At 61.2% G+C, this 111691-nt stretch carries 101 protein-coding genes, 15 pseudogenes and 1 other annotated feature; of the genes and pseudogenes, 53 read left to right on the top strand and 63 right to left on the bottom strand.

The genetic code is table 11. The features are described 5' to 3' along the window. Positions 1–39 precede the first annotated feature (39 nt). The gene (locus ShzoTeo12_RS28040) at positions 40–576 is read right to left on the bottom strand and encodes a hypothetical protein (protein ID WP_318914505.1); all 537 of its coding nucleotides are present in this window, start codon (positions 574–576) and stop codon (positions 40–42) included. Positions 577–885: 309 nt separating this feature from the next. Between ShzoTeo12_RS28040 and ShzoTeo12_RS28035 the strand changes: the two genes are divergently transcribed. After that, entirely contained in the window at positions 886–1143 is a 258-nt protein-coding gene (locus ShzoTeo12_RS28035; RefSeq protein WP_318914504.1) for a CopG family transcriptional regulator, read from the top strand. Then, entirely contained in the window at positions 1143–1514 is a 372-nt protein-coding gene (locus ShzoTeo12_RS28030; protein WP_318914503.1) for a type II toxin-antitoxin system RelE/ParE family toxin, read from the top strand. The genes ShzoTeo12_RS28035 and ShzoTeo12_RS28030 overlap by 1 nt, the downstream gene beginning before the upstream one ends. Positions 1515–1738: 224 nt before the next feature. Here the strand turns inward: ShzoTeo12_RS28030 and ShzoTeo12_RS28025 are convergent, their stop codons facing one another. From ShzoTeo12_RS28025 to ShzoTeo12_RS27965, 13 genes are all read right to left on the bottom strand, one after another. Next, positions 1739–2134 (bottom strand): type II toxin-antitoxin system VapC family toxin, encoded by a 396-nt coding sequence (locus ShzoTeo12_RS28025; protein ID WP_318914502.1) that lies wholly within the window; start codon positions 2132–2134, stop codon positions 1739–1741. Continuing rightward, positions 2131–2397: an antitoxin of toxin-antitoxin stability system gene (locus tag ShzoTeo12_RS28020; protein ID WP_318914501.1), complete on the bottom strand. Its 267-nt coding sequence runs from the start codon at positions 2395–2397 to the stop codon at positions 2131–2133. Before ShzoTeo12_RS28020 ends, ShzoTeo12_RS28025 begins: the two co-directional genes overlap by 4 nt. A gap of 86 nt (positions 2398–2483) precedes the next feature. Beyond that, positions 2484–3422 carry a DUF2493 domain-containing protein gene (locus tag ShzoTeo12_RS28015; protein WP_318914500.1) on the bottom strand — a complete coding sequence of 313 codons (939 nt, stop codon included), beginning with the start codon at positions 3420–3422 and terminating at the stop codon, positions 2484–2486. 330 nt (positions 3423–3752) lie between these two features. Continuing rightward, a complete protein-coding gene (locus ShzoTeo12_RS28010; protein ID WP_318914499.1) occupies positions 3753–4787 on the bottom strand; it encodes a toprim domain-containing protein in 1035 nt (344 codons plus the stop codon). A gap of 12 nt (positions 4788–4799) precedes the next feature. Next, the gene (locus ShzoTeo12_RS28005; protein WP_318914498.1) at positions 4800–9272 is read right to left on the bottom strand and encodes a strawberry notch-like NTP hydrolase domain-containing protein; all 4473 of its coding nucleotides are present in this window, start codon (positions 9270–9272) and stop codon (positions 4800–4802) included. Between the two features lie 8 nt (positions 9273–9280). After that, a complete protein-coding gene (locus tag ShzoTeo12_RS28000; protein ID WP_318914497.1) occupies positions 9281–10543 on the bottom strand; it encodes a hypothetical protein in 1263 nt (420 codons plus the stop codon). A gap of 255 nt (positions 10544–10798) precedes the next feature. Next, a complete protein-coding gene (locus tag ShzoTeo12_RS27995; protein WP_318914496.1) occupies positions 10799–11242 on the bottom strand; it encodes a hypothetical protein in 444 nt (147 codons plus the stop codon). Continuing rightward, positions 11190–11390: a hypothetical protein gene (locus ShzoTeo12_RS27990; protein WP_318914495.1), complete on the bottom strand. Its 201-nt coding sequence runs from the start codon at positions 11388–11390 to the stop codon at positions 11190–11192. Before ShzoTeo12_RS27990 ends, ShzoTeo12_RS27995 begins: the two co-directional genes overlap by 53 nt. Then, a complete protein-coding gene (locus ShzoTeo12_RS27985; RefSeq protein WP_318914494.1) occupies positions 11383–12168 on the bottom strand; it encodes a methyltransferase in 786 nt (261 codons plus the stop codon). The genes ShzoTeo12_RS27990 and ShzoTeo12_RS27985 overlap by 8 nt, the downstream gene beginning before the upstream one ends. A 125-nt stretch (positions 12169–12293) precedes the next feature. Beyond that, complete coding sequence (locus ShzoTeo12_RS27980; protein ID WP_318914493.1) at positions 12294–12494, bottom strand: hypothetical protein; 201 nt, start codon at positions 12492–12494, stop codon at positions 12294–12296. A gap of 92 nt (positions 12495–12586) precedes the next feature. Further along, on the bottom strand, positions 12587–13633 hold the full coding sequence (locus tag ShzoTeo12_RS27975) for a hypothetical protein (protein ID WP_318914492.1): 1047 nt from the start codon (positions 13631–13633) through the stop codon (positions 12587–12589). A 104-nt stretch (positions 13634–13737) separates the two neighbouring features. Beyond that, positions 13738–13959: a hypothetical protein gene (locus ShzoTeo12_RS27970; RefSeq protein ID WP_318914491.1), complete on the bottom strand. Its 222-nt coding sequence runs from the start codon at positions 13957–13959 to the stop codon at positions 13738–13740. 177 nt (positions 13960–14136) lie between these two features. After that, complete coding sequence (locus ShzoTeo12_RS27965; RefSeq protein ID WP_318914490.1) at positions 14137–14781, bottom strand: antitoxin of toxin-antitoxin stability system; 645 nt, start codon at positions 14779–14781, stop codon at positions 14137–14139. Positions 14782–14838: 57 nt separating this feature from the next. Between ShzoTeo12_RS27965 and ShzoTeo12_RS27960 the strand changes: the two genes are divergently transcribed. The 3 genes from ShzoTeo12_RS27960 to ShzoTeo12_RS27950 all read left to right on the top strand — a co-directional run bounded on the left by ShzoTeo12_RS27960 (position 14839) and on the right by ShzoTeo12_RS27950 (position 16584). Then, positions 14839–15045 carry a hypothetical protein gene (locus ShzoTeo12_RS27960; RefSeq protein ID WP_318914489.1) on the top strand — a complete coding sequence of 69 codons (207 nt, stop codon included), beginning with the start codon at positions 14839–14841 and terminating at the stop codon, positions 15043–15045. A 46-nt stretch (positions 15046–15091) separates the two neighbouring features. Then, a complete protein-coding gene (locus ShzoTeo12_RS27955; RefSeq protein WP_318914488.1) occupies positions 15092–16282 on the top strand; it encodes a DUF1173 domain-containing protein in 1191 nt (396 codons plus the stop codon). Between the two features lie 92 nt (positions 16283–16374). Then, complete coding sequence (locus ShzoTeo12_RS27950; RefSeq protein WP_318914487.1) at positions 16375–16584, top strand: hypothetical protein; 210 nt, start codon at positions 16375–16377, stop codon at positions 16582–16584. A 29-nt stretch (positions 16585–16613) separates the two neighbouring features. On the opposite strand, the gene ShzoTeo12_RS27945 is transcribed toward ShzoTeo12_RS27950, so the two are convergent. From ShzoTeo12_RS27945 to ShzoTeo12_RS27900, 10 genes are all read right to left on the bottom strand, one after another. Next, positions 16614–17594: a hypothetical protein gene (locus ShzoTeo12_RS27945; RefSeq protein ID WP_318914486.1), complete on the bottom strand. Its 981-nt coding sequence runs from the start codon at positions 17592–17594 to the stop codon at positions 16614–16616. 82 nt (positions 17595–17676) lie between these two features. After that, positions 17677–19344, bottom strand: coding sequence for a hypothetical protein (locus ShzoTeo12_RS27940; RefSeq protein ID WP_318914485.1), 1668 nt, complete (start codon positions 19342–19344; stop codon positions 17677–17679). Between the two features lie 82 nt (positions 19345–19426). After that, entirely contained in the window at positions 19427–20617 is a 1191-nt protein-coding gene (locus ShzoTeo12_RS27935; RefSeq protein WP_318914582.1) for a DUF932 domain-containing protein, read from the bottom strand. Between the two features lie 67 nt (positions 20618–20684). Then, a complete protein-coding gene (locus ShzoTeo12_RS27930) occupies positions 20685–20957 on the bottom strand; it encodes a hypothetical protein (RefSeq protein ID WP_318914484.1) in 273 nt (90 codons plus the stop codon). Beyond that, positions 20954–21376 (bottom strand): hypothetical protein, encoded by a 423-nt coding sequence (locus tag ShzoTeo12_RS27925; RefSeq protein WP_318914483.1) that lies wholly within the window; start codon positions 21374–21376, stop codon positions 20954–20956. Before ShzoTeo12_RS27925 ends, ShzoTeo12_RS27930 begins: the two co-directional genes overlap by 4 nt. Positions 21377–21503: 127 nt before the next feature. Then, a complete protein-coding gene (locus ShzoTeo12_RS27920; protein ID WP_318914482.1) occupies positions 21504–21917 on the bottom strand; it encodes an antirestriction protein in 414 nt (137 codons plus the stop codon). Then, entirely contained in the window at positions 21917–22390 is a 474-nt protein-coding gene (locus ShzoTeo12_RS27915; protein ID WP_318914481.1) for a hypothetical protein, read from the bottom strand. The genes ShzoTeo12_RS27920 and ShzoTeo12_RS27915 overlap by 1 nt, the downstream gene beginning before the upstream one ends. 79 nt (positions 22391–22469) lie before the next feature. Next, on the bottom strand, positions 22470–24614 hold the full coding sequence (locus tag ShzoTeo12_RS27910; RefSeq protein ID WP_318914480.1) for a ParB/RepB/Spo0J family partition protein: 2145 nt from the start codon (positions 24612–24614) through the stop codon (positions 22470–22472). Positions 24615–24714: 100 nt separating this feature from the next. Beyond that, positions 24715–25293 (bottom strand): hypothetical protein, encoded by a 579-nt coding sequence (locus ShzoTeo12_RS27905; protein ID WP_318914479.1) that lies wholly within the window; start codon positions 25291–25293, stop codon positions 24715–24717. Beyond that, a complete protein-coding gene (locus ShzoTeo12_RS27900) occupies positions 25290–26441 on the bottom strand; it encodes a phosphoadenosine phosphosulfate reductase family protein (protein ID WP_318914478.1) in 1152 nt (383 codons plus the stop codon). The genes ShzoTeo12_RS27905 and ShzoTeo12_RS27900 overlap by 4 nt, the downstream gene beginning before the upstream one ends. Before the next feature lie 436 nt (positions 26442–26877). On the opposite strand from ShzoTeo12_RS27900, the gene ShzoTeo12_RS27895 reads away from it, so the two are divergent. After that, positions 26878–27189 carry a hypothetical protein gene (locus tag ShzoTeo12_RS27895; RefSeq protein ID WP_318914477.1) on the top strand — a complete coding sequence of 104 codons (312 nt, stop codon included), beginning with the start codon at positions 26878–26880 and terminating at the stop codon, positions 27187–27189. A gap of 136 nt (positions 27190–27325) precedes the next feature. On the opposite strand, the gene ShzoTeo12_RS27890 is transcribed toward ShzoTeo12_RS27895, so the two are convergent. Then, complete coding sequence (locus tag ShzoTeo12_RS27890; RefSeq protein ID WP_318914476.1) at positions 27326–27553, bottom strand: hypothetical protein; 228 nt, start codon at positions 27551–27553, stop codon at positions 27326–27328. A gap of 296 nt (positions 27554–27849) precedes the next feature. Between ShzoTeo12_RS27890 and ShzoTeo12_RS27885 the strand changes: the two genes are divergently transcribed. Together ShzoTeo12_RS27885 and ShzoTeo12_RS27880 are read left to right on the top strand one after the other, a co-directional pair. After that, positions 27850–28695, top strand: a complete 846-nt coding sequence (locus ShzoTeo12_RS27885) for a type IV toxin-antitoxin system AbiEi family antitoxin domain-containing protein (RefSeq protein WP_318914475.1) — start codon at positions 27850–27852, stop codon at positions 28693–28695. Then, the gene (locus ShzoTeo12_RS27880) at positions 28685–29635 is read left to right on the top strand and encodes a nucleotidyl transferase AbiEii/AbiGii toxin family protein (protein WP_318914474.1); all 951 of its coding nucleotides are present in this window, start codon (positions 28685–28687) and stop codon (positions 29633–29635) included. The genes ShzoTeo12_RS27885 and ShzoTeo12_RS27880 overlap by 11 nt, the downstream gene beginning before the upstream one ends. Positions 29636–29691: 56 nt before the next feature. Here ShzoTeo12_RS27880 and ShzoTeo12_RS27875 read toward each other — a convergent pair whose 3' ends face one another. The 3 genes from ShzoTeo12_RS27875 to ShzoTeo12_RS27865 are packed head-to-tail and all read right to left on the bottom strand — an operon-like array spanning position 29692 to position 35139. Beyond that, positions 29692–32952 carry an error-prone DNA polymerase gene (locus tag ShzoTeo12_RS27875; protein WP_318914473.1) on the bottom strand — a complete coding sequence of 1087 codons (3261 nt, stop codon included), beginning with the start codon at positions 32950–32952 and terminating at the stop codon, positions 29692–29694. Beyond that, positions 32949–34463 (bottom strand): DNA polymerase Y family protein, encoded by a 1515-nt coding sequence (locus tag ShzoTeo12_RS27870; RefSeq protein WP_318914472.1) that lies wholly within the window; start codon positions 34461–34463, stop codon positions 32949–32951. Before ShzoTeo12_RS27870 ends, ShzoTeo12_RS27875 begins: the two co-directional genes overlap by 4 nt. Further along, complete coding sequence (locus tag ShzoTeo12_RS27865; RefSeq protein ID WP_318914471.1) at positions 34381–35139, bottom strand: damage-inducible mutagenesis protein; 759 nt, start codon at positions 35137–35139, stop codon at positions 34381–34383. Before ShzoTeo12_RS27865 ends, ShzoTeo12_RS27870 begins: the two co-directional genes overlap by 83 nt. Before the next feature lie 207 nt (positions 35140–35346). On the opposite strand from ShzoTeo12_RS27865, the gene ShzoTeo12_RS27860 reads away from it, so the two are divergent. The 4 genes and pseudogenes from ShzoTeo12_RS27860 (at position 35347) to ShzoTeo12_RS27845 (ending at position 39491) form a co-directional block, all read left to right on the top strand. Then, a complete protein-coding gene (locus ShzoTeo12_RS27860; RefSeq protein ID WP_318914470.1) occupies positions 35347–37416 on the top strand; it encodes an ATP-dependent helicase in 2070 nt (689 codons plus the stop codon). A gap of 3 nt (positions 37417–37419) precedes the next feature. Next, positions 37420–38541, top strand: coding sequence for a DNA polymerase IV (gene dinB, locus ShzoTeo12_RS27855; RefSeq protein WP_318914469.1), 1122 nt, complete (start codon positions 37420–37422; stop codon positions 38539–38541). Between the two features lie 103 nt (positions 38542–38644). After that, positions 38645–39234: pseudogene (locus ShzoTeo12_RS27850) on the top strand (SOS response-associated peptidase family protein). Beyond that, a complete protein-coding gene (locus ShzoTeo12_RS27845; protein ID WP_318914468.1) occupies positions 39234–39491 on the top strand; it encodes a hypothetical protein in 258 nt (85 codons plus the stop codon). Before ShzoTeo12_RS27850 ends, ShzoTeo12_RS27845 begins: the two are co-directional and overlap by 1 nt. A 116-nt stretch (positions 39492–39607) precedes the next feature. On the opposite strand, the gene ShzoTeo12_RS27840 is transcribed toward ShzoTeo12_RS27845, so the two are convergent. Beyond that, positions 39608–39859 (bottom strand): hypothetical protein, encoded by a 252-nt coding sequence (locus tag ShzoTeo12_RS27840; RefSeq protein ID WP_318914467.1) that lies wholly within the window; start codon positions 39857–39859, stop codon positions 39608–39610. A 181-nt stretch (positions 39860–40040) separates the two neighbouring features. Between ShzoTeo12_RS27840 and xth the strand changes: the two are divergent. Next, a pseudogene (gene xth, locus ShzoTeo12_RS27835) lies at positions 40041–40836 on the top strand (exodeoxyribonuclease III). 213 nt (positions 40837–41049) lie between these two features. Here xth and ShzoTeo12_RS27830 read toward each other — a convergent pair. After that, a complete protein-coding gene (locus tag ShzoTeo12_RS27830) occupies positions 41050–42009 on the bottom strand; it encodes a DMT family transporter (protein ID WP_318914578.1) in 960 nt (319 codons plus the stop codon). A gap of 83 nt (positions 42010–42092) precedes the next feature. On the opposite strand from ShzoTeo12_RS27830, the pseudogene ShzoTeo12_RS27825 reads away from it, so the two are divergent. The 4 genes and pseudogenes from ShzoTeo12_RS27825 to ShzoTeo12_RS27810 all read left to right on the top strand — a co-directional run. Next, a pseudogene (locus ShzoTeo12_RS27825) lies at positions 42093–42539 on the top strand (LysR family transcriptional regulator); the annotation flags it as partial. A gap of 210 nt (positions 42540–42749) precedes the next feature. Then, positions 42750–44225: an IS21 family transposase gene (gene istA / locus ShzoTeo12_RS27820; protein WP_318914581.1), complete on the top strand. Its 1476-nt coding sequence runs from the start codon at positions 42750–42752 to the stop codon at positions 44223–44225. Continuing rightward, entirely contained in the window at positions 44222–45115 is an 894-nt protein-coding gene (istB, locus tag ShzoTeo12_RS27815; protein WP_145643850.1) for an IS21-like element ISRel5 family helper ATPase IstB, read from the top strand. Before istA ends, istB begins: the two co-directional genes overlap by 4 nt. Before the next feature lie 37 nt (positions 45116–45152). Continuing rightward, positions 45153–45596, top strand: a complete 444-nt coding sequence (locus ShzoTeo12_RS27810) for a LysR substrate-binding domain-containing protein (protein ID WP_318914577.1) — start codon at positions 45153–45155, stop codon at positions 45594–45596. 291 nt (positions 45597–45887) lie between these two features. Here the strand turns inward: ShzoTeo12_RS27810 and ShzoTeo12_RS27805 are convergent, their stop codons facing one another. From ShzoTeo12_RS27805 to ShzoTeo12_RS27780, 6 genes are all read right to left on the bottom strand, one after another. Beyond that, complete coding sequence (locus ShzoTeo12_RS27805) at positions 45888–47054, bottom strand: IS110-like element ISRel9 family transposase (RefSeq protein WP_306032263.1); 1167 nt, start codon at positions 47052–47054, stop codon at positions 45888–45890. A gap of 246 nt (positions 47055–47300) precedes the next feature. Next, a complete protein-coding gene (gene glnQ / locus ShzoTeo12_RS27800) occupies positions 47301–48029 on the bottom strand; it encodes a glutamine ABC transporter ATP-binding protein GlnQ (protein WP_318914576.1) in 729 nt (242 codons plus the stop codon). Next, complete coding sequence (locus tag ShzoTeo12_RS27795) at positions 48026–48682, bottom strand: ABC transporter permease subunit (protein WP_318914575.1); 657 nt, start codon at positions 48680–48682, stop codon at positions 48026–48028. Before ShzoTeo12_RS27795 ends, glnQ begins: the two co-directional genes overlap by 4 nt. Positions 48683–48839: 157 nt before the next feature. Further along, positions 48840–49571, bottom strand: a complete 732-nt coding sequence (locus tag ShzoTeo12_RS27790) for a transporter substrate-binding domain-containing protein (RefSeq protein WP_318914574.1) — start codon at positions 49569–49571, stop codon at positions 48840–48842. Between the two features lie 389 nt (positions 49572–49960). Continuing rightward, positions 49961–51106, bottom strand: coding sequence for an amidohydrolase family protein (locus tag ShzoTeo12_RS27785; protein WP_318914573.1), 1146 nt, complete (start codon positions 51104–51106; stop codon positions 49961–49963). Positions 51107–51191: 85 nt separating this feature from the next. Then, the gene (locus ShzoTeo12_RS27780) at positions 51192–51770 is read right to left on the bottom strand and encodes an amino acid synthesis family protein (protein WP_318914572.1); all 579 of its coding nucleotides are present in this window, start codon (positions 51768–51770) and stop codon (positions 51192–51194) included. Positions 51771–52074: 304 nt separating this feature from the next. Between ShzoTeo12_RS27780 and ShzoTeo12_RS27775 the strand changes: the two are divergent. The 5 genes and pseudogenes from ShzoTeo12_RS27775 to ShzoTeo12_RS27755 form a co-directional block, all read left to right on the top strand. Further along, positions 52075–52352, top strand: a pseudogene (locus ShzoTeo12_RS27775) (transposase); the annotation flags it as partial. A gap of 161 nt (positions 52353–52513) precedes the next feature. Beyond that, positions 52514–52612, top strand: a pseudogene (locus ShzoTeo12_RS28365) (IS110 family transposase); the annotation flags it as partial. A 120-nt stretch (positions 52613–52732) separates the two neighbouring features. Next, positions 52733–52788, top strand: a sequence feature (sul1 is cis-regulatory element that is thought to sense ions involved in sulfur or methionine metabolism; They are found in Alphaproteobacteria). 75 nt (positions 52789–52863) lie between these two features. Beyond that, positions 52864–53400: pseudogene (locus ShzoTeo12_RS27765) on the top strand (SulP family inorganic anion transporter); the annotation flags it as partial. Positions 53401–53660: 260 nt separating this feature from the next. Beyond that, positions 53661–54677 carry a tyrosine-type recombinase/integrase gene (locus tag ShzoTeo12_RS27760; protein ID WP_318914570.1) on the top strand — a complete coding sequence of 339 codons (1017 nt, stop codon included), beginning with the start codon at positions 53661–53663 and terminating at the stop codon, positions 54675–54677. A gap of 179 nt (positions 54678–54856) precedes the next feature. After that, positions 54857–55983, top strand: a protein-coding gene (locus ShzoTeo12_RS27755) for an IS3 family transposase (RefSeq protein ID WP_413251210.1) whose coding sequence is annotated in 2 segments (ribosomal slippage) — positions 54857–55085 and positions 55085–55983 — 1128 coding nt in all. Because the reading frame shifts where the segments join, the coding sequence is not laid out codon by codon here. Positions 55984–56431: 448 nt separating this feature from the next. Here ShzoTeo12_RS27755 and ShzoTeo12_RS27750 read toward each other — a convergent pair. The 7 genes from ShzoTeo12_RS27750 to ShzoTeo12_RS27720 form a co-directional block, all read right to left on the bottom strand. Beyond that, positions 56432–57484: a PfkB family carbohydrate kinase gene (locus ShzoTeo12_RS27750; RefSeq protein WP_318914568.1), complete on the bottom strand. Its 1053-nt coding sequence runs from the start codon at positions 57482–57484 to the stop codon at positions 56432–56434. After that, a complete protein-coding gene (locus ShzoTeo12_RS27745) occupies positions 57481–58590 on the bottom strand; it encodes a hypothetical protein (RefSeq protein ID WP_318914567.1) in 1110 nt (369 codons plus the stop codon). Before ShzoTeo12_RS27745 ends, ShzoTeo12_RS27750 begins: the two co-directional genes overlap by 4 nt. Continuing rightward, positions 58590–60509: a hypothetical protein gene (locus tag ShzoTeo12_RS27740; protein ID WP_318914566.1), complete on the bottom strand. Its 1920-nt coding sequence runs from the start codon at positions 60507–60509 to the stop codon at positions 58590–58592. Before ShzoTeo12_RS27740 ends, ShzoTeo12_RS27745 begins: the two co-directional genes overlap by 1 nt. A 7-nt stretch (positions 60510–60516) precedes the next feature. After that, a complete protein-coding gene (locus tag ShzoTeo12_RS27735; protein WP_318914565.1) occupies positions 60517–61665 on the bottom strand; it encodes a hypothetical protein in 1149 nt (382 codons plus the stop codon). Continuing rightward, on the bottom strand, positions 61662–63605 hold the full coding sequence (locus ShzoTeo12_RS27730) for an HAD hydrolase family protein (protein WP_318914564.1): 1944 nt from the start codon (positions 63603–63605) through the stop codon (positions 61662–61664). The genes ShzoTeo12_RS27735 and ShzoTeo12_RS27730 overlap by 4 nt, the downstream gene beginning before the upstream one ends. 183 nt (positions 63606–63788) lie before the next feature. Continuing rightward, a complete protein-coding gene (scpB, locus tag ShzoTeo12_RS27725; RefSeq protein WP_318914563.1) occupies positions 63789–64472 on the bottom strand; it encodes an SMC-Scp complex subunit ScpB in 684 nt (227 codons plus the stop codon). 1 nt (position 64473) lies between these two features. Continuing rightward, positions 64474–65427 (bottom strand): DUF1403 family protein, encoded by a 954-nt coding sequence (locus ShzoTeo12_RS27720; RefSeq protein ID WP_318914562.1) that lies wholly within the window; start codon positions 65425–65427, stop codon positions 64474–64476. 562 nt (positions 65428–65989) lie between these two features. On the opposite strand from ShzoTeo12_RS27720, the pseudogene ShzoTeo12_RS27715 reads away from it, so the two are divergent. Beyond that, positions 65990–66294: pseudogene (locus ShzoTeo12_RS27715) on the top strand (recombinase family protein); the annotation flags it as partial. Here ShzoTeo12_RS27715 and ShzoTeo12_RS27710 read toward each other — a convergent pair. The 3 genes from ShzoTeo12_RS27710 to ShzoTeo12_RS27700 are packed head-to-tail and all read right to left on the bottom strand — an operon-like array spanning position 66230 to position 69717. Beyond that, positions 66230–67237 carry a TniQ family protein gene (locus ShzoTeo12_RS27710; RefSeq protein WP_242224997.1) on the bottom strand — a complete coding sequence of 336 codons (1008 nt, stop codon included), beginning with the start codon at positions 67235–67237 and terminating at the stop codon, positions 66230–66232. The pseudogene ShzoTeo12_RS27715 and the gene ShzoTeo12_RS27710 overlap by 65 nt on opposite strands. A 6-nt stretch (positions 67238–67243) precedes the next feature. Further along, positions 67244–68122, bottom strand: coding sequence for a TniB family NTP-binding protein (locus ShzoTeo12_RS27705; protein WP_242224995.1), 879 nt, complete (start codon positions 68120–68122; stop codon positions 67244–67246). Beyond that, positions 68119–69717 (bottom strand): Mu transposase C-terminal domain-containing protein, encoded by a 1599-nt coding sequence (locus ShzoTeo12_RS27700; protein WP_242224993.1) that lies wholly within the window; start codon positions 69715–69717, stop codon positions 68119–68121. Before ShzoTeo12_RS27700 ends, ShzoTeo12_RS27705 begins: the two co-directional genes overlap by 4 nt. Positions 69718–69840: 123 nt before the next feature. Here ShzoTeo12_RS27700 and ShzoTeo12_RS27695 point away from each other — a divergent pair, with 123 nt between their 5' ends. Further along, the gene (locus ShzoTeo12_RS27695) at positions 69841–70986 is read left to right on the top strand and encodes a site-specific integrase (RefSeq protein WP_318914560.1); all 1146 of its coding nucleotides are present in this window, start codon (positions 69841–69843) and stop codon (positions 70984–70986) included. A 655-nt stretch (positions 70987–71641) separates the two neighbouring features. On the opposite strand, the gene ShzoTeo12_RS27690 is transcribed toward ShzoTeo12_RS27695, so the two are convergent. Then, a complete protein-coding gene (locus ShzoTeo12_RS27690) occupies positions 71642–72538 on the bottom strand; it encodes a LysR family transcriptional regulator (protein ID WP_318914559.1) in 897 nt (298 codons plus the stop codon). Between the two features lie 119 nt (positions 72539–72657). On the opposite strand from ShzoTeo12_RS27690, the gene ShzoTeo12_RS27685 reads away from it, so the two are divergent. Continuing rightward, on the top strand, positions 72658–73557 hold the full coding sequence (locus ShzoTeo12_RS27685) for a DMT family transporter (protein WP_318914558.1): 900 nt from the start codon (positions 72658–72660) through the stop codon (positions 73555–73557). A 49-nt stretch (positions 73558–73606) separates the two neighbouring features. On the opposite strand, the gene ShzoTeo12_RS27680 is transcribed toward ShzoTeo12_RS27685, so the two are convergent. Further along, positions 73607–74107 carry an Lrp/AsnC family transcriptional regulator gene (locus ShzoTeo12_RS27680; protein WP_318914557.1) on the bottom strand — a complete coding sequence of 167 codons (501 nt, stop codon included), beginning with the start codon at positions 74105–74107 and terminating at the stop codon, positions 73607–73609. Between the two features lie 89 nt (positions 74108–74196). Between ShzoTeo12_RS27680 and ShzoTeo12_RS27675 the strand changes: the two genes are divergently transcribed. After that, positions 74197–75369, top strand: a complete 1173-nt coding sequence (locus ShzoTeo12_RS27675) for an MFS transporter (RefSeq protein ID WP_318914556.1) — start codon at positions 74197–74199, stop codon at positions 75367–75369. A gap of 590 nt (positions 75370–75959) precedes the next feature. Here ShzoTeo12_RS27675 and ShzoTeo12_RS27670 read toward each other — a convergent pair. The 5 genes from ShzoTeo12_RS27670 to ShzoTeo12_RS27650 all read right to left on the bottom strand — a co-directional run bounded on the left by ShzoTeo12_RS27670 (position 75960) and on the right by ShzoTeo12_RS27650 (position 81557). Beyond that, a complete protein-coding gene (locus ShzoTeo12_RS27670) occupies positions 75960–76850 on the bottom strand; it encodes a DUF3991 and toprim domain-containing protein (protein ID WP_318914555.1) in 891 nt (296 codons plus the stop codon). 197 nt (positions 76851–77047) lie between these two features. Beyond that, positions 77048–78331, bottom strand: a complete 1284-nt coding sequence (gene repC / locus ShzoTeo12_RS27665; RefSeq protein ID WP_318914554.1) for a plasmid replication protein RepC — start codon at positions 78329–78331, stop codon at positions 77048–77050. A 237-nt stretch (positions 78332–78568) separates the two neighbouring features. After that, on the bottom strand, positions 78569–79636 hold the full coding sequence (repB, locus tag ShzoTeo12_RS27660; RefSeq protein ID WP_318914552.1) for a plasmid partitioning protein RepB: 1068 nt from the start codon (positions 79634–79636) through the stop codon (positions 78569–78571). Continuing rightward, on the bottom strand, positions 79621–80844 hold the full coding sequence (gene repA / locus ShzoTeo12_RS27655; protein WP_318914551.1) for a plasmid partitioning protein RepA: 1224 nt from the start codon (positions 80842–80844) through the stop codon (positions 79621–79623). The genes repB and repA overlap by 16 nt, the downstream gene beginning before the upstream one ends. Before the next feature lie 356 nt (positions 80845–81200). Next, the gene (locus ShzoTeo12_RS27650) at positions 81201–81557 is read right to left on the bottom strand and encodes a transcriptional regulator (RefSeq protein WP_318914550.1); all 357 of its coding nucleotides are present in this window, start codon (positions 81555–81557) and stop codon (positions 81201–81203) included. A 95-nt stretch (positions 81558–81652) separates the two neighbouring features. Here ShzoTeo12_RS27650 and ShzoTeo12_RS27645 point away from each other — a divergent pair, with 95 nt between their 5' ends. The 23 genes and pseudogenes from ShzoTeo12_RS27645 to ShzoTeo12_RS27535 form a co-directional block, all read left to right on the top strand. Beyond that, positions 81653–82195, top strand: a complete 543-nt coding sequence (locus ShzoTeo12_RS27645) for a hypothetical protein (RefSeq protein WP_318914549.1) — start codon at positions 81653–81655, stop codon at positions 82193–82195. A gap of 2 nt (positions 82196–82197) precedes the next feature. Beyond that, positions 82198–82884, top strand: coding sequence for a lytic transglycosylase domain-containing protein (locus tag ShzoTeo12_RS27640; RefSeq protein ID WP_318914548.1), 687 nt, complete (start codon positions 82198–82200; stop codon positions 82882–82884). Further along, positions 82881–83180: a TrbC/VirB2 family protein gene (locus ShzoTeo12_RS27635; RefSeq protein WP_318914547.1), complete on the top strand. Its 300-nt coding sequence runs from the start codon at positions 82881–82883 to the stop codon at positions 83178–83180. The genes ShzoTeo12_RS27640 and ShzoTeo12_RS27635 overlap by 4 nt, the downstream gene beginning before the upstream one ends. Positions 83181–83185: 5 nt before the next feature. Further along, a complete protein-coding gene (locus ShzoTeo12_RS27630; protein WP_318914546.1) occupies positions 83186–83527 on the top strand; it encodes a type IV secretion system protein VirB3 in 342 nt (113 codons plus the stop codon). Then, entirely contained in the window at positions 83520–85901 is a 2382-nt protein-coding gene (locus ShzoTeo12_RS27625; RefSeq protein WP_318914545.1) for a VirB4 family type IV secretion system protein, read from the top strand. The genes ShzoTeo12_RS27630 and ShzoTeo12_RS27625 overlap by 8 nt, the downstream gene beginning before the upstream one ends. Next, positions 85901–86599: a P-type DNA transfer protein VirB5 gene (virB5, locus tag ShzoTeo12_RS27620; RefSeq protein ID WP_318914544.1), complete on the top strand. Its 699-nt coding sequence runs from the start codon at positions 85901–85903 to the stop codon at positions 86597–86599. The genes ShzoTeo12_RS27625 and virB5 overlap by 1 nt, the downstream gene beginning before the upstream one ends. After that, positions 86596–86829, top strand: coding sequence for an EexN family lipoprotein (locus tag ShzoTeo12_RS27615; RefSeq protein ID WP_318914543.1), 234 nt, complete (start codon positions 86596–86598; stop codon positions 86827–86829). Before virB5 ends, ShzoTeo12_RS27615 begins: the two co-directional genes overlap by 4 nt. 4 nt (positions 86830–86833) lie before the next feature. Continuing rightward, positions 86834–87769, top strand: coding sequence for a type IV secretion system protein (locus tag ShzoTeo12_RS27610; protein WP_318914542.1), 936 nt, complete (start codon positions 86834–86836; stop codon positions 87767–87769). A gap of 33 nt (positions 87770–87802) precedes the next feature. Beyond that, positions 87803–88069, top strand: coding sequence for a hypothetical protein (locus tag ShzoTeo12_RS27605; protein ID WP_318914541.1), 267 nt, complete (start codon positions 87803–87805; stop codon positions 88067–88069). 4 nt (positions 88070–88073) lie between these two features. Then, on the top strand, positions 88074–88745 hold the full coding sequence (locus ShzoTeo12_RS27600; protein ID WP_318914540.1) for a virB8 family protein: 672 nt from the start codon (positions 88074–88076) through the stop codon (positions 88743–88745). Further along, positions 88742–89596 carry a P-type conjugative transfer protein VirB9 gene (virB9, locus tag ShzoTeo12_RS27595; protein ID WP_318914539.1) on the top strand — a complete coding sequence of 285 codons (855 nt, stop codon included), beginning with the start codon at positions 88742–88744 and terminating at the stop codon, positions 89594–89596. Before ShzoTeo12_RS27600 ends, virB9 begins: the two co-directional genes overlap by 4 nt. A 13-nt stretch (positions 89597–89609) precedes the next feature. Further along, on the top strand, positions 89610–90782 hold the full coding sequence (gene virB10 / locus ShzoTeo12_RS27590) for a type IV secretion system protein VirB10 (RefSeq protein ID WP_318914538.1): 1173 nt from the start codon (positions 89610–89612) through the stop codon (positions 90780–90782). 9 nt (positions 90783–90791) lie between these two features. After that, on the top strand, positions 90792–91799 hold the full coding sequence (gene virB11 / locus ShzoTeo12_RS27585) for a P-type DNA transfer ATPase VirB11 (RefSeq protein WP_318914537.1): 1008 nt from the start codon (positions 90792–90794) through the stop codon (positions 91797–91799). Positions 91800–91942: 143 nt separating this feature from the next. After that, positions 91943–92101, top strand: a pseudogene (locus tag ShzoTeo12_RS27580) (transposase); the annotation flags it as partial. 98 nt (positions 92102–92199) lie between these two features. Further along, entirely contained in the window at positions 92200–92376 is a 177-nt protein-coding gene (locus tag ShzoTeo12_RS27575) for a hypothetical protein (RefSeq protein ID WP_318914536.1), read from the top strand. Between the two features lie 241 nt (positions 92377–92617). Further along, positions 92618–93372, top strand: a protein-coding gene (locus tag ShzoTeo12_RS27570; protein ID WP_318914535.1) for an IS5 family transposase whose coding sequence is annotated in 2 segments (ribosomal slippage) — positions 92618–92951 and positions 92951–93372 — 756 coding nt in all. Because the reading frame shifts where the segments join, the coding sequence is not laid out codon by codon here. 93 nt (positions 93373–93465) lie between these two features. Further along, a pseudogene (locus tag ShzoTeo12_RS27565) lies at positions 93466–93720 on the top strand (IS110 family transposase); the annotation flags it as partial. A 157-nt stretch (positions 93721–93877) separates the two neighbouring features. Beyond that, positions 93878–95107, top strand: a complete 1230-nt coding sequence (locus ShzoTeo12_RS27560) for a site-specific integrase (RefSeq protein ID WP_269704327.1) — start codon at positions 93878–93880, stop codon at positions 95105–95107. Next, the gene (locus tag ShzoTeo12_RS27555) at positions 95104–96471 is read left to right on the top strand and encodes a tyrosine-type recombinase/integrase (RefSeq protein ID WP_269704329.1); all 1368 of its coding nucleotides are present in this window, start codon (positions 95104–95106) and stop codon (positions 96469–96471) included. Before ShzoTeo12_RS27560 ends, ShzoTeo12_RS27555 begins: the two co-directional genes overlap by 4 nt. Continuing rightward, entirely contained in the window at positions 96468–97472 is a 1005-nt protein-coding gene (locus tag ShzoTeo12_RS27550; RefSeq protein WP_269704331.1) for a site-specific integrase, read from the top strand. The genes ShzoTeo12_RS27555 and ShzoTeo12_RS27550 overlap by 4 nt, the downstream gene beginning before the upstream one ends. A gap of 84 nt (positions 97473–97556) precedes the next feature. Next, positions 97557–98339, top strand: a pseudogene (locus tag ShzoTeo12_RS27545) (IS110 family transposase); the annotation flags it as partial. A 344-nt stretch (positions 98340–98683) separates the two neighbouring features. After that, positions 98684–100019: pseudogene (locus ShzoTeo12_RS27540) on the top strand (IS701 family transposase). A 249-nt stretch (positions 100020–100268) separates the two neighbouring features. Beyond that, positions 100269–100457: pseudogene (locus ShzoTeo12_RS27535) on the top strand (IS481 family transposase); the annotation flags it as partial. Between the two features lie 57 nt (positions 100458–100514). Here the strand turns inward: ShzoTeo12_RS27535 and ShzoTeo12_RS27530 are convergent. From ShzoTeo12_RS27530 to ShzoTeo12_RS27495, 8 genes and pseudogenes are all read right to left on the bottom strand, one after another. Next, positions 100515–100980 (bottom strand): annotated as a pseudogene (locus tag ShzoTeo12_RS27530) (transposase); the annotation flags it as partial. Between the two features lie 77 nt (positions 100981–101057). After that, a complete protein-coding gene (locus ShzoTeo12_RS27525) occupies positions 101058–101468 on the bottom strand; it encodes a carboxymuconolactone decarboxylase family protein (RefSeq protein ID WP_318914580.1) in 411 nt (136 codons plus the stop codon). A gap of 30 nt (positions 101469–101498) precedes the next feature. Further along, positions 101499–102944, bottom strand: coding sequence for an NAD-dependent succinate-semialdehyde dehydrogenase (locus tag ShzoTeo12_RS27520; RefSeq protein ID WP_318914533.1), 1446 nt, complete (start codon positions 102942–102944; stop codon positions 101499–101501). Positions 102945–103000: 56 nt separating this feature from the next. After that, positions 103001–105214, bottom strand: a complete 2214-nt coding sequence (locus ShzoTeo12_RS27515) for a xanthine dehydrogenase family protein molybdopterin-binding subunit (RefSeq protein WP_318914532.1) — start codon at positions 105212–105214, stop codon at positions 103001–103003. A 41-nt stretch (positions 105215–105255) separates the two neighbouring features. Then, the gene (locus tag ShzoTeo12_RS27510; RefSeq protein WP_318914531.1) at positions 105256–105738 is read right to left on the bottom strand and encodes a (2Fe-2S)-binding protein; all 483 of its coding nucleotides are present in this window, start codon (positions 105736–105738) and stop codon (positions 105256–105258) included. Beyond that, positions 105735–106598, bottom strand: coding sequence for an FAD binding domain-containing protein (locus ShzoTeo12_RS27505; protein ID WP_318914530.1), 864 nt, complete (start codon positions 106596–106598; stop codon positions 105735–105737). The genes ShzoTeo12_RS27510 and ShzoTeo12_RS27505 overlap by 4 nt, the downstream gene beginning before the upstream one ends. A gap of 74 nt (positions 106599–106672) precedes the next feature. Beyond that, positions 106673–107131 (bottom strand): type II 3-dehydroquinate dehydratase, encoded by a 459-nt coding sequence (locus ShzoTeo12_RS27500; protein WP_318914529.1) that lies wholly within the window; start codon positions 107129–107131, stop codon positions 106673–106675. A 10-nt stretch (positions 107132–107141) separates the two neighbouring features. Next, the gene (locus ShzoTeo12_RS27495; protein WP_318914528.1) at positions 107142–107567 is read right to left on the bottom strand and encodes a type II 3-dehydroquinate dehydratase; all 426 of its coding nucleotides are present in this window, start codon (positions 107565–107567) and stop codon (positions 107142–107144) included. 298 nt (positions 107568–107865) lie between these two features. Here ShzoTeo12_RS27495 and ShzoTeo12_RS27490 point away from each other — a divergent pair, with 298 nt between their 5' ends. The 4 genes and pseudogenes from ShzoTeo12_RS27490 to ShzoTeo12_RS27475 all read left to right on the top strand — a co-directional run bounded on the left by ShzoTeo12_RS27490 (position 107866) and on the right by ShzoTeo12_RS27475 (position 110372). Next, complete coding sequence (locus ShzoTeo12_RS27490) at positions 107866–108555, top strand: hypothetical protein (protein ID WP_318914527.1); 690 nt, start codon at positions 107866–107868, stop codon at positions 108553–108555. 336 nt (positions 108556–108891) lie between these two features. Then, the gene (locus ShzoTeo12_RS28360; RefSeq protein ID WP_413251209.1) at positions 108892–109161 is read left to right on the top strand and encodes a hypothetical protein; all 270 of its coding nucleotides are present in this window, start codon (positions 108892–108894) and stop codon (positions 109159–109161) included. A 56-nt stretch (positions 109162–109217) separates the two neighbouring features. Continuing rightward, positions 109218–109454, top strand: a pseudogene (locus tag ShzoTeo12_RS27480) (transposase); the annotation flags it as partial. A 525-nt stretch (positions 109455–109979) separates the two neighbouring features. After that, on the top strand, positions 109980–110372 hold the full coding sequence (locus ShzoTeo12_RS27475) for a hypothetical protein (protein ID WP_318914526.1): 393 nt from the start codon (positions 109980–109982) through the stop codon (positions 110370–110372). A 104-nt stretch (positions 110373–110476) separates the two neighbouring features. On the opposite strand, the pseudogene ShzoTeo12_RS27470 reads toward ShzoTeo12_RS27475, so the two are convergent. Then, a pseudogene (locus ShzoTeo12_RS27470) lies at positions 110477–111096 on the bottom strand (IS630 family transposase); the annotation flags it as partial. A 143-nt stretch (positions 111097–111239) separates the two neighbouring features. Next, positions 111240–111596, bottom strand: coding sequence for a transposase (locus ShzoTeo12_RS27465; protein WP_318914525.1), 357 nt, complete (start codon positions 111594–111596; stop codon positions 111240–111242). Positions 111597–111691 lie beyond the last annotated feature (95 nt).

Genomic DNA, 111691 nt, shown 5'->3' with positions numbered 1-111691 from the left:
CCGGCGGCGGCCGGGCAAGACGCCCGCCGAACAGGTGTTTCATCGCCCGTTGGCGAGATGGCGCTCCCCGTCGGTCATGCGTGCCTCGATCCGCCTCACCAGATCCCGACCGGCACTGCGCAGCATCTCTTGCCAATCGGGAAGGCTTCGGAGCGTGAACTTCGCGCTAAGCATCGTGTCGTAGACGACGCAAGGGGAGCCGGCTGCGGCAAGGCGCAGCATGTTGAGGCAGGTTCCCGGCGAAGCGCCATCCCAGACCATCAGCCCGTAATCCGCGCGCCGCGCCATCTCGCGGTCTTTTTCTGCATGAAAGGCGTAGCCGTGCGCGCTTCCCGGCGCGGGCCGGTGATAGGCCGCCCAGTCGCCCAGATTGTTGCGCGGCTCGTTGCCGGCATGGAAGACGCCGACATGCTCATAGCCGTAGCCGGCGAGCAGGCTCTGCGCCTCCGCGTCGGCTCCGGGCGCATCGCCGACCAACACGCCGTGCTCGCCGGCGATCATCGCGCCGATGCGCGCAATCACCGGTTCCGGCAGCTCGAATATGTCGCGTGATCCGCCTATGAATATCATCGCCATGGTCGCTCTCCTACTTCCACTAACAGGCCTACCCCTCCTGGCCCGCCTCTCCCTCTCAGCGACCGCATCGTCTCGAAGGAGCGGAACGGCGAAGCCGTTCCGCGGGGCGGCAGATGCCGGGCCGGCCTTCGGCCGGCGTTCGCTGCGCAGGGAGAAAGGGGGAACCAGCCATGCCAGACGTTTGCTCGGGACCTGCGGCGATACCCTTCATGCCCAACGTCGCAACTGCCATGCCGATGTCAAATATTGACATTGAAGTCCCAGTACAGGAAAATTCGCCTCGACAAATCCAACCGGGAGGGCACCGCCGTGACCAGCAGCCTGCATGTGAGTTTGCCCGATGAAATGCGCGCCTTCGTCGATATGCGCGCAAACGGCAAGAACCAGTACACGACGCCGAGTGAATATGTGCGCGCGCTGATCCGCGAAGACATGGCCCGCGAGGAAGACCGCCGTTATGCGGTCCGCTCATTGTTGAAGGCGGAAGAAGAATTCCGGCGCGGGGAAACGCTGCCTCTGTCCGCCCTGGATGCCGTCGACGCGGAACTGGACGAAGAGCTGCGTTAGTGGCTCCCCGCATCCTTATCCTGCCGACGGCATTGGAAAACTACCGTCTGGCGATCCGCGAGACCGCACGCATTTGGTCGCCGCAACAGGCGAAAGCCTATGGACGCCTGCTTCGCAAGGGCTTCGAGGAAATCCCCGAAGCCTATGCCCTCGTGTGCATGAAGAAAGACGAGCGGGTGGGCCGTTCCCTGTTCCGGCTCCACAAGATCGAGCATCACTATGCTGCCTATATCGTGGTGGACGACGCGACCTTTGTCGTCGCCGCTGTTCTCCACGAACGGATGGACATTCCCGCGCAGCTGCGCACAGTCGAACGATTGACCGACCGCGAATATGAGAGCCTGATGGGGCATCCTCGCCCGAAACGCTAGGGACGCTTTTCCGCCGAGCTGAACGCCCGGCGGAAAAGGGCCTGAAGAGAGAGAAAGAGCGCTCACGCGCCCTCTCCCTTCAGTTCCCAGACGGTGATGCCGGAGCCCAAGAAGATAAGGATGTTTATCGCCTCTGCTATACATGCAGGCCCGAAGGGCTTCTCGCCGGCCTCGCCCGGGAACCGGGCGGAGCGCAGTGATCAACCCCGCCGGCCGTGGGCCGGTCAAGCCGCAGAGTCCGAGCACGTCAGGAACGGAACACCATAGAGAGGCACGTTCTGATCTTCGGAAACGAAATGCGCATCCTCGGCAAACGCCTGCGCGATGAGGAGGTGATCGAACGGATCGCGATGATGAACCGGTAGTCCGGCCAGCGCCACCAGATGGGCATCGGAAATGTCGAGGCGCTGAAACCCTTGATCCGGGAGGATGGCAAGAATCTCTTCGATGTCCGCATCGAGCTTGCCGATGCGCAGCTTCACGGTGATTTCCCATAGGGATACCGCGCTGACAAGAACGTCGTTCGCGGGATCGCCGATCAAGTCGCGGGCACGCGCTCCCAGCTTCTCGTCGTCATTCAACCACCATAACAATGTGTGGGTATCGAGCAGAAGCCTCACGCCCCGTCTTCCATCGCCTTCAGGACGTCCGCAGGCAGAACGTCGAAATCGTCGCCAAGCTTGATCTTACCGCGCAGGGCGCCCGGCTTGCGGATTACGACGTCAGACGACGGCGGCCCGATTTCCGCAACGACTTTGTGATGGGACGTCAGGACAAAGCGCTGCCCTTCCTCGACCTGCCGCAGAAAGGATGTCAGGTTGCCGCGAAACTCCCGCACGCCAACGCGGCGGGGAGACGATGTGTTGTGTCGAGGTTCAGCCATTGCGTCGCTCCATTTCCGAAGAAATGTGTACACAATTTATCGGAAATGCAAGGGCTGGGCATCGGGCGGCATGAGGGAAACGGCGCTTACGCGCCGCCTCCTTTCAGTTCCCAGACGGTGATGCCGAAACGGCGGGCCTTGTCGCGAAGGTTTTCGGTGATGCCAGAGCCCGGGAAGATGATGACGCCGGCCGGCATGACCGAGAGCATCTCATCGTTGCGGCGGAACGGGGCTGCTTTCGCGTGCTTGCTCCAACTCGGCCTGAAAGCGACCTGCGTCACGCCGCGGGATTCGGCCCAGCACGCCGCGATGCGCTCAGCGCCTTTCGGGGAACCGCCATGCAGCAGCACCATGTCGGTGTGCTTGGCGAGCGCCTTGTCGAGTGCCGTCCAGATCCGGTCGTGATCATTATAGTCCAGGCCGCCGCCGAAGGCGATCTTGGTGCCGGCCGGGATCAGCACCTCGGTCTCGGCGCGACGGCGGGCGGAGAGGAAGTCGCGGCTGTCGATCATCGCCGCGGTCATGTTGGCGTGATTGACCTTCGAGCCGGTGCGCGGCCGCCAAGTCGAGCCGGTCTGCGCCTCGAAGAGGTCGGATGCATAGTCGCGCATGAACTCGAAGGCGTTGCGGCGCTCGAGGAGCGAGATGCCCTCCATGATATGGCGTTCGAGCTCGACGCTCTTGACTTCCGAGCCGTCCTGCTCGCGCTGCCCGTTTCGCTGGGCATCCTCGTTGCGCTGTAGCTCGCGCTGGATGCGTTCGCCGGCGCGGTGGAAGAGGTTGACCGTCGACCAGAGCATGTCTTCGAGGTCGGGCTCCAACCGCGTGTCGCCGAGCATTTCGAACATCGCGTCGAACATCGCGGTCAGCGCGGACTGGACGACCGGCTCCTCCGGCAGTGGGCGCGGGTCCGGCTCGTCCTGGAATGGACGATAACCGTAGACCTGCATCTCGTAGATGACCCGGTCGGTCGGGGACGATGTGTGGAGCTCGGTAGCGGCATCGATGGGAAGCTGGACGTTCATGGTGATCTCCGTCGGTTGCGGCCGCGCCTCTCGCGGCCTGACGGCGATCCCTTTCCATCCGGCGGGCGGGCCGGAACCGCGGCGCTCGCGCCGCGGCCCAGCGCAGCGCCGGGCCGCCGGGGACAGGTTTTTTGCTCCGCGAGGAGCGCCGGCTTCGCCGGTGCGGGGAAAAAACCTGGCCTCCGGCGGTTGGAGGCCCGAACGCCTGATGGTAAGGGTCGCCTCTCGGCAGGCCCGCAGGCGCGCGCTCATCCGTGCGGCGACCAGCATGGCCGCCCTCCCCTCTGCCTTTGCCGCTCCCGCCCCGCCCATCTCCCCATCACGGCCTCATCACGATGGCAGGAAGACGGTAGCGTCCTCCGGGGCGAGCTGTGCGCGGAGACTGGCGATGAGCCGGCTCGGGTCCAGCCGCAGATCGTCGTTGAAGTCGCCGAGTTCCGGAGCGAGCACCAGCGGCAGGATCCCGCGAGCCTGCGCCCGGCGGCTCAATCGCTCTATGCCGTTCCGGCCGGCGGCGTCGGCGTCGGCGGCAATGTAGAGGCGCACGCAACCGGGCGGCAGCTCGAAGGCGGCGAGGTGATTGGCCGTCAGCGCCGAGACCATTGGCATGCCGGGCATGACGTGCGACAGCGACAGGATGCTTTCGAGGCCTTCGCCGGCGGCCATGACCGATACGGGGCGGTGGACAGGAAAGGCGAAGCGGACTGCATTGCCGAGCAGACCGCCAAGCGCGCGGCGTGGATCCTCGACCTGTGCCTTGCCGCCACCGTCGGGGTCGAGCCAGGTGCGATGCACGCCGGTGATCGTGCCGCCGGGATCGGTCACGGCAGCGATCAGCGCGGGGAAGCTGCGCGTCCGGCCCGTCACGAGATCGCGATAGTAGCAGGACGGGTGATAGCGAAGCGCCGGATGCAGGGATGCCCGCAGGATGCCCCGCTGGCGCAGGTAGCTGTCCGCCAAAGTCCGCGCCAGCGGCTGCGACATGCGAAACAGGCGCTGCGCGCGCTCGTCTGCCGGTCTGTCGACCGGCGGATCGGTTCGGGCGTCGTCCCTGCGGGACGCCGCCGGAGCGGGACGGGGCTCGTTAAGGAAACGCCGCGCTTCGTCGGCAACGTCGCGGAAATCGACAAGTTCGCAGGTCTCGCGCACGAGATCGAGCAGGTCGCCATACTCGGCCGTTGCGGCATCGGCCCACCGCCCGGCGCGCGGACCGGACAGATGGACGTAGAGCGACTTGCCCTTGCTGTTGGCGGTGTCGCCGACGATCCAGTAATTGCCGGCCCTACGGCCGGCGGAGAGGTAGTGCCGGCAGACCGCCTCAGCATCGCGCGCGAGACGGTTCGCAAGTTCGGAGGCCGAGAGCATGGCGGTCCTCCTTCAGTGCCGGCTGACGACATCGAGCAAGCGATGACGCTGCATCAGGCGCGAAAGGATCGCAGCGCCTTCATCGGTGACCGGAATGAAGAAGCGCAGCTTCCATGCGATCATCTCCGAGAACAGCCCAATGGAGCGCAACCAGTCGCGCATGCCGTCCGTAAAGCCGGTCAGTTCGACGCGGTTGTCGTTCATGACCCGGACGCGGCGCACCTTCATCTCACCGGCAAGGCTGATGATGGAGGAGCCATCGACCACCGATTTCCACGCCTGCTCCGGATTAAGTACCTCGCTCAGGTCTATCCCGAAATTGTTGCACAGGCGGGAGAGACCGGCCGGCGCGATCACGCGGCCGACGATGCGCTCGCCATCGTCGGTCTGCAGTCGGTAGACCCGGCAATAATCCTGCGGCAGCAGCTTCCAGATCGGCAGCAATAACCCGCTGACGACATGCAGCGTCGACGTCGAGAACTCGGGAACGCTGGCCACTTCGGTATTCCAGGCCGCGGCGAAGATCTGCTCGTCCGCCTCCTCCCAGTTCGTCTCTTCGAGATGACGGATCTCGAAGCGCAGTTCGTCCATCGGACGGATCAGCGCGACGCGCGGCTGCAGCGAGCCGTCGTCGAGCATGATGGAGCGCGTCGGCGCCATGACCGCGGCGCGATCGGACTTTCCGTTGATCATCAGCTTCGCGCGGGGATCCCGCGCCACCAGGCGAAGGGCATCCTCATGGAGCATCGGCCGGTTGCGGTCCATGCGCTCGATGGTCAGCAGGTGCGACTGCGCGCCTGTGACCGGATGGGTGTAGACCAGCTTGCTATCCCTGAGCGTCATGCGATCAGCGGTCAGCGTCTCCAGGCCCTTGTCATAAACGCCGGCGGCGATAGCACCTTCGATGCGGGCCGCCAGCAGCTCCTCGAAAGACTCGAACAGGACGTTTTGCATGGCGATGGTCAGCGCCAGCATGCGATTGAGGAAGGTATGGATCGGCGGCAATTCATCCTTCAGTCCCCCTTCCTCGTCGCAGAGCGAGAGGCCCGTGATCGTCTCGAAGGTTTCCAGCGAGCAGCCGGCGACCGCGCCGCTATGGACGCGCTTGTAGAATTGCCTGAGCGCATCGCGGGCGTATTGGGATTCGAGATTATCCTCGCTGCGGAACATGCCCTGCCCGCCCGTCTGGCGCTGGCCTCGGGTGATCGCGCCGAGCGTGTCGAGGCGACGGGCGATCGTCGACAGGAAGCGCCGTTCGGCCTTGACGTCGGTCGCGACCATCCGGAACCGCGGCGGCTGGGCCTGGTTGGTGCGATGGCTGCGTCCGAGGCCCTGGATCGCGACATCGGCGCGCCAGCCGGCTTCGAGCAGATTGTGCAGCCGCTGGCGCTGGTTCTTCGCGCCGAGGTCGGCGTGGTACGATCGCCCCGTGCCGCCGGCTTCCGAAAAGATCAGGATCGGCTTCTGGTCGTCCATGAAGGCGCGCGTCTCGTCGAGATTGGCGCTGCCCGGCCGGCTCTCGACTGCGAAGCGTGCAAAGGCACCGTCACCATCCCGGCGAACGATACGACGGGAGCGCCCGGTGATTTCGGCGACCCTGTCCGTCCCGAAATGCTGGACGATCTGGTCGAGCGCGGTCGGGATCGCCGGTAGGCTGCCGAGTCTTTCGAGCAATTCGTCACGGCGGGCAGCGGCCTCACGGCAAAGGACGGGATTGCCGTCGGCGTCATAGACCGGCCGGGAGAGAAGTGTGCCCTCGCTGTCCGTGTATTCCTCGAAGAGCTGGGTCGGGAAGGAGTTCATCAGGTATTCCGCGACGATCTCGCGCGGGGTGACGTCGACCTGGATGTCGTTCCATTCCTCTGTCGGGATGTCCGCAAGCCGCCGTTCGGTTATCGCTTGTCCTGTCGAGATCAGCTGGACGATGGCGGCATGGCCGTCCGCAACGTCCTGGTTGATCGTGCCGATCAGCGTCGGCGTCTTCATCGATGTCAGGAGGTGGTTGAAAAAGCGCTGCTTCGTGCTCTCGAAGGCGGAGCGCGCCGCGGCTTTGGCGTTTTTGTTGAGCGTTCCAGTCGCCGAGGTGATGCTGCAGGCTTCCAACGCCTGATCCAGACGATTGTGGATCACCTGATAAGCTTCGGCATAGGAATCGTAGATGCGGACCTGCTCTTCGGTCAGCGCATGTTCGAGGATCTCGTATTCGACGCCCTCAAACGACAGCGAGCGGGAGGCATAAAGCCCCATCGCCTTGAGGTCGCGGGCCAGCACCTCCATGGTCGCAACGCCGCCATCCTCGACCGCGGCAATGAACTCGCTGCGCGTGGCGAAGGGGAAGTCGGCGCTGCCCCATAGACCGAGCCGCTCCGCATAGGCGAGCGACTCGACTTCGGATGCGCCAGTCGCCGAGACATAAACGACGCGTGCGTCGGGCAAGGCGCGCTGAAGGCGAAGGCCAGCCCGGCCCTGCTGCGAGGCGGCCTTGTCGCCACGGTCGGACTTGCCGCCGGCGGCATTGGCCATGGAATGCCCCTCATCGAAAATCACGACGCCGTCGAAGATCCTGGCTTCATCGACCGCACCCACTTCATCTTCGCCCTCGCAGAGCCAGTCGACGATCTGCTGGACGCGGGAGGACTTGCCCTCGCGTTCGTCTGTGCGGAGCGTCGCGAAGGTCACGAACAGGATGCCCTCGTCCAGCTTGATCGGCTTGCCCTGCCGGAAGCGCGACAGAGGCGTGACCAGCAGCTTCTCCTGCCCCAGCGCCGACCAGTCACGCTGGGCGTCCTCGATCAAGGTCTCGGATTTCGAGATCCAGACGTGCCGTCGGCGGCCCTTCAGCCAATTGTCGAGGATGATGCCGGCGGCCTGGCGACCCTTCCCGGCTCCCGTGCCATCGCCCAGAAACCATCCTCGACGATATCGCACCGCGCCTTCGGTTTCCGGGCTGACGGCCGTCAGATTGTCGAAGGAGGCATCGACTTTCCAAGAACCGGCGAGATGGCCCGAATGGGCTTCGCCGGCATAGATCACGCTTTCGAGCTGGGCGTCCGAAAGATGGCCGGCGGTGATCACGTTCCTGGGGAGATGGGGCCGGTAGCTCGGCTTGGGCGGGGCAACCGACGCCATGGCGACGGACTCGACCAGCTTGTCAGGATGCGGCCTGGCGTCCGGAATGCGGATCGCCCGGAGCTCGTAGGGTTCGTAGATGCCGTCGGCGGCATCCAGCCGCGTCGACGGCGGAGCGTCGCGCAGCTCGTAGGCGAGTTCGACGATTTCGTCATGGGCAGGCGCGGGGGCCACGCCCGCCCGGATCGGGGAGCGGGAAGAGAGCGCGGGGCTCGGCCGCAATCCCGCAACCGCGGCGGGGCGCAGTGTTTCGGTGGCCTTGCGGGCAGCCATTTTCGCGGCGCAGGCGCGCAGAATCCCGTTGGATAGCGCACCGATGGAGTTGGCTGCGGTCGACGGAGAGCGCGGCGGCAGGCCCGAGATCCAGGACAGCAATGTGGTGAGGTTGGGTGCGACACCCATGCTTGCGACCAGCTTCGTCGGATCGGCGGCCGCAATCTTGTCGACGACCGTCAGCCGTGTTTCCATCGTCGTGCCATGGCGGGCGAAGATGCTGCCGGCGATCCCGGCGCTGAAAGCGACCGTGCCGCGCTCCTGCAAGCGAACGAAGGCGTCACGCCATTTCGGATTGTCGGGAGAAAGGCTGGAGCCGGTGATGGCGACCAGGCGGCCGCCCGGAGCAAGACGGGCGAAAGCCGATGTGAGATGCCGCCATGCTGCGTCGGCCATGCGGCCCTCGACATGCACCCCGGCGGAGAACGGCGGGTTCATCAACACGACGGTAGGGCGAGCGGCGCGATCGAGATAGTCGTCGATATGGGCCGCGTCGTGGTGCGTGACCGGCGCTCCGGGAAACAGATGCTGAAGGAGGGAATGGCGGACCGGAGCGAATTCGTTGAGGACGAGGCGCGCCCGGGCGATCTCGCCGAAGATCGCCATGAGTCCGGTTCCGGCGGAAGGTTCGAGGACGACGTCATCCGCCATGATGCCGGCGGCCCGGGCCGCGACATAGCCGAGCGGTACGGGCGTGGAAAACTGCTGGAGCCTCTGGCTTTCCTCGGATCGGCGCGTGTGTGTCGGAATGAGCGCGGTGAGCCTGGCCAGGATTGAAAGGGCCGCCGCGGGCGTATTCGTCCGGGTCGAAATGGCCGAGCCGAACTTGCGAAGGAAAAGAACCTGGGCCGCTTCGGTCGCCTCGTAGGCGTCCTTCCACGACCAGTAACCTTCGGCATCCGAGCCGCCGAATTCAGTTGTAAGGATGGCGCGCAGATGGCCGGATGTGATCGTATCGCCAGATTCGAGAAGCGGCAGGAGCACACCTGCGGCCGCAAAGATGCTGCTCGCACGGCTGCGTTCTTCTGGCGAGCGAGGCGCAACGGCGATCGCGTTCGCGCCGCGGGAGGATAAAGCGTTCATGGGAAACCTCATCGAGAGCGGGAAAGAGCCGGCCGCCGGGCGCTCTCCAACCCCGCCAGGCCACCCCTCGCCGGCCCCTCTCTCCCTCTCGGCGGCAGAGGCGGCGGCGCCCGGCCTTCAGCCGGGCGCGAGCTTGAGGTTCCCGAATGCAGCGACGCCGGCGACCGAGACTTCGTGCAGGACAGAGCCAAGGCGACATCTCGAAAGAAATGGAGCACCAGTCGACCATCGAGGAAAATCTCGGTCCCCAGATAGTCGTCGAGCAGGGCGTCCGGCACCACGTCGCCGGTTTCCACGATGCGGATCGTGAGCGCTTCAACGGGAGCGGTCGGATCGCATGCATACCAAACGAATGGCGACGGTTCCTCGGGATACTGGCGTGAGAGTTTCAGGATACGGGCGCCGCGAGGAGCCTGGATCGAGATCTCATCCGTGCGTGCCGCGAAGATCGGCAGCCGCTGCTTATGAATTACGAGGCGCTGCATCCTCGCAAGCCCTGCTGCATCGTCTGAGGCGCGGTCTGCGGATGTCGATATGCCATCCTGCTTGAGGAGCTCGGTCGAGGGATCGACGGGATCTTCGGTCCCGATCAGTCGCCAAAGAGCGCGCGCCGCGGCGGTGTCGCACTGCGGCTCGCCAGTGTCGATTCCGATGTCATAATATTCGGCCGAGGATCGATCAAACAGAGTGCCCAAGCGATCATAGACCTGCGATTTCCTTTCGATATCGGCGAGCTCGGTTGGAACCGTCTTCGCGATGTGAGCGTCGGCGAGCGCAAACAATGCGGCCTGGGTGCGCAAAAGGCGGTGGCCATCGACCCAGGCTAGGGCTGCATAGAACCGCCGTTTCGGCGTGCTAGTCGAGCGTTCCGCCAGGTTGGCGTCAATCTCGAACCGCATATCCTCCGCCAGGGCGCGTAGTTTTGCGGCAATGGGGGGAACCGGTTCGTGGGCAGAATCGGCTTCCTCCGCGTCGTCCTGACCTGCGGGCTCGGCAAAGCATTCGGCCGCGGAACGATCCATGAATGCGAAACCGCCCGGCGCGCTTTCCCAGGGACGGGAGTACCATCCACCCTGCTTGCGCGCCTGATTTCGGAGTGCGCCGAATTCGGCCCGATCGATTCGGTCGTCAACGACGCAAATGAAGATCGGGATGCCCCTCGACGTGTGCACATGCTCCGTGATGGTGAAGCGAGGGGCCGCCCTCGCACCGTACACAGGCGCGCCGACGACGCTTTCGAGACGGGCGGAATTGGTTTCGTTTTGCATCATGCTTCTCCATTACTGCAGGCGTCCGCGCCGACGGGAGCTATGTGCCCGGCGGTCAGAGCAGGTCGGTGTTGACGTGATGAGAGCGCGGGATCCGCTTTGTGAGATCAGGCGACGCCGGCGCGGTCTCGACGGATTGTTTCAGGAAGGACAGGGTTCTCGTGCTCTCCCAAAATGTGAAGAGGCCCGGCGCTCCTTTCGGAGGACCGGGCCTGACAGGGAAAATGAAGATGAGGTGCGGGCGGCGGCTCGCTGCTGTCAGGCTTTCGCAGACGGACCTGTGTCGATGAAGACCTCGTCGCTATTGGCTTCGAGCAGCATCAGGATTCGGTCGCCGACCGCGACGCATTCATTGATCCAGCAATGGTCAGCGGCGGAATGCCGGCCGAACCGCTTCGCCGGAACATAGATGATCGTGAAATGCGGATAATCACGACCATCCTGTCCGCGATGAATGGTAAGGCCCTCGACCGCGACGACGATGCCGCCCGTCCCATACGATGTGCGAACAGTCATGCCCGGTTGCACCAGAACCGGGACATCGGGCGCGCAGGGCGGCGTCAGGCGATATCGCCCGGGGTCATGTGCGCCGAGCTCGGCCGAATAGAGCGAATGGGCAAGATGCAAGCCCGGCTCGCCGGGACGGGGTTTACGCCGAATCTGCATCGTCGCCTCCCTTTCCGTTGCGGTAGGGCGGGTCATTCGAAACCTCACCATCACGCAGAGGGTCGAGGAAATTCGGAGAGCCGAGACCTTTGTCGAAAATCTCCTGCGCTTCGTCAGCATCGTCGGCGAGCACTTGCTGGGTGCCCTCGATACGCCAGTTGATGATCCACGGCTTCTTAGGCATGGCGACCTCCTGCAACGATCGTAACGACGCAGGTGTTGACCGCAGTCCCCGACGACCGGAAAGACCCATCAGGAAGCGGTTCGATGGCACCGCCATGGTCTGCAACGAAGTCGCGAAACGTCGTCGTGAGCTTGTTGGTCCTGAACAGAATGCCCGCGGACATGATCGCGACCAGCCGGCCGTTGCGCCTGAGAAAGCCGAACGCATGCATGACGTGACGGATGTCATCCTGCCCGGCGAAGGGCGGGTTCATCACGATGCGATCGTAGGATGCATCGGGCTGGATATCGAGGAAGTCGGCCTGTTGCCCGGTGCAGAATGAGGCGGCAGGCATGCTGTCGAGACGGGCGATCCTGAGCGCCAGGCGAGCGCATCGCGCCGCGTCGATCTCGATCGTATGGACATATCCGCCGGCGGCAATCGCCTCCACGGCGATGTTCCCGAGTCCGGCGCTCGGTTCGAGAACCCCCATCTGCGGCCTGACATCGGCACGGTCGACGACATCGCTGGCAAGAGGTTGCGGCGTATCGAACTGGCCGAAGTCCTGTTTGGTGCGGGAATACTCGCTCGTAAGCAGGATCGGTTCCAGCGCCTCCGCGGCATCCCCTTCGAACACATGGGCTTTTGCCGAGCGGTTCCACTTTCCGCCGGCGGCCTGAAGGACCTTGTCGATTTCGAGATAGAGCTTGTAATCGAGCTGGCTGACAAGGGAGACCTTCGATCCTTCGACGACGGCAGCGCCGAGAATCCTGAGTACGTTTGTCGCGATCTGCGGCATTGTTGAATTCCTTTTTTTGGAGGGGAAAAGCGAGAAGACCCGCAGTGCATCGGTGCAAAATCCGGCGGCCGGACAGGTGAGACGGCGGGACCGGCGATGCGCAGCGTGTCGCGGGTTATGAGGCGTCAAAGTCGGAAGGCATTGGCGAGCGCGCGCCGGTCGATCCGATGCTCTGCGAGCATCGAGCGGTAGAAGCGCTTGCGCGCGAAGCGGAAGGCAGGATCGTGCCGGATTCGGTGATCGAATTGGCAGGCCGCGGCACGCACGACGGCGCGCCAGTTCGCATCCGCACGGATGCGAAGGCGTGAATAGACGGGATCATTCATGGCGATAATCCGTGGAGCGCGAGGGGCTAAGCCCGGGCAGATGTGCGCTCTCTCCAACCTTCAGCCGGGCCGCCCGGCCCGCAGCCCCCCTCTCACCCGGCCGTCCTGCCGCTTCGCCTGCCGCCCCGGCGACTGTCATCCGGAATACCGGCCCCGCAACCCGCGCCGGCGGACGCCAGAAAGCGGGCGCGGCTGGTAGCGTCACGCCGGACGCGGAAGGCATCGTCGACGACACCGCTGACCCGCGCCCATTGGTTCCACGAGAAGTTCCGCCCTAGCCCGACCGTCGTATTGGAGCTGGGGAAGCGGTCGGCGTTGCGCACAAGGTCTTCCCAGGACGAGCCGAATTCGATTTCGTCGAACCGGCTGTGCTTGCCGGTCAGCGCATTGCGCTCCAGATACAACGCCCGCTCCAGAAGGTCCGGGTGGTCGGCGGCAAGCCAGAACAGCTCCCAGATTTTGCTCGCCGGGCAAAAGAAGCAGGCCGACTTGATCGGGACAAAATCAGGCCCCAGAACCTCGGTAATGACCTCGACACAGGTCTCGCGCGACCAGCCGAGAATCTGGAGAGGATAGGCATAGTCGAAGTCAGCATCCGCCGCCGGGAGATTGCGTGAACGGCGCGTGTCGGCGCGGCCGCAGTCATAGCCGATCAGCTTGACGATCCGCTGCCCTGTCTGCTGCGCCTCGATCCAGATCGGGTGTGGCGGCGCAGCGTTCGGGCCGGATCGCGACCCCTTCAGCACCTGGTCCTGCGGCTTCTGCTTCCACTTTATCGAGCAGCTTTTCATGCCGAAAGCCAACGACGGGAGGGTCTGGTTCGCAATGCAGTTGCCGTAAAGGTCGTCGTAGCCGGTCGATGCGAGCGGCACCTTCCGGCAGATGGTGATCGGCGGCCAGCCCCATTTGGCCAGAATTGCCCCGATCCGGTCGAGATGGGCCATCGTCTCAGGTTTTTCGGCGGCAACGTCTGCGAAGGTGATGACGTCCGGTCGGAGGTCGGCGAGACGCAGGGCGATCAGCATCGCCGTCGAATCCACCCCGGCCCCAAAGCATGCTGCGAGCAGGCGTCCGCTCAGCGCGCGCAAAAGGCGTTGCCGCCCGGCGGCTCGGAGCCGCGGGGTTTCGTGGGTCAACATTGTGGGAGTCCGTTCAAAATTTAGTGGGGTCGGGGGCGCCTTGCCCGGGCGACGGGAGCGTCGGCCAGCGTGCACCACGGGCACAGCCGATTTGGCGGAATCCGTCAGGCGTAGCTGACATTTGCTTCCGGGTATTTCAGGAGGAACGCATCGACAGCTGCCTCAGCCTCCTCGGTGGTAGCCAGATCCACCGCCTCGTCGAGAAGGTCGCCATCCTCCGCCTGAACGGCTACGTCCCAGAATTCCGGGAAAAACGGATGCTCGGCGATTTCTGCAGAACCGTCCGGTAAATTTCGCATCGGGAAAACCGTGATGTCGGTCATCATTGATTCCTTTCATGAAAGTATGAGCGGCGGGATATCCGGTCGCGGACGTGACGTCGGTGGCAGATGCCACCGACTTGGTCGCGGGAAGGCGCTCTCTCCACCTCAGCCGGGCCGCCCGGCCCGCAGCCGCCCTCTCCCTCGCGTCCGGATCTAGAGGGAGGAGCCCCCGGCGTCGGATTAGCCGAACCGACGACCGGACGCAGTGAAGGTGTAGGCATTGGCCACGATGGTCTCGTCGACCATTTCGTCTGAGGTCAGCGCGTTGTATTCGTTCTCGAGCCGTCGGTAGAGCCATCGGGCGAGATCGCGAAGAGCCTCGATGACCGTATCCTCAGCGTCGGCGGTCATGTCCTGATAGTTGAGACTTTCCCTCGTGACAGAGATCGCCATGCAATATTCGTGATAGTAGTTCCCGCGATGGCTGACATCGGCCCGAAGCTTGTAGAAGTTGCGGCGCTGGATCGCCTGCAAGCCGTCGGCAATCCCGTGCAGCATCGTATCCTTCGGCGCATAGTCCCGGATCGCGCGGGGCGAGCCCTTTCGATAGGAGTAGAGTGCCTGGAAAGACGCACCGTCTCCTTGAGACCAGAAGCCCGTGAAGTGTATTCTTGGCTCATCCCGTGTGCCGCCGCCAACAAGATGGACCGGAGATGTTTTAAGGCGAACGCCAAGGCATTCACATATTCGGCCGAAATCCTCGAAGACAAACTCGTACCACTCGTAGTCGAAGCCGCCCTCTCGATACCAGGTGCGAGCTTCCTCCTTCGCTTTTTCCGACAATTCCTCGAATTTGTAGACTGTGGTCTCAATGACTTCGGGCATACGAACCTCCTGAATTGCAAAAGCCCGGCGCGGGGCCGGGCTCGAGGGGAATGGACAATGCCGGCGATTGCCGGCGGCTGGATTGGATGGCGGCTCGAAGGGGGCAGCGGAAAACTCCCTCAGCAGTGTGCGGCAGCGCACAACATCGCCAATCTCTTTTCCGCGGCGCGTTCCTGCTCGCAGCCGGTCGCGCTGCGCCCATCATTCGGCCGGTCAGACAAGCCGGCGATCGACGTTTTACTATATGGATTTTTGATAGTATAACGCCACCACGCCGCGCAGGGTTAGGCCTGGGAAGGGGAGAGCGACAGTGCGAACATTCACGATCGGCGACCAGGTGTTCTCGGAAAACTCCCCGGAATTCCGCGCGCTTCTTCCGCGAGCCTATGAAGAGCGGCTCCGCCCGGTGTGCATGTGCAGGCAGCCGGCTGTTGCGATGTACATCGCCCGAATGGACGACCAGTATCTTGTAAAGCGCATGCCGCTATCCGGGCGCGAGCACGACCCGGCCTGCCCTTCCTATGAACCGCCCTACGAGCTTTCTGGCCTTGGGCCGCTCATCGGCAGCGCCATCCAGATCGACGCCAGCGGCAAAGCCGATCTGAAGCTCGATTTTTCCCTGACGAAACGGGGTCCGCGTGCCGCGGCCGGTACGGCGGCGGAACAGACGGAACCAGCTATTCGCAGCGAGCCGCGCAAGCTGTCGCTCAAGGCGATGCTTCATTATCTCTGGGAGGTCGGCGAACTGACCGAATGGCGTTCCGTCTGGGCCGGACGGCGCGGCTGGGGCCGCGTGCGCACCAGCCTGATCAACGCAGCGTCGCAGATGACGGCGAGAGGTGGCCCGCTCAGCGACATGCTGTATGTGCCGGAGGTCTACCAGGCAGACGACAAGGACGGCATCGCCGCACGGCGCGCCACCGCGCTGAAACCCGTACAGGCCGCAGGTTCAGGGCCGCGCAAGCTGATGATGATCGTGGCCGAGGTGAAGGAGTTCTCTCCGGCCCGCGAGGGACAGAGGATCGTTGTGCGGCATATGCCTTTCCCCCTGATGATCGAAGATGGAGCATGGCGGCGGCTGGCGGCCCGCTACGAAACCGAACTCGAACTGTGGCGTTCCAGCGAGGCGTTCCATCTGATCGTCATCGCCACCTTCGGCATCTCGACCTCGGGCATCGCATCGGTCGAAGAAGTCGCTTTGATGGTGGTAAACGAGCACTGGCTACCCTTCGAGGACATCAACGAATTGCGCCTGCTGGAAAAGCTCAGCCACCTGAAGCGGAAGAGCGTGAAGGGCCTGCGCTTCAACCTTCCGCGCGACGCGCCGATCGTGTCGGTGACGCTACCCGAGCAGAAGCCCGCGCCGGTGGCGATGTTCATCATGCCGGCGAGTGCCGGCGACGAATACGAGCATGCGCTTGCCGACATGATCGAGACGAGACCGGAGATCACACCTTGGATCTGGCGGGTCGGCGATGGCGAGATCCCCCGAATTCCCTGATCGTGGACTTCCCGGCGTAGGCCGTTGACAGGTTGCCGCGAATAAGAACAGCTGCCGGGAGACAGTCATCTGCCATATTCAGTCGGAGCATCATGAAGCCTGAGAAAAAGCCGTTCGTCGTCGAGTTCAAGAATCGGCGACGCCTCCCCCGGAAAGAAACGTCGATCTGGGGGCGCATCGACCTGAAGGCCGCCAGCGACGTGGTCGAGGTCGAGCAGATAGGCAACGAAGCTGCGTCGATGACCCACGGCCAGTCGCCGGTATCCGAGCAGGCGCCGACCCCGGCCGGGATCAGCGCCTGATCGCGTCATAGGCTGCCGAAGACCGTCCATCAGGATTTTCGGGTGATGAGGTTCTCGTTGGCGAGTGCTTCGGCTGCAACGTCCCGTCGGCGGCCGGCAACCGACGCCATGACGGTTTCGAGAAATTCCTCGGGTTCGCCATCCCGATATGGCCCGTATTCGGACCAGTCCAAAGCACCGACGACAGCGGGAATGAAATCGAAATCGAAGGTAAATCCGCCTTCCTCCAAAGCATCCGAGAGAGCGGTGTACGCCTGCTCTGCAAGAGGTACGATCGCCAGGACATGAGCCCGCATCGCCAGCCAGCCGGTCGCATCCCACAATTCGGACATGCGGATAACGCCATCGGGAACCGAGCCGTGGTCCTCGTGAAGGCCGCGGAAATAAAGCATGGCCTCCCAGATGCAGAGAGCTGTCTCCATCTCGCCAACGGTGAAAGAACGAACTGTAGCGGCGACGGGAGCACCGCCCATCAGGGCAGGCGGCGAGACCGGCGGCAATAGTGCGCGATCCTGCAAACGGAACCGGTTCAGCAGATCCTCGCTGGTCGCGTGATGGATGCCCTTGCCGGTGATAAGGGACACGCTGGCGCCATAGCTCTCCGGGCGTTGTGAAGGGTGATTCATCCATTGGATCACCGTGACCTCCTGCAGGCTCGGCGATCGCGCGACAATGTCATGCACGATGAATTGCCAGGGGAACTCGGTCAGGTCGATATCGGCAGCGATATCGTCACCGTCCGGAGATGTCGGCAACAGCGCGAGAATGCGACCGCCGATGAAGGCATTGAGTGCACTGTCCGCTTGCGGCGCCGAAGTGCGAAAGGCGTCAAGCAGTGCCTTCCGCTTTACACTGATCGGATTGATCGGGCCGAGGTCGGTGAACAGGACAAGCCCGGCTTCAGTCTCGCTGCATTCGAGAACGTGGGTCAGCACGAGCTTTTCGAGCGGCGTGATATCGGCAAGCGGGATTGGCGGATAGGTGTAAATTCGGGTTTCGAGATTGTTCATGGGACTGCCTTTCAGTCGATACGACAAACCCGGCGCGGTGGCCGGGTTGATTGGAGGAATGGTCGAGCATTTTTGATGAGGGCTATGTCGCCGCGCGCGGCGCGGGCGGCGCGCCGACAGGCGGGGAAAGACCTTCGACCGAGATCTTTCGATGTTCGATCCTGATCAGGATCGCGTCTTCGCGCGGCACGCGCCAAACCAGTTCGCGTTCGACGACACGCACGATCGCATTGAGATCGGCAGCGTGCGCCGTTTCCAGCAAGGCGATGCTCAGATCCTCCGCCTCGTCGGAGAACCATTGCTCCTGCTCGTCGTAGGAGCCGGCGTCCGCATCGTCCGTGGGCGAATAGAGGGCATCGACAAGGAAGGTGGTCAGGTGTGACGGGGTGATAGCCGACTGCTTGGTGACGAGGATCTCCGCCTCGTCCAAGGAACCATGATCGACCCCTTGGACGATGAGGTCGGTCTCCAGCACCCACTGCGTCTTTTCCGCGCCCGAAACGTCCAGAACCACCTCGAGGCGATCCGGCCGCCCGTTTGCGCCGAAGAGATCGAAGGGCTGATTTTCTTCGGTCGCGCCATCGATCTCCATTCTATAGGATCGGATCTGGATGCACCGAAGCGCGTCGTACCAGGCATAGCCGGCAAAAGCCCGATGCGGGTCGAAGAGCGCCGGAGCACTGTCCAGCCGCGCGATTGCCCGGGCAAACGTCTGATCTTCGAGCGGCCCCTCTCCTTCGAAGACAAATGCGTCTTTCTCGACCGACGCAGGCGCGAGGAAAACACTCCGGTCCGTGTCTGCGCACGAAGGCGAATAGGGTCGCAATAGAGGCGCTGCCTCTTTCAGATCGATGTCCAGCGACCGGCCAAGCTGGTAGTCCTTGAACCTCAAGCTGTGCGCGCCGCTGGCCGCGATCATGCGAAAGAACAGGCGGGTGATCTCTTCGAGGAGCGCTACATACATCGCGTCGCGCACGACATCCTTGCGGGCGGGAAGCACGAGCTTGAGATGGGCACAATCGACCACGTCGATGCGCGCGAAATAGCTGCGATGCCAGGATTGCTGAAGCTCCGGCAAGGGGATCTTCAGCGTCACGCCATGGAAATTGGCGTTGTCATCGTGGTAGCGGGAGACATCCCGGCCAAAAATGCCGATCCGAATTCCTCGCCACTCCTCGATGTGATCCGCGCTCTCGAGGAAGTCATTGGACGGCATTTCTTCGCCGTTGAAGATGACGGGAACCGGGAAAAAGCAAGCGGCGCGGCGGACCGCACTAGCAAAATGCTCACCCTTCTTTTCCGGGAAGATCACCGCCAAGCCCTGATGGCCATCTGGACCGACGTCGACCGTGACCGGTTCCTTGCCATGAAAGGCATCCGGTGTCGCCGCGATGGCCCAGGCCTGGTCCGTACCTTTCTGGCCGGCGACAATCATCGCCCCGCGATTGGCGAGGGAAAAGAAGCCCATGCCGGCGGCGTCCTCTGACAGGGACAGAGCCTTCGACCATTCGCTCCTTCCAAGAGAAAAGAGCGAGCGGGGGTCGTCGAGGCCTGCGCCATCATCGGCGATGCGGATTGCCGGCCCGAACCGTGGATCGTCGATCTGGTCGATCAGGACCTTCGCGGCCCCGGCGCGCCGCGCGTTCTGGAGCAGTTCGTTGAGGATATCGTCGATCGAGGCGTTGAAAAGGCGGCCGACCTTTTCGATCGCCTCCGCGGCGACCTGTGCGTGAAAGGAAAAGCTGGTCATTGTAAGATCTCCAAAATGGCGAACGCCCGACACGGTGGCCAGGCGCTGATGGGATAGAGGGGTTGCGTTTGCGGGAACGTGGTCAGGCTGCGCTTTCGAGCAGCTTGCGCGCTTTGCCCTCCAGTTCCAGGCGCGTGTCCTGATGGGCTTTTCCACGCGCAAGGGCGGTGATGCCCTGCACGAAATCGAAGATGGACTCCGGCGGTCGCCCCTCCTCCGAGAGGACCGTGTCGATGATTTTGCCGGTTTCCGCCTTGGAGAATCCACGCTTGCGCAGGAAGCAGGACCGGTCCTCTTCATTGCGGGCGACTATTTTCTCGCGGGCAGCGCGAATGCCGTTGATGAAAGGCGCGGGCGATGAGTTCGCGAAATTCATCAGTGCCGGAGCGGCCTCGTGCGCGAAGCGTTTTGCCGCGAATTTCGAGTGCCGAATGGTGATTTCCTCGAAATTTTCGCAGCCCCACAGGTTGCGATTCATGCACACGGCACGAAGATAAAAGCTGGCGATTCCGAGTGTTTTCGACCCGACCTCTGAATTCCAGGCATAGAAGCCGCGGAAGTAAAGGTCCGGCTCGCCGTTCGGGAGACGGCCCGCCTCGATGGGGTGCGTATCATCCACCAAGAAAAGGAAGACGTCCCTGTCACTGGCGTAAAGCGTCGTCGTGTCCTTGGTCACGTCGACGAAAGGATTGTGGGTCATGGTCGCCCAGTCGAGGACGCCCGGCACCTTCCAGATCGTGTCGCCGGTCCCATTGCCGGCAATGCTCATCACAGCCGCGACAAGTTCTTTATCCCAGATGCGCCCGTATTCGGGGCCGGTCACGGCGCGCAACTCGACCCGCCCGTCGTCCATTTCCAGGGTCTTGACCAGTTCGGCACTGTGGTTCAGCAGCCCGTGCTGGAGATTGATCGCGGCAAGCGGCGCGGGAAGCTGGCGCATGTAGCTCGCCGGCGCGCCGACGAGGCTGCACAATTGGCCGTAGCTCCAATGGGTCGGCGCCAACGGCACACGGCTGCCGGGAACCACAAGGGAAAGGCGCTCGGCGTTGTCGCGTGTCGCCTCGACGCGGATGTCCGCGCTCTCGACGGTCCGGACACGGGCGCGTTCCGTCCGCTCGCTGACCGCGCGATGGAGGTCGGAGAGCGAAAGGTAGCGCTCGTCGTCCGGCCGAGAGAACCACTCGGACGATACACGGCCGATGCGCTCGCCGCGCGAGATATCGACCTTGAAGCCGGAGGATACGGCGGGCGGACTGGAAATCATGGTATTCATAAGTCGTCTCCTGAAACGTGAAAGCCCGGCGCAAGGGCCGGGTCGGTGGAAAGAAAAGGGATGAAGCTCAGCGCGCTGGCGCCGGGTGGATGCGGTCGTCGTCAAACTCGACATTTTCGATGACGGGTTCCGTTCCGTCCGCTGTAACGCGATCGATATAGATGATGGTGCCTTCGCGCCGTTGGTCGATCTCGATGTGTTCCGGCTGATCGGATGCCTCCATGGCCACCGTGGCGGCTGCCTTGGCTTTCTCGATCGCCTCGGCATCGCTATCGGCCTCGAGAGCGAACCCGTCATAGGCGCTGAGCCAGAATCCGATTTTGACTTTGTATTGCGTCATAGCCGCTCTCCCTCGGCAGGATCGTCAGGATCGCGAGCGCCTGAGAGGATCGCCTCGCCGCGCGCGACGGCAGAGATGGCACGCTCGATCCAGTCGTCCGATGCCGCCCGGCCGGCCTGGACGTCAGCGAGCAGAAGCTTCAGCAGCCCAAGCAGGATTTCGAAGTGCCTGACCTTTCGCTCGGTCGTTTCCGAAAAGTGGGAGGGAACAGGGACTGCATGGCCGGAATAGGCGGTATCGACCCCGTTCCATATGCCGGACACGTAAGTCTCGCCGGCATCTTCGTAGCTCAGCTTCTCGCCAGACCAGTCATCGTCCTCGATGGCCTGCCGGCAGGCGAGCGCAGCGGTATCGGCCTGGTAGGTGCGATGACGGTAGGCTGGCAGGCGGTAGCTGGTCTCAATGGTGTAGTCGGGCATCTCAAGCTCCTGAAACGAAAGAGCCCGGTCGCCGCTCTCGCGCCAACCGGGCTGGTGAAGTGGGAAACGATCTGTGGGTCGCAGCTCACTGCGGAACGCCCGCGACCCGCAGTCGTGCGAGTGGGCTTCAGTCGATTGCCTGGAATATCTCGGAGGCCTCGGGATGATCCGCGGAATAGGCGTAGAGGCGCTCATAGCCTTCGACGAGCCGATCGGTCTCAAACTGGAATGACAGGTGCGAGAAGGCGAACATCGTGGCGATGATCCCGGCCGCCTCGGCGGAGACCTCGCCCTGGAAGCATGTGACGTCACCGGTGATCCGGAAACGTGTCCTGGATCTGGGCGCGAGGAAAAGCGGCTTGCTCTCGTGCTCGTAGAAGTCCCAGGAACCGCCACGATAGTCGAGAGGGCTAAGCCTTTCCATCAAGGCATAGACGGCATTCTCGGCGACGATCAGGTGCGAACGGCCGAAGAGGATTGGCAGGAAATCCTGACGGGCTTCGTCGGGGACGATCACCGCGCGCGTGGTATCGTTCAACATCACGCCACCCTCCCTTCGACAGCATCCGCGCAGATTTCCTCGACGCAAACCTCCTCGAGGCGGATATTGATGTGACCGCTATCTTCGACCCAACGACGGGCGTCGGCCATGTTTGCGGCAAGGTAGAGCAGGATGTTGTGGGCGCCGTATTCCTGAAGGACACGAACTTCGCCGGCGAGAGGGCGACGGACAATCTCGAACGAGAGATCGCTATCGAGTGGAAAGGCTTCGCGGGCGGCGATCGCAGCATCGAGGTCCATCTGAAACTCGCCCGGTAGGAGCGTAATCGCGCCTGCCGTCGACCAGATGATGCTGGAACGAGGCGGCGTGCATCGCACGAGCCAACCGGCACCATTGCATTTCTTCCAGGCGGCGAGGGCATCGGCGTCCTCGTCGGATGGCCGCGGAACCGAATTGCGAAAGGAGATCATTGCGCCGATCGGCGCGCGTTCGTAGATGGTCATGACGGACATGTTCGTCTCCGAGTTTCGAGAAACAGAAAGGCCCGGCGCGACGGCCGGGCCCTGGATCGATCGTTGTTGGTCCGAGGATTTATTCCGCGGCTTCGAGATGCCCGTCCTGATCGTCATCAGCGTCGGCGTCAGTCTGCTCGCCATCCAGCTCCTCGGTCAGGAATGCCGGCAGCACGACGTCGCCGGCTTCGACGTCCTCGTCGTCGACGGTCACCGCATCGTTCGTCTCCGCAGTCCCGACCTCCTCGGCGACTTCGTCGGCGGGATAGCGCAACACTTCGGGGAGCCATCCGCTGCCGTCGAGCAGCCGGGCCGCTTCGCGCGCCATGTCCTGCTTCTTCAGGTGATCGATAAGCTGGGCCGACTGATCGCCCTTTGCTTCGCGAACGGCCTGCAGGATGTGCGCCTTGGTCACGCGGCCGAGATAGTTATCGACCGTCGGCGTCCAGCCCGCACCCACCATGCCGAACCCGATCGTCTGAGCCAGCTGCACGGCATGCTGGTTTTCCCTGGTCCGGCGGTTCCATTGCTGGACCGTGGCGTTCAGCGACATCGACGCGCAATGCGCAAACAGCGCCATTCGGCTGTCATGATCGAGCGCGATCAGGTAGCCCCAAACCGCGTCGGCGTCACCGGGAAGATCGTGTCCCCAGGCCTCCTGGCGCTGCTCGATCTCCTTCGCCCAGACCGTGTCGGAAAGGCCCTGCGTCTTGGTCGAGACCGTATGCTGCACCGTGATTTCCAGGCAAGACGCCGTGCGGAAGTGATAGAAGGTGTTCAGCACGAGCAGGTGCAGCACCGTGATGAAGGCCATCATCGGCTCATTGGCGAGCGCATTCCTGAGCGCAAGCGTGCGGGCCGCAGTCAGGTCCTCGATGAGCCGTTCCGAGAGCGGCCGGATCTTGCCGTCGTCCTCGTCAGGCTCCTCGATACCAACGGGCTTGCCGTTGATCGTCACACCACCCCCTTCCGCGGCGGCGGTGTTGTCGCCATCTTCACCATCCTGCTCGGCGCCATCGCCATCCTGCGCCTCGACGACAGGCTCGTCTTCCGGCCGGACGAAGCCGCGCTCGATCCTGATTTCACCGTTGCCGGCCAGCGAGATGAAGGCGCCGCCGCGAGCGACGTCCTCGGGATCGAGAACAAACGGGCGTTCATTCAGCGCCGTCAGCTGGGCGTCGAGATCGTCGAGGCGCGCTTCTGTCTCCTCGGAGTGCTCGTCGGCTTCCTCGTATTCCGCGTTGAGCTTGTCGAACTCCGCCTGCAGGCTATCGTGGCGAGCAAGCTCTCCCTCGGTGAACTCCGCCTGCTTCCCATAGAAGCGGCGAAGACCGGACGCGTGGCCGAAATGGAAGTCGATGGCAGAATCGACCCACTTCCAGCCCTCCTCCGTCTTCAGCGCTTCGGCGTCTGCCGTCAGCTTTTCCAGCACGAGCTGTTCAAGGAGAGCCGGATCCTGAAGCCATCCGCCGTTGTCCTGCTCGAAGAGATCACGCATGACAATGCCGCCGGCGGCCTCATAGGCTTCGATGCCGACATAGACCGAACGGCGATCGCTCGCCCGGATCGCCGTTTCGGTGAGCAGCCGGCGGATGTAATAGGGGTCGGTGCTTTGCGTGCGCGAAATCGTCTCCCAGACCTGCTCCTGCCGGGCGTGATCCTTGGTGATCGAGAACGCCATGACCTGGCCGAGCTTCATCTGGTCATCGCCATAGAGTTCGAGCAGGCGGGGCGACACCGACGCCAGCCGCAGGCGCTGCTTCACCGTCGCAACCGAGATGTGGAAGCGAGCGGCGATTTCCTCCTCGTCGAGCCCCTGCTCGCGCAAGACCATCATCGCGCGAAATTCGTCGAGCGGATGAAGATCGGCGCGCTTGACGTTTTCGGCAAGCGAGTCCTCGGCTTCGAGGGTTTCGCCTTCGCTGACGATGCAGGGAACGCCCGTGGTCTTCGTCAGTTGCTTCCGGTCGACCAGAAGCTTCAGCGCGCGATAGCGGCGGCCGCCGGCAGGAATGCGGTAGATGCCGGTCTCCTTGCCCTCGGCGTCCCGTTCCGGACGCACGTTGATGCTGGTCAGCAGCCCGCGGCGAGCGATGTCGTCGGCAAGTTCCTCGATAGAGACGCCGGCCTTGGTCTTGCGCACGTTCTGCTGGCTGAGGACGAGCTTGTTGAAGGGGATATCGCGCCCGACGTTGAGCGCGATCTTCTGAATGGCCTGTGCCATGTCAATTCTCCGCGGCGGACCGGCCGGAACCTCTCTCCAGCCACCTCAATCCGCCACGAACGCCCCGTCCCCCCTCCCCCTCTTTTGCCGGCCGCCGGCCTCACCGCCTGCCGCCAGCGCCCGCGTCGCCGCTGGCATCGCGCGGGCAACTGTTCAGCCAGATCGCCATCTGCTGCCGCATGATGCCGATCGGCGCGCAGATTTCCGTGATCGCGGCGCTCCCCGTGACAAAACCATCCTCCTGAAACAGGTCGACGAAGTGCTGCATGACGTCGAGATAGAGAGCGCCACCGACGAGGCAGACGTCGACGAACGGTTTCCGGCCATGCTCCGTCATCGAGGCGATGTGCATGCCCGGATGCTCGCCCGATGGCATCACGAGTCGCTGGGTTTTTGGCAGTGGCCATCGCGTGCCAAGGCCGCCGGCCTTCATGGCGGTCGCAATCTCCGGCGTCATCCGTCGATCGTAGTTTTCGACAGTGGTCCTGGCCTCACGAAAACCGTACTCGGCCGACAGAAAGGCAACCCGTGCCTTCTGTTCGTCGGGATCGACATGACGCAGAGTGCGCCAGAGCGGTCCATCGTATCGGTCACGCGCCGGCATATATTGCGGGCCGTCGCGCTTGGTCATCGAGCACGAAAGGATCAGCAAGCGTTGGGAAGGCGACGTTTCGGTCATGCGGCCCTCCCCCGGCTGGCCTGAAGATCGAGCAGCTCAGCATAACGAGCATGGATAGAGACGCGGTCGACATGTCGCGCGCGAAATCCCAGCATCGCGCCGACCTCCGAGCGCACCTCGGCGAGAAGGTCTGCCTCCCCGTCGGAGAGCATCCGGGTGGGCCAACCTTTCACATAGAGCATCGGCTTCGTCAGCCGGCGTTCCACCTCACGACGACGGCCCGCCTTTTCCTTGGCCATGGCGAAAAGATCGCGGATCCTCGGCTCAAGCAGATGAGGAGCGATATCGCCCAACCAGCGGCTGCTTTGAAACGCGAACGTGCTGCGGCATTCGAGACCAACCATCTGTCGATAGAGGTCGTGCGCTTCGGGCTGCGCCGCGGCGGCTACCAGATCGGGAAGGCTCGACATGATACAGAAACGGCACGACACGCGCGTGAGACCAAACCGGCGATAGGCGGGATGGGGTTCGATGCCCCAGAAATCGAGCGCTGAAAAGACCTCCGCCTCGGACCAGTCGAGTATCGGCCGCCAGGTCCATATGCGCTCGCCCGGTTTGTGATCGAAGATTTCGGCGCGGGCGCGCTGCGGGCTTTCCTCGCGCCGGACGCCGGTCACGCTGATGATCGGCAGTCTGGAAAACCGGCGTTTGAGTTCCGCATGGATTTTTGAGGTCTTCATCTCGGACGTACAGAACCTCATAGCTGGCGTGCTCCAGCACGGGACGAGGGTCACGGTGCTGAGGTTTTCGTAGCGCGCGACGTTGGATCGCCAGCGGCTTTCCCAGCGGTCCATCAGCCCACCTTGCTTGCGGCAGACGACAATGAGCTCGGCGCCGAGGCGATCGGATAGTTGCGCGCATGTCGGTAGCGAATCCGCCCATTCGACCGAGCCGAGATCGGCATGGATCAGCAGGCGCGGGCCGGAATGCCCGATCCTGTCGAGATACTCGAAGGTCGCCATGGCGGCGGCCTGGCTGTCCTTGCCGCCCGAGACCCCGATGGCCACGGCCGCGCCTTGCTCGAGCAGACCTGCAATCGGCGGCAAGATGGAGATCGAAGGGAAAGCGCGGGCAATCGATATCGCCGGCTGTGTCCTATGGGTGGCAAATCGCTGGCGCGCGTGGTCCACATTCGGATAGTGACGCATGGTGCGGCTCCATGGCGAGCAGCCGGAGCCTCTCTCCAGCCTCTCAACTCGCCACCGCCGCGCCGCCCCCCTCTCCCTCTCCCTTCGCCGGTTCCCTTTCCCATTCCCGGCCGCCCGCGCCATCGGCACGGTTCGGAAAATGGCGCGTTACGCGGGGGCGAGTGAAGAAATTTCAGGACAAATTCAACGGGATGTCCTATCTTCCGCCCCGAAGCGGTACGTGCCGCTTTGGGGCGTGGAAACCCCTGTGAACGGTTGGTGCTGGCCGATACAGCATCACCTCCTTGACCTTTGGGTCGGGGGGCCTGACGCTATGTCCAGGTTCTCCGAACTAAAAGCTCAGGGCCGTTTCACACGGTTTCCAACCCCCCGATCATGGGGTCATTGAGCATTGAACGGCGGGGACGTACCGCCGAAGTTGCTTCAGGAGAAACCGTTGGCTGAAGGTCTCGTCTTCACTTTTTATACCTACGCCGATGCCAGGATCCCGCTCGACGAGCGCTGGAAACCGACAGGGCTACGCGATATTTTCTTCGACAACTACGAAGAAGTGAGGCGCACCGTTCTTGCGATGCGCGACGACATCGCCGCCGATCCGGATATGGAATGGGAAGCGACGAATATCGAAAAGGTAGAGACGGTCCCAGTGTGTCAGTCCAGCGTATTGGCGTTGCTGAACGAAGGACCCGGCGCGTTTGTCGACCACTACGAGGTTCTGGAGACGATCGGGCGACAGCACGAAAGTTGATTTTCGTCTGCGAGGCGGCCCCGGTCCGTTTGGTAGAGTGAGCCGCCATCTCTATTGCGGGGTAGATAACAGCGGCAGTTCGGACCGTAGCGGGCTGATACTTCTGCGGCGTGAGCCGTCCACCGTCCAGGAAGAGCTACCTGTCCGGTTTGGTGAACGGAGACGGCAGTAACGTGTCGTCTGGCAAATCCGCCACGCGTTTCATCACCTGCTTGAGGCGGTCGATATTGAACGCGTTATCCGCAAACCATATCTCGATCTCGGCCGGATCGAGAGTGTCGACCATTGCGGTCGTAGGAACCGCACAGCCAGATTCGCGGATGGTGCGGATATTGTGTTGGTAGCGTCGGATTCGTTCCTCCATCGGAAGGTCTGGCCCGTGCTTCAACAATTTCTCTTTCGGCCACGTTGGCAAAGGTCGGCTCCTCCAGACGCCGCAAGGGTACTTCAAAACTACCAAACGCCCTCACAAAATCCATCCCCAGCGCTATGTACTGGCGCAGGGTTGGCCCGACATGGCCATAGTCCCCGCGACCTGGCTGCAGGCGCGCACGGCTCAAGCTTTGAGATCGATGCACATGGTCAAACCTGCGTTGACAAAATAGCGCATACGTAAAGCAAGACTCGTGCAAACTTTAATCCTATGCCATAATGTCAAACATGAATGGACAATCAGAGACAAAGCTAAAGCAGCTTCTCCAGCAAGTCCCCCCTGGCTTTCTGGTGGATTCCCGGTGGATGGCTCGTCATGCCATCTCGCGGCAGTCCGTCTCAGGCTATGTCAAACAAGGCTGGCTCGAGCCGGTCATGTCGGGCGTCTACCGTCGTCCGTTTTCCTCGGACACCAATCCAGAGGCCGTTGGCGGCTGGAAAATACCGCTTCTCTCGGCCGTCTGGCTCATGCGGCGTAAATTCCATGTCGGTGGGGCGAGCGTCCTCTCTCTGCGGGGACATGCTCATTACCTATCGTTCGGCGGCGAATTCGCCCTCTACCTCTACGGATCCGATATCCCAGCGTGGCTATCGAAGCTGCGGACGGACGCCGATGTGAAGACCAAGAGCAACGTCCTGTTCGGCGAAGGAGTGACCGGCGTAGACGATGCGGATTTCGACCTTTCCAACGACGAGGATCCGGAACTGGCACAAAGCCCATGGCGCTGGCCAATGCCAATGTCCTCGCCCGAGCGCGCGATCCTCGAAATGCTTGATGAGGTCCCGAAGAACGAAAGCTTCCACAAGGTGGACGTGGCCTTCGAGAGCCTCGCCAATCTACGCCCGAGATTGATGACGACGCTCCTCACCCTATGCCGGAGCGTCAAAACCAAGCGCCTCTTCTTCGTGTTTGCCGACAAGCATAATCATGCGTGGCGCCGGCACATCGACATTTCGTCCATCGATCTCGGCAAGGGCGACCGGGCGCTGACGCCGGGCGGTCGGCTGCACCCTATCTACCGCATCACAGTCCCGGCCGACTTGATGCCAAAGGAAATCCCGAATGGCCCGTGAACAATACATCCGCCAGGTCGACCTCCTGGTGCGGACCCTTCCTTTCATCGCCCGCCACGACGCCTTCGCCCTGAAGGGCGGGACCGCGATCAACCTCTTCTATCGCGACATGCCGCGGCTCTCGGTCGACATCGACTTGACCTATCTGCCGATCGAGGACCGTGAAACGACGCTGGAAAACATCGACACGATACTGGAGCACATCCGCGAAGACTTGATGCGCAACCTACGCGGTGTGAACGTCCAAAGGATCGCCGGCGGCGGCAACAACGACACCCGCCTGCTCGTCCGGCAGGGCAACGCAGAAATCAAGGTCGAAACCTCCCCGGTCGCGAGGGGCACTGTCCATCCGCCGAAACTGCGCCGCGTGAGCGAGAAAGTCGAGGAGGCGTTCGGCTTCGCCGAGATGCAGGTCGTCTCGTTCGAAGACCTGTTCGGCGGAAAGCTCCATGCGGCGGTGGACCGACAGCACCCGCGAGACCTCTTCGACGTTAAGCTCCTCTATGAAAACGAAGGGCTGACCGACGCGCTTTTCCGGACATTTCTGATCTATGTCGCCAGTTCCGGACGCCCGCCGCACGAACTGATCAAACCCTCGCTTGCGGATCTCGACGAAGCCTTCGTGAAAGAATTCGAGGGGATGACGATTGAGCCCATCAGCCTCGACGATCTGAAAACAGTGAGGGACCGAATGACAACGGACATCCTCGCAAAGCTTGACGACAGGGGGGCGCACTTCTTGTTGTCGCTTCACGACGGCGAACCAGATTTCGCGGCGATTGGATTACGCCAGGCTGCGGAGCTTCCGGCCGTCCGCTGGAAGCTTCTGAACCTACAGAAGTTGAAAGAACAGAACCCCATGAAACATGCCGAACAGCGGCGTGAGATCGAACAGATTGTGTCAGCGGCACACAGGGACTCAGGAGGAGGCAATATCTGACCTATGTGCTCAAGGATCGTTTCCACCAATCGCGGGCGCCAGATGTCGGCCCCGCGTCAATGAAAATTCCGGCTTTTCACCTTCAGCCGATCAATGAGGAGGTCTGGCACGTAGATCTCGCGCGTCGGCGCCGCCGCCTTCGACCGCTCGCGCGGATCCGGCGCACCATTGCCGCGCGCGAACTCATCACCCCTTCCGTGGGGCAGGGGAAACTGCTCGTCCCGCTCGCCCAGTCGGCCGAGATCCTCTGATAGGTCGAACAGCCGTTGCGCCACCAGATGCACCAACTCCCCTTCCCGCTGAATTTTTCCGTTGATTGCCATCATCGAAGCCGAGAGAAGAACGCGGCGCTGGCGCTCGAACAGCGTCGGCCAGACCACCGCGTTGACGATGCCGGTCTCGTCCTCGATGGTCAGGAACATGACACCCTTGGCCGAGCCCGGCCGCTGGCGAACGAGCACCAGGCCGCCGGTCATCAGCCAGCGACCGTCGCGCGCCGCCATGGCCTCGGCGCATGTGACCATGCCCTTCCGGCGAAGGTCGTTGCGGAGAAAGGCGATCGGGTGCTGGCGAAGGGTGAGGCCGGTGTGGGCATAGTCCTCGACGACCTCGTGCTCTGCCCTCATCGAGGGCAAGGCAATCGATGGCTCCTGCATTTCCGCGACCTGGCGCGCCTCGCGGTCGGCGGCCGCGGCCCAAAGCTCCAGCGGCTCGTCGCGCAGTGCCTTGATCGCCCATAGCGCGTCGCGGCGCTGAAGCTGCAATGACGGGAGGAACGCATCGGCTTCGGCCAGTTTCACCAGCGCGGCCGTCGGCACGCCCGATCGCCGCCAGAGATCGTCGGCAGAGGAGAAAGGTTCGTCAGCGCGTGCGGCCACGATGCGAGCGGCATCTGCCGTCGAGAGTCCTTTGACCATCCGCATGCCGAGACGGACGGCGCAATGACGGCTTCCTTCGATGTTCTCGAGCGTGCAGTCCCAGCGCGAGGCATTGACGCAGACGGGCCTGATTACAACGCCGTGCTGAGCGGCATCCCTCACGATCTGGGCTGGCGCGTAAAAACCCATCGGCTGCGAATTCAGCAGCGAGGCGCAGAAGGCGTCCGGGTGATGGCATTTGACCCAGCTCGACGCATAAGCAATCAGCGCGAAACTGGCGGCGTGGCTCTCAGGAAAGCCGTAGGAACCAAAGCCTTCCAACTGCGAAAACGTGTTTTCGGCGAACTCGGCCGAGTAACCGTTCTTGACCATGCCGGCGATCAGCTTGTCCTTGAACTTCGAGACACCGCCCGAGAACTTGAAAGTCGCCATGGATTTCCGCAGTTGGTCGGCCTCGCCGCCACTAAAACCGGCGCAGACCATAGCGACTTTCATCGCCGACTCTTGAAACAGCGGGATACCGAGCGTTTTCGAAAGCACCGCCTCCAATTCGGGCGTCGGATAGTCGACCGGCTCCTTGCCCTCGCGTCGACGAAGATAGGGATGCACCATATCGCCCTGGATCGGCCCCGGCCTGACAATCGCCACCTGAATGACCAGATCATAAAATGTGCGCGGCTTCAGGCGCGGCAACATCGACATCTGTGCCCGGCTTTCGATCTGAAATGTACCCAAAGTATCCGCCTTGCGGATCATCGCGTAGGTGCGAGGATCCTCGGAAGGAATGGACGCGAGATCCCATACCTCGCCCTTGTGCGCGGCCATCAGCGCAAAAGCCTTGGCCATGCAGGTCAGCATGCCCAGCGCCAGGACGTCCACCTTCATGAATTTCAGCGCCTCGATATCGTCCTTGTCCCACTCGATCACCTGGCGATCGTCCATGCGCGCCGGTTCGATCGGCACGAGATCGTCGAGCCGGTCATGCGTCAGCACAAACCCACCCGGATGCTGGCCGAGATGGCGCGGTGCGCCCATCAGTTGCTGCGCGAGTTCCAGGGTCAGCTTCAGCCGATAATCGGCTGCGTTGAGGTTGTTTTCCCGGACCTGGCGCTCGGACACACCTTCCGACCAGCCCCAGACGCCAGATGAAAGCTGGCCGTTCATGTCCTCCGGCAGGCCGAGGGCCTTGCCGACGTCGCGCAACGCACCTTTCGCACGGTATCGCGTCACGGTGGAACAGAGGGCAGCCTTGCTGCGGCCGTAGGTGTTGTAGATCCACTGGATGACCTCCTCCCTCCTCTCGTGCTCAAAATCGACGTCGATATCCGGCGGTTCGTCCCGCTCCTGGCTGATGAAGCGTTCAAACAGCAGGTCGTTGGTATCAGGGTCGATGGAGGTGACGCCAAGGCAGTAGCAGACCGCCGAATTGGCGGCCGAGCCCCTGCCCTGGCAGAGAATGCTCTTCGACCGGGCGAAGCGGACGATCGAAAAGACCGTCAGAAAATAGGGCGCATAATTCATCACCCGGATCAGTTCGAGTTCATCCTGCAGGGATTTTTGGACCTTGTCGGGAACACCCTCGGGATAGCGATTGGCGGCTCCCTCCCAGGTGAACTTGACGAGCGACTGCTGCGGATCGAGTCCCGGCACGATCGCTTCTTCAGGATACTGGTATTGCAGCTCACCGAGATCGAACTTGCACCGATCGACGATCTCGCGCGTTCGGTCGAGCGCTTCCGGATACTCGGCAAAGAGCCGGTGCATTTCCTCCGGCGCCTTGAGATAACGATCGGCATGACGCTCCCGGTCGAAGCCGACATCATCGATGGAGGTGCGGGTGCGGATGCAGGTCACGACATCCTGCAGCTGACGGCGGCTCGATTCGTGGAAGAGCACATCATTGGTGACGACGGTGCGCACCTTGAAGCGGGCGGCCATGGTGGCAATGCCGTGGAGGCGCATGCGGTCGTTCGGCCGGCGCCGCAGGCAGAGGCTGACATAGGCGCGGTCGCCGAAGAGTTCGGCCATCTTGCGCAGCTGCACGCCGCAGGTCTCGTCGGCCTCGTCGGGCACGAGTACCCCGATCATGCCGGCGGCGTGCTCGGCGACATCAGTGAATTCGATCAGGCACTTGCCCTTGCCGCCGCGCGCCTTGCCAAGCGACAGTAGCCGCGTCAGCCGCGAGTAGGCCGGTCGGTCCATCGGATAGACGAGGATCGACATGCCGTCCGTAAGATCGAGCCGGCAACCGACGACGAGCCGAATGCCGGTCGCCTTGGCCGCCTCCCAGGCGCGCACGATGCCGGCGAGGCTGTTGCGGTCGGCGACGCCAAGGGCATCGATGCCGAGCGCGGCCGCCGTGGCGAACAACTCCTCGGCGCTGGACGCCCCGCGGAGAAATGAAAAGTGTGTCGTGACCTGAAGCTCGGCGTATCTCATCCGAACACCCCATGCACGAACCAGAGGTGGGAGCCGGTTTCCGGATCGATGCCGTCGCCGGCCCGATAGACCCAGTAGCGTTCGCCAAGCTCGTCCTCGACCACGAAATAGTCCCTGACCGCCTGGAACTCGCGGGGCCTGCGCCACCATTCGCCAAAAATCCGCTCCGGCCCGTCGGCGCGCACGACCTTTCGGCGCTTGCCGCGCCAGGTGAACACCGCCGGCGGCTGGTCCGGCAGCAGCGCGATCACCTCGATGCGTTCCGGGTTGGCGAACAGCCGTGTCGGCCGCGGCCATTTGACGGCCCAGGCCTCGCCGATGTCAGGCGCGGTCGCCGCGATGCGCCGGACCGAACGCTCCGGCACATCGGAGGCGACGGGCGCGACGCGAAAGAGCCGGTGGCCACGATTGCCGAGAATGTCGACCAGCGGTGTGATGTCGGCGATCTCCTCCTCGATGAGTGATGAGGCAACCTGCCTTTCCTCGAGCGGCTCGGCGAAGACGGCGACCAACACCAGCTTCTCGATGCCAAAACCGGGATCGATGGTCTCGATGCGGTCGCAGAGAAGCTTCGACAGCCGTGCCGGGTCACGAACGGGTTTGGCAAGGCCGGCACGGAGATGCTGCCTTGTATTGTCGACGCGATGAACAAAGAGATCGCAGCGTCGCGCGCCGAGACCGTTTTCCGCCAGCCGGGCCGAGAGCTGGCCGACCAGCCGGCAGACATACTTGGCGATGGTCTCGGGCGCGCCGATCGGTTCGGCAAAATTCTTCGTGACGTCGATCAGCTCCGGCGTGCGGATCGGCTCGATCGGCTCGGCGATCCGGCCGAACATCTGATCCAGCCGACGTGCCGGTTCCGGCCCGAACCGCAACGTCAGCGGCGCGCGCGGCATGGCCGAAAGCTGGCCGATCGTATCGATGCCGAGCACACGCAGGCCCTGGACGATCTCCGCCGGCAGCCGCAGCGCGACGATCGGCAGGTCGATGACCGCCTTCGTCACATTGTCTTTAGGCACGACGGTCGTTTCGGCCGCAAGCAGCCGGGCAAGCGCATGCGCGGCGCCCAAGGTGTCGGCCACGGCGACACGCGCTGTCAGCCCGCGGCCGCGCAGCAGATTGACGAGACCCGACACGAGCAGCGCCTCGCCGCCGTGCAGGTGATCGGCGCCCTCGGTGTCGATGACGAGACCGTCGGCGCCATCGACCGCGACGACGGGGCTATATTGCCGCAGCGTCCAGAGCGCCAGCCGCTCCAGCGCGGCGGCATCTTCGGCCGGGGCCGCATCGACCATGATGAGGTCGGCGACCATGGCCTGCGCCTTGCTGGCGGCCATGCCGATGCGCAGGCCGAGTTTCAGGGCTGTCGGATCGGCAGCAGAAATCCAGCGCTTCGAGCCGCGACGGGCAACGACGACCAGCGGCTTGTCAGCCGGCAAGGCTTCGCCAGCGTGCCGTCTGATCCGCTCGGTCGAGAGCTGTGGGAAGTAGACAGATACGACCCTTGGCATCGGGGGCTCCAATTTCGAATTCGGCGCATTCGCCGGCCTTGACGCGCATCAGCTCCGCCAGCCAGCGCGCCCTGCCAACGCCAGCCACCGGCAGTCTTTGTGACGGCAGGGTGCTGATGCGCCACCGCGTCGTCGAGGCGGTCGGCTGCCCATAGTCCGAAGCCTCGTTCTGTCGTCGCCATCGCCGGAGCACGATGCCCATGGCGCCGGTTTTCTCGGCCGCCAGCTGCAGGCGTCGCGAGGCCGTCATCGGCAGACGGACGAGTTCACCGACGACGACCACGAGGCCGCGAAACGACAGGCCCTGCTCCATCGCATCCAACACCTGCTCTTCACGGTCGCTTTCGCAAAACACCACACGATCCGGGTGGAGCCCGGCCTGCGTTACTGCCGGGAAAAACAGGTCCGGGCGCGCCATGCACCAGAGCACCTTGCCGCCGGCCCGCGCCGCGATGCCCGCCACGAACAGCGCGGCCGCAGCCCCGTCGACCGTCCCTCCCCCGCCGCCGGCGATCTCGTGCAGCGCCCCGAAGGCGAGCCCTCCGCCCGGCAATGCCCGATCGACCTCAGTGACGCCGAAAGGCAGCACCTGACGCGCGCGCGTCGCACCGCCTTCGAGCTGCTCGATGCGCTCGCGAAGCTCGGCCAGCACGGGGTTGAGGGCATGGTTGGCCACGGCAGAATTGTTGCTCCTTCAGGGTTTCCAGCGGTTCTTTAAGCTGATATGTTCATTATTTGTTCCGATTGCCCAACTGAGTCAATCGGGCCTTCGCTCCGGAAGCTGCCCCTCGGCTAAGTCGTTGAAACGAATCCCTTAGCTGCATCAAGGAGATATCCGGCGATCGGAGGGGTAGGAAATTTTTCTTATGGCGTCTGGGGACAAATGGCGGCGGCTCATCTCGAAAAACTCAACGACCGGCAACGGGAAGCCGTCGAGCACGGTATCGGCCTGCCAGACGGAAAGATCGGCGGCCCTCTGCTGATCATCGCTGGCGCGGGCAGCGGCAAGACCAACACGCTGGCCCACCGGGTCGCGCATCTGATCGTCAACGGCGCCGATCCGCGCCGTATCCTGCTGATGACCTTTTCCCGCCGTGCCGCGTCAGAAATGGCGCGTCGGGTGCAGCGCATCTGCCGGCAGGTGCTCGGCGACAATGCCGCCATCATGACAGACGCACTCGCCTGGGCCGGCACGTTCCATGGGATCGGCGCGCGGCTGTTGCGCATGTATGCCGAGCAGATCGGCCTCAGCGTCGACTTCACCATCCATGATCGCGAGGACAGCGCTGATCTGATGAACCTCGTCCGGCACGATTTGGGATTTTCCAGCAAGCAGAGCCGGTTTCCCACCAAAAGCACCTGCATCGCGATCTATTCGCGGGTGGTCAATTCGGAGGCTTCGATCAAGGATATCCTGAAGTCCTCGTATCCTTGGGTGCTGGAATGGGAGGAGCAATTGAAGCAGCTGTTCGCCGCCTACACGGAAGCGAAGCAGGCGCAGAACGTCCTGGATTACGACGACCTCTTGCTCTACTGGGCGCAGATGGTTTCCGAGCCGGAGCTGGCCGAGGACGTCGGCAACCGTTTCGACCACATCCTCGTCGACGAATATCAGGACACCAATCGCCTGCAGGCGTTGATCCTGATGTCTCTGGCGCCCGGCGGCCGCGGCCTAACCGTCGTCGGCGACGACGCACAATCGATCTATTCCTTCCGCGCGGCGACCATTCGCAACATCCTCGATTTTCCGAAGGAATTTTCCCCGAAACCCGCCGACATTATCACGCTCGACCGCAATTATCGTTCGACGCAGCCGATCCTGGCCGCCGCCAACGGCGTCATCGAGCTGGCACGGGAGCGCTATACGAAAAACCTCTGGACCGACCGCGCCTCCGAGCAGCGGCCGATGCTGGTCACCGTCAAGGACGAGGTCGACCAGGCCGCCTATATTGTCGAGCAGGTGCTCGCCAACCGCGAGATCGGCATGACGCTGAAGCAGCAGGCGGTGCTGTTTCGGACCTCCAGTCACTGCAACGCGCTGGAGATAGAACTCACCCGCAGAAACATCCCGTTCGTGAAATTCGGCGGTCTCAAGTTTCTTGATGCCGCTCACGTCAAGGACATGCTGGCGGTCATGCGGTTCGCACAGAACCCGCGCGACCGGGTTGCCGGCTTCCGGGTCTTGAAACTTCTACCTGGCATCGGGCCGAAGCTGGCCGGCAAGATCCTCGACACGATCGCGGTTGATCCCGAGCCGTTGCAGTCGCTCGCCGAAATCCCGGCGCCCGCCAAGACCGGCGACGACTGGCCCGCCTTTGTCACGCTGGTCACGGCTTTGCGAAAGGCCGAAGCCGGCTGGCCTGCTGAAATTGGCACGGTGCGGATGTGGTACGAGCCGCATCTCGACCGCATCCATGAGGATGCCGACACCCGCAAGGATGACCTGCTGCAGCTCGAACAGATCGCCAGTGGCTATGCGAGCCGCGAACGTTTCCTGACCGAGCTGACCCTGGATCCGCCGGACGCAACCAGCGACCAGGCCGGGGTGCCGCTTCTGGACGAGGATTATCTGATCCTCTCGACCATCCATTCCGCCAAGGGGCAGGAATGGCGGGCCGTTTACATGCTCAACGTCGTCGACGGTTGCATGCCTTCCGATCTCGGCGCCGGCACCACTGCCGAACTCGAAGAGGAACGCCGCCTGCTCTATGTCGGCATGACCCGGGCGCGTGACAACCTCACCCTTGTCACCCCGCAGCGATTCTTCACGCACGGTCAGAACGCCCAGGGCGATCGTCATGTCTATGCGTCACGGACCCGATTCATTCCGGCCACGCTCCTACAGTTCTTCGAGACGACAAGCTGGCCGAAGACCGCCGCGGCGGCCAGCGAACGAAGCGCAAAGCAGACGCGGATCGATGTCGGCGCGCGCACGCGGTCAATGTGGAAATAGGCGATGCAGCACGCCACGCCGATCGACATGATGGAGCAGAAACCGGACCAGGAGGAGCGGGTCCGGCGCATCATCCATGTCGACATGGATGCGTTTTATGCCTCCGTCGAACAACGCGATAATCCCGAGCTGCGGGGCAAACCCGTTGCTGTCGGCGGCGCGGCCGCCCGCGGCGTGGTGGCGGCGGCGAGCTATGAGGCGCGGGAATTCGGTGTGAGATCCGCACTTCCGTCGATCACCGCCAAGCGGCGCTGCCCGGATCTGATCTTCGTTCCGCCGCGCTTCGACGTTTATCGTGCCGTCTCATCGCAGATCCATGCGATCTTCGCCGAGCATACTGATCTGATCGAGCCATTGTCGCTCGACGAGGCCTATCTCGATGTCACGGCCAACAAGCAGGGCATTCCGATCGCGACGGAGATCGCCACCAGGATCCGCGCCCGCATCAAGGACGTCACCGGGCTCAACGGCTCGGCCGGGATTTCCTATTGCAAGTTTCTCGCCAAGATGGCGAGCGACCTGAACAAGCCCAACGGTCAGGCTGTCATCACGCCGAAGAACGGACCGGCCTTTGTGGAGGGGCTCGCTGTCAAGAAATTCCATGGCGTGGGGCCAGCGACCGCCGCGAAGATGGAGCGGCTCGGCATATTGACCGGCGCGGACCTGAAGGCACAGTCCCTCGCATTTCTTCAGCAGCATTTCGGCAAGTCGGGCGCCTGGTACTACGACATCGCACGCGGTATCGATCATCGGTCGGTCCAGCCGGATCGGCCGCGCAAGTCAGTGGGTGTCGAAGATACGTTTACGGTCGATATCTTTGACCGGGATGCCGCCCGCGCGGAAATCACGCCGCTCGCTGCGGAGGTCTGGCGCCGTAGCGAAAGCAAGGGCCTCCATGGCCGCACGGTGACGCTGAAGGTGACATACGCCGATTTCCAGAAAATCACCCGCAGCCGAACATCGATCGCGCCGTTCGCGGCGGCAGATGAACTCGAAGCCGCGGCTCGCGCGCTTCTCGACCCGTTGTTCCCGTCCGCGAAGGGGATTCGTCTGCTCGGGGTGACACTCTCGTCTTTTATCGACGACGATGAAAACGAGGCAGTCCAGTTTACGCTTCAGATTTAGATGATCGCGCATGATCCTGGTTCGACATGTCGAAATCCGCCCCGGCCGCCTTACATTGCCATCGGATCGGATAGAGATGCTGACGCAGTCGGCCGAAGGAACCATGTGCAACGATTACCGCCTGATGGTCGATGTGGCCTCGATCATTGAGGAGTTTGAGCACCTCAAAATCAAGATCCGGTTTCCGGAGGGACGCCCCAATATCGAGGCGCGCGAGGATATCAGGATCACCGATACCGCGCCGATCGTTCGTACAGCCGCTGGCGAGCGTGGGGTCGGCGAGTTGGTGCAGCGCCGATGGTGTTGGCCGAGCCCGACCAAGAAGCCGGTCTATAATTTCAGGTCGGAGGACCGCGAGTTCAATTCGAACCGGGTCCTCGTCATTGCTGACGCCTTCTTCGAATTCACAACGCCAGAGGATCCGAAAAAGAAGCGGAAAAACAAATGGATGTTCAGGAAGGCCGGCGAGCCGATCTTCGCGATCGCGGCATCTGGCGTGAGACGGAGGAGGTTGGCGAAGCCTTCACCATGCTGACCATGGAGCCCGGTCTCGATATCGCGCCCTACCACGACCGGCAGATCGTCATTCTAGAGCGTGAAGCCTGGGCGGACTGGCTTGACTCTTCGGTTTCGGCAAAATCGCTGATCAAGCCGCTTCCGGCTGGTTCACTTTCCGTGGAGCAGGTCGGCTGATGCGCTTTTCTTTCCCGCATAGTCACGCCTTCCCAGGCGGCGAGGCCCGCGTCGAGGATGCCGAGGCTGCAGAGGGCATGTGCGTGGTCGAGTTCTGCGACGGCATCGCAATGATCGGCGAGTGGCATCCGGAAGCGGACGACATTCATCTATTAGTCCCGGCCTATCGCACCGCTCGCGGCACGGATGTCGATGCACGCCGCTGGCGGCTCGTCAGAGACAAGGCTGGAACCTGGCGTTCGCGGCGATCCGTGTGACCGCATCCTGCGGCGACCCCTCCCCGAAATGACGAAAGGCGTTCGACCCTTTCGGGGAGCGCCCTTCCGACCCGGACGACTGCGAACGCGCGACGGGTATCGTCACTGCAGGCAGTTCATCGATGACGGGCAGTGAGCGATAGATGGGGAAAGGCTTCCGGCAAATCAAGACCGTCGGGGTTACAGGCCACCTGCAGCGGTGTATCGAGGCACACATCGCAGATGCCGCACCCGTCAGCGTCCATCGCTTGGTCCGTTCTTCCGCAACAGATGCAGGACGCAGCCTGTCGAGCAGCCTTGGCGCACCGGCGCGGCAGAATGAATTCGGTCGTGTCGTCAAAAAGAATATCGATGGGAATTGTCTTCATCACAGGCGTCTCCAACGATCTTGAGCACAGATAGGAGCGCTCAAAATCTTTGCAATGGCAGGTAAAGACGCCCAGCGAGATCGTTTTGTCGCACACTTGCCTAGCGCTCCAAAGGCGCGGGGAACCTTTGAATTTCCGGGACGGTTGTCCCTCGGACTATCGGTACACCCGGAGCAGCTTCGTGAAAATCGCCACCTACAACGTCAACGGCATCAACGGCCGACTTCCCGTCCTTCTGCGACGGCTGGAAGAAGACGTGCCCGACATCGTCTGCCTGCAAGAACTCAAATCGCCGGAACAGCACTTTCCCCGGCGCGAACTCCAGCACGCAGGCTACGAGGCCGTTTGGCGTGGGCAGAGGGCAGAGGGCAGAGGGCAGGAACGGTGTCGCGATCCTCGCCAGGGAGGCAATCCCTATCCTGACGCGTCGCGGCCTGCCCGGCGATTTCGACGACAGCCACAGCCGCTATATCGAAGCCGCCGTCGACAGCATCCTGATCGCCTGCCTGTATCTGCCGAACGGCAATCCGGCGCCCGGTCCCAAATTCGACTATAAGCTGCGCTGGTTCGAGCAGCTGCAGACCTACGCGGCCGACCTTCTGGCCCTCAATCTTCCCGTGGCGCTGATCGGGGATTTCAACGTCATGCCGACAAATCTCGACGTCTATGCACCGGAGCGCTGGCGCGACGCCGCATTGTTCCGCCCCGATTTCAGGGCAGCCTATGCGGACCTTCTCACCCAGGGCTGGACCGACGCCGTCCGCCAGCTGCATCCGAAGGAACGAATCTATACCTTCTGGAAATACTGGCGGAATTCCTTCGAACGCGACGCGGGCCTGCATATCGACCATCTTCTCCTCAGCCCGACGCTGGCGCCGTGGCTTCGGAAGGCGAGCGTGCGCTGTGGCCCACGGGGCTGGGAGCACACCAGCGACTATGCACCGGTCATGATCGAGATAGAGCCACCATCGGATTGAGGTCAGGCCGATAGAGCTGCGCCGCCAGGCGCTCGGCGCATCCTTCAAGGTGCGCAGGCTCTCCCAGAACCCGCCAGCCTTCGCGCACGTGACATAGGCGCGGCCAAGCAGGTGGAGCTTTTACCCCTCGGAAGGGTGGCCAGCGCATGTGGAAACCCATGCGACCCCGAGACCAGATGGTCGGACACGGAAGGTATCGACGCTTCAACGGCGTCAGATGCGGTCAGCGGCCTCAGCGGACGGCATCGGCTTTGCGCCCTTCACAGACCAAATCGCCACGCCCATCAGGACGAGTCCGAGGATCTGGATGGGTGAAAGCCTGTGGTCATAGACCTGCCAATCAATGATGAAAGCCGTCATGGGATAGACGAACTGGAGGACGGCGATGCGGCCTGTGCTGAGACGCGCGAAGCCCGCATACATGACTGCATAGGCCAGCCCCGTATGGATCGCGCCGAGGCCGACCAGCCAGGTGATCGAATGCCATCCATCGGGCCAACCGTAGACCGCCGGCCACCAGAGCGTGAACGCTGAGCCGACCAGGCATTGCCACCAGGAAAGGGCAAAGGAGCTTACGGACTTCAGGATTTTTGCCAGAAGCGGCACGCCGGCATAGACGAAGGACCCCGCAAGACTGAGCAGAAGACCCGTCACGTAGGAAGAGTTGAGCGTCGCAGCACCGGTCATTCCATCAAACAGACCCGTCGTAAGAACCAGACCGGCAAAGGCCAGAAGTGCCGCGACGATCTGCGCCGACGAAACGTTCTCACGCAACAGCCAGGCACCCAGAGCCATGGTCCAGAACGGTTGGATATGGAAGACGACCGTGGAGACGCCGATTGAGGTTTTTGGGATCGCCGCGAAATGAAGTGCCCAGCTCAGCGTCATGAGAAAGCCGGTCGCCACCGCGCCGAGAAGGTCGGCCCCGCGCAGGCGGAGTTCCGGTAGGCGGCGGGTCAGGGCACCCCAGACCAAAAGCGAGAGGCAGCCGAAGGCGCAGCGGAACGCCACGGTGGTGATAGGATCTTCCGCCGCCTGTATGACGAAGACGCCCATCGTGGCGAGGATCAGGCCACCTAGTACGACCAGAAGAGTGCCTTGCCGCTCGCGCGCGGCGTTCTGCGTGATCAAAAGGGGGGATATGGTGGCAGGTGAAAGTTCATGTGCGCTCATGGCAGGATAATGCCGTCTGCCCAATATCCTGAAAAGCGAATATCTGTTACGATAGACATTCGATTATCGAATGGATAGACACCATGCAGGACCTTCAGATCGACTGGCTGCGCGCCTTCGTCGCCGTTGTCGATACCGGCTCGATCACCGCTGCGGCGCGGCAGGTTTCCCGATCCCAGTCGGCGGTGAGCATGCAGTTAAAGAAGCTAGAGGACTGCGTCGGCCACGCGCTTCTGAACCGCGGGCCACGCCACCTGTCGCTCACGCCGGCAGGCTTCGACCTTCTGGCCTACGCGCGGCAGCTGGTAGAGCTGCACGGTCGGGCGCAGATCGCCATGCGGGGATCATCCGTCTCCGGCAAGGTCGCGCTCGGTGTGCCGGACGATTATGTTTCGAGCTATTTCGCTCCCCTGCTGCGGACGTTTGCCAGCCGCTTCAACGAAGTCGAGATTTCTGTCGTCTGCGAGCCGTCGAGTTCGCTTCTGCCCAGACTCGACCGGGGTGATCTGGACCTTGCGCTGGTGACACGCGTGCTTAGCGGCAATCTAGGTAAGATTCAGCGTCAATCAGGATGAGACTCGCGCCGGGGTGTGACGGAGTGAGGGCGTAGCCCGATCGTAGTCATACCCCGGCGTGGCGCAGATTTTCGGCGTCTCAAGATCGCGGTCGGTTCGGTACATTTGCGGTTTTCTGTGTTGGAGAACCAGTTTGTGCCGGGTCGCCATGTAACCGATCATCAGATGAGACTCTTCATGAAGTATCGACAAACGCATTCCGTCGAGGTCGCCGCAGCGAAAGCGTCGATCAGCCGAGCCACGGCATACCGCCTCGATAAGGAGGTACAACTACCATCTCAGAGCAAAGCGCCGCGTGGACGCCGCCGCCCTGATCCCTTGGAGCCAATATTCGAGACTGAGGTCATCCCGCTGCTGAAGGCCGCACCCGGCATCCGTGCTGTCGCCGTCTACAACGAGATGCTGCGCCGACATCCAGAGCTTTCTGAAGGCATCCGCCGTACGCTTGAGCGACGCATCCGGTCGTGGCGTGCGGTCCATGGTGAAGCGCAGGAGGTCATCTTCCGCCAGACGCACGAGCCAGGCCGGCTGGGCCTTTCGGATTTCACCGACGCTAGCGGTCTTGGCGTGACGGTCGCTGGCCAGCCGCTTGATCACCTGTTCTATCACTTCCGGCTCGTCTGGTCGGGCTTCGAACATGCCCATGTCATTCTCGGCGGGGAAAGCTTTGTCGCGCTAGCTGAGGGGCTTCAAAATGCCCTGTGGTCCGTGGGCGGTACGCCGCTCTATCACCGCAGCGACAGCCTGTCGGCGGCATTCCGCAACCTCGACGCCGACGCCAAGGTCGATCTCACACACCGTTACGACCAGCTTTGCTCTCATTACCGGATGACCCCGACGCGCAACAACAAGGGCGTCGCGCATGAGAACGGCTCGATCGAAAGCTCCCATGGTCATCTCAAAAATGCCGTTCATGATGCCCTGCTAATGCGGGGGACCAAGGAGTTCGACGATCTCGGTTCTTACCGCGCCTTTGTCGACGAGATCGTTAGTCGTCGCAACGCTGCCCATGGTAAGCGTATCGATGCAGAGCGATCCCATCTGCAGGCACTGCCAGAGCGCCGGACCACGGACTTCGAAGAGATTGTCGTTACGGTGTCCCGGACGGGCGGCTTCACCTTACGCAAGGTCTTTTATACCGTGCCGTCCCGCTTGATCGGCCACAGGCTACGAGTTCGCCTGTTCGACGATCGGCTGGATGTCTTTGTTGGCGGTACGCACCTGATGACGTTGCGCCGTGGACGCGGCCATGCTGACGGCCGGCATGACCAGGTCGTCAACTATCACCACGTCATCCATTCCCTGCGCAAAAAGCCGATGGCGCTCCGCGGCCTTGTTTATCGCGACAAGCTCTTCCCGCGTCAGGAATACCGCAAGGCCTTCGAAGCCCTGACTGAGCATCTTCCCGACAAGCAGGCTTGCAAGATCACCGTCGAACTCCTGGCGCTGGCACATGATCGCGGATGCGAGCGCGAACTTGCCGAAGAATTGGCCAGGACCCTGGACGCCGGCGATTTACCGGATCTGGTCGTCATGCAAACGCTCTTCGGCCCGGATCCAGCCAAGCTGCCGACCGTTCATGTGCAGCTCGCATCGCTCAACGGCTATGAGGCCTTGATCGGGACGGGAGAAGCCGCATGAAGAACGCTCACGTGATCGATGAAGCGCGGCTTGGCATCATGCTCAACGAACTTCGGCTTCCGACGATCAAAACGCTGTGGCCGCAATTTGCCGAGCAGGCGGACCGGGAAGGATGGCCAGCAGCTCGCTTCCTGTCGGCTATTGCCGAGCATGAGCTGGCAGAACGTGCCAATCGCAGGATTGAACGCCATCTTGCCGAAGCGCACCTGCCGCCCGGAAAGACTTTGGACAGCTTCGCCTTTGACGCTGTTCCCATGATCTCGAAGGCGCAGGTTATGGCAATTACCGCCGGCGATAGTTGGCTCGCCAAGGGAGCCAACATCCTCATGTTTGGTCCGCCCGGCGGAGGAAAGAGCCATCTCGCTGCCGCTATCGGCCTGGCCCTGATCGAGAACGGATGGCGGGTCCTGTTCACTCGGACCACCGATCTCGTGCAGAAGCTCCAGGTCGCCCGCCGGGAACTGCAGCTCGAATCCGCCATCGACAAACTCAACAAGTACGACCTGCTCATCCTCGATGATCTCGCCTACGTGACCAAGGATCAGGCGGAAACGAGCGTGCTGTTCGAGCTGATCTCGGCGCGATACGAGCATAGATCGATCCTGATCACCGCCAACCAGCCGTTTGGGGAGTGGAACCGGGTCTTTCCCGATCCTGCCATGACGCTCGCAGCGGTCGACCGGCTTGTACACCATGCCACGATCTTCGAGATGAATGTAGAGAGTTACCGCCGCAGAACCGCGCTCGAGGAAAAGCGTCAACGGGGGCGACCGGCTTCGTTTGCGACAATCAGAACCTCAACGCTGTCTGTCGCGGAGCGGCAATCAGAAAACGACGAAGAACTTGTCAGCGACAATCAGCGTGATAACTTGATCCCGACCGCGACCTAAGAATCTCATCCAGATTGTCGCCCGCGTCTCATCCTGATTGCCGCGCTATACACGCGACACGGCCGCGCGGGGCGCGCCCGACCGCGGCATCTTTCTCTTCCACGAGCCGCTGGTATGGGTGGCGTCGGACCAGCACGAAGCCTGGCGGCGCGACCCGCTGCCGCTGGCGCTGCACGAACTGGGCAACCGCTTCCGCTCGGAGGTTCTGGCGGGCATCGCGGCACTCGGCCGGAACTACCGCGTGGTCTACGGATCGGCCAACATCACCGGACAGCTGGCAATCGTCGAAGCCGGGCTAGCCGTCGCCGCGCTGGCCAAATCCAGTGCGCCCAGCCATTTCAAACTTTTGGATGCGAAACACGGCCTGCCGGACCTGCCGAGGATGGAGGTGGCGCTGGTGCGCAGCAGGGACGCTAAGCGTTCACGGGCGGTTGATGCCATGCAGAATGAGATCCTGCAGGTCCTTGGCGAGACAGCCTAGTCTGAGCAGCAAGATCAATCATCGTTTCATAGCGTGCCCCTTCGATTTCGCATCGAACCCATGGTCTGAGCCACCTTGCTTGACGCGGCACGTTTCCGTCACCGGTTCAAACTCACATACGGTCGCCGTTTTGTCCGGCAGCACCATTATCCCGCTTGCGTAGCGGCAAGGCTCAGGAGAACGGGACCAATCTAAAGCGCGGCATTTGAAGCCCGACTTTGAGGCGGTTCGCTCACCTGGATCCGCCAGGAGTGATCAGTCCTGGAAGATTCGTGTGTTCGGCAATTTTCGTCAGGCGGTCTTCATGACAGCCCCCTCGATGACAACACCCGCAGTGACAAACTTCCACAGCGCGATAAGGAGTTTGCGCGCCAGGGCAACTATCGCGGCTTTCCTTAAGCGTCCACCATTCGACTGAACCCGATCCACAAACCAACGGCTGAGCGCTGATGCTGGCTGATTGCGTAGCCACAACCAAGACAGTTGAATCATCGTGGTGCGCAGCCGAGGGTTTCCTGCCTTTGAGACACCCTGTTCGTGGTCGATGGTCCCGCTCATCCATGGAGTTGGTGTCAAACCTGCATAGGCGGCAATCTGCCGCCTATTATCAAAATGCCGGGACAGGGCTTCGGTCCAAAGAACAGCGGCAAATTCAGCGCCAACACCCTTCAAGGACAGCAGCATCGCTGCGGGCGAGGTTGCTTCAACCGCTGGCTGCTCGTCCATCGATAGGAGAGAATTACGCTCGCTCTCCACTGCAGCGATCTGTTCTAGCAGCAACTCGAGACGGTCGAGTTCGCGATTGATTTGAGCCCTCAGGTGTTTCGGTAACTCGCGCCCATCTCCGGTCTGGAGCTCCTCCAGCCGCTGACGGCGATCTTTACGGAGCGGTTGATAGCCGCTGACGCCTTGAGCAAAGAGTAGCCCCTTCACGCGATTGACATGCCTGACCCGCTCAGCAATCAAAACTTTGCGTTCCCGGCAAATCCGGCGCCGATCTTCGTCCTTCGGATCTGGCGCTCTAACCATCGCACATACGCGTGGCTCGCCGCGCTTGAACGCGAGCAATGTGCGCGTCAGAGCCTCTCCATCGATCTTGTCGGTCTTGGCACGCCGACGTCGACGGGAAGTCGCGATCGAAGCTGCGTCGACGACGTAACTCTCGATGCCGTGAGCCTCCAGCACGCGGTGTATCCAGAAGCCGTCCAATCCTGCCTCTTGGATCGTCACGATGGGAAATAACTTCCCTGTTCTCAGCCGTGCCTTCAGTTGTAGCTGCTCAAATCGATCCAGCAGCTCGGCTACATTGCCACCGGCCACTACATGCTTCGACATCTTCTCGCCGTTGCCTGGCGACAACGAAGTGATCAACCAGGTCGATCGGCTCAATTCCAATGACACAAAAATTGCGCCAAGATCAGTGCGGACAGCGGTCGGATGAATGGATGCAGGTTCCATAAACTGCTCCTCCTGAGCGAGTGTTTTGATGCAACCTCACTCTGCCAGAGCGGCGGCCGCTGTTCACTCCTCATGGGATCTAAAGCCGAAAAAAGACAAACAATCCGCGCCCGCAGGCCCTGCGCTAAATGGAGAGCTCCAGGCTTACGCGCGCTAGCCCGACCCCTCCAGAAGGAGGGGTTCCTTTGGGGGCCGATACGGGGTCCCGTTACAACGCCGATTGACAGCGGGTTTTTCAGCAGCGTGTTAGAGGATATGTTGAAGAAAATTTGCTAAGCGCTCGCTGGGCGGGGCACTGAGCAGTGTCTTGGGGTCGCCGTCGTGAAGGATCGTGCCCCGATCCATGAATAGCAGGCGCGATCCGACATCGCGCGCAAATCCAATCTCGTGGGTGACGACGACCATGGTCATACCCTCTTCCGCGAGTGTGCGCATCACCTGCAGCACTTCATGGCGCAATTCGGGGTCAAGGGCTGAAGTCGGCTCGTCGAATAGCATCAGGCGCGGTTTGATGGCGAGTGCGCGCGCGATGGCGACCCGCTGTTGCTGCCCCCCTGACAACTGGGATGGACGGTGACCGCCACGCTCTTCGAGCCCCACCTTCCGGAGCAAGTCTTGCGCCAATTCGCGTGCTTCTGCGCGCGAGACGCCCCTGGCCTTTATCGGGCCGAACATCACATTTTCAAGAGCGGTCAGATGCGGAAACAGATTGAACTGCTGAAACACCATGCCCGCTTCGAGCCGGATCTGGCGTATATCCCGCCTGCTGCCCCTCACGCTGATACCATCGACGACCAGATCGCCTTCATTGATGGTTTCGAGCACGTTGATACAGCGCAAGAGCGTCGATTTTCCCGATCCGGAAGGCCCCACCAGAAAGACGATTTCGCCCGGATCAATCGAAAGGTTGATCCCCTTGAGGACTTGGAAGTCGCCGAAGCGTTTCACGACATCGGAGAATTGCACCATGCTCATGAAATTCTAACCTTCTGCTCGACCCAACGGAGGCTGTAGCTCAAGACGCTCAATATGATCAGATAGATGGCGGCCACAGTGAACCAGATTTCGACCGCCCGGTAATTCTGTGTCATGATCTCCTGGCCAGTTCTGGTCAGTTCCGCCACCCCGATCACGATCAGCAGCGACGTATCCTTGACTCCGATGATGAACTGGTTTCCCAGCGCTGGGATCATGCCACGAAAGGCGACGGGAGCGATTATGGAGGAAATCACCTTGTGAAGCGGCAGACCCATCGCCAGCCCAGCTTCCTTGAGACCTTTCGGCACCGCGAGGAACCCACCCCGCACGATTTCGGCCAGATACGCCGCCGAATTGGCGATGAGCGCGATGAGGCCGGCAGTCGTGGCCGAAAGACGGATGCCCATCAGCATGGGAAGAGCAAAATAGAAAAACATGATCTGCACCACCAGGGGCGTACCGCGGATCAGGCCAATATAGAGTTGGGCGATGACGGAAAGATAGCTGGGTGCAAAGGCTCGAATCACGCCGAGGAGTGTCCCGAGTGCCATTCCGAAAAAGATTGCCAGCACAGAAAGCCAGACCGTCGTTCCTGCCGCGCGGAGCAGCGCGGGCAACGACTGTACAACTGTTGCCCAGTCGAAAAGCATCACTTCGTCCTTTGTTGAGGGTTAGCACGGGTCAACTCACTCGGGCCGGAAAGCTTTGGGCGCACGGCCCGAGCGAAATTTTGCCGTGGCCGTAGAGGAAATTCGTCAGATCGCGACAGCATCGCGAACTCCCCTACTGTCCGGCTTCTGAACGGGGTTAGCTCTTGCCGAACCACTTAACGAGCAGCGCGTTGTAGCGGCCGTCTTTGCGCATCTTGGCGAGACTCTCATTCACCTTCGTGACCAGTTCGCTACCCTTGGGGAAAGCGATGGCGACGTCCGACTGGTCGCCGATGGTCTCATCGAGTACGCGCGCATTGCTTGCACCGTCGGTGTTGGCATAATAGGCGAGCGTAGGATAGTCATAGATGACGGCATCGACACGCCCGGCCTGGAATTCCAGGAAACTGTTTGTCAGGTTCGGAAACAGCCTCATGGTGGCATTGGGCAGATTTTTAGAAATCCAGTCCGCAGCCTCGCCACCGGTAACGGTGGCGATGGACTTGTCCGCCAAGTCGGCAACGGTCTGAATAGATGTGTCGTCCTTATGCGCCAGCACACCATAAGCAGACACATAATAGGTGTCAGAAAAGTCGATAACCTGCTTACGCGCGTCGTTGACGAACATGCTAGCCAGCGCGGCATCAATATTACCGGTTTGCAGCGCGGGGATCATCGCCCCGAAATCCATCGAGACGACTTCATACTTCACCCCGATATCCTTGGCGATCTCGGCCCAGAGATCCAGATCGAAGCCAATATGCTTACCATCCTGGATAAAGCCGAATGGCTGCAAATCGCTCAGAAAGGCGACCGTGGCGTCCTGAGCCTGAACGTTCGACAGGCTTAGGACACCTGCGAATACCGCGGCTGACAAATATTTCAACATGGCTTTGTTCCCTCTATATGTTGATTGGATGCACTTCCGAAACGGTCAATGCGAACTCTTCCGTTCGGCACTCATTGCTTCACCCGCCACAGGATTTCCCCTCTGAGTTACTGCCTCCTTAGGAAGCTACCCGTGTGGCGGATGTACCACCGCTTCCGCGGCAGACCTTGAGATCTAGACAGTCCTCCCGAAGCGCCCCTCCCTCCGTCGACATTATCGAGACACTCAAGACTCAGCCTTAATGTAAGACAATTTTATTGTCAACACGATGTAGCTGCCTCTCGATTCAGCGGCGGGGATAAGGTCTTCATGAGGAACACGACAGCAATCACCGCACACGATCAAGCGAGCCGAGACGATATTCATTTCAGTTGTCAGAACCAGCGCGATCAGTGGCTCGTCGCGCTGAAATCCTGGACGATATTGCTCCGCGCCACGCTAACGCGGCGCATGGTTTCCGGCGTATTTCGGCTGCGCCCGACGAAGCGCGGAACTCCGTCGGTTATCACGGCCCCGATTGCCGGCACATCGCCGTTCCGCAGGCTCGACAGGGCGTCCGATTTGCTGCCGCCCATGCAGGAGTCGATCAGGACAATATCGGCGTCACGCCCACTCGCGATGATGCCGTTGTTCAGCCGATAGGCGATTGCATTGTTGCCGGTAGCAGCCGCGATGGCGATTTCGGGCGGCAGATTGCCCAGAGAAGTTAGATGGCTGATCGTATAGAGCATGCCAAGTGGCATGATTCCGCTGCCGGTAGGGGTATCGGTAGCGATAAGCAGCCGATCCAAGCGGCCGGCAGCCGCGAGGAGGTCTGAGACGAGAAGCGTGGTACGCAGGTTCCCCGCGGTGCAGACCTGCAAGGCCATCTCCGACTCATTGACCAGACGCGTGAAATCCTCATCCGGCATGGCGATGGGGCCACCGTTGACGTGGTAGGAAATATCGGGTCGGATTTTTAGCAGGTGATCCGCCCATATACCCGATGAGCCAGGGATCGAGGAGCCACCGGTATGGACCATCGAGACCATGCCGTGTTCTCGTGCCAATTTGACTAATGGAGCGTAGTCATAGGGCGTCTGGAAGGCACCGAAACCGGCCTTGACCATCCACACGCCGGCCGCCGTCAGTTCGGCGAAATCAGCATCGACAAGACCGGGCTCTAGGATCAGTGAGCCGGCATGAACCCGCATACCGCCGGGCCTGTAGGTCTGAAAGCACTTAGAAGCTGCCACGGCGAGGGCCTTGATGCCGGTAACATCCTTGGGACGGCCTGGCACATGGACCTCGGAGGCACTGATCGCCGTCGTCACCCCACCATGGACATAGCTCTCCAAAAACCCGACGGTCTTCTGTCTGGGTGTGTAGTCACCGAAGGTGACATGCACATGAGAATCAATGAGGCCGGGAATGGCAATGGTGCCATTGGCGTCAATGACCACGTCGCACCCCCTCACACTGTCCGCCTCGCCCGTGCCCACCGATTCTATCCGGCCATCCGCCGAAATGATCGTGTCCCCGTCGATGAAGGGCATTGTCATATCGCCGGTCAGAATCTGCCCTATATTTACAATCGCCGTCCGCATCGCGCACCTCAAGCCTCTGTCATTGTGTTATCGTCTACCGGCTCCTAGCCGACACTTCCTCATGCGTCAGGCCGCCAACGCGCGCATTGATACGCCCGCCACTGACAAGGCAGAAGATGATCGCTACTTCGTCGGGCATGGGCGTCCCCTGCAATGTAATGGTCATCCCCTCATAATGGGACCGAACATAGACATCATCCTTGTGGTTCATAGGGATGTCGATCGTAGCGCCCGGCGAAACCACCTTCTGCATCGACGATATCCAGGCCTCGCCACCTCCGATCGCCTCTCGGATGGGGTTGGCGAACACGGTGGTGAGCAAGGCATTGGCGTGCTCTTGCTCGCCGCCGAGGCCTACCAGCCCGCCTTTTCCATAGCCTTGAGCCGTGTATTCGCCGAGCGCGGCCAACGCCATTTCGCCCATGCGCCGACCCAGTTCGACGCTGCCCTTGGTCAGAGGCGACAAATCTTTTACGAAGCCGGCGGCTGCGTAGGGATTCTCGAGCACCGTGACCACAGCCACCTTCCGCACGGGGACCGGTGCAAGCTGGCCTGCGTCTTCGAACTTGTCCTCAACAATCGTGTATGTCCGGCGGATGCGCAGGTTTTCCATGTGTTTGTATCTCCCAAACTCTATGCCTGAGACAGCATAATCATTTGTCTTACATTCTGTCAATCTTAGTTGATGCAAAGCAGACAAAATTATCTATGGGTTCCGCAAAAGAGGAGCTCGTCAAGAACGACCGCCATGGATTTCCGTGTATCGCCGCGCAGCAGACAGTGGAGAAACTTCGCCAAGCCATCACTACAGGCGTATTCAAGCCTGGCGAACGGCTTCTAGGCTCAGGACCCATTGATTTGAAGAAATGGCTGTGATTCAGACGGGCGTGCAGGAGCCTGACTGATGAGTAATTTGTTATGGTCGCCAGCGCGTTGATGATCGACGCGTTCTGAGCGGCATCATCTTCGTCAACCGCAACGGGCTCAGGTGGTGCGATGCGCCGAAGGAGTATGGCCCGGCGAAGACGCTTTATAACCGCTGGAAACGCTGGGCGACAAGGGCATCACGCCCTCCATTCCGGGTCGGAAATCCCGCAACAAGACTATCAAATACGACAAACGTCACTACAAACGGCGCAACCGGATCGAAATCATGTTCGGGCGTCTCAAAGACTGGCGGCGTGTCGCCACGCGATAAGACAGGTGCCCAATGGCCTTCCTCTCCGCCATCGCTCTCGCTGCAACCGTTATCTTCTGACTCTGATCAACGAGATGGGGTGGTTGCCGCCCTCCCTGACGGCATCAAGATGTGCCAGCGTAGTTTTGGTTCAAGCTACGAAGGAGAGAACGGCAACCATGAGTATCGATACGATGATTGGTGTGGATCTGGCAAAATCCGTTTTCCAGGTTCACGGGGCGTCGATGAACGGCGAGGTTCAGTTTCAACGTAAGCTGTCACAGCGTAAGCGGTGTCACACCCGCACCTTGACGCCGCGTTCTATGTTTTGTGGCGGGCGGGTTCAGACCGAGACGTAATTGCAAAACTGGACTGCGTGAGCTACTTAGCGTCATCCACAAGGACCCGGTGAGACTCCGGGTGGCTCTTCTGGCCGCCGATCCGCCAGACAACACAGCAACGCAACCTATTCCATTTTCGAGGACCGAGTTTTGCTCGGCCCGTTGCCTCAACTGTGAAAAAACCTCCCATGCGAACTCTTTCAAACTACCGTCAGGAGTGGTTCTCCAACATCCGTGGCGACGTGCTCTCGGGCATCGTCGTCGCCCTCGCGCTCATCCCGGAAGCAATTGGCTTCTCCGTGATCGCAGGCGTCGATCCGAAGGTTGGCCTCTACGCCTCCTTCGCAATCGCTTGCGTGGCTGCCTTCGTGGGCGGTCGGCCGGGGATGATCTCTGCCGCCACGGCGGCGACCGCCGTTGTCATGATCTCGTTGGTCAAGGAGCACGGTCTTCAGTATCTGTTCGCCGCCACCATCCTGATGGGCATCATCCAGATCGTCGCGGGATGGCTGAGGCTTGGCCGCGTGATGCGCTTTGTCTCCCGCTCGGTCATCACGGGCTTCGTCAACGCACTTGCGATCCTGATCTTCATGGCCCAGTTGCCCGAACTTATCGGGGTTCCGACGCTCACCTACGTGATGATCGCTGGCGGCCTCGCTATCATCTACCTCTTTCCATACGTGACCAAGGCTACCCACGCTGCGTCCGAAGCTATTCGCAAACTCCTGCGCCGCCTCGATATCAAGCCAGTGCAGGGGCGCGTAGGAGCGCGCCCATATGAGTTTCGGCATGCGTTCGCGGTTCACCGCCTGACGGCATGGGCCCAGGAAGGTGCTGACATTCACGCCAAGCTCCCCTGGCTTTCGGCCTATCTCGGGCACCAGAACGTCATTGGCACCGAGGTCTATCTGAAGGCGACGCCGCAACTCCTGGAACTCGCGAGCACACGCTTCGAACAACATATGCGACACGCCAGGCAGCCACGATGAGTAAGGTCGGACCTCAGATGCTGTTCGCTCTGGTGGAGTCGTTCTTCTCCAACTATTTGCCGCGTCAGCGCGGCGCCAGCCCACATACGACGCGCGCCTATCGCGACACGCTCAAGCTGCTGTTTCAGTTCGTTGCCCAGCGTCGTGGCCGCGAGGCCGCCGCGCTTGTGCTGGAGGATCTCGACGCCGACACCGTCGCTGGGTTCCTCGATCATCTCGAGGACGGAAGATCCAACTCCACCGCGACGCGCAACTGCCGCCGTGCCGCACTTCGCAGCTTCTTCAAGCACCTCTTGCGCAACGATCTCGACAATGCGCTCCGTTACACGCAGGTGTTGGCGCTCCCGTCGAAGCGGGCGAGGCAGAAGCCCGCAACCTATCTCGAAGCAACCGACGTGCGGGCCATCATCTCCCATCCCGATCGGCGGACCCGCAGCGGCTGGCGCGATTACACGCTGCTGCTTTTCCTCTATAATTGCGGCGCCAGAGTGAGCGAAGCAACCGGCCTGCTATGGCAGGACCTTCAACTGACGCCACCGCACCAAGCCCGATTGCGTGGTAAGGGCCGCAAGGAGCGGCTCGTTCCGCTATGGCGCGAGACGGCCGACGCGTTGCGGCGCCTGCAAAACCTGTCGGGCGCTGCGGGCCAGCAGCATGTTTTCATGAACCGTCACGGCCAACCGCTGACCCGCGATGGAGCTGCATACATCCTTACCAAGCATGCCTCGCCAGTCGTCCAAGATCGACCCAGGCTGGCTCGGGACCGCATCACTCCTCACGTTTTCCGCCACAGCTGCGCCGTCGCGCTCCTGCAGTCGGGCACCGACGTGACGGTGATCCGCGATTATCTTGGGCATTCCAGCATCGCGACCACGAACCGGTATATCTCGACGAACCTGAAGATGAAGAGCGATGCGCTACAGAACTTTTGGAAGCACGCCGGCATCGAACCCGCGAAGACAACGCCTTGGAAGCCAAAGCCGGATCTGCTTTCCTACCTCCGGTCCTTATAATTTTATCACGAGCTCCACGCTGACCCTTTCCGCCGATCCCAGACGTCAGAATCGCGTGGCCCCAGATAAAACGTTGCTCTGGATAATGAGCCCAACAATAGGCAAGCTGAATGTTTGGACTGAATAGCCCCAAGATTTGTAGACGCCTTCTTTCCTAATTTTGAGGCAAGAAGAGCATCATGAGCAAATCGAATTTCAGCGAAGAGTTTAAGCGTGACGCGGTTCGCCAGATCACGGAGCGAGGCTATCCGGTTGCTGAGGTTTCTCAGCGCCTCGGTGTGAGCCAGCATTCCCTATATGAATGGAAGAAGAAGTTTGCTGCGTCGAACGGCAAAGACAACGACGAGGCTGAGGAGATCAGGAGGCTGAAGAAGGAACTGGCTCGCGTCACCGAGGAGCGAGACATCCTAAAAAAAGCGGCCGCGTATTTCGCCAGGGATGCAAAGTGAAGTACGCGTTCATTGCTCTGCATCGCTTGCAGTTTTCGGTGCGGACGATGTGCCGCCTTCTGCGGGTTCACCCGAGTGGATTTTACACTTGGCTGAAGAACCCGCTGAGCAGGCGAGCCAACGAGGACAAGCGACAGACCGATCTGCTCCTGAAGGCATGGGAAGAGAGCGGCAAGGTCTACGGTTATCGCAAGCTGCACGACGACCTTCTCGATCAGGGAGAGATGTGCTGCCCGAACCGGGTCGCGCGCCTGACGCGTCTCGCCGGGATCAAGGCGCAGATCGGCTACAAACGTCGTCCCGGCGTCTATGGCGGCAGGCCTGCCGTCGCTATCGACAACACACTCGACCGGCAATTTGACGTCGCGGCTCCGGACAAGGCCTGGGTCACGGACATCACCTACATCCGAACCTGCGAGGGCTTCGCTTACCTTGCGGTCGTCATCGACCTCTATTCTCGCCGGGTCATCGGCTGGGCGATGCAGAGCCGACAGACCACGGACGTCGTATTGCAGGCTCTGCTCATGGCGGTGTGGAGGCGAAAGCCGAAGGACAAAGTGCTGATTCATTCGGATCAGGGTTCGCAGTTCACCAGCATGGACTGGGCCTCGTTCCTCAGGCACCACAATCTGGTTCACTCGATGAGCCGACGCGGCAACTGCCATGACAATGCGGTCGCCGAGAGCTTCTTCAATCTTCTGAAGCGGGAGAGGATACGTCGCAGGGTCTACCGCTCTCGCGATGAAGCTCGCCAGGACGTATTCGACTACATCGAAATGTTCTACAACCCGAAACGCAAGCACGTCAGAAACGGAATGCTGTCGCCCGTCGAGTTCGAGAGGCAGCAGAAAATCTAACCCGGGGGTGTCTACGAAACTCGGGGCTATTCAGGCTAAACCAGCTGGAGCAGCGGATCCCGCCGCCTGAGTTCAAGAACCCACCGAAGTTGAGACCGGTAACGTCTCTGGGGTCGAATACGCAAGCGCTGTCCCTTTTGGACAAGTCGGGCAATTTCGGCTCGTTTGCACCCAGTTCTGGCATTCGGCTGCTGAGCTGACTGTTCCCATTCAAGCAATCCTGGAAGGTGATCGAACGGCCGAAATGCGGGTGCGAAGAGGCCGTTGAGCGCAGTATCGCTATTGTCTGCAACTGGGCCGGTACCCGAACTACCAATTCCCTAAAAGCTCTTGAAGGGATCCGAACCCACGACCGTGGTATTAATGTCCGCACGAAAATCGTGAATACGCGCGCATGCCGCACCATCGCTCTATCGCACGAGTGAGTAGCGATCCCACGCGGGAAGTCTTACGCTGCAGAAATCTCGCGGGGGCATGCTGGGCATGCAACAGAGGTCTCGCTGCTTTGCGGCCGTTCAACAATGCGAAGCACCGGCTTTCCAGACTGAATCGCATCGATCTGTCGCGCAAACTCTTGCCGGTCCAAGGCATACATCCCACCGCGAGCGCCTTCAAAGCCGCAATTCCAAGCAGCGAGAGCTTGCCCATATCGCAAAGCGTTTTCGAGATCAGCTTCACCCATCTGCTTCAGCCCCTGGATACCCGCTGATGCCGCATTCATCAAAAATCCAGCCGTACACCAGTCCCCAGAACCACAGGTGTCTACTAGCCGAGGGGCGGGCACGGCAGCGAGGTTCGTCCAGTCAGAAGACGCGCCAGCTAAACGATGCCGATATCGAAGTCCCTGCGAACCCAGTGTTTGGATCTCAAGTAGCGTCGCCCGATCGCCCGTCATAGCGCCACCGGCGTCAGATAGTCGCTGATCAGAGTACTTGACGACGTGAGCAATTTGGAGCGCCTCTTCGAATAGCTTCTCATCGGACTTTCCCGAAGGCTCGAAGACGACAACGGCACCAGAGCGTGCCGCCTCAGCCGCGAGAGAGATCGCCGCGCGAGATACACGATCAAGGAAGAAGACGGACGAATTGGAAATTGCAGGAAGAATGCCTTCGATAGAATTCTGCGTGACTGGACGGTAGCTTGGCAGACGTTCACCACAATGGGGGCATGTCCAGAGAAAACGATGCGTCGGGGATCCATCGCGCGCGCGCTTTATCTGCTGTATGATGATTGGCGTATGACCCGTCGGGGCGCAGTCCGTGAAATCGAGATGAACTCCCCATCGGGCGAGATCAACACGGACCCGTTCCGAAGCAGGGTCACCGTTCATACGGGCGATCGGATAGGCGTCCCAGCCAAGATAGCTCATGATCGCAAGGATGTTGCCGCAGGTACCACCGGTCCAAGAATGGACTGGCGCATGACTGTCGATGCCAATAACCAGATCGAGTGCGATCAGGCCTGTACCAAAAATGCTGGGCTTTTCGGTCAAGGTGGTCATTGATTCAGTCCTTTCTTCAGCCTGGGGCGCGGCTGCGGGTAAACGTCTCCCTCCAACCAGACATGAATGAGATGCGGCGCCGGCAGAGAACGTTCCGCCGACGCTTTGAAATCATACCCTATCGACTCAAGGTAAGCGACTGGTAAATCCCTTTCCAAGGCGGCCATCAGCGCTCCTAGCGACATGACCTTCGTACCGAGCGGGGATAGAATAAGGATTGAACCGCCAGCATCGCGAAACACTGGTTTGCGTAGATCGTCTAGACGAAGGATCGTTCGGTAGAGGTGCAATGGGTCCTGCTCATCCGCATAAACGACATCGCGGGCATCGACCTTCCAGGCGCTTTCGAACTCAACCATATATTCCTCAGCGAGCATATCGCCCAACCGAGGGTCACGGGCCGGAAACGGCAAGATTGGGCATGTATCATGGGGAACGACGAAGTCATGGACACGCGAAAGCGCCTGCCGCCTCCCCTTCGCGAGCTGAGGTAGCCACAGTTTGGCTGCATTGGCCGCAGCGTCAAGCGTGAGTCCACCCTTAAAACCGTGAACATAGCCGGGCGCATCGCCTGCGATAGAGGAGATTTGGGAATCGAGACTAGGGTCGTGCGCTACGAACAAATGGAGGTTCTTCGGTCCCCTTCCTCGATCGATGAGTTCAACGAAGTACCGAATAAGAGGAAATGCGGTACCAACGGAAAGTGCGCTGATATCGACGACGACATCAGTCACAGACGCCATATCTTGACGAGATGCGGCCGCGGCGACATTCCTCCCTCCGACAACCGCGCCGTCAGCGCCAAAAATCTCGATCGGGACGATTTCGTGATTGGGTATAGCGGACTTCAGCCGCTCGATGTTCGCCTCGGCACGGCGCGTCAACTCGCCGTCTGGATTCGGTCTGCTCTCACGTACGAACAACGCTTTGAGGTCAGCGCCACCAGTTGCTAACCGGTCCACGACCTGGGTTGCTCTCGGATCAAATCCGGCCCCAGCAATCAGCAACGTCTTACGATGCGCCTCTGGAAAATATTCGGCAACGAAGCGCTCGGCTTCGATGCCATCATGCGAGACACACGGGTCCCATCGCCAATCTCGAGCCATCACGGAGCCTCTTCAGTCAAACGCACGAGGTCCTCGACACGCCGCTCCAGAAAGCCGCCCCTCTTCAGCGTCAGGCCGTTTCGGATCAGCAAGACGCCTGACAGCTCCACTAGGCACCAGTTGCGGTTTTTCGTGCTATGATTGGGGATCAGCACAAAGGCATTGTACGCAACTCCGAACTGCAGCACCTTCGCCAAGTCCGGGTACAGTTTCGGGATCTGGTCGAAGTCTTCTTGGGGAATCCCGAAAGCGTTGGCGCCCCCGTTCAACGGGGCATTCCCCTCAAGGCTCTTGACGACGCACTGATCAGCGATGCCCTGAGACAGCCGCCTAACCAGATGATGAAGCGGGAAATCCCAACCGCGTATCATCTCGTCGGCCCGTTCTCTCAACAGATTGTGCTGGACCTGGCTCGATAGCGTCGGCGACTTCGACCGAATGAGCTGAGTCTCTGATTGCGCAACGAGCCGCGCAGCCAAGTGGAGAAACTGCTCGGCGTTTTCGGAACTTGCGTCACACAGCGCATCGATACCGTAATAGTAGGGGCGATCAAACTGATGGAGGAGATGAATCCTCGCGCCGTCGGCCACTGCTGCGCCTGCGGTCAACGGCTTCGAGGGCTCCATATCCACTTCCGGTTCATCTTCGAAAAGACCGCGCTGAGGCGTTCTGTTCGCGTAGCGCTCCAGTAGGATGGAGAGCAGCGAGAGCTTCATATCCTCGGAGTTCTCCGCGCCCTTCTCGAGATAGTCGCCAACTTCGCGCTCAAGAATTGTCCGACGTTCGGCGGTAATTGAGTATCGTCGCTGGGTTGCAGCAACCTTCTTCGCCAGTTTCTCCACCTTGGACGGCGCCAACGTGTCGACGTGAGTTGAAAGCAGATCACCAAGCGTATTGAGACCCCTCCGATTGAAGACTTCCATTTGGCTGAGATATCGGCCGGCCATATCCTTTGCCATTTTGCGGAATGCGCGACGCTGGTTGGCGCGGCCCTCGCTGCTTTGCATCCAGATGGTCGTCACCTCTCTGGCGAGCTTCAACCCAGGTTCATCCTCCTCGAAAACATTCTGCCCTTCGATTAAAACATCAGCCGGGGCGAGTGCATCCAAGCGGGTAAGGATCCATCGTGCAACGCGAAGCTCCCGACGGGCGAGCCATCTCTGGAGCGCCAAAAGCTGGCTAGGGTGCAGGTAGTGGGCGTCATCGAATACGACGAGGGGCGTGAGCTGAAGGAGGTCATTTCCGTCCTTCACGCTAAACGCGTCAATGACATCCAGTGGCCGATAAGCGGTTGCAGCGGCGTTCTGTTCAACCTCATCAATGTCCGGAGGCACCAGTGCCGCGGAAATCTCATAGATCGCAGTTTCCATCTCACGCGCTCGCCGCTGTAGGCCGACACCATTGGCTCCCCCGATCGCTTCAAGTGCGGCTTCCGCATCAGGTCGTGCAACAATGTCAATGTCTTCCAACGCAATGCCGGCGGCCTGCGCATCTCGGAGCCAGGCGAGAACGGCGCGCGCCTGAAGGAGCGCCACGGTAAGGGAGGCCTTCAGCGTGTCCGGATAGGGGAACTCCCAGAATTCCCGATACTCGCTCTCAAGCGAAATTCTGCACCCAATTACAGCAGGTTGCCCGTCCGCGATCGCACGACAGGCAGAAAGTCCATCAATGAGATTCTTATAGGTTTCAAATCCACGGTTTCGCAGAAGGATCCGCAGCGTCGAATATTTGAAGAGTCGCGCTAGTGTGGTCTTGCCACTCCCGGGCGTTCCAATCACCATCGCAAGGCGGTCGTAGAGCCTCCCCTCCTGGGCTGGCTTCTCGAAGAACGTCGAAAGAGGTTCCGGCGTCACGACTGCCAGAAACGCCTCGTCCTGCTGGAGATACTCCGTTGCGCGTTTCTCAAACGGGTTTACCAAATCTCACCTATACATGTCTTTGCCGGCGCCGAAACAGGGGGCTCATAGGCGGTGCATCCACACCCCCCTCACGTTTACCGCCGTCGGTCTCCGCCCATAGCAGAGCGACGGAATTGTTTGGAGTGTTGTGGTCGAGGATTAACGGAAGGGCGCAGCCGCCGTAGCCGAGCCCGAGATGGGTTTCGCCGCCAACGTCAGTGTGCTTGGTACGGATAGCCGGATCGTAATAGCTTTTCGTCAATTCAATGAAGCTCTGAAAGCCATTTCCATGAGCGTTGATCGGAAGCGACTCGGGTAGGATCGTTCCGAAGGAGAAATGAACTTCGGACGCCCAACCGTCTGACTGCAGTGCTGCCTTTGCCGCCGATGCGCGTTCTTTGATGACTGCCGAGGCCGCGTGCGTGGCAACGTAGTGATGAATGCAGAGATGCCAGTTGTCGGCGAAAATCTCTCTTCCATCGAGGTTCTTCCTCGCGAGTTCGATCGATTCCTTGAACTTCGCCAACTTTCCCGACCATTTCTTTTTTCCCTCGTTGTACCGAAGAAAGGACGTACCTGTGCCCATGAAATCATCGATCAGGTAGACGAGCTTGAATTTGGCGTCCTTTTCCTGAAGGCCTTCTTCGAGATTATCGAGAAGGTCTTGCCATTTTTCTGTGTCCAGTTGTGTTGACACCACAAGCTGCTCGTTGGTGAGGAATCCGACATTGCTGTGCCGCAGACCGTCAATGCGGGCCCCATCACTCAGGCCCATGAAGAGAGTCTGCCGGCGCAAGCGCTCCACCGCCTTCCTTGCTTCTTCGTCTGCATAGACCCGATACGGGGGGACGCTACGCTCCTCCGCAACCATGCGCACAAGCCTATCGCGTACCGTTTTTGGATACAGCTGCTCGACTAGCCTCTGCATTTCGCTTGGCCCGATGTATACGAGTGCATTGCGAACGAAATCGTAGGCGGTCTTTCTCTCTGCCTGTGCCTTGAACTGCTGGAGCCAAGTAGCCAAGCTCTCAATAAAACGCATTCCGGCCTGAAAGTCGCGGTAGCCATCATATTTTAGACGAGCCATCAGGCGTAGCCAGTCGAACTCTTTCCGTGCCTCATCATCGCTCCACTGCATGATTTCGCTGAGAACCCTGAGGCCGAGATCTTCATTCATCGAAACGCCCCCTTACGAAATCGCAAACCACCGTCGGTTACTTCGAGTGCCGCGAGGTAGCTTCGCGTAACAGCTATTCCACGCTGACCGGGTTCCGCGAGGTTCCAGCAGGTCGCTGGATCGACGCTGACCTCATCAACGCTGAGGCCCATGGGAGCATTCAGCAAGTCGTAGTCATTTCCAGGCCAGCGGCCGCGGTCACCGATCGTAAGAACCTGGCGGCCTGCCAATCGCTCCTGGACCTGACGAATGACATTGGTTTTGCTGACACCGCTTGCAATGATATCGATCGAATGGCTCGACCTAGTCACGATGGCTTCCCGGCAGCCGGTGCGGAGGATTAATTGGTGGGCAATGTCCCAAAGCCGGTTCTCGGCCATGAACTGACGAGGTTCCAAAGTGATCTGGTAACGTCGGTTCGTTTGCTTTGCCGCGCCGGCCAGCTCATCGCTTGTTTGAAAGGCTTCAGCCAGGTCTTTGAGTTCTGGACATACTTCATCCGTTCCATCGGGCACGCTATCGTCATTGAGCGTTCCGATCATCGCACCGTTGTAGTACCCGATGATAACTCGTGACCACAGCTCCTCTGGAAGCACCGTCCTTAAGTCTTTCCTGACTGAAACTCCTCGTCCGGTCGCAATCGCCAGAGTGGCGTCGCTTCTTGCTATCTTCTCCAACTCAGCGACGATCTCAGGACGGGCTGGTTGAAATCGCTGTCGCGTATCGACAACCGTACCATCGTAGTCAAGAATGACACCCCCAAAGGTTGTCGACTCCAACTGTCCAACAAAGGTGGTCAACGCATCCTGCCAATGAGATAGCGTCTTTCGTTCGTCAAGCCGCCGAATTGACTCTCCGGTTTTGCGCGCGATTGCGGCGTTCACGCTCTTGGCCAAAACGCCTAGAGCCTTTTTCCGGCCTTTGCTCGGGAGGTTGAGGTGATAGAGCTTTCGACCGAAATCCGGGACGCCCGGCTGGCCGGGATCTATGCCCCGTGCAAGACCAGCCCACCCTGTAACGTGCAGCGCAGCCAGGAGAGATCCGAGAAGCGCGGCCGGCCCGTGGCCGTTGATCTCAAGCTTCGCAATCGGAACATCCGCTGGAATGAGGGCGAGTGTTCGTTCGGCGATCGCCCTATCCTCATCTGTTATGAAAGCGAGAATGGCAGTTTCCTGCCCGCGCTTAGCTATCCAATGATGGCGACCATGGGCAAAGTTTCGATAGTCAGCCAGTTGCACAATACCGAGCGCCGCTTCTGTGAACTTCGATTCCAGATCGACTGCCCCGATTTTTGTTGAAGGCCCGTACAGCACCACGGTGGTGGCCCGGTCCCACAGGCCCCTGGCTGAATCTCGCCAACTTTGAACCTGGCCTGAGCTTCCGTCGGCATATGGCTCCACTGTAGAAGCGACATCTTCCCAAGACGCGATTGGGTCGAAGACTGAAGTGTATGCGCGTGCAAGCAGGGCTGAGAACCCCACGAGGGAGTTCGTCGCAAGGAAACCGTCTTTTCCCGCTGGTGGCGGAAACAACAAAAGATCAACGAAGGGGTGACGTTCACAAATTTCGGTAACCGGGCTGCCGAGCCGGCCACACATCACGGCGACTTGGCGATGTTCTCTTTCAATGAGGGAAACCGCAGCCGCGTTGATATCGACATTACTTCCTCCAGCGCTCAAAAGCCACTGACTGACGGAGGGATCCAAGTTCGCGCTCGCGGCTTCGAGGGGTGTTTGAACCAGGCCAGGTTTGCCGGTAAACAACTGATGCAGTGCTGCGAGCGCATGTGCGGCCGTCAACGACCCTCCAGATCCGATGGCTGACAACGGGGAAAGGCCAGCGGTCTTTACTGCAGTCCTCAAGGATTCAATGTCAGTCGAGGAGGCCCAGCGCAGGGTCTCCTGCAACCGGGCCAGTTCAGATGCGTACGGCTTTGCCATCGAAATCTCCCATCAGTTCCAAAGCGCGAACACAACGGGAACATTATCCCATTTCCACTCCAAATCCGTACTAGCATTAGTCGGAAGGAGCTGTGTTTGGGAGTCCAACCTTTAGCTTGCGAACATAGGAGGGCATTTTATCAACAGTTGCATGAGAACGTCTTCTGCGGGTGCGCTACCCGGCTAATCCTCTTCACACTCGGCCGCAGCCAACGCTTCGTCCTGCACACCTTTTCGGCTGAGCAACCCCGCATCCTCCAGCGCCTCGATGTCCGGCAAATCCCGCAGCGTCTGCAGGCCGAAGGCCGAGAGGAAGTGTTTTGTCGTGACATTGGTGTAGGGCGCGCCGGGCGTCGGGCTGCGCGGGCCGGAAGCGAGGAAGTTGGCGTTGCGGAGGCTGGCGATCGTATCGCGGCTGACCTCCTTGCCGAAGATTTTCGACAGGTCGCCGCGGGTGATCGGCTGGAAATAGGCGATCGCCATCAGCACCATGGCCTCGAAGTCGGACAGCGCCGGCGCCGCGCTCCGCGTCGAGGCCTGCGATGCCCGGATCGCGGATGCGTAAGCCGAACGCGTTCGGTGCTGCCAGCCGCCGGCGACGAAGACGATCTCATAGGGCCGGTCCCGCAGCTCCGCGCGCAGGTCGTCGATCAAGAGGTCGATGCTGCAGTCCTTGCCGACGACACGGGCCAGCGTCTCGCGGCCGACCGGCCCGGCCGCGGCAAAGATCACCGCCTCGACGCGCAGCATCCATTCGCGCCAGCGCAGGTCCGGCGGCAAATCCACCAGCTCCCGATCCAACAAGCGTTCGCTTGCGTCCTTCGTCCGAGACGTCCGTGTTTTGCCCGCTGCCTCCGGTCCGCTCATGTCACAATCCATAGATCCGGAACGACGCGCGGCCTGACAGTTCGCGCACGGCGCCAAAACCTTCCAGCCGGTCGAACAGCCGGGTCGCCGCCCAGCGCGACAGAGAGATGCCGGGGGCGGAGGCTGCCACGGCGTCCTCGTCAAGCAGGGCCTGGATGACGGTACCGGCGCCTTTCGTCCGGACCTTTGGCACTGCGGCGCGCAGCGTCTCGGCGCGGCGGGCGATCTCACCGGCGGTGCGCAGGGCCGCGCCCGTTGCCTCGGCGAGGGCAAGGCAGACGGCGCGGGCGAAGGCCGGCTCCCCCGGGCGCACACGGCCCCTGCCCCCGATAGTCTTGAAGGCCGGCCCGTAGCGCTCGGCCATCAGCAGCGGCACGGCAAAATTCCATTTCAGCAGCGCGGCGATCAACAGATCGGCCAGCATCCAGGCGAGCGGCTCGGCGTCCGGCCGCACGGCATGGATGGCCGTGACCAGGTCCGCCGCGGCGAACGGCGCCGGGTGGCCCGATTGCAGCGCATCGTCGGCGTGATCGACGGCCGCGGCGAGACGCTCGTCCCAGGCAAGCCCAAGAAGTTCGGCCAATTCGGCCACGGCTTTCGAGGAAAAGCCGGGTTTTCGCGTGGAAAACCTTTTGTAGGCCAGAAGCACGCGGCCGGCCGGGCCGGGATCGTCGCCGGCGGCCGTCAGCAGAACGGCGTCGCGCAACGCGGGCTCGTCCTCGCTGCGGCCCATCAGCCGGACCGCGACGGCGGCACATTTCAGGGCCTGACGAGACCGCCAGCAGCCGACCCAGACGGGTGCGGCGCGGACAAGATCGTCGAGCGATTTCAAGGTGATGCCGGCGGCAAAGGCGGCGGCAATCTCGTCCGGTTCGCGGCCACGCGGCAGGGCCCAGCCAGGTAGGGCGGCGATGAACGCCGGAGCAGGAACGAGAGGGGTGACGGGCGAATCCATGACCGCCATCCTATAACGGGTGCGCGGTTTAGGCTATCATTATCGACATAACCGCACAGCTTGTCTTTCCTCTATAATGATGGATAAGATTGCATTATCGTTCGTTATTTTCTTTCATAGAGAAATGACCACTGGCGCTCGTATTGGCGTCACGACTGTCAGCAGACCGGAAATCGTGGGATTCGCCGCCTTTTCGAGTCGGTTTTCACGGGACTACGCGCAGAGTTCCTGGGCCTGTTTCCACTAAGCTATTGTATTTATTGTGGCCGTTACGTCGACCGGATGTAACGTTGGTTTGTCACGTAGTCCCACGATTTCCGGTCCGAATTCACGTAGTCTCATGATTTCCGCTCCAACCGGTGGTCGGAAGGCGATTAAATCCAGCATTCACCACGCTTGGCGCTGTCCATCGTGCTCTCCGGACCAAAACAGCCTGTTTTGCAGTGTTTCGGCCACAGAAGGCCAAGGACGCGTTTTCCCGCGTTTTCCGACCGCTGGATCATCGCAGCCCCGGAAATCCACTCCACGGCCTTCTGTGAAGGTCGATAAAACTCACAGCCGCGGCCAGAAATGGACCGTCGAGCGCCTGCGCCGATCGGTGCGCCGCCTGGTGCACGAGGGCCTCGCCGAGCCCGAGCTTGTTCAGCGCGCCCCGCGGCGGCCGCCCGAGATCGATTGGTGAGGCTCGTTGCCGGTATTGCGACCGCCGACCCGCATCTCAGCCTGCGGGCGATCGCGGCGCAACTCGAGGCGATGCGCGAACGGGCCCCGCGTGGCGGCTGGAAATGGGCGGCTTCGTCGGTCAAGCATCTGCTTGATCGCGCCCGGGATCTCGGGCTGAAGGTGCACGAACCCGCGAACGGTTGACGCGGGGACTGGTCGCTGCTCTTGCGCCCTCCCCTCGCCTGCGGGTGCAAGGCGCGCGGCGATCGACAGCGCTGCGGATTGCAGTCGGCCACCGGTCGATCAGCGCCGTGACTTTCTTTCGGCCGAACTCGTCGGAAGCTTCCAAGATGCGAACGATGGCGTCGGCCGGATCCTGCAGGACGCGGGCAACGCCGATCGCAAGCCCGTACCGCTCCGCCCCTGACGTGTCCGGCAAATCGCTGATGGCTGAAGGCAGTTGCTGCTCATAGATCGGCACAGCGACCCGGAATTCCGGCACCACGACCGTCAAGGCAGGGCGTCGGAAGCGCTGCGATCGGATGGATGGCTCGTGCTGACACGAGAATGGCAAGCCGGCCAGTTCCCACGGCGCCGCAGGCGACGCTTCGCGCACCGGCGACAGCAGCAACGATAAAATCGCGCTGACGGACAGTGTGTCGGAATCCCCTCCCATTGCCCAGCGATGGAGGATTTGCGCACCCTGACGGGCGATCCAATAGTCGCCCAGAGCACTGGCGCCGCGTGTGTTGCAGCTGACAAGCGGTTGACGATGTCGCTCGCACCAGAAGGAAAAAGCGAACGCCCAGGATCTGAGACGTTGCGGTCGTTGCATGCCGCGCGAGCAGCCCGGGCAAAATGCCTGGGAATCCAAGAGAAGGAGGTCGCGATAGCGCGCCGGCGCGTCATGGAAGGTCATGGCGAGCAGGCGTTGGACCGAACTGCTCGTTGCGGCGGCGATGCGCTTGAGGTCGTTCTGCACGGGTTCCCTCTCGAGCTGCAGCGCGGGCCGAACCCAGCCGACATGCCTTTGCAGCCCTTCCCGGGAAACCAGATAGACATCGGCGATCCGCTCGAGCCAGGAACTCAGCCGTTCGTCCGGAAAGGGCGGCGGCACGATCGGCAGCGGCGCCCTCCCCTCCCCCATCACGGCTCAGGCCGCAGCGAAGGTCGTCGGCGCGGCAACGCGGTGATCGAGGATCGCGGTCGGCGTGATCCGTTCGGTTCCGGTGAGAATGGCGTCCGTGGCGAGATCAATCACCATCCGGAAGATCGAGGCCGTGATGCCGCCATTGATCTCCACGAGCCGTTTGAGTGCGCTATCCGTCAGCTCGGACGGGAAACGCAGCGGCAACGAGCATAGCAGCCCGCCAATCAGCCCGTGAAAGTCGTCGTCGTGCCGCCACGGTGGCAGACCGTAGGGCTCGAAGCGGCTGTTGAGGTGGGCGTCGCCCCGGATCGCATCGCGCGCCTCGTGCGAGCCGAGGCAGATCAGTGGGATCCGCAACTCGTTGCCGAGGAAGCGCAGCAGATTGAGCATCCGGCGCTGCTCGCGGTAGGTGCCGGCGATCAGATTCTGGACCTCGTCGATAACCAGCATGCGCGGCGCGATTTCCTGCAGCAGTCGCAGTGCCTGCGTTTCGAGCTGCCCAAGCGTAGCGCGCGTCGGCGGCGGCGCGCCGATTACCGAAAGCAGGCGGTGATAAAAACGTCCCTCGTCCGGTGAGGCGACCATCTGCACGGCGATGACAGGCCGGTGATGGATGCCGATGGTCTCGTCGAAGCGCGGCGGATGAGCCCGTACGAACTTCTCGATGATCATTGTCTTGCCCATGCCCGACGCGCCGAAGATCAGCAGATTGGGCATGCGCGCGCGTTTGGGAAACAAGAGCAGTTCCTCGAGCTTGTCGAGCGCCTGTCGGGCACGCGGATAATTAACCCACCGATCCACCCGGATATGCTCGATACGCTCGCGCTCGGGCAGGTCGACATGGGCCCGAACGGCGGGATCGAGGTGCGCATAGGCCGTCATTCCCATACCTCCACTGGAAAATGTGGCAAGGCGATCACCGGTTCGTCCGCCGGCGCGCTGGCCGGCAGCGCCGGCTTTGCCAACAGATGCGCCCGCCGCGCGCGCAGTCGGCGCGTTTGCAAAGTCTCCCGCGTCGCATGGTCGACCAAGGCACGTTGCGCGGCGATCGTCTGGAAGATCGTCTCCTCGTCGATTTCGCTGCGGCCGCGGGCTCGCTGCACGCGCAACGCCGCCTTCTGTTCCCACAGCGTGATGGCGGGACGTCCGGGATTGCGCGTCGGCGCCATCAGATAGTTTCCATCCAACTTGACGAACACCTGGTGCAGATCCCTCGGGTCATATTTGACCAGAACCTTGTCGTCGCACCGGCCGATCCAGGGCGCGAAACCATCCGACCAATAGCAGATGTTGTGGATGTGGATGCCGGTCCGCCGCAGCACTCGCGGCTCGAACGGCAGAAAATCGATCAGAAAGGCAAGCGGATCACGCACCTGCCGCACAGGCCGCGCCGATACGGCTTCGTTCCAGGCCGCCACCGGCGGGCGGCCGATGCCGCGATGCAGGTCGGTATGGTAGGCGATGATCTCCAGCGCCAGCCAGGCCTCGAGCTCACGCATCGTCATCACGGCCCGCACCTCGGGATCGTAGTCGCCCCGCTCCAGCACGTTGGAGAAGTGCGTGCCGGGCAGCAGATGCACCGCCCCCATCATCGTGCCAATCAGGCGTTCGACATGGCCGCCAAATCGGGGCGTTCCTGGCGGCCGATAAGAGACGACGATGTTGTGGTCGTCGCAGCCCCGCTTGAACGCACGGGCGTGGAATTCGGCGCCGTTGTCGACATGGATACACTCGGGCAAGCCGCTCGCTGGCCATTTGAGCGGAATTCCACGATCCTGAAGCCAGCGTGTCTTATCAATGATCGCATGCGTCAGGCATAGCGCCACCGAGGTCACCGAAGGTGCCTCCAGGGAGAGGTAGAACCCCAGCACCATGCGCGTGCAGACATCGATGGCAATCGTCAGAATAGGTCGGCCGATCGGCTGTCGTTCAATCGGATCGACCACCGTCACATCGACCTTGGTATGGTCGATCTGGACGATCTGCAGTGGATGCTGCGCGGAAAACTCGCCAGGCAGGGCCAGGAATTGCGCCTCTGTCCGCGCCTTTCCTTCACGCCGACGCATCAGCGCTTCCGCATCGTAGGTCTTAAGATAGGCCTTCAACCGTCTGATCGCTGGCGGCGTCAAACCGCTATGCCGACACTCGGCGACGATGCGCTTCCACAGCCGCGTCAGGCTCGGCCGTTCCGGCGTGGCATAGAACGTCCGGATGGCTTCATCGACCAGCACCTTCAGTTCCGGTTCGAAAGCATCGATCCCCGGTCGCCGACCCGGCTTGCGTTCGATCAGGACCGCGATCCGCTCGTCTTCCCGGAAACTCTTCAACCAGCGAAATAGCGTCGTCCGGCCGACTCCCAACTCAGCCATCGCGTCGGCGATTTCGTCTCGGCTCGGTCGTTGCGGCAAGCGGCGTAGCACAGCGGCTCGTGCAAGCGCCGTCTGCCATTCCCGCTCATTGGCCTCGTTGCGATCCATAGCTATACTACGAGAAGGTTGCGAACGTAGTCCCACTATTTCCGAATCAGGATTGTAACGTAGTCCCACGAAAAGTGAATCCGTCTCGCAAAACTGAATCGTTTATGCTATTGAAAACATTGAATGTGCTGTTCCATCAAAACCGGTCAACTGACAAACAGCGAATTTCATGCTTCGGAGAACCCTGCGCCGCCGTACAGCACGCCGGCGGCCGACGGCATTTCCGCCAGCGAGGTATCGGCCGGTCTCCCCTCCCCTCTCGCCGAAGCGAGCACAAGCCTGCCGGCGCATCTGCAGGACCTTACCGATCGCGCGCGCGGCTACGTCGCGGCCGCCAGCTCCGCCAACACGCGGAAGGCCTACGCCTCCGATTGGAAGCATTTTTCCGCCTGGTGCCGGCGCCAGAACCTGTCTCCCCTCCCCCCTGATCCGCAGGTCGTCGGGCTCTACATTACCGCCTGCGCGTCCGGTTCGGCCGAGCGCGGCGGAAAACCCAACAGTGTCTCGACCATCGAGCGCCGGCTGGCAGCGATCGGCTGGAATTGCGCGCAGCGCGGCATGCCGCTGGAGCGCAAGGACCGGGCGATCGCCACCGTCATGGCCGGCATCCGCAATCGCCACGCCGCCCCGCCCCGGCAGAAGGAAGCCATCCTGCCGGAAGACCTGATCGCCATGCTCGAAACGCTCGACCGGGGCAGCCTGCGTGGGTTGCGCGACCGAGCTATGTTGCTCATCGGCTTCGCTGGCGGCTTGCGTCGCTCGGAAATCACCGGACTCGATCTTGGCCGCGACCAGACGGAAGACGGCCGCGGCTGGATCGAAATCTTCGACAAGGGGGCGCTTCTGACCTTGCGTGGGAAAACCGGCTGGCGCGAGGTCGATGTCGGCCGGGGCTCTTCAGACGCCACCTGCCCTGTCGCGGCGCTGGAAACCTGGATCAAGTTCGCCAAGCTCGCCAAAGGTCCCCTCTTCCGCCGCGTGACCGGCCAGGGCAAGAATGTTGGGCCGGATCGCCTCAATGACCAGGAAGTGGCGCGGCTCGTTAAGAAGACAGCACTTGCCGCCGGCGTGCGCGGCGATCTATCCGAAGCGGAACGAGAGCAAAAGTTCGCCGGGCACTCGCTGCGTGCTGGCCTCGCTTCTTCAGCCGAGGTCGACGAGCGTCATGTGCAAAAGCAACTCGGCCACGCTTCAGCCGAAATGACCCGCCGTTACCAGCGTCGCCGCGACCGGTTTCGCGTCAACCTGACCAAGGCCGCCGGGCTGTAGTCGTTCCATAGTTAAGCGCTATTCGGAGGGTGACCCCCTGCCCTTCGGCAAGGTCTCCGCGAAGGTCTCGTGCTGCGGGCCGTCCAAAACGACGGCGTCGATGTTTTCGCAGGATCGCACCTTCAGGCGCAGGGGAATGTTGTTTCCAGGCCCAAGCTGATTCATCAGCCAGCCGACGCAGTGTGCTTCCTCGCCAACGGGGTGCTCGTGGCATGCCATAGCACGGCCGGTCCCGGTTAGACTCCCCGGCGCCGCGATCGTCGTAGTGAGGGCGGCATGTCGAACTTCGTCATAGCCATTCGGAATATCGTGAGGGTCCGTCGAGACCTTCCAGGGGCACTTGTCACACTGCCGAACGCGCTTCAATTTCCAATTCATGCAAGGCCCAACCTTTTCCGCGATCAGTCCTACAGCGACGCGACCGAACGTCCAACCTGTTTCCAGACTATGCGGGCGAAAGTGACCGTCGGCCCTCCCCCTGTGTGGGATGAGACCGTGAGCACCAAACGTCCGCCGTCTTTTTGGCTCGGCGCCGACTGATGCCTGGCCGATGAAAGCCTACCGCGATCCTTTCCATGACAATTTCACCGGGGGCCGCGCGACCATGACGTGGACCCGTTGCGATGCGGCATGCCGCCGTCACCTGGGTGGGCTCCTATCTTCTGCCGGCGAACGCTGTGAAGTCGAAACCTTGCACAAAGCTGCGAAACGCAGCCTGCGCTTTGGATTGGTTGTTTCGGTCGGGGACGATCAGGGCCATCTCGTACGGCGGAATTTCCCAATCAGGGAGCAGTTCGACGAGACGGCCCGACGCCAATGCCGGCTCGCAGGCATAGGCAGGCAAGAGGGTAATTCCGCCGCCGGCGATGGCGGAGTGCAGGAGGAAGCCCATCGAGTCCGAGATCGCGCCAGCCGCCGGGCGGAGAGTACGGCGCTCATCGCCGAATGAGAAAGACCATTCTCGTTGGGCATCATGCAGGAGGCATCGATGACGCAGCAGATCGTCAGTATCCCTGACCGGCCCGTTCCGTGCGATATAGGCCGGAGCGGCAACAAGCGCTCGGCGGATCGAGGAGATTCTGCGGAGAATAAGCCCCTGCCCCGTGGCCCGCCCTACTCGGAAGGCAAAATCTATGCATTCTTGGATGATGTCCAGGTGCCGGTTTGTGGCGAGCAACTCGACGGCGATCTGGGGGAAGTCCTTGGCGAAGCTCTCCAGAAACCCCGGCATGAAATGGCTGGCGGTAATCTCGGGACAGGTGATCCTCAGCGTCCCGACCGGCTGCTCCTTTAGATTCCTCATCGCCACCGCCGCGGCCGACGCCTCGGCACGAACCCGGCGGCAATAGTCCAGATAGACCTGCCCGGCTTCGGTGAGGCTGACGTGACGTGTCGAGCGGTTGAGCAGCCTGAGACCGAGGCGTTCCTCCAGCTGGGCAATACGCTGGCTGACCGTGGACTTTGGCATGCCGATCCGCTCGCCGGCGCGCGAGAAGCCGCCGGTTTCAGCGACCTCGGCCAGAAGGATCATGTCGTCCGCACTGTCCACCATTGCACCTCCCTCAGCGACGCTCCTTCATTGTCCGTCATTGCGGACAGAATTTCCATATAGTTCCGATTGCTGGAGGCGACTCGGCGCAATACCGTTCAGGCATGGCAAGGGAGCGCAGAATGTCGATCAGTGATGTAGCGCCGAAGTCGGACAGGGTGGCTCTCGCGGTTTCGGTGATGGTCGTGACCGACCTGACGCTGTCCATCGCCGATGCGATCATAAAAGTCACGATCGCGGACATGCCGCTGTCGCAGTTCATCGTCCTGCGATCCTGCATCACTTTGCCGATGCTGATCATGCTGAGATGGCGGCTTCCGCAGATCTCCCTGCGGCCAATCCATCTCCGCTGGAGCGTCTTGCGCAGCGCGCTGCTTCTTTCCAGCCTGCTGCTCTACTATGCCTCGCTGCCGCATCTCGATCTCTCCATGGTGGCGGCTGTCTACTATACGATCCCAATCTTCATCACCCTGTTCTCCGCCGTCTGGATCAGGGAGCGTATGGGGGCCAAGGGCTGGCTCGGCCTCGTGCTCGGATTCGGCGGCGTGCTTCTGATGATGAAACCGCAGGCGGGCGATTTGACCATGCACACGCTGATGCCCCTCGCCGCAGCCATTCTCTATGCAATTGCTATGGTGCTGACCCGCACCCGCAATCGCGGTGAAAATCCTTTCGTTCTCGCGCTCCTGTTCAACCTGCTGGCTCTCGTTCTGGGAGGCCTTGCGGGATTGGCCAACTTATGGATCGGAGAGGCAGGCGCGCTTGCAGGGAACTGGCTTTCGGCGGGAGATATCCCATGGCCACTGATCCTCCTCTTGAGCATGACGATGCTGATCGGCAGCGTCGGAACTGCCGTGGCGTATCAGTTGGGGCCGCCCGCCCTCATCTCGACCTGGGACTTTTCCTACCTCGCTTTCGCGGTCGTCTGGGGCGTCGTGTTCTTCTCTGAGCGGCTCGACGCTGCCTCCATCGTCGGTATTGTGCTCATCCCGCTCGCCGGGTTCATCGTCCTCCGGCGGTAACGCCCGCAGCCAGCATCATAGGAAAGAAAAATGCGGCGAAGGGACCGGGTCAATCCGGCGATGGACCGCGCTCGAGGAACGTGGAAAGCGCGATGTAGCTACGCACGGACCGGACGCCCTCCAGGCTCTGGATCTCCATAAGGAACGTCTCGAGCGACTCCGTATCCGCAGCCCGGACTTTTACAAGAACGCACCCGTCACCGGCGACGGTGTGGAGCTCCTCGACCTCCGGCCGCCTGATGAACTTCAGCAGTTCGCGTGTCGCATTGTAGCTGCTCGTATCGATCACCAGGAAGGTCAAAAGAGTGCGGCCCAGCTTGCAGCCGTCAAGCCGTGCAACGGTTCCCTTGATGACGCCGTCGCGCTTGAGGCGCTTCACGCGGTCATGCACGGCGGGCGCCGAAAGATTCACGATCTTGCTCAGGTCGGCATAACTGCGCGAGGCATTCTCCGAGAGCGCCCCTAATATTTTTCGGTCGATCGCGTCGAGTTCTGCCGGCTGGTGTCTGGTCTGCCGAACAGCATCTGTTTCTTTCTCTGTCGAAGCCATTGCCGCTTTATCTCCGAACACGGGCGCATCATATGTCCGCTCTTACCGAATGCCATTCGGATAATAATAGCACATATGGAGTTTCTGCAATGCCTTTGGCCCTATTCGCGCTGGCAGTCGGCGCTTTCGGTATCGGTCTCACCGAATTCATCATCGCCGGCATTCTTCCGCAGATTGCGCGAAGCTTCGATGTCGATATACCGACAGCCGGCCTGATGGCTACTACCTATGCCCTCGGCGTCTTTGTGGGCGCGCCGGTCCTGACCGTGTTGGGTGCCAGGATGCCCCGAAAGATCATGTTGATCGGACTTGCAGGCATCTTCACGCTAGGCAATGTGATCACCGCCCTTGCGCCGACGCTGTCGATCGCCCTCGTGGGACGGATCATAACCTCGTTCAATCACGGCGCCTTCTTCGGCATCGGCTCGATTATCGCGGCCTCGCTTGTGGCACCGGGCCGGCAAGCAAGCGCGATTGCCTTTATGTTCTCCGGCCTCACACTCGCGAACCTCTTCGGCGTTCCCGCAGGCACTTGGCTCGCGCAGGTCTACGATTGGCGGCTCGTGTTCTGGCTCATCGCGGGGATCGGCCTGGTGACCGTGGTAAGTGTAGCGGCGCTGGTGCCGCGTATGGAACCGGGGAAAGCAATCGCACTGCGGGAAGAGTTGCGCGCCTTCACCGATTCTCAAGTGCTGCTCGCCATGGGGATCACTATATTCGGTCCCGCCGCCTTCTTCACCTCGATCACCTATATCGCTCCAATGATGATCGAGCAGGCAGGATTCTCGGAGGCGGCCGTCGCCCGGCTGATGATCCTCTTCGGCCTCGGCTTGGCCGTCGGCAACTGGATCGGTGGGCGCTTCGCGGATCGAGCGCTGTTCGGTACGCTCTTCGTGACACTTGCGGCCCAAGCCGCCGTACTCTTCCTGTTCTGGTTTGGCGCCGAAAGTGGCACCGTCGCCTCAGCCTCTGTCTTCCTCATGGCGGCCTTCGGCTTCGCCACCGTTTCGCCCATCCAGAAACTGGTGATGGACCGTGCCAGTCGGGCCGGCGCACCGACCATGGCGGCGTCTGTGAATATAGGCATGTTCAATCTCGGAAACGCAATCGGAGCCTGGGTCGGCGGCGCTACCATCGCCGCCGGGTTCGGCCTAACTTCGCCGAACTGGGCTGGAGCCGTCCTATCACTGGTGGCGCTAGCGCTCGCGGTGCTGGCAAAGCTGAGCGCCAGCGGCGAGCAATCACTGGCAATGGCGGAGTGATTGGAAAATGCTTGGAAACGCCCTACGCCCGTTCCCGCTCCATGACCTGCTAGGAGCATCGAGAAACGTTCACAAACGATCGGTTGTCTGCGTGCGCACCCTTTGAACAAAGGGTGCGCTGATCATCGGGATATGTCGACTAAACCCGCTTCCATCGACACATTCAGGCTATATGTCGTTGCCAGCGACATAACCAGTATCTACACGGCGATGGAATGGTTAGGACGTTCCACGTTCGCGCGACGCTGCTTGTCGACGCGATGGCAGACGATCGCGCTTCCGTGAATGGTTCTGACGGTGAGAGGTGCACGCGCTTAATCGGTGACGGCTTCAACTAAGCGGCATGTTCGCGATCGCACGATATCGTCGAGGTAGTCGAAGATCGAATTTACGTCGGGATGCAAGGTGTCGGGACTAAGACCGGACTGGAGCCCTGTACGAGGCGGGACCGTAGCTTACTTATCTCAACAACAAGGATACCACCACTACAGATGTGGCAGTGGTCTCTGCCTTCGGGCCGTTGTCGATCATCCCGTTTAGCGTTGGCGCATCCGCCAGAATCGTCCTCCTGTGGCTCAATTCAATCTATCTCACCTCTGCCGTAGCTGATCATTCCAATCCTCAGCTTCAGGCCACAACCTCAGGAAAGTCGCCCCCGCCGTCTCGGCAGCACCCCTCAATCGCGCTGCGTAGACATCACCTTGGTCGTTTCCATCACATGCTGCCACTAGGCGAGTGCCAGGTCGGGCAGCAAGAGCCGCAATTCGGTCGGCTGTCGCAGGAGACCAGCCTCCACCGGTACTCACGTACTTAGTGTCGTCACGCCAATCCTCAATGGCGGCGAGGCTCAGCGCATCTATCGCCGCTTCCGTCACGCAAAGGCGTAACGCATCATCGTTGCCGATAACAAAAAGCGCCTTCGTCCCCCCATTGGAGAAGCCTCTCCACACGGGCCCGCGCTCCTCCCATCCCGTTACCGTATCTGAGGAGTTGGTATGGGCTGCCCAAATGGAGCCCCGAGGGCCTTCCTTGAGTTTGCCAGCCGTAACGGCTCGCACGAGAGTGTTCTCCGGGATAGCGCGTTCGGACGTGAGATATACCCAGGCGGCGGATCCATAGGCCAACCATGGTCTTTGAGACCAACGCCTCGCGATCGCTGTAAGCGAAGTGGACTTCGACCGACGCTGCCACGCCGGCTCGACAGGTTGAAATCCGACGAGGCCGGCGATCAGCTTCAGCGCCGAGCCGAAATCGACAGCACCAAGATGCTGTGCCAATGACAAGACGTCGCCTTTGGCCTCCGATGTCGGATCGAACCACCCTCGCCCGCGGTGAACCACAATGATGACCTCTCCTTCCCCACGACGATACTTGGTCGCCTTTGGTGTACTCTCGCGCAAATCAACCATCCAGCCAGCGCTTTCCAATAGCGCCGCGCACGACACCTCCGCTTTAAGCCTTTCGACGTCATAATGCGGCATGGGGTCCCCCTGAAAATCCAATCGGGGAGACAAGAGACCCCGTACTGACCGTCACAGTTGTGATGTCGGTCAAATATCCCATTGAATCAAATAGCATTATTCCATTCCCAGAACGGTCAGCCCTGTGAGCCGCCGCACTTTATCTTTCTCGGGCTTCTCGCCCCAAAGAGTCACAGCTGTGACTCCCGAACGATCCGTTATGCGGGCCTCTCACCTGTCTGTTTGATGACGCCGTCCGCCAATCCGAACAAGCTCTTCTCCAGATGCAGGTTCCCTTCGACAGCGCGATCGATCATTGCCCGGAAATAACCTCCTGGACTCGTAATTTGATCCGGCGATCGGGCGGCCTTCTCAAGCACTGTGGCAAGAATCGCGGCGGCTGCAAAGCGGCCGACCCTCGCCGTTCCATCCAGCCATCCAGCCTCGGATAAACCAATCATGAGACGCATTGTAGAGGCCGCGGCAGCAAGCTCAGGCCAACTGCGAATTTCCGTCCCTACCATCTCGCATGCCTGGCGGCAGGCAGATCTAACAAGGCCAACCGACACGGACGCTAGGACCTGGGATTGGATTTCGTCTACCGTGCCGGCAGATTTCTTCCGAACGGGGGGATGGCTTTCGGGTTGAACTGCGCCAGACTTTCTTTCGGTTGATGTTCCGGCCGCTGTGCGGCCGGAGAATTTTGTTTTAAGTTCTCGCTCGTTAGAGCGAGCCCACTTTTTCTTACATTCAAGAGAGTTTTGAGGGGTTGTATAAATAATAGACGTGACGCTGATGTCACCCTCGCCCGACATTTTGTGCGGAACATACTCTTCTGTCACCGCGAGAATGATCCGGGCGTGCATAGCCTCCAGTGCTTCCGCTTCCCCTTCCTTGTCTAACCCTAGTTCCTTCAGGCCTTGCAGTTCGCTGTGCCAGGCCTCAGCGTGTTCAGGGTATGCTGCACATGCGTCAACGATGGCGCGCGACGTCCTGCTGACGATCCTTCGGGCCTCCTGCTCGCTGTTCAGCCGAGCCTGGAAGTCCTCGACAAGTGTCTTCAATTCATGCAGCCGCACTCTCGCCGGCGTGAAATCCAGGCCATAGCCCTTCGAGATGTCTCCGTCCTTGTCGCGATATACAAAACGGCGACCCGTCGGGCTGTCCCGATATGCGATGACGCCAGCCTCCACGAGGCGCCGAATGCAGCGTGTCACCTGCCGCTCCGAGCGACCCGTGTACTCGGCGAGCTTCGCGTTGGAGATTGCCACGATCGGGCGGTTCGTCCCCGCCCAATCATCAGCACGCGACAGCCCGATGAGGATATCCATGATATGGTAGGTCGAACCATCGATCCCGAGGATCGGTGCTGCCTTCTTCAGGAGGATTGCTACCTCCGCCTTCGTAGACTCGGGGATATCATTTGCCATTGCGAGCCGAGCGCTCGCGAGTATTGCAGGTGTAACGCGTCTGAAGGACGCGATCTCAGTTCCTCGGACCATAGCTGACCATCCCGCGACCAAGCGACCGCGGCTCCAACAGGTGAGTTGATGTCTAGCCAACAAAACAGGCGCAAAATATCGAGCCGAGGCTTGAGCCCAGGGCTTGATTGTATCAGCGCCTCGTCCTAGAATCAGTTTGCTACGACTGATGCTGACGGAACGGGATCGTTCTGTTGGCCACGGATCAAAGGGCTTGCCGATTGCAGTCGGTGAGCCCTTTTCCTTACAGGGCTTAGTTCATTGCTCTTCGCCTCGCTCCGAACGTTTGAATTCTTCCAATAGCGCCGGCAGACGCTCGACAAGCCAAGTCGAAAGCCCGGCGGCGGGCGCGTGAGGAATTGAAATCTGCATCGCCTTGGCTGTCCGCTTTGTCGTCACGACCACCCCATGGCCGAGATCGATTTCGGCCGACTCCGATGCGTTGGTTGGTCGTGACGACCTGTCCAGTACTCGCATCACCGCGGTGAACCGCTCATCCGAAGCAAGCGCCCGAAACTTCTCCGAACCAACCAAGCCGTTTAGGGCGGAATTCGTATCCGACGGGAGCTTCTGATCTTTGAAAAAGGCGCCAAGCTTTTCCCATTTGGGGCGCCCGGTCGCGGGCGCTGGGCCGATCCGGCGTGCAAGTGCTTCGGGAACCGCGTCGGCGGTCGCCGTCAACATCGAAATATAGGCGAGCCCCTTTTCTTCGTTGCGTCCCAGCGCCCTTGCAATCGTCTCACGAGAAAAGCCACGCTTTTTGAGATCGGATGCGTACAACGCCTGCTCGATGAACGAAGGATTCTCACGCTCGGCGTTTTCAATCCCTTGGGCGACAACGAGCTCTTCGTCCGTCATCTCCATGACAATCGCACGAACAGGAATGCCTATGATCTGGCAGGCGCGATGGCGTCGGTGCCCATAGGCGATCTGATACTGGCCAGGATGGTCGAGAAGGGGACGAACCAGAATAGGAAGTTTCTGACCTTCTCGGCGAATGCCTTCGACAAATCCAGCGAATTCCGGGTTCTCCTCGAAGTCCATCCGGTCCCGAACAAATGCGGGTACGACACTCGCCGGATCGAGTTCGACCGCGCTAGCGCCCGATTGAAGCTGCGCTCGCAACCGTTCGTTTTCGGCCTCAACTGCTGAGAAAGTCTGCTGCATCGACTTCACTGCACCCGACATGCTACCGGATGTGGCTGGTCGAACAGTTGTACCGGCGGGGGAGGGGATATGCTTTTCCAACTCTTCGCGATTCACACTCGCGAAAAGGCTCTTCATCCGGTTGGACCGATCCTTCGCGTTCGTCATGTCCGACCCCATACCTGCTTGAGGTGGTTCAAAATCTCCTGGTTGACGCTGTCTACCGATTCCAACGCGCGATTGAGCGTGTCTCTTCCAACCGTACCCCGCGCCATCTCATAAAGGCTCTTCTTCTCCAATCCCGCACTCGCAATCGCGGTTGTTTCCACGACGACAGGTGCGAGCACATCCTCGCCGAAGAGGGAGCGAAGAAGCGCAACGATATTAACCTGGGGAACGTCATTCGGGTCGTGACGCGTCAACACATAGCGGATGAAATCGTGATGCAGATGACCACCATTTTCCTCAATGACCTGGAGAATGTCGCTGGTCATCTTGAGGAACTGGTTCATGCTCGAGACGTCGAGCATCGCAGGATGGACAGTGACAAGGAGGGCGCTCGCCGCATAAAGCGCACCAAGCGTCAGATAGCCGAGTTGTGGGGGAGCATCGATAAGCACCACGTCATAGTCGTCTTCAACGCTGGCGATGACGGATCCAAGCCGGCGGAAGAACATGCCTTCCCCGCGGCCGTCACCGCGCGCGATAGCCTGAGGGGTCTCGTGCTCGTATTCCATGAGCTCCAGATTGCCTGGGACAAGGTCGATACCTTCGAAATAGGTCTTGCGGATCACGCTCGCGAGCGGAACACGCTGCCCTTCATCGTAGCGAATCGCACCGTAGACAGTCTGGTTATCTTCGACGTCGATCTCCGGCTGGTACCCGAACATCGTTGACAGAGATGCCTGCGGATCAAGATCAATCGCAAGGACGCGCAGACCTTGTAAGGCAAGGAAATGTGCAAGATGAACAGTCGTCGTGGTCTTGGCCGACCCGCCCTTAAAATTAGCCACGGCCACGATCTGAAGCTTTTCACCTGCCCGCCGACGCGGAAGAAAGTCCAGTGCTTCTTTCGGCCGCTTTTTGGCAAGATGCTCGCGAATCTCATTAATCTGAGCGAGGGTGTAGGCGCGGCGACGGTTATCCTTGCCGTGTAGCTCCGGGGCAGCGCTCTCTCCATCAAGAGACATCTGTCTCAGGGTCGATTCTGCGATGCCAACCATCATCGCCGCTTCACGGGAAGTGAAGGTTTTGAGAGTCTTCTTTGCCTCGGGCGGATACATCTGAGAACGGAGCGTCTGAAGCTGCGCCGCAAGCAAATGCGAGTGACGCGTAATCTTCGAGACGGACTCCTCGATAGGAGGTTTGGTGGCTGCAGCAGCGGGCATATCGCTCTCGACGGAAAAAAACTGACAATCGCTGAAAAAACGTCGCCGACGATTGCCCGATTCCGGCGGCCGGTCAAATCTTAATTGGTTAACAGAAGGTTAACGTCTAAACGTCGTCGGCTCCGAACGCTGCAAATACCCAATGAATCAAACCACTTGGTGAGTTCCACGCTCCTCATGGTGGTCGAACAAAAAAGAGTCGATAACCTGTCGTGAGCACGTACGGCGTCCATCCAAGTGGCTTTTCATCGCGACTCACTTGTTCGAGACGTCAAGCGCCAACGGATGAAGCGTGATTCTCCCCCTCGCCATTACCTTCGCAGGAATAACGGCGTAATTTAATGAGTTAAATCGAACTAGCTGCCGTTGGCTCCAGCTCGAAGCAATGCAAAAACCGTCGGAGACAGCGCAAACTGTCTGGCCGTTCCGCGACCCATTGAGTTCTTTCCAAGCGTTTCAACGAGCACTCCGCGCGCAACGAGCAAGTCCATCGTCTCGACGACACCGCCTCGGGTCATTCCGGTAAATTTGATGATATTTGAGAGGGTTAATGCTTCGCCAGCCAGGTGCATCATATAAAGGATGTTCAACACGCCGATCTGCTTGATCCGAGACTGCGCCGTCTCGTCTTCAAGCGGTTTTTCGAGAATCTCACGCACGGCGAAGGCCGATAGCGCCTGGCTTTGCCATCCGTCACTCAATTTGCTTGCCATCGATTTAACTATCTATTATTTGCATAGTATGAGCGTTAGGGCGAGACGATTCTTCGCATCCCGTCCAACGAAATTTCAATCGGAGGGTAGGGGGCATGAAGAGCCTTTTCTTTCGAACGGTCATAGCGGCGTTTGGGTTCAGTTCACTATATCTGAGTTCTGGACAAGTTGCTCGTGCCGACGAGTGGGGTTGCCAGGTTATCCTGTGCCTATCCAATCCTGGCGGCCCGACACAACACACCGAGTGCCGCCCGCCTATCCAGAAGCTTTGGAGATGGCTCGCCAAGGGACGTTCTTTCCCGACTTGCAACGGCGTTGGCTTCCAAAGCTCACGCCCTCGATACGAACCTTACTATTGCAACGATGGCTACCGCCTCTCAGCGGGCTATGGTCCACGCGGGCGTGACGGAACATGCGTGTCGACGTCGATGCAGCCGGTGAGCGACAGTTTTTGCCGGCGCGACCGCGACAATGCCGGCGGGGCTAATAGCTCCATGATCATCTCGCCACATTGGCAGCAAATCGATGGCCGGTATCAGTGCATGGCCTACACCATCAGCCGTCCCCTGGTCCGTGAGAAACCTCGATACATCGATGTGACGATCGATGGCGTCGGCAAGCAAAGGGTTTGGTTCTAGGCATGCCCATTGCTTTTCTCGATCTTGCGCAAACCTGCGCACCCTTTGTTGCGTCCGAAACACTGGCGGGCATCGTCAGTCTCGAAAGCCGTTTCGCGCCTTTCAACATTCGAATCAACAGCGGCCGGCCACTCAAGGCGCAGCCGGCATCGAAGGCTGAGGCGATCGAAATTGCCACGTCACTGGTGGCCGAGCATCACGACATCCAGCTTGGTCTCGGCGGGATCGGGGTGGAAGAACTCCAGAAGCTGAAGCTCTCGATCGCCGACGCTTTCGATCCTTGCCTCAATCTGCAGGCCACGGCCACGCTGCTCGATCGATACTACCGTCTTGCCGTCAAGGCGGGCGCGGATCCTGCCAGGGCTGAACAGGTGATGCTCCAGTCCTATTACGGCCGCGACGATCCCTCCGTCGGCGCGATGGTCAACTACGACGACCAGGTTCGCCGCGAGATCAAACGGCTCGGCCCGACCATCGCCCGATTGACGATCCCGGATACGGGAGAGGGGAGGGGGACCGACGATCCTGTCGCCACCGCCCCGGCCGACGTCGTCGCAGAGGTGGTTGCCGAGAACTCCGAGCAGACATCCACCACGGTCGCTTCCACGCCCACATGGGACGTCTTCAACAGCTGGCGCGGGTCGTCCGTCCTGGTGTTTCAGAACAATCAATTGGAGCAGAGTGAATGACTTTCAGTTCCCGTATCCGCGCATTTGCGGCCCCGTCTGCGATGGCATTCGCCGTGGCGGCGATGCTTGTCGAGCCGGCTTTTGCGCAGGCCGCCGGCATCGAGACCATCCTCCAAAACGTCGTCGATCTTTTGCAGGGCAACATCTTCAGGCTGTTCGCCACGATCGCGGTGATCCTGATCGCGCTCGCCTGGATGTTTGGCTACATGGATTTGCGCCGCGCGGGCTACTGGATCGTCGGCATCGGCGTGATTGCCGGTTCCTCGGAACTCGTCAGCACGATCATCGGGAGCTGACCCCCATGGCGACCACGCGACCCGAGCTTGAGGAGGACACCCTGTTCATCGCTTGCACGCGCCCGGCGATGATCGCGGGCGTGACGATGGAGGCCATGGGCATCAACGTCATGGCGACCACGATCTTCTACCTCGCGGCGGGCTCGGTCGCCTATGCGCTCGTCGGCGTCGTCTTTCATTTCGTGTTCCGGGCGCTGGTCAAACACGACCACAACATGTTCCGGATCCTCGTGGCCTGGGTGGAAACGCGCGGCCGGACCCGAAACGGCACCTATTGGGGCGGAGCCACACTTTCACCGCTGAAGCTTGTTCGGCGCTTCGATGAAAGGGACCTCGGATATGCCTAGCGTCGCAACTCTCCGATCTCGCGAGCTCACACCGGAAACCTTCATTCCCTATGTGCGGCATGTCGATGAGACCACCATCGCGCTCGACGCCCGCACGCTGATGGTCATGGTGGCGCTGGAAGGCGTGTCCTTCGAGACTGCCGATGTCCTCGACCTCAACGCGCTGCATCGCGATCTGAACACGCTCTATCGCAATATCGCGGATGAACGGCTTGCCTTGTGGACTCATCTCATTCGGCGTCGCGATCGTGATTATCCAGACGGAACGTTCGCAACACCTTTTTCGGCCGCGCTCAACGAGAAGTATCGCGAGCGCATGGTCCGCGAAGACCTGTTCCGCAACGACCTCTTCCTCACCGTCCTCTGGTCGCCGGCGCGCGATCCGGCGGACAAGGCCGCGAAGCTTCTATCTCGACTGCGACAGCGAAGCCGTTCCGGCATCGAACTGGACGAGGAGGCGCTGAAGCAGCTTCAGGACAAACTCGTCGACGTCGTGGCAGGCCTGAAACGCTTCGAGCCGCGCGTGCTCTCCCTCTACGATCATGATGGGATCCTGTTTTCCGAACCGAGCGAGGTGCTTCACCAGTTGGTCGGCGGCCGACGCGAACCTGTCCCGTTGACCGAGGGTCGGATTTCCTCGGCGATCTATTCCGACCGTGTCATCATCGCCCGCGAGACGATCGAAATCCGCCACGAGGCGGAAAGCCGGTTCGCCGGCATGTTGAGCATCAAGGAATATCCCGCCCGCACCAGGACGGGGATGCTGGATGGCGTGCTGACCAGTCCCTTCGAACTGATCCTGTCCCAGTCCTTCTGCTTCGCCTCGAAGGCGGATGCCCGCGTCATCATGGGTCGTAAGCAGAACCAGTTGGTCAGCAGCGGCGACAAGGCCGCCTCGCAGATCGATGAGCTCGACGATGCGATGGACGATCTCGAGTCGAACCGCTTTGTGCTCGGCGAGCATCACCTGGCGCTTGCTGTCTTCGCGGCCACCGTCAAGGAGTTGACGGACAATCTCGCCAAGGCCCGTGCCAGCCTTACGAACGGCGGCGCGGTCGTAGCGCGCGAGGATCTCGGTCTTGAAGCGGCTTGGTGGGCACAGCTGCCCGGCAATTTCCGCTACCGCGCGCGATCGGGGGCGATCACCTCTCGCAACTTCGCAGCGCTGTCGCCATTCCATTCCTATCCCATCGGACAGAAAGACGGCAACGAGTGGGGACCGGCCGTCGCTTTGCTCAAGACCGCATCTGGGTCGCCCTACTACTTCAATCTCCACTATGGAGATCTCGGCAACACGTTCATGTGCGGCCCGTCCGGCGCCGGCAAGACCGTGATCCTCAATTTCCTGCTGTCGCAGCTCGAAAAACACGACCCCCATGTTGTGTTCTTCGACAAGGACCGCGGCGCGGATCTTTATGTCCGCGCCGCCGGCGGCACCTATCTTCCCCTCAAGAATGGCACGCCCACCGGCTGCGCTCCCCTCAAGGCCCTCGACCTCACACCGGAGAACAAGGTCTTCCTGACCCGTTGGGTCGGAAAGCTTGTCGGTTCCGGCTCGCGTGAACTGAGCGTCACCGAGTTACGCGATATCGCCGGCGCCATCGACGGGCTTGCCGATCTGCCGACGGAGCAGCGGACGATCGGCGCACTTCGTACCTTCCTCAACAACACGGACCTTGAAGGGATTGCGGCCCGGCTGCGGCGTTGGGAGAGGGGAGGGCCACTTGGCTGGGTCTTCGACAACGTGATCGAAGACATTGGTTTCGGCGATCTGGGCGGCAACGGCAAGTTCATCGGCTACGACATGACGGACTTCCTCGACAATGAGGAAATCCGCACCCCGCTGATGGCGTATCTCTTCCACCGCGTCGAGCAGCTGATCGACGGCCGTCGGATCATCATCGTCATCGACGAATTCTGGAAGGCGCTGCAGGACGAAGGGTTCCGTGACATCGCACAGAACAAACTGAAGACGATCCGTAAGCAGAACGGCCTTATGCTGTTTGCCACGCAAAGCCCGCGTGACGCGCTGATCTCGCCGATCGCGCATACGATCGTCGAGCAATGCCCGACGCAGATCTTCCTACCCAACTCCCGCGGCAACCATTCCGACTATGTCGAAGGGTTCAAGCTCACCGAGCGTGAGTACGAACTGATTGCGAGGGAACTGTCCGTCGAGAGCCGGAGGTTCGTGTTGAAGCAGGGACATAATAGCGTCGTCGCCGAACTGAACCTCAACGGCTTCGCCGACGAACTCGCGATCCTTTCGGGCCGGACGGCCAATGTCGAGCTGCTCGACGCGATCCGCGCCGAAGTCGGGAACGACCCGAAGGACTGGCTACCCGTTTTTCAAGCGAGAAGGAGTGCAAGCTGATGGCATCTTATCGACTCCGCGGCGTGGCGCTTGCAGCCGTGCTCATCCTTTCCGCAGGCGGCGCGGCAGGGCAGGGGATTCCCGTGATCGACCAGACGGCGATCCTGAAGCAGATCGAAAGCATCGCGCAACTAAAGTCGCAGCTCGAGGCTCTTCATCAGCAGATCGAGCAGGCCCAGCAGCTCTACGGTTCGCTCAACAAGCTGACCGACATGGCTGATGTGGCGAGCGTGCTCAACGATCCGTCGATCCGCAAGGCCCTTCCATCGGACTTCGCGGCGATCGAAGGATTGCTGAAGGGCGAAGGCACCGGCGTATTCAAGGATTCCGCCTCGAAGTTCCTGGAGGGCAACTCCACCTATCGCACCGACGCCGACGATTTCTATGCCAAGGAACTCGCGCGTGTGCAGAACAAGAACGCGGGCCAGATGAGCCTTGGACAGCAGATTTACGATGCGGCCACGAAGCGCATCGACGGGATCGACCAGCTTCGCGAGAAGATTTCGACGGCAAGCGATGCCAAGGAAATCGCCGACCTTCAGGCACGGTTGCAAGCTGAACAGGCGTTTCTCCAATCCGACGTGCTGCGGATGGAAGGTCTGCGCATGGTGCAGCAGGCGCAGAACCAGGTCGACGAACAGCGCAAGGCCGAGGACTGGCGTCAGCGCATGGATGCGATGAAGGCGGCGCTGCAATGAGACGGTTTACCATCCTTGCAGCGCTCCTTCTCATCGCGGCCTGCTCCGAGAAAACCGAGCAACCATATACCGTCGACCAGTTGACCGCCGACGAGGCGCTGCTGTCCAGGATCATGGCCGAGTGCAGGAACAACCCGGGCGAGCTGCACGAGACGGCCAACTGCCAGAACGCGGAAGCGGCCGATGGCGAGCTCCGCCTTGAGAAAATGCGCAAGGCGTTGGGAGGCTGAAGCCATGTATCAGGTGTTCGAGTTCATTGATGGGCAATTCAAGACGCCGTTGGAGACGTTCGTATCCGAAGGCACCTCGAACATCACCGAATGGGTGACTGGCCCGCTGACGGCAGCCGTGACGCTTTACGTGGTTCTGTATGGCTATCTTGTGCTGCGTGGTTCCGTTCAGGATCCGGTCCTTGAATTTGCGTTCCGGGCGATGAAGCTGGCGATCATCGTGATGCTGGTGAAAAGCGCCGGTGAGTACCAGACTTATGTCACGAACGTCTTCTTCGACATCCTGCCGCGCGAGATCGCGCAAGCACTGAACACCGGCACAACGCCCAGTGCCAGCACGTTCGACAGTCTCCTCGACAAGGGCCAGGCTTCGGCAACCGACATCTGGTCACGCGCGTCATGGCCCGTCGATATCGTCACGGGCGTGGGCGGCATGATGGTGATCGGGGTCAGCTTTCTGGTCGCGGGCATCGGTTATGTCGTTTCGCTTTACGCGCGGCTGGCGCTCGCTATTGTGCTGGCCATCGGTCCGATCTTCATCGCGCTCGCCATGTTCCAGTCGACGCGCCGCTTCACCGAGGCCTGGATCGGGCAGCTCGCCAATTTCGTCATCCTTCAGGTCCTCGTCGTGGCTGTCGGCGCGCTGCTGATCTCGTGCCTCGATTCCACCTTCACGGCCATCGACGCCTACACCGATGTGCTGATGCGTCCGATCGCCCTCTGCGCCATCGGCATCGCTGCCCTCTATGTCTTCTATCAGCTGCCGGCGATCGCCTCGGCGCTGGCATCCGGCGGCGCGACCCTGGCCTACGGCTACGGCGCCGCACGCGATGCGCACGAGGGCATGCTCGCCAGGGGGACCCGCTACGCAGGTCGAATGGTCGGTCGCGGCGCGCGCTTCGCTGGCAGTGCGTTCGGCTCAAGAAGCGCTGGTGCATGAGCGCCGCTCAATAATAAGAAAAGGCCCATCCAAATGATCAAGACCACCGTATTCCTTGCCATGCTTGTCGCACTCGGAGGGTGCGCTTCGCTGACCTATCCGCTCCCCAAGTGCGACGGCTACTCCCGCCGGCCGTTGAACCGCGCGATGTGGGAATGGGAAGGCGACACCACGTTGAAGCGCCAGCCGTCGGATCGGCGATCTTCGACCTCGGCCACGCCGTATGCCGAGGAGGGCAGGGAACCGGCCGCTTTCGCCCACCTTGATATCGGCGGCTCGCATCGCCGTTGCGCGGGGTGACGGCATGGTCTCGACTGACAATCTCAAGAGCTACTTCGAGAGGGCCCGACGCTTCGACCAGGATCGCATGATGCAGATCGAGCGGTCGAACCGGATCGCCTGGTCGATTGCCATCGCCGCCGGCGTCATCGCAGGCGTTTCCGTCTTCGCGGTCGCTGGCCTTACGCCGTTGAAGACCGTAGAGCCCTTCGTCGTGCGCGTTGATAATTCGACGGGCATCGTCGATGTGGTGTCGGCGCTGACTTCCACGGCCGGAACCTATGACGAGGCCGTGACCAAATACTTCGCGGCCAAATATGTCCGCGCGCGCGAAGGCTATGTGTGGAGCGAGGCGCAGGAGAACTTCCGCACGATCGCGCTTTTGTCGACGCAAGCCGAGCAGGCCCGATTCTACGCCATCTATCGCGGGAGCAACTCGGAATCCCCGCAGAACACTTACGGCCGCGCCGCAACGGCAAGGATCAACATCGCCTCGATCTCGCTGATCAATCAGAACGTGGTCTCTGTTCGCTACATGCGGACCATCACCCGTGGCGACGAGGTTCGCACGTCCCATTGGGTCGCGACACTCACCTATTCCTATGCCAATGCCCCGATGTCTTCGACGGACCGGCTGGTGAACCCCCTCGGCTTCGCGGTCAGCGAATACCGCGCCGACCCGGAGGCAATCAATTGAATCACAAGGTCATCTTCGCCGCGGCCCTCCTTGTAGGGTCCGCCACCACGGCCTTTGCGCTCGATATCCCACGCGGCGCGTCACAGGACAGTCGTGTCAGGTTCGTGAACTTCCAACCCTACAACATTACCAGGATCGTCGGCACATTGCGTTCCTCCGTGCAGGTAGAGTTCGCGGCCGACGAGGAGATCGCCCATGTTGCGCTCGGCAATAGCGTCGCCTGGGAGGTTGCGCCGGCCGGCAACATTCTGTTCCTGAAGCCACGCGAGCATCAGCCGGTCACGAACATTTCCGTGGTGACGACGCGCCGGGACGGATCGACGCGCAGCTACCAGATGGAGCTCACCGTCCGCGACGGCTCCGTCGAAGTCGGGCAGAATACCTACTTCTATGTGAAGTTCCGCTATCCCGGTGACGAGGCTGAACTGCGCCGACGACAGGCCGCGGCCCGCGCGCTCGCGAACCAGGCGAAGGAAGCCGACAATGTGCTTGCGCTTCATGAAGCCTACGGACCGCGCAACTGGCGCTATTCAGCACAGGGATCGCAGGCGCTGGAGCCTCAGAGCGTCTATGACAACGGCAAGGTTACGACCTTCGTCTTTGCGGGCAATCAGGAGATGCCCGCCATCTACATGGAGAACTCCGATGGCTCCGAGAGCCTGGTTCCCAAATCCGTCGACGGCAACCTGGTGTTGGTTCACGCCATCAGCCGAAAGTTCATCCTGCGCCGCGGCAAGGACGTGCTGTGCGTCTTCAATGAGGCCTACGACCGCGTCGGCATCAATCCGGACACCAACACGACCTCGCCGTCGGTCGAGCGCATCGTGAAGCCCGATGGCGCGGATCAGTAGGGAAGGGGAGGCTATGACCCAGGAAGATGAAACCCGCATTCCCGGTGAGCGGGCCGAAACGGTGACAGGTCGGCGCATCGACAACAGCCCCGTCCTGAAGCGAGGTGCGGTGGCACTCGCGGTCGTGGCATTCGTCGGGTTCGCTCTCTGGTCGACAACCGGTAAGAAGGCCAAAGACGACAACGCACAGCCGGAACGCATTGTCATCCGTCAAACAACACCATTCGAGGCAGCCAAGGAGAAGGTCGAGCCGGAGCAGACGGTCCCGGAAGTGAAGCTCCCGACGCCGGTTGTGGAACCTGTCGCCGAGGAGAAGGATGAATTGCTCGACTCCGCCCGTCGGGCGCCGGTCATGGCCTTCAGCGGCAGCCAGAAGAATGCCACGCAGCGCCGCGAGGCGGATAGCTCGGAGACGAGCGCGAACAGCAATTTCCTGCCCCTCGACGACAACATGATGAGCCAGAACCAGCAGAACAGCGATCAGCAGCGGTTTGATGGCCTGTTGCGACCGACGAAGCTCGAAGGTTCTCGTGCCGGCACACTTGGCAATCGCGACTTCATTGTCGCGATGGGGACATCGATCCCCTGCGTGCTTGAAACTGCCCTGGCGTCCGACCAGCCCGGGTTCACCAGTTGTGTGATCAATCGAGACGTGCTTTCGGACAACGGCAGGGTCGTTCTCATGGAAAAGGGCACCCAGGTCGTGGGTGAATATCGGGGCGGGCTGCAACGGGGGCAGAAGCGGCTGTTCGTCCTATGGAACCGCGCCAAGACGCCGAAGGGGGTGATCGTCACGCTTGCGTCTCCCGCGACCGATGCGCTCGGCCGCGCCGGCGTCGAGGGCTATGTGGATACGCACTGGTGGGAACGGTTCGGCAGTGCCTTGCTGCTCTCCATTGTCGGCGATGCGACCAGCTACGCGAACAGCCGGCTGCAGGATAGTGACGTCGATGCGCAAAACACGACCAGCGCGGGGCAGCAGGCTGCCGCGATCGCCGTCGAGCAATCCATCAACATCCCGCCAACGCTGAACAAGCACCAAGGCGAACTCGTCTCCATTTTCGTCGCTCGCGATCTGGATTTCTCCGGGATCTATCGCTTGCGTGTAACGGAGCCGAGGAATCGCATTCTCGATCGAGCGGTGCTGGGGGATTTCGCGCCCGGCTCGAAGCTGGTAACGAAGTAGGGCAGGGCGATGATGGAAGCGCAGGACGCTGCAGTCGTTCGTGAGCTGCTGAAGCCGTTTTCGGCGTTCCTGCAGGATTCCTCGCTCTACGAGGTGATCGTAAATCAGCCCGGGCAGGTGCTGACGGAAGGACCCGGTGGGTGGCGGACCCATGATCTTCCGGAGCTTTCCTTCGACAAACTCATGCGCCTTGCCCGGGCTGTCGCCAGCTTTTCGCATCAATCCATCGACGAACGCCGACCCATCCTATCGTCTACTCTTCCTGGCAACGAGCGGATCCAGATTGTCATCCCTCCTGCAACGCTGAAAGGCACGGTGAGCATCACGATCCGAAAGCCGTCGTCCGTCGACTTCTCCCTCGACGATCTGGAGAAAAGACAGTTTTTCGCAGGCATCCAAACCGGCGAGGTAGGTGCTCCAAACGACGATGGTGAGCTGCGCAGTCTCTACCGCACGGGTCAGATCAAGGAGTTCTTGCGACGGGCGGTGGTCTCCCGGAAGAACATCATAATTTCGGGGGCGACGGGATCGGCGAAAACAACTCTCTCCAAAGCCTTGATCAAACACATTCCAGAGGACGAGCGGATCATTTCGATCGAGGATACGCCAGAGCTTGTCATCCCTCAACCGAACCATGTGCGATTGTTCTATTCGAAGGATCGTAAAGGCCTATCCCATGCAGGGCCAAAGGAGTTGCTTGAATCCAGTCTCCGGATGCGCCCTGATCGCATACTTATGCAGGAACTTCGTGATGGAACTGCCTTCCATTATGTTCGAAACGTCAATTCGGGCCACCCAGGTTCAATCACAACCGTCCACGCTGATTCCGTGAGTCTAGCATTTGAGCAATTGGCACTTCTTATAAAAGAGTCGGAGGCAGGCAGCGATATTGAACGCATGGAGATTCTGAACTTATTGAAGGCATCGATAGATATTGTCATTCAATGTAAAAGATGCAGCGGGATGTTTCGAGCGTCTGAAGTGTATTTCGGCAAGCGGTCAGCCGGTGGCATCTGAGCTGAAGTTCCATAACATAAGCGCTTCGATTTCGGCTACCGGACAACCTTGAGCGAGTGAGTGAGGTGGCTCGGAAAATCTGCACAGCTAGGATAAGTGGAATTTCTGCCTGACTTCGGCTTAGATGCCGGGAACAGATTACCATGACGAGACGACGGCGCCGTAACCACAGCCCGGCTTTCAAGGCAAAGGTGGCTCTGGCCGCCGTCCGGGGCGAGCAGACGCTGGTGGAATTGTCCCAGCAGTTCGACGTGCATGCCAACCAGATCAAACAGTGGAAAGTCCAGCTCCTTGAGGGTGCGACAGGCTATCAATCGGCGTCGTAACGATGACGTAATTGCTCGCCTTCGTTCCTTGAAAGACATTCAATGCCCCCTCCCAGCTTTCGAAGGAGATTTCGATGAAACACAATGTTGGCCTGGATGTGTCGCAGCGGGAAACTGCTGTCTGCGTAGTCGATGAAACTGGCAGGTTGATCTTCGAGGGCAAGGCGAAATCGGATCCGGGCGCATTGGCAGAGCTGCTCCGAAAGAAGCAAGTGACCGACGATAGCTCGGCCGAACGGTTCCGCGCATAATCGAGCCGCTCCTTATCGATCAGAATTGGCGGCCTGCTCTCCGCCGGGTCAAGCCCATGCAAAAGTGAGCAGCGTGACCAGGATGCGGCATATACAGAGAGCAAGGCCTCACCGCTGCTCACGGAGCGCCGGACACGTTCGACGTGGGCATTTCTAGAATCCATCCGCACCTCTCCCCTAGGCTCAGGACCTATTAATTTGATTTGAGATGTGATTCACGGCTTCCGAGAAGGAGGCGGTGATGGGTGATTTGTTTTTGCTGAGCGAGCGCCAGATGGCGCGGATATCGCCGCATTTCCCGCTTTCGCATGGCGTTGCGCGGGTCGACGATCGGCGGGTGGTGAGCGGAATCGTCTACGTGATCCGCAACGGTCTCCAGTGGAAGGACGCGCCGCCGGGCTACGGTCCGCACAAGACACTCTACAACCGCTTCATCCGCTGGAGCCGGCTGGGCGTGTTCGACCGCATCTTCGCCGGGCTCGCCGGCGCGGGGCCGAAGCCGGAGCGCATCATGATCGACGCGACGCATCTGAAGGCCCACCGCACAGCGGCGAGCCTGCTTAAAAAGGGGATGTTCCCCGTCGTATCGGGCGAACCAAGGGCGGGCTGAACTCAAAGCTCCACACCGTATGTGACGGAGACGGCCGGCCGATCATCCTGCTTCTGTCAGAAGGTCAGATGAGCGATCATAAGGGCGCACGTCTCGTGCTCGACGCCCTGCCTCCCGCCGATCACCTGATTGCCGATCGCGGATATGACAGCAGCTGGTTCCGCCAGGAACTCGAAGCCAGAGGCATCGAGCCGTGCATCCCGTCATCGAAGAGCCGCAAGACACCCTTCGCCTACGACAAGGTCCTCTACCGTCAGCGCCACAAGGTCGAAAACCTGTTCGCCAAGCTCAAGGACTGGCGGCGCATTGCGACGCGCTACGACCGCTGTGCGCACACCTTTTTCTCGGCAATTTGCATCGCAGCCGCCGTCATCTTCTGGCTTTGATCAATGAGATGGGGTGGTTGCCGCCCTCCCTGACGGCATCAAGCTGTGCCAGCGTAGCGTTGGTTCAAGCTACGAACGGAGAGGACGGCGACCATGAGTATCGATACGATGATTGGCGTGGATCTGGCAAAGTCTGTTTTTCAGGTTCACGGGGCGTCGATGAACGGCGAGGTTCAGTTTCAACGCAAGCTTTCGCGGCAGGCATTTCGCACGCTTATGGCCCGACATCCGGCCGCCGCGATCGTAATGGAGGCGTGCGGTAGCGCCCATTACTGGTCCCGTGTGTTGAGCGGATTTGGCCACGAGGTCAGGCTGATCGCGCCGCGCTACGTCCGCCCGTTTGTCAAGTTATGCTCACCTCGCCATAACTTGACTAATCACGAGGTCGTCGTAATGCGGAGGAGCGCGGCCTGATCGGCGGATTTTCGCTGTTTTCCGATCGGCTTGCTTTGCATTATTCGGTGCCGAACCTCTGCGGGTCAATCGACCAACAGAGGACTCGCCAATGCCCTATATCCGTCACGAACTAATTGCCGCACTCAATTCCTCCCTTATCAGTCAGCGATACAGCCCGGTCGTGGTGAGGAATTACTGCACCTACGCATCTGGATTTCTCGATTATCTGGGACAGCGGGGCATCCTGGTCGCAGACGTGATCGACGTGCAGGTAGAGCAATACCTGCGGCACGCGATCGTAAAGTTCGAAAAGGAGCGTGGTCGACGTCCCGGCGCACGCTGGCACGAGGTTCCGCGCTCCGGAATTCATGCGCTGTTGCGACTTGCTCACGGTCAATGGCCGCCAGCAATCGAGCCTATCTGCGCGGCCGATGTGGCCCGATTTGCAGTTTGTGACGAATACGAAATCTGGCTGCGTGAGGAACGCGGGTTGGCTCGCTCCAGCGTCGCAGCGCTGATGTGGGAAGCCCGGAACTTTCTTGCCTGGCAGATCGATTACGGAAGCGGCGGCTTGGCGGGGCTGAGCGTCGTTGACGTAGACCGTTACATGGATCTGCGCGCGCCGAAACTGACGCGCTGCTCGCTGAAGTCTGTCGCAGAGCGGCTTCGCTCGCTGCTGCGATATCTCCACATCACGGGTCGCGTCACAACGGACCTGTCAGGGCATGTGATAGCTCCGACGCTTTATGCATATGAAGGAGTGCCCTCAATCCTGGAGCGAGACCAGATCGCCGCGGTGCTGGAAACCGCGAGGGCGGACAAGACGCCAGCGGGGCTGCGGGACCATGCAATCCTGCAACTCCTTGCAACATATGGGCTACGGTCTGGAGAGATCCGCAATCTGCGGATCGAGGACATCGACTGGCGGACGGAAGCCATCCATGTTCGCCACCACAAGACGCGGGCCAGCACATCGCTGCCCCTGATGGAGCCGGTCGGTGAAGCGTTGCTTGCTTATCTGCGTTCCGGGCGGCCCGTGACGGACGCCAGGGAAATCTTCCTCCGCACGCGCGCGCCCTATCGCAAGCTCGACAAGCTTTACAGCGTGGTTCGCCGGTGGCTCCGTGACGCTGGTGTCCAACCGCCTGGTAAGTGTGGACCCCATATCTTCCGCCATGCGCGCGCTGTTGAGATGTTGCGGGTCGCGGTGCCTCAAAAGGTCATCGGCGACGTGCTGGGGCACCGTTCGACGGGATCGACGGCTCCCTACCTCAAGCTCGCCACCGAGGACCTCAGGGCCATTGCGCTTGACGTGCCGGGAATGGAGGTGCTGGCATGACCGCCCGCTGGCCCGATCCCGACCGCGCGATCATTGACCGCCATGTCGCGATCCTTGATCTGCACAGCATGAAAAGCCGAGCCTGTTATCGGCAGGTCCTGCATGGCTTCCAGGATGTGGCCGAACGTTACGATGCACTCGGTCAGGAAGTGCTGATTGCGTGGCTGCGTAAATCGGCCGAATGCTGGGCAGCGACGACGCGGCTACACCGCACCCGCATCATTGACCGGTTCCTCGAACGCCTGGTGGAAATCGGCGCGATCGAACGCAATCCCGTCACCGCTCTGCGAGATGCGTGCAATATCAAGCAGTGCATGCCCATCTGGCGGGCATTGGCGTCGCGGGATCCGGAACAGGCTCTCGCCGAACTGCGCCAGCCCAGGCCGTTCGGCAGCGTGCTGGGCGAAATGATGGCTGAGCATGTCGCGATGATGCGGCGCAGAGGATACAAATACACTTCGCAGCCCCTGTTGCTCTTGCGGTTCGACCGGTTCCTGCAGCTGCATCCGGGACCGGAGGCCGAACCGCTGAGCGCCATGGTTGATCGATGGGCGGCAACGAATGTCACGCGTCACCAAGTGGAGGAATGCGAAAAGCTCAAACGCGTCTTTGCGAAAATCCTTCGTCACCGCGACCCGTCGATACCTGTGCGGCGACCGGACCCGAGACCGAGGAAGGAGGCGGCCAGGCAATGGCGAAAGGCTCATATCTACTCGCCTGCCGACGTGCGGCGGATGCTCGAGGTTGCCCGCACCTATCCGTCTCCACGGGTGCCGCTTCGGCCGCTGAGCATGTACACAATGCTGCTGCTGGCCTATTGCGCAGGCTTGCGGCGCGGCGAGCTTGCCCGGCTCGATCTTGGTGACGTTGACCTGCGGGACGGTACGGTAACCGTCCGGCAGACCAAGTTCTTCAAGACTCGGATACTGCCGCTTCCCGACAGCGTTGTAGTCGAGCTTCGCGCCTACGTCGATGCACGGCGTCGTGCCGGTGGATCACAGGACGCGCGCTCCGGCTTGTTCTGGCACGAGCGAGGCGACGGTCACTACACGCCGGAAATGATCACGTGGTTGCTCTCTGACGTCATACGTCGCGCTGGGTTGAAGCCATTGCGAGGAAAAGCGGGCCCTCGCGTTCATGACCTGCGCCACTCGATGGTCGTGAACAGAATCCTGGAATGGTACCGGACGGGCATCAACCCGCAGGATCGCCTGCCGTTCCTCGCGACCTATCTCGGCCATAGGGATATCAACTCTACATTGGTCTACATCACCGTCACGCAGGAGCTGCTGCATTACGCGAATGAGCGGTTCCGGGCAGTTGGCGCACCGTGCCTCAGCATGGGGCAGGAGATGCGGCCATGAGCAAGGTTGACCGGTTCCCGGCCCTGCTGCGCGCGTTCTTCTACGAATGGCTGGTCGAGCAGCGCAACGCATCCATCCATACAGTCCGATCATACCGCGATACCTGGCGGTTGTTGCTCCGGTTCGTCGCCCAGCGTACTGGGAAGAAGGTGGCTATGATCACGCTGGCCGATCTGGCCGCCAGCGAGGTCGCCGCGTTCCTCAGTCACGCCGAACATGACCGTGGCGGTACGATCGGCACGCGCAACTGCCGGCTTGCGGCGATCCGCAGCTTCTTCCACTTCGTGGCCACAAGGGATCCTGGATCGATCGCGCAATGCGTGGAAATCCTCAACATACCGATCAAGCGCGCTCCGGTGTCGGAACCGAGCTATCTGGATCCGGCGGAAGTGACGGCGATCCTCGCTCAGCCAGATCGTTCGACCATTGAGGGCATGCGGGATCATGCGCTGCTCTCGTTCCTCTACAACAGCGGCGCACGAATACAGGAAGCGCTCGACCTTTGCCCAGAAGCAATCCGGTTCGAAAGCCCGAGTTGCGTGCGTTTGACCGGTAAGGGACGGAAGGAACGTATCTGTCCGCTCTGGCCAGAAACCGTGATGTTGCTGCGGAAACTGCTTGAACGGCAACCACGGGCGCCCGACCAGCGGCTGTTCGTCAACCGCTATGGCGAGCCGCTCAGCGCCTCCGGGGTCCGGTTCAAGCTCGCCGCCTACGTGAAGGCGGCGGCCGAAACCATGCCAACGCTGCGTGCCAAGCACGTAACGCCACACGCCTTCCGGCACGCCACCGCCGTGCACCTCATCTCGGCCGGCGTCGACATTACGGTCATCCGAAGCTGGCTCGGTCATGTCAGCCTCGACACGACCAACCACTATGCCAGGGCCAATCTGGAAACGAAGCGGAAAGCCCTGGAAAAGGTCGCCGTTCCAGCCACACCCGGCAGCCAGCCATCCTGGAAGCGCGATGCCAGCGTGCTCGCCTGGCTCGACACACTCTGAAATAATGCGGAGGAACATCGACAAGAACGGCGAAAATCCGCCGATCAGGCCGCGCTCCTCCGCATTACGACGACCTCGTGATTAGTGAAGCGCCAGAAGAACGACGCAGCCGATGCTGAGGCGATTGTGGTGGCGGCCCAGCGGCCCGAGATGCGCTTTGTTGAGCCCAAAAGCGAGTCTCAGCAAAGCGCTGCGATCCTGTATCGATCACGCCAGCGCCTTGTGCGTCAGCGGACAGAGACGGTGAACGCCTTGCGGGCGGCTTTGTATGAGTTCGGGCACGTTATCCCTCAGGGCATCCAGCAAGTCGGCCCCATCCGCGCGATCCTGGAGGCGCCCAACAGCGATCTGCCGACTTTGATGCGCGAGGAGTGCGTAGCGATGCTCGAGCAGATCGCTGTGCTCAATGGCTGGATTGATACGAAGACAGCAAAGATCAAGGAACTCGCAGCCGCCACACCGGTATCGAAGCGATTGCAGACCATGCCAGGTATCGGCCCCCTGGTGGCGATGGCCGTGGAGACCTTTGCGCCTGACATGGCGTGCTTCCACAATGGCCGTGCCTTTGCGGCCTGGCTTGGATTGGTGCCGCGACAGTTTTCATCAGGCGGTAAGGAGCGGCTCGGGCGGGTCTCCAAGGCCGGCCAAGCCGACATCCGGCAGATGCTGATCATTGGCGCCATGTCGCGATTGAACTGGATGGGACGCAAGTCGATCCCGGAAAGCTCATGGCTGGCTCGCTTGATGGCCCGAAAGCCGCGCATGCTGGTCGCCATTGCGCTGGCCAACAAGATGGCGCGTCAGATCTGGGCCATGCTGACAAAGAACGAGGACTACAAGAATCCGATGCCGGTCATGGCTGCCTAATGTGAGGCAAACCCAGGCAGGCTGGATGAAAGGGGTGTGAGAAGGCGGCGACCCGAATGGGCAAAATGATCGAACAGATCTGGATCAGGAAAACCAGTTCAGGACTCCGAGCCACTTGAGCTCGGCAATGAGATTTGGACCTGACCCGCGGATCACCATACCGGCCAGCGGCCTTCGAAAGCGCCGCAATCAAGGCCTGACAGAAGACCGCATTCGATCACCAGTTCAGAAGGTCAGAAACCCTCTTGCATCACGGGCGGCAACCACAGAAGTCCTGAGCCTAGCACTACTTTGGCATATTTTTAGCACATGAGGATTTTTGCGATTCACAAGGCGGGTTTTCGATGATTCATAGGAGGTCGGCTTTTGGAGGGGCCGGCCATGGACAAGAACTGGCAAGCTGACCTGGAGCACTGGCTTACGCCGTTTTCGGCGGCGCTGCGACACAAGACGCGAGCACGGATGTGCCCGGCCTATGTCGCGGGGCTGGTCGGCCCTGGGGATCGCAAGAGCATCCAGCCGATGGCGGCACGTACCGACACCGTGAGCTATGACCAGTTGCATCATTTCATCGGCAGTGGCGTTTGGGATGCAGCCCCGCTCGAAGCAGCGCTTCTCGTCGAAGCCGACAAACTGGTCGGCGGCGACAGTGCCTGGCTGATCATCGACGACACCGCATTGCCGAAGAAAGGACGTCACTCAGTTGGCGTTGCGCCACAATACGCCTCCGCGCTCGGGAAGACTGCCAACTGCCAGTCTCTGGTTTCGGTGACGCTGGCATCGCGCGAGGTGCCGGTGATGGTGGGGCTGCGGTTGTTCCTGCCAGAGACCTGGACGGACGATCCCGAGCGCATGGCGCGGGCCGGCGTGCCGAAGCATCGGCAGATCGCTCTGACAAAGCCGGAGATCGCCATCGAGGAGATCGACCGTGTCATCACCTCCGGCGTGCGTTTCGGCTGTGTCCTTGCCGATTCAGGCTATGGATCGAGCGGACCTTTCCGTCAGGCTTTGAGCGAGCGCGGCCTCAAATGGGCAGTTGGTCTGTCGCGACGCCAGAACGTCTACTCGGCCGACGTCGCATTAACCTTCCCCGTCGCCGAAACCGGAAGGCGCCGCAAGTATCACATTCCCGACCGGTCTGCGGTTTCCGCCGAGGCGATGCTGGCCGATGAGAAATGGCGAAAGGTCAGTTGGCGACAGGGCACGAAAGGCCGGCTGTCCTGTCGCTTCGCCGCCCGCCGTGTCCGACTTGCCGATGGCCACAGGCACCGGATGCACGACGGCCGCGTCCAGGCCATGCCGGGCGATGAAGTATGGCTCGTCGGCGAGCGGCGCTCCACCGGAGAGCAGAAATACTATGTGTCGAATCTGCCGGCCGATGCCACCATCAGGATGCTCGCCGCTGCCATCAAGGCCAGATGGATCTGTGAACAGGCGCACCAGCAACTCAAGGAAGAGCTTGGGCTCGACCATTTCGAAGGCCGATCCTGGACGGGGTTACACCGACATGCCTTGATGACGATGATCGCCTATGCCTTCCTCCAATCCCGCCGCCTCAAAGCAGCAGGACGGAAAAAAAAGAGTCTCAGGTCCACCGCCACAACCGAGCATGCCCGCCATCAGGCAAGCCATTCTCGATCTCTTCGCACGACCTCCACCCCTGCGATGTCCGCACTGTGAAAGGTTACTCCCAGAAACCGACAAACCAAATCTGCCAAAGTAGTGCTAGATCAGACGAAACGCCTCACGGCCTTCATACTCCAACCGCCGCGACAGGAGCGCGGCTTTCTTTGGAGTGAGTCCCTCGGGTTGGACCACGGGGCGCGTCAAACTAAGCCACCTGCTGGGCGAGTTGGGTTTCAAATTCTGCTGGTGATCTATAGCCAAGGGCCGAGTGCAGCCGCTTGGCATTGTAGACTTCTTCAGCTCTTCTACTACGAGAGCTACGACCAGCTCCGGCAACAGCTCGCCGACTTCGTCGCAGCCTACAACTTCGCTCGCAGGCTCAAAACCCTCAAAGGCCTCACCCTTTACAAATTCATCTGCAAGCCGTGGTCCTCTCAACCCGAGCCGCTCACCCTTAATCCGCTCCGGCAAATGCCGGGAGCAAACAGATAGCCCGCTCAGACGAAACGCCAAAAGGGATGGAATCACGGAGACACCTTCAAAGCCACACCCCTCCATGTTGCCCTCAATGTCGGTGAGGATATGGCGCTTCGGCCCTTGATCTTCTTGCCCGCATCGAAGCCGCGCGGCCGCCCGCCTCGGTCGTCTTGACGCTCTGGCTGTCGATCACTCCGGCGGTCGGCTCCGCCGCTCGACCCGCCACAAGCCGCGCCGACATGACCAGCGTTTCGTTGATGATGTCGAGCATGCCGCTGTCGCGTAGCCGGTAGAAATAGTGCTGGACCGTCGTGAAGGGCGGAAAATCCTTCGGCAGCATTACCCACTGGCAGCCTGCCGTCGCGATATATTGGATCGCCTCCCATACCTCGCGCATCGGCCATTTGCGCGGCCGTCCGACCTTGCTCGGCGAGGGCATGAAGGGTTCGATCAACGCCTATTCCTCGTTCGTGCAGTCGCTTACATAGCGCAGGTGCCTTCGATCATATTGCTCTCGAGTGGTTTCAGTCCAGGCCATCCGATCTTCCATAGTCTTCGCAAACCGCAGAGAATCATAACCATCTGAAATTACTCAACATAATTTTCAGTTGGCCTCTAGATCCCCATCTCGGCAAACAGCTCTTGCGTGGTGCGAAAGCTGTCGACCCCCGCCGGAACCCCGCAATAGACCGCGATCTGCAGCATGATCTCGCGGATCTCGTCCTTGGTCAGGCCGTTGTTGATCGCGCCACGGATATGCAGCTTCAGCTCGTGACTGCGGCCAAGCGCCGAGATCATGCCCAGATTCAGGATCGAACGGTCGCGGCGGCTAAGGCCGGGGCGGTTCCAGACCTCGTTCCAGCAATATTCGGTGACAAACTGCTGCATCGGCCAGTTATAGTCCGTGGCCTTCAGCACCGAGGCATCGACATAGGCATCGCCCAGAACCTCACGCCGGGTCTGCAACCCGGCGTCGAAGCGGTCGCCGGCGGGGGTGCCATCGGGTTTTTTCGTGGGTTCGGTCATCGGCACGGCCTTTCCTGCTGTCCTGTCCGGTCAGATCGCCGAACAGACGTATTTCAGCTCAAGGTAATCTTCCATGCCGTGATGCGAGCCCTCGCGGCCCAGACCGGACTGCTTGACGCCGCCGAACGGCGCCACCTCGTTCGAGATCAGCCCGGTGTTGTGCCCGACCATGCCATATTCCAGCCCCTCGCTGACCCGGACCATGCGGCTGTGGTCTCGGGTGTAGAAATAGGCGGCAAGGCCGAAGATGGTGTCATTGGCCATGTACAGCGCCTCCTCCTCGGTGTCGAAGGCGAAGATCGGCGCCAGCGGGCCAAAGGTCTCCTCTTGCGCGACCCGCATGTCGGGCGTCACACCGGTGACCACGGCCGGGGTGATGAAGAGGCCGCCGCGCCGTTCGCCGCCCTGCACCAGACGGGCGCCCTTAGCGACGGCATCGGCGATGTGTTCCTCGACCTTGGCCAGCGCCTTTTCCTCGATCAGCGGGCCGATCTCGGTGCCCTGCTCCAGACCGTTGCCGATCTTCAGCGCCGCGACCAATGCCGCCAGCTTGTCCGAAAAGGCCTCGACCACACCGCGCTGCACCAGAATCCGGTTGGCGCAGACGCAGGTCTGGCCGGCATTGCGGAATTTCGAGAGCATCGCCCCCTCGACCGCCGCATCCAGATCGGCGTCGTCAAAGACGATGAAGGGCGCGTTGCCGCCCAGTTCCAGGCTGACCTTTTTGATGGTCGGCGCGCATTGCGCCATCAGCAGCCGCCCGACCTCGGTCGAGCCGGTGAAGGACAGCTTGCGCACCGTATCGCTGGCGGTCAGCACCGCGCCGATCTTCGTCGCCGGGCCGGTCACAATCTGCAAAACCCCGGCCGGCACCCCGGCGCGTTCGGCCAGCACGCCAAGCGCCAGCGCGGTCAGCGGCGTCAGATCGGCGGGGCGCACGATCATCGCGCAGCCCGCCGCCAGCGCCGGGGCCGCCTTGCGGGTGATCATCGCCGCCGGAAAGTTCCAGGGCGTGATCGCCGCCGTCACCCCGATGGGCTGTTTCAGCACCGTCAGCCGCTGATCGGCGCGCGGCGCCGGGATCGTCTCGCCATAGACGCGCTTGGCCTCTTCCGAGAACCATTCGATGAAGGACGCCGCGTAAAGCACCTCGCCCTTGGCCTCGGCCAGCGGCTTGCCCTGTTCCGAGGTCATGATCCGCGCGATGTCATCGGCGTTTTCGACCATCAGATCGAACCAGCGCCGCAGCACCGCCGCGCGGGTCTTGGCGGGTTCGGCGGCCCATTTGCGCTGCGCGGCGGCGGCACAGGCAATGATGGGTGCGATTTCGTCGCCGCCAAAGCTGGGCACATTTCCGACCACGCTGCCGTCAGCCGGGTTCGTCACCGCGATCATCCCGCCGGCGCGGCTGCCGGACCAGCCGCCGTTCACTAGACATTCGGAACGCAGCAGAGACGGGTCGGAAAGTTGCAGCATGATCGGCCCTCCGGGGCAGGTTTTCAGGAAAGAAAGGTTCGGCGCGGGCCGGGCGGTCAATCCGCCTCCGGCTCGTCCAGGAATGTCGCCATGGCGGCGGCGGCGAAGGGCAGCTTCATCGGCTGCCGCCCCAGCATGTCGCGGATGGCCGAGCCGATGGCGGCGGCGGGGATGATGACCGGCGGCTCACCGATGCCCTTAGCGCCGAAGGGGCCGGTTTCCGAGGCGTTCTCGATAAAGATCGTCTCGATCGAGGCCGGAATGTCCTTGATCGTCGGCATCCGATAGTCGTGGAAATTGCCGTTGCGGATCGCGCCAGTCTTGTCGATTTCAAGGTTTTCGTACAGCGCATAGCCGATGCCCTGCACCACGCCGCCCTCGACCTGACCGCGCGCCGCGACCGGGTTCAGCACCCGGCCGATGTCATGCGCGGCGACAAAGCGCAGCACCTCGACCCGGCCAGTGTCCAGATCCAGCGCGATCTCGACGCCGTGGCAATGAAAGGTCGGCTCGCCCAGACGGGCCATGCGGGCGCCGTCCAGCGTGGACCCCGACACCTCGACCTGTTTCGCCCGATACCGCCCCGAGGCGACCACCGGCCCCGTCCGCATCTTGGCCGAGGCGATCACCTCGGGCAGCGGCAGCGAGGCGTTCGAGGGCGCCAGCGCCTGGACCCGGCCATCGCGCAGCACCAGATTCTCCCGAGCGACGCCCAAGAGTTCGGATGCCTCTTCCTTGATCTGATCGACGATCTGATTGACCGCGTTCAGCGTGGCATTGCCGGTCGAGAACAACGTCCGGCTGCCGCGCGAGCCGGATTCAAAGGGCGCATCCCGCGTGCTGCCATTGTTCAGCGTCACCCGCTCCGGGTCGATGCCCAGTACCTCGGCCACCATCGCCGGCAGCGTGGTCGAGATGACGCTGGTGCCGATTTCCGTGCCCCCCGAGGACAGGGTGGCGCTGCCATCGTCATGCAGCTCGACCATGGCCGAGGAGGGCGTGCCCAGCGTCGACCACCAGGTGCAGGCCAGACCATAGCCACGCGGGCGGGTGTCGGTGGGCGTCTCGGCCCGGAATTCGGCCAGCCGCGCGGCGACCCGTTCCATGCATTCGGCGACCGTCACCTCGGCGGTGATTTCCTCACCCCCGGGGCCGCGCTGGCCCTTGGTGATGAAGTTGCGCCGCCGCAGCTCGTTCGGGTCAAGGCCAAGCGCCTCGGCGATGTCGTTGATATGGGTCTCATTGGCATAGACCAGCTGCGGCCCCGTGGGCCCCCGGAAGGAACCCGTCGGGCAGGTATGGGTATAGACCGCCCGCGATCTCAGATCGAGATTTTCGATGTAATAGGGGCCGGTCGCGTAAAATGCCGCCATCGAGTTCAGCGACTGGATGTCCAGCGCATAGGCGCCCGAATCCAGCAGGATGTCGCAGCGGCGGGCCAGAAAGCGGCCCTCGGCGTCGATGGCGGTGGCCATTTCCACCACCGAGTTTTCGCGCGGGCTGCCGGTGCGCATATCCTCGCCGCGTTCGCAGATCAGCTGAATCGGGCGGCCCGTGGCCAGCGCCATCGCCGCGACATGCGGGGCAAAGCCGACATGCAGCTTGCCGCCGAAACCGCCGCCGACCGCCGGCACCTTGATCTCGATCCGGCTGATCGGAATGCCGAACAGCTCGGCCAGAACCATGCGCACGCCAAAGGGCTGCTGCGTGCTCATGATCAGCGACAGCCCTTCGCCTTCGGGCATGGCGACGACGCCGCGCGGCTCAAGATAGCCCTGATGGACGCGGTGGGTCTCGATTTTCGTGGTGATGACCTTGAAGGCGTCGCGGAAGACGGCATCCGGATCGCCCCGCAGGATGCGGGCGGTGTCCAGCACGTTCGGCTTACCGGCATGGACCGCCGGCGCGTCGGGTTCTGCGGCGGCGGCAAGATCGACGACAAAAGGCGTCGGGTCGATCTCGACCGCGACCAGCTTTGCGGCACGTCGGGCGGCGGCAAGGCTGGTCGCCGCGATCATCGCCACCGGCTCGCCTACATAGCAGACCGCCTCGCGGGCAAAGATCGGCTGGTCGTGCAGATAGTTACCATAGCCGCCGGCCGGGACATCGGCGGCGGTTAGCACCGCCTCGACCCCCGGCGCCTGCCGGGCGGCATCCACGCCGATGCGGATGATCCGCCCCGCCGCCACGGTTGAGCGCACCAGCACCGCATAGAGCATGCCGCGCAGGATGATATCCTCGGTGTATTTGATCGCCCCGGTGACGCGCACCCGTGAATCGCGGCGCGTCAGTTTCGTTCCCAGCACGTTCATCAGCGGGCCTCCGTGGCAAGCTGGTCGGCGGCGCGGCGCATGGCCTGCCTGATCGGCAGATAGCCGGTGCAGCGGCACAGGTTCCCGGCCAGAGCGGTGGCGATCTGGTCATCGCTCAGCGCAGCGTCGCCCTGTTCGCGAAGCAGCGCGCAGGCAGTGACGACGATGCCGGGGGTGCAAAAGCCACATTGCGCGCCGTCAGCCTCGATCATCTCCTCGACGATCACCTTGCCGACCGGGGTCTCCGTCACGCCCTCGATGGTCTCGATCCGGGCGCCGTCGCATTCGCAGGCATAGACGAGGCACGAGTTCACCGCCCGCCCGTCCATGACTACCGTGCAGGCGCCGCAATCGCCGGTGGCGCAGCCCAGTTTGGTGCCGGTCAGCCCGAACTCATAGCGCAGCACGTCGATCAGCCGGGTCTCGGTATCTGCCTCGGCCTGACGGTCCTTGCCGTTGATCTGCATTGCGATGGTGGTCATGGCTGCTGCTCCATTGCCCGTGCCCGCGCCAGTTCGGTGACGCGGTAGGTGAGGGGACGAAGGACATGCAGACGGTGCTTGCGCGTACCGCGCACGTCGTCGATCGGGGTTGCGGCGGCGATGACCGCCTGCGCGGCGGCCTGGACGGCGGTCGCGTCCACCGGGGATCCGACCAGCGCGGCCGCCGCATCCGGGACAAGGATCGGCTTGGGTCCGCAGGCGCCGATGGCGACGCGCGCCTCGGTGCAGCGCCCGTCCCGCATCGCCAGATGCACGGCGACGCCAGCGACCGACAGATCCATGGCATTGCGATAGGTGAATCGCTGATAGGCTGAGCCGCCGGGTCGCCGGGGCATGATGATCCGCGCCAGCAGCTCATCACGGCGCATGACGGTGCGGCCGGGGCCGGTAAAGAACTCCGCCGCCGGAACACGCCGCGTGCCCGAGGCCGAGGCCAGCTCCAGCTGACAGTCCAGCGCCAGCAATCCACAGAGCGTATCGGCCGCCGGCGAGGCACGGCAGATATTGCCGCCGATGGTGGCGCGCGCCCGGGTCTGCCAGCTGCCGACCAGTGCCGCGCCATCGCGGATCGCATTGGCCGGGAAGGGCGCGCGCTGCGCCAGCGGGTCCAGCCGGGTGCAGGCGCCGATGGCGATGCTGTCCTCGGCCATTTCGACACTGTCGAGGCCCGCGATGCCCTTCAGGTCGACGATGCGTTCGGCGGCGATCATGCCCTCGGCCCGCATGATGACCAGATCGGTGCCCCCGGCCAGCAGGCAGACGTCATCGCCGCCGATCAGCGCGACGGCGTCCGACAGGCTGCGCGGCTTGGCATAGGGAAGGGTGGTTTCTGTCGTCATAGCTGGCGTGACCCCGGAGAAGTCAGAAATGCGGGCGGAGAGGGGCCGCCCGTTTCCGGGCGACCTGCCTGTCGTCAGGCGGCCTTGTCGCGGCCGGCCTTGAGCTCTTCGACCAGCGCGACCAGCGCGCCGAGATAGCCGAAGTGCCGGAAGCCCATGACGGTGCCGGTCGCGACCGAGGTGAACACCGAATCGTGGCCGGTGGCGAAGATATTGGCGAAATGCACCTCGACGAAGGGCTTGCCGCTTTGATGCAGCGCCAATTTCGTCGGCTCGCCAAAGGCCCAAAGGCCGCCCGGATTGATCATCCAGGCGTCGATCTCATCGTGTTCCTCGATGAAATCGACCAGGTCGCCCTCATGGTTCGAATGGAAGGGCACCACCTCGACGCCAAGGCCCTTGCCGGCCTCGGACACCAGATCCTCCAGCTCCTGCAGGGAGCCGATGATGCCGTAGATGTTCTTGTCGCGCTTGCCGAGGCTAGTCATGTTCAGACCGTTCAGCAGGCCGATGCGCAGGGTTTTCTCGCTCATGCCGGGGTCCTCACTGATAAAGCGAACGGGGCGCGCCATGCGCACGGTTATAGGGGCTGTCGCCCTGCGGATGCAGGAAACTCGGCTCATCCAGCGCCAGCGTCAGCGCCGTCAGCGCGCCGAGATAGGTCGAGGGGCCGAAGCCCGAGAAGATCGACAGCACGCTGTCCGAGAAGATCGACTTCTTGTTCAGCTCGGCATTGTCCATGTGGATCTCGGCGCAGGGCTTTTTCGAATCCTTCAGCGTGTGACGCAGCGATTCGCCGACGCGAACCAGACCGCCCGGATTGACCAGAAACGCATCCGCACGCTCGCGCGCCTCATGGACGAATTCCAGCAGTTTGCCTTCGTGGTTCGAGCGGAAATGCTCGACCTCGATGCCGAGATCAGCAGCCCAGCCCTGAAGCAGATCCTCGAGATTTCCGATCTGCTGCATTTGCGGACCAAGATTCGGCCCCCCGAGGACCACGATCCTCCATTTGGTATCTCCATTCCTGAGCTTTTTAAGATCCATGGCATTATCCCTCGGCGCCCTGCGCCAGTTCGCTGCATTGATCGGGGCCGTCGCTCCACCCGGAACGGGCCGCCGCATCCCGACTCTAGGCAAGTCTGCCGAACTTGACAAGAGGAAGAACATACATTATGACTGTCTGACATTTAAGGTGGAGATGTGATCTGGCCTCGATGACGGCTGATCCTGTCCGCGCAGAGGCAACTGCCGCTTGGAGACCCCTATGAATCGCCCTTCTTCCCGCCTGCCCCGCGTCGCCCTGATGGTGCCGTCGTCGAATACGGTTATGGAAGCCGACTTCAATCGTGGACTGCAAGGGCAGTGCACTGTCCACACCGCCCGCATGTATATGGTAGAGACGACCCGCAGCGCGGAAATCGAGATGGTCGAGCAGTACGCGCCCAAGGCCGCCAAAGATCTGGGCACGCTGAATCCCGATCTTCTGGTCTTCGGCTGCACCTCGGCCGGGTCGCTGTTCGGAACGGAATACGACCTGCGGATCTGTCGTGAACTGGGCGAGATGGCGAATGCGCCGGGGATCGGCGTTCTCAGCGCCGTCGGCGAGGAGCTGGACCTAACCGGCGGGCGCAAGCTGGCCGTCCTGACGCCCTATGTTGAAGAGTTGACGACCTCGGTAGCCAACGCGGCCGCGACCGAGACGCGCCAGATCGCCGTTGCCGCCGGGATGGGCATCAGCGACAACGTCACCCTGTCGGACCCCACGCCCGATGATATCCTGCGCTTTGCCAAGGACAGCCTTGCCGGACACGACTTCGATTCGCTGCTTGTCTCCTGCACGAATTTCCGCGCGTTGGAGGCCATGCCGCTGCTGGAGGACGCCTTTGGAGTTCCGGTCGTGACCAGTAACAGCGCCATCCTGTCGGTCATTCGCAAACGTCTCGGGCTTGTCTGAGGGCGGGCTCAGGGCGCGCCGCAAGCGGTGAATGCGCCGCGCCCTGAGTTGGGGGGCGTCGAGGGATTGCACAAAATTCAGGCATTTTTTCCCAGCTGACTGTGACGTGATACCTGCACGCGCGACCCTGGCCCGTCGGGTTGATGAGTTGCGGGAGCCCTTGTCTTATCCATCCGTGACACCTGCCCGACCTGTCGCGGCGACGTTCTGGCCCATAATGATGACGAATCCATTCAGGGACCCGACGACCTCGATGGCAAGAGCGTCGCCACTGAGAGCGGCAGCGCCGCTGCCCTGTGGGTGCGGGACAACATTCCAACCACCAAGGTCACGCTGATGCCGAACGTCGCCAACAGTCTGCTAGAGTTCCAGGCCGGCCATGTCGACTCGGTCATCTACGACTATCGGACGCTGGCTTATTTCGCGCAGACCGATGGGGCGGACAGCGCGCGGGTTCTGAAACAGTCGGTCGGTGATCGCTTCGATGTCGGGATCGCGTTCCCCAAGAACAGCGAGCTGGTCGCCGGGGTCAACAACACGCTGCAAGAGATACGCGCCGACGGCCGCTATCACGCAATCTACAAAAAGTGCTTCGGCGAAGCTTGAATAGCCCCGAGATTTGTAGACGCCTTCTTTCCTAGTTTTGAGGCAGGAGTAGCATCATGAGCGAATCGAATTTCACCGAAGAATTTAAGCGTGACGCTGTGCGCCAGATCACGGAGCGAGGCTATCCGGTTGCGGAGGTTTCGCAGCGTCTCGGCGTCAGCCAGCATTCGCTCTACGAATGGAAGAAGAAGTTTGCTGCGTCGAACGCCAAGGGCAACGACGAGGCCGAGGAGAACAGGCGGCTGAAGAAGAAACTGGCTCGCGTCACCGAGGAGCGAGATATCCTATCACGGCATTGTTTCGCCTGTGCGCGGTAGAAACAGGTTGTGCTACTACGGCCGCCGGAGGGGGTTTGCCGACTGCTTATTGGAGGCGTTCAACCCCGTGAAAAACCGTGACACATGGGCTGTTGCGAGGGAGTGTCAGGAATTCTGTGCCGGGGGCCATGATGATGAAAAGGCGCGAATCATCACATGGCTATCGAAAAAGAACTTCTGGATTCGACGTCCACATTCATCCCTTGACCGGCAGACGCCGGATCAGGCTTCCTTCAACGCGCTGGCACAGATGATGGTGGCGGCATAATCGGAGCGGAAATCCACCTAGCAAAACGCCCGAAACTGTTCAAACAAACCGAGCCACCTTTAACAGCCATCAGGCTGCGCCGCCGATCACCAATTCAGCCGTATTTCGAGGCCTCTATATGGACAATTTTTCGCGAAAGCTGGGCGATCGCCGATTTTGCGTGGGAGGATTGACAGCCGAGACTACATACATGAAAATCATATGACAATCTAACGATATGGTTGCAAGAATCCATGCCTGTAACACTAGGTCAAGCAATACCAGGAAAGCTGGGTCACATCGCGCGTTTGGGTAGCGCGATTTCTTCCAATCTATTCACACAGCGCGAAAAAGATTGGCTGCCCTTTGAGCTGCGACCTGTCATCACCTACCAGAATACCCTAGTTAATCACTATGCGAAACCGAACAGCTATGCGATTGGGTTTGGCGATGACAGTATAGCCCTTATTTTTGACGACAGAATCGTTAATTATAAATTTGATGATACTAATTTGTTGGCGGCCGAAATATCGCGCCTCGAAAAGGCCGGTTTCCGCAAAATGTCTTTCGACGTCGTTGCTCTGACCCTCTTGCTTGTCATTATAGCAGGCTTGGGGATTGCTTTGATCGCGCATTCAACAATGTGACGTTGTATCTTCTTTCTGAGAAGAAGATATTCTCGACTTCTTGAGATGTCCGCTTTGTGATAAATTTCGATAAGCTTATGGAATATTACTAGAGCAGATTCTACTTATTCCTGGTTATATCCGGCGGCCTTGAAGTAATGTCGGCATTCGTCGGCGCTGAAGGCTGAGAGGCAATCGGCCACGACGGCCCAGAGTTCGTCGATGGTCCTTGCGGCGGCCATTCTCAGGAGAGCCTTGAGCTTCGAGAAGGCCATTTCGATTGGGTTCAAATCCGGCGAGTATGGCGGCGGGAACAAAAGCCGGACTCCGACCTTCTCGATCGCCTCGCGCACGCCGCTAATCCTGTGGGTCGTCAAATTGTCCATGACCACGATATCGCCGGGGCGAAGCTCGGGTGCGAGAACCTGCTCGGCATAGGCAAGGAAGGTCGGACCGTTCATAGGGCCATCGAGCAGCATCGGCGTGGCTATGCCGTCCAGGCGCAGGCCAGCGGTGAACGTGGTCGTCTTCCAATGGCCGTGGGGAACGGCCGCCCGCATCGCTTGCCGCAAGGCGCTCGCCCTAGCAGCCGCGCCATCTTCGTGGAGGCAGCGGTCTCGTCGATGAATATCAGTCTCTCAGGATCGAGATCGAGCTGGCTATCGAACCAGACGATGCGACGGTGCAGCACATCGGGGCGCTGCTGCTCTGAGGCGTGCGCCGTCTTTTTTTGAACGTGATGCCGCGCCGGTTGAGGAACACCCTTCTGCTCGAGGGGGAGATGACGACGCGCCGCCAGAAGCGCTTCGAGGCCAGGGCGCCGCTGTCATCACCGGATCAATACTCCCCAAAAGCGGGCTCTGACGCACATTTGCTGACATGCGGTTCCTACGAGGCGCCGATCAATCGCGCTTGCAGCGGATCAAGCTTTGCTCTTCCGTACATCTGGCGTTTGATGAGCTTCAGGCGTGTGATCTGACCTTCCGTTTGTCCATTTGGCCACGGTGAAATGATCGCGTTTCTCAGAGCGTTGAGGTCCTTTTCGACGCCGCCGGCAAACGATCCGATCAGGCTTTGTCTAGCGGCTTCCAGCCACTTGTCGAGCCTTCGCGCTGTTTTCGAGCGGATCATGGGCTGGAAGTCACCGATGGCCGTGCGGGCGACTACAAGCTCCGGGACGTTCACTTCGATCGCCGCGACCAAGATTGCTTCAGACTTTGCAAGATCATCGCGCGCGGTGGTCATGAGCCGATGGCGTTCTGGCAAGCCCGCTCTGATTGGCCTTTTCCGCAAGACGTCGGCGTTGCGCCCATTGCGAGACGACGTCACTCTGCCCCACA

Origin of the sequence: Shinella zoogloeoides, from assembly GCF_033705735.1 — a bacterium.
Lineage (GTDB): Bacteria > Pseudomonadota > Alphaproteobacteria > Rhizobiales > Rhizobiaceae > Shinella > Shinella zoogloeoides_A.
Note: the sequence above shows the minus strand (reverse complement) of the source record. Positions and strands in the feature narration are given on the sequence as shown.

What these genes read in the sequence shown, in the direction of transcription:
- ShzoTeo12_RS28040 (WP_318914505.1), bottom strand. Translation starts at nt 576, where the DNA reads ATGGCGATGATATTCATAGGCGGATCACGCGACATATTCGAGCTGCCG.
- ShzoTeo12_RS28020 (WP_318914501.1), bottom strand. Translation starts at nt 2,397, where the DNA reads ATGGCTGAACCTCGACACAACACATCGTCTCCCCGCCGCGTTGGCGTG.
- ShzoTeo12_RS28015 (WP_318914500.1), bottom strand. Translation starts at nt 3,422, where the DNA reads ATGAACGTCCAGCTTCCCATCGATGCCGCTACCGAGCTCCACACATCG.
- ShzoTeo12_RS28010 (WP_318914499.1), bottom strand. Translation starts at nt 4,787, where the DNA reads ATGCTCTCGGCCTCCGAACTTGCGAACCGTCTCGCGCGCGATGCTGAG.
- ShzoTeo12_RS28005 (WP_318914498.1), bottom strand. Translation starts at nt 9,272, where the DNA reads ATGAACGCTTTATCCTCCCGCGGCGCGAACGCGATCGCCGTTGCGCCT.
- ShzoTeo12_RS28000 (WP_318914497.1), bottom strand. Translation starts at nt 10,543, where the DNA reads ATGATGCAAAACGAAACCAATTCCGCCCGTCTCGAAAGCGTCGTCGGC.
- ShzoTeo12_RS27995 (WP_318914496.1), bottom strand. Translation starts at nt 11,242, where the DNA reads ATGACCCGCCCTACCGCAACGGAAAGGGAGGCGACGATGCAGATTCGG.
- ShzoTeo12_RS27990 (WP_318914495.1), bottom strand. Translation starts at nt 11,390, where the DNA reads ATGCCTAAGAAGCCGTGGATCATCAACTGGCGTATCGAGGGCACCCAG.
- ShzoTeo12_RS27985 (WP_318914494.1), bottom strand. Translation starts at nt 12,168, where the DNA reads ATGCCGCAGATCGCGACAAACGTACTCAGGATTCTCGGCGCTGCCGTC.
- ShzoTeo12_RS27980 (WP_318914493.1), bottom strand. Translation starts at nt 12,494, where the DNA reads ATGAATGATCCCGTCTATTCACGCCTTCGCATCCGTGCGGATGCGAAC.
- ShzoTeo12_RS27975 (WP_318914492.1), bottom strand. Translation starts at nt 13,633, where the DNA reads ATGTTGACCCACGAAACCCCGCGGCTCCGAGCCGCCGGGCGGCAACGC.
- ShzoTeo12_RS27970 (WP_318914491.1), bottom strand. Translation starts at nt 13,959, where the DNA reads ATGATGACCGACATCACGGTTTTCCCGATGCGAAATTTACCGGACGGT.
- ShzoTeo12_RS27965 (WP_318914490.1), bottom strand. Translation starts at nt 14,781, where the DNA reads ATGCCCGAAGTCATTGAGACCACAGTCTACAAATTCGAGGAATTGTCG.
- ShzoTeo12_RS27960 (WP_318914489.1), top strand. Translation starts at nt 14,839, where the DNA reads ATGCCGGCGATTGCCGGCGGCTGGATTGGATGGCGGCTCGAAGGGGGC.
- ShzoTeo12_RS27950 (WP_318914487.1), top strand. Translation starts at nt 16,375, where the DNA reads ATGAAGCCTGAGAAAAAGCCGTTCGTCGTCGAGTTCAAGAATCGGCGA.
- ShzoTeo12_RS27945 (WP_318914486.1), bottom strand. Translation starts at nt 17,594, where the DNA reads ATGAACAATCTCGAAACCCGAATTTACACCTATCCGCCAATCCCGCTT.
- ShzoTeo12_RS27940 (WP_318914485.1), bottom strand. Translation starts at nt 19,344, where the DNA reads ATGACCAGCTTTTCCTTTCACGCACAGGTCGCCGCGGAGGCGATCGAA.
- ShzoTeo12_RS27935 (WP_318914582.1), bottom strand. Translation starts at nt 20,617, where the DNA reads ATGAATACCATGATTTCCAGTCCGCCCGCCGTATCCTCCGGCTTCAAG.
- ShzoTeo12_RS27930 (WP_318914484.1), bottom strand. Translation starts at nt 20,957, where the DNA reads ATGACGCAATACAAAGTCAAAATCGGATTCTGGCTCAGCGCCTATGAC.
- ShzoTeo12_RS27925 (WP_318914483.1), bottom strand. Translation starts at nt 21,376, where the DNA reads ATGCCCGACTACACCATTGAGACCAGCTACCGCCTGCCAGCCTACCGT.
- ShzoTeo12_RS27920 (WP_318914482.1), bottom strand. Translation starts at nt 21,917, where the DNA reads ATGTTGAACGATACCACGCGCGCGGTGATCGTCCCCGACGAAGCCCGT.
- ShzoTeo12_RS27915 (WP_318914481.1), bottom strand. Translation starts at nt 22,390, where the DNA reads ATGTCCGTCATGACCATCTACGAACGCGCGCCGATCGGCGCAATGATC.
- ShzoTeo12_RS27910 (WP_318914480.1), bottom strand. Translation starts at nt 24,614, where the DNA reads ATGGCACAGGCCATTCAGAAGATCGCGCTCAACGTCGGGCGCGATATC.
- ShzoTeo12_RS27905 (WP_318914479.1), bottom strand. Translation starts at nt 25,293, where the DNA reads ATGACCGAAACGTCGCCTTCCCAACGCTTGCTGATCCTTTCGTGCTCG.
- ShzoTeo12_RS27900 (WP_318914478.1), bottom strand. Translation starts at nt 26,441, where the DNA reads ATGCGTCACTATCCGAATGTGGACCACGCGCGCCAGCGATTTGCCACC.
- ShzoTeo12_RS27890 (WP_318914476.1), bottom strand. Translation starts at nt 27,553, where the DNA reads ATGGAGGAACGAATCCGACGCTACCAACACAATATCCGCACCATCCGC.
- ShzoTeo12_RS27885 (WP_318914475.1), top strand. Translation starts at nt 27,850, where the DNA reads ATGAATGGACAATCAGAGACAAAGCTAAAGCAGCTTCTCCAGCAAGTC.
- ShzoTeo12_RS27880 (WP_318914474.1), top strand. Translation starts at nt 28,685, where the DNA reads ATGGCCCGTGAACAATACATCCGCCAGGTCGACCTCCTGGTGCGGACC.
- ShzoTeo12_RS27875 (WP_318914473.1), bottom strand. Translation starts at nt 32,952, where the DNA reads ATGAGATACGCCGAGCTTCAGGTCACGACACACTTTTCATTTCTCCGC.
- ShzoTeo12_RS27870 (WP_318914472.1), bottom strand. Translation starts at nt 34,463, where the DNA reads ATGCCAAGGGTCGTATCTGTCTACTTCCCACAGCTCTCGACCGAGCGG.
- ShzoTeo12_RS27860 (WP_318914470.1), top strand. Translation starts at nt 35,347, where the DNA reads ATGGCGGCGGCTCATCTCGAAAAACTCAACGACCGGCAACGGGAAGCC.
- dinB (WP_318914469.1), top strand. Translation starts at nt 37,420, where the DNA reads ATGCAGCACGCCACGCCGATCGACATGATGGAGCAGAAACCGGACCAG.
- ShzoTeo12_RS27845 (WP_318914468.1), top strand. Translation starts at nt 39,234, where the DNA reads ATGCGCTTTTCTTTCCCGCATAGTCACGCCTTCCCAGGCGGCGAGGCC.
- ShzoTeo12_RS27840 (WP_318914467.1), bottom strand. Translation starts at nt 39,859, where the DNA reads ATGAAGACAATTCCCATCGATATTCTTTTTGACGACACGACCGAATTC.
- ShzoTeo12_RS27830 (WP_318914578.1), bottom strand. Translation starts at nt 42,009, where the DNA reads ATGAGCGCACATGAACTTTCACCTGCCACCATATCCCCCCTTTTGATC.
- istA (WP_318914581.1), top strand. Translation starts at nt 42,750, where the DNA reads ATGAGACTCTTCATGAAGTATCGACAAACGCATTCCGTCGAGGTCGCC.
- istB (WP_145643850.1), top strand. Translation starts at nt 44,222, where the DNA reads ATGAAGAACGCTCACGTGATCGATGAAGCGCGGCTTGGCATCATGCTC.
- ShzoTeo12_RS27805 (WP_306032263.1), bottom strand. Translation starts at nt 47,054, where the DNA reads ATGGAACCTGCATCCATTCATCCGACCGCTGTCCGCACTGATCTTGGC.
- glnQ (WP_318914576.1), bottom strand. Translation starts at nt 48,029, where the DNA reads ATGAGCATGGTGCAATTCTCCGATGTCGTGAAACGCTTCGGCGACTTC.
- ShzoTeo12_RS27795 (WP_318914575.1), bottom strand. Translation starts at nt 48,682, where the DNA reads ATGCTTTTCGACTGGGCAACAGTTGTACAGTCGTTGCCCGCGCTGCTC.
- ShzoTeo12_RS27790 (WP_318914574.1), bottom strand. Translation starts at nt 49,571, where the DNA reads ATGTTGAAATATTTGTCAGCCGCGGTATTCGCAGGTGTCCTAAGCCTG.
- ShzoTeo12_RS27785 (WP_318914573.1), bottom strand. Translation starts at nt 51,106, where the DNA reads ATGCCCTTCATCGACGGGGACACGATCATTTCGGCGGATGGCCGGATA.
- ShzoTeo12_RS27780 (WP_318914572.1), bottom strand. Translation starts at nt 51,770, where the DNA reads ATGGAAAACCTGCGCATCCGCCGGACATACACGATTGTTGAGGACAAG.
- ShzoTeo12_RS27760 (WP_318914570.1), top strand. Translation starts at nt 53,661, where the DNA reads ATGAGTAAGGTCGGACCTCAGATGCTGTTCGCTCTGGTGGAGTCGTTC.
- ShzoTeo12_RS27750 (WP_318914568.1), bottom strand. Translation starts at nt 57,484, where the DNA reads ATGACCACCTTGACCGAAAAGCCCAGCATTTTTGGTACAGGCCTGATC.
- ShzoTeo12_RS27745 (WP_318914567.1), bottom strand. Translation starts at nt 58,590, where the DNA reads ATGGCTCGAGATTGGCGATGGGACCCGTGTGTCTCGCATGATGGCATC.
- ShzoTeo12_RS27735 (WP_318914565.1), bottom strand. Translation starts at nt 61,665, where the DNA reads ATGAATGAAGATCTCGGCCTCAGGGTTCTCAGCGAAATCATGCAGTGG.
- ShzoTeo12_RS27730 (WP_318914564.1), bottom strand. Translation starts at nt 63,605, where the DNA reads ATGGCAAAGCCGTACGCATCTGAACTGGCCCGGTTGCAGGAGACCCTG.
- scpB (WP_318914563.1), bottom strand. Translation starts at nt 64,472, where the DNA reads ATGAGCGGACCGGAGGCAGCGGGCAAAACACGGACGTCTCGGACGAAG.
- ShzoTeo12_RS27720 (WP_318914562.1), bottom strand. Translation starts at nt 65,427, where the DNA reads ATGGATTCGCCCGTCACCCCTCTCGTTCCTGCTCCGGCGTTCATCGCC.
- ShzoTeo12_RS27710 (WP_242224997.1), bottom strand. Translation starts at nt 67,237, where the DNA reads ATGGGGGAGGGGAGGGCGCCGCTGCCGATCGTGCCGCCGCCCTTTCCG.
- ShzoTeo12_RS27705 (WP_242224995.1), bottom strand. Translation starts at nt 68,122, where the DNA reads ATGACGGCCTATGCGCACCTCGATCCCGCCGTTCGGGCCCATGTCGAC.
- ShzoTeo12_RS27700 (WP_242224993.1), bottom strand. Translation starts at nt 69,717, where the DNA reads ATGGATCGCAACGAGGCCAATGAGCGGGAATGGCAGACGGCGCTTGCA.
- ShzoTeo12_RS27695 (WP_318914560.1), top strand. Translation starts at nt 69,841, where the DNA reads ATGTGCTGTTCCATCAAAACCGGTCAACTGACAAACAGCGAATTTCAT.
- ShzoTeo12_RS27690 (WP_318914559.1), bottom strand. Translation starts at nt 72,538, where the DNA reads ATGGTGGACAGTGCGGACGACATGATCCTTCTGGCCGAGGTCGCTGAA.
- ShzoTeo12_RS27685 (WP_318914558.1), top strand. Translation starts at nt 72,658, where the DNA reads ATGTCGATCAGTGATGTAGCGCCGAAGTCGGACAGGGTGGCTCTCGCG.
- ShzoTeo12_RS27680 (WP_318914557.1), bottom strand. Translation starts at nt 74,107, where the DNA reads ATGGCTTCGACAGAGAAAGAAACAGATGCTGTTCGGCAGACCAGACAC.
- ShzoTeo12_RS27675 (WP_318914556.1), top strand. Translation starts at nt 74,197, where the DNA reads ATGCCTTTGGCCCTATTCGCGCTGGCAGTCGGCGCTTTCGGTATCGGT.
- ShzoTeo12_RS27670 (WP_318914555.1), bottom strand. Translation starts at nt 76,850, where the DNA reads ATGCCGCATTATGACGTCGAAAGGCTTAAAGCGGAGGTGTCGTGCGCG.
- repC (WP_318914554.1), bottom strand. Translation starts at nt 78,331, where the DNA reads ATGGTCCGAGGAACTGAGATCGCGTCCTTCAGACGCGTTACACCTGCA.
- repB (WP_318914552.1), bottom strand. Translation starts at nt 79,636, where the DNA reads ATGGGGTCGGACATGACGAACGCGAAGGATCGGTCCAACCGGATGAAG.
- repA (WP_318914551.1), bottom strand. Translation starts at nt 80,844, where the DNA reads ATGCCCGCTGCTGCAGCCACCAAACCTCCTATCGAGGAGTCCGTCTCG.
- ShzoTeo12_RS27650 (WP_318914550.1), bottom strand. Translation starts at nt 81,557, where the DNA reads ATGGCAAGCAAATTGAGTGACGGATGGCAAAGCCAGGCGCTATCGGCC.
- ShzoTeo12_RS27645 (WP_318914549.1), top strand. Translation starts at nt 81,653, where the DNA reads ATGAAGAGCCTTTTCTTTCGAACGGTCATAGCGGCGTTTGGGTTCAGT.
- ShzoTeo12_RS27640 (WP_318914548.1), top strand. Translation starts at nt 82,198, where the DNA reads ATGCCCATTGCTTTTCTCGATCTTGCGCAAACCTGCGCACCCTTTGTT.
- ShzoTeo12_RS27635 (WP_318914547.1), top strand. Translation starts at nt 82,881, where the DNA reads ATGACTTTCAGTTCCCGTATCCGCGCATTTGCGGCCCCGTCTGCGATG.
- ShzoTeo12_RS27630 (WP_318914546.1), top strand. Translation starts at nt 83,186, where the DNA reads ATGGCGACCACGCGACCCGAGCTTGAGGAGGACACCCTGTTCATCGCT.
- ShzoTeo12_RS27625 (WP_318914545.1), top strand. Translation starts at nt 83,520, where the DNA reads ATGCCTAGCGTCGCAACTCTCCGATCTCGCGAGCTCACACCGGAAACC.
- virB5 (WP_318914544.1), top strand. Translation starts at nt 85,901, where the DNA reads ATGGCATCTTATCGACTCCGCGGCGTGGCGCTTGCAGCCGTGCTCATC.
- ShzoTeo12_RS27615 (WP_318914543.1), top strand. Translation starts at nt 86,596, where the DNA reads ATGAGACGGTTTACCATCCTTGCAGCGCTCCTTCTCATCGCGGCCTGC.
- ShzoTeo12_RS27610 (WP_318914542.1), top strand. Translation starts at nt 86,834, where the DNA reads ATGTATCAGGTGTTCGAGTTCATTGATGGGCAATTCAAGACGCCGTTG.
- ShzoTeo12_RS27605 (WP_318914541.1), top strand. Translation starts at nt 87,803, where the DNA reads ATGATCAAGACCACCGTATTCCTTGCCATGCTTGTCGCACTCGGAGGG.
- ShzoTeo12_RS27600 (WP_318914540.1), top strand. Translation starts at nt 88,074, where the DNA reads ATGGTCTCGACTGACAATCTCAAGAGCTACTTCGAGAGGGCCCGACGC.
- virB10 (WP_318914538.1), top strand. Translation starts at nt 89,610, where the DNA reads ATGACCCAGGAAGATGAAACCCGCATTCCCGGTGAGCGGGCCGAAACG.
- virB11 (WP_318914537.1), top strand. Translation starts at nt 90,792, where the DNA reads ATGATGGAAGCGCAGGACGCTGCAGTCGTTCGTGAGCTGCTGAAGCCG.
- ShzoTeo12_RS27575 (WP_318914536.1), top strand. Translation starts at nt 92,200, where the DNA reads ATGAAACACAATGTTGGCCTGGATGTGTCGCAGCGGGAAACTGCTGTC.
- ShzoTeo12_RS27560 (WP_269704327.1), top strand. Translation starts at nt 93,878, where the DNA reads ATGCCCTATATCCGTCACGAACTAATTGCCGCACTCAATTCCTCCCTT.
- ShzoTeo12_RS27555 (WP_269704329.1), top strand. Translation starts at nt 95,104, where the DNA reads ATGACCGCCCGCTGGCCCGATCCCGACCGCGCGATCATTGACCGCCAT.
- ShzoTeo12_RS27550 (WP_269704331.1), top strand. Translation starts at nt 96,468, where the DNA reads ATGAGCAAGGTTGACCGGTTCCCGGCCCTGCTGCGCGCGTTCTTCTAC.
- ShzoTeo12_RS27525 (WP_318914580.1), bottom strand. Translation starts at nt 101,468, where the DNA reads ATGACCGAACCCACGAAAAAACCCGATGGCACCCCCGCCGGCGACCGC.
- ShzoTeo12_RS27520 (WP_318914533.1), bottom strand. Translation starts at nt 102,944, where the DNA reads ATGCTGCAACTTTCCGACCCGTCTCTGCTGCGTTCCGAATGTCTAGTG.
- ShzoTeo12_RS27510 (WP_318914531.1), bottom strand. Translation starts at nt 105,738, where the DNA reads ATGACCACCATCGCAATGCAGATCAACGGCAAGGACCGTCAGGCCGAG.
- ShzoTeo12_RS27505 (WP_318914530.1), bottom strand. Translation starts at nt 106,598, where the DNA reads ATGACGACAGAAACCACCCTTCCCTATGCCAAGCCGCGCAGCCTGTCG.
- ShzoTeo12_RS27500 (WP_318914529.1), bottom strand. Translation starts at nt 107,131, where the DNA reads ATGAGCGAGAAAACCCTGCGCATCGGCCTGCTGAACGGTCTGAACATG.
- ShzoTeo12_RS27495 (WP_318914528.1), bottom strand. Translation starts at nt 107,567, where the DNA reads ATGCAGCAGATCGGAAATCTCGAGGATCTGCTTCAGGGCTGGGCTGCT.
- ShzoTeo12_RS27490 (WP_318914527.1), top strand. Translation starts at nt 107,866, where the DNA reads ATGAATCGCCCTTCTTCCCGCCTGCCCCGCGTCGCCCTGATGGTGCCG.
- ShzoTeo12_RS28360 (WP_413251209.1), top strand. Translation starts at nt 108,892, where the DNA reads ATGCCGAACGTCGCCAACAGTCTGCTAGAGTTCCAGGCCGGCCATGTC.
- ShzoTeo12_RS27475 (WP_318914526.1), top strand. Translation starts at nt 109,980, where the DNA reads ATGCCTGTAACACTAGGTCAAGCAATACCAGGAAAGCTGGGTCACATC.
- ShzoTeo12_RS27465 (WP_318914525.1), bottom strand. Translation starts at nt 111,596, where the DNA reads ATGACCACCGCGCGCGATGATCTTGCAAAGTCTGAAGCAATCTTGGTC.